The 115,343-nt window shown below is 65.9% G+C and carries 104 protein-coding genes, 3 tRNA genes, 1 other RNA gene and 1 pseudogene (2 of these 109 running past the window's edge); 37 read left to right on the top strand and 72 right to left on the bottom strand.

Annotated elements, in window-relative coordinates; translation table 11 throughout:
- Positions 1–917: the 5' portion of an amidohydrolase gene (locus D619_RS0101570; RefSeq protein WP_243442589.1), read on the bottom strand. Its footprint begins 496 nt before the window's first position; the window shows 917 of its 1,413 coding nt (coding positions 1–917); it begins with the start codon at positions 915–917; its stop codon lies beyond the left edge, outside the window.
- 78 nt (positions 918–995) lie between these two features.
- Positions 996–2,756, bottom strand: a complete 1,761-nt coding sequence (locus D619_RS0101565) for a peptide MFS transporter (protein WP_017666802.1) — start codon at positions 2,754–2,756, stop codon at positions 996–998.
- Between the two features lie 122 nt (positions 2,757–2,878).
- Here D619_RS0101565 and D619_RS0101560 point away from each other — a divergent pair, with 122 nt between their 5' ends.
- Positions 2,879–4,117 (top strand): amidohydrolase family protein, encoded by a 1,239-nt coding sequence (locus D619_RS0101560; protein WP_017666801.1) that lies wholly within the window; start codon positions 2,879–2,881, stop codon positions 4,115–4,117.
- Here the strand turns inward: D619_RS0101560 and D619_RS0101555 are convergent.
- Entirely contained in the window at positions 4,109–5,101 is a 993-nt protein-coding gene (locus D619_RS0101555; protein WP_017666800.1) for a nitronate monooxygenase, read from the bottom strand. The two genes, D619_RS0101560 and D619_RS0101555, sit on opposite strands and share 9 nt — an antisense overlap.
- Before the next feature lie 65 nt (positions 5,102–5,166).
- On the opposite strand from D619_RS0101555, the gene D619_RS0101550 reads away from it, so the two are divergent.
- Entirely contained in the window at positions 5,167–5,745 is a 579-nt protein-coding gene (locus D619_RS0101550) for a nitroreductase (protein WP_017666799.1), read from the top strand.
- Here D619_RS0101550 and D619_RS0101545 read toward each other — a convergent pair whose 3' ends face one another.
- From D619_RS0101545 to D619_RS0101520, 6 genes are all read right to left on the bottom strand, one after another.
- Positions 5,746–6,423, bottom strand: a complete 678-nt coding sequence (locus D619_RS0101545; protein WP_017666798.1) for a head GIN domain-containing protein — start codon at positions 6,421–6,423, stop codon at positions 5,746–5,748.
- A gap of 177 nt (positions 6,424–6,600) precedes the next feature.
- The gene (locus D619_RS0101540) at positions 6,601–7,104 is read right to left on the bottom strand and encodes a CarD family transcriptional regulator (RefSeq protein WP_017666797.1); all 504 of its coding nucleotides are present in this window, start codon (positions 7,102–7,104) and stop codon (positions 6,601–6,603) included.
- 35 nt (positions 7,105–7,139) lie between these two features.
- Positions 7,140–7,319 (bottom strand): hypothetical protein, encoded by a 180-nt coding sequence (locus D619_RS0101535; protein WP_017666796.1) that lies wholly within the window; start codon positions 7,317–7,319, stop codon positions 7,140–7,142.
- Between the two features lie 127 nt (positions 7,320–7,446).
- Positions 7,447–7,785, bottom strand: coding sequence for a ferredoxin FdxA (gene fdxA, locus D619_RS0101530; RefSeq protein WP_017666795.1), 339 nt, complete (start codon positions 7,783–7,785; stop codon positions 7,447–7,449).
- 64 nt (positions 7,786–7,849) lie between these two features.
- Positions 7,850–8,170 carry a S4 domain-containing protein gene (locus D619_RS0101525; protein WP_347574766.1) on the bottom strand — a complete coding sequence of 107 codons (321 nt, stop codon included), beginning with the start codon at positions 8,168–8,170 and terminating at the stop codon, positions 7,850–7,852.
- 27 nt (positions 8,171–8,197) lie between these two features.
- Complete coding sequence (locus tag D619_RS0101520; RefSeq protein WP_017666793.1) at positions 8,198–10,792, bottom strand: helicase-related protein; 2,595 nt, start codon at positions 10,790–10,792, stop codon at positions 8,198–8,200.
- A 439-nt stretch (positions 10,793–11,231) separates the two neighbouring features.
- Here D619_RS0101520 and D619_RS15240 point away from each other — a divergent pair, with 439 nt between their 5' ends.
- From D619_RS15240 to D619_RS0101505, 3 genes are read left to right on the top strand one after another with little or no spacing between them, the layout of a single operon-like run.
- Positions 11,232–12,707 carry a peptidoglycan DD-metalloendopeptidase family protein gene (locus D619_RS15240; RefSeq protein ID WP_193743236.1) on the top strand — a complete coding sequence of 492 codons (1,476 nt, stop codon included), beginning with the start codon at positions 11,232–11,234 and terminating at the stop codon, positions 12,705–12,707.
- Positions 12,708–12,743: 36 nt separating this feature from the next.
- Positions 12,744–13,415, top strand: a complete 672-nt coding sequence (locus D619_RS15235) for a methyltransferase domain-containing protein (protein ID WP_193743235.1) — start codon at positions 12,744–12,746, stop codon at positions 13,413–13,415.
- Between the two features lie 54 nt (positions 13,416–13,469).
- Complete coding sequence (locus D619_RS0101505; protein WP_017666790.1) at positions 13,470–13,898, top strand: DUF3429 domain-containing protein; 429 nt, start codon at positions 13,470–13,472, stop codon at positions 13,896–13,898.
- Positions 13,899–14,014: 116 nt separating this feature from the next.
- On the opposite strand, the gene D619_RS0101500 is transcribed toward D619_RS0101505, so the two are convergent.
- From D619_RS0101500 to D619_RS0101445, 12 genes are all read right to left on the bottom strand, one after another.
- On the bottom strand, positions 14,015–14,902 hold the full coding sequence (locus D619_RS0101500) for a class I SAM-dependent methyltransferase (protein ID WP_017666789.1): 888 nt from the start codon (positions 14,900–14,902) through the stop codon (positions 14,015–14,017).
- Positions 14,899–16,131 carry a pitrilysin family protein gene (locus tag D619_RS0101495; protein WP_017666788.1) on the bottom strand — a complete coding sequence of 411 codons (1,233 nt, stop codon included), beginning with the start codon at positions 16,129–16,131 and terminating at the stop codon, positions 14,899–14,901. Before D619_RS0101495 ends, D619_RS0101500 begins: the two co-directional genes overlap by 4 nt.
- On the bottom strand, positions 16,128–17,516 hold the full coding sequence (gene thrC / locus D619_RS0101490) for a threonine synthase (protein WP_017666787.1): 1,389 nt from the start codon (positions 17,514–17,516) through the stop codon (positions 16,128–16,130). The genes D619_RS0101495 and thrC overlap by 4 nt, the downstream gene beginning before the upstream one ends.
- Before the next feature lie 12 nt (positions 17,517–17,528).
- Positions 17,529–18,167 (bottom strand): SURF1 family protein, encoded by a 639-nt coding sequence (locus tag D619_RS0101485; RefSeq protein WP_017666786.1) that lies wholly within the window; start codon positions 18,165–18,167, stop codon positions 17,529–17,531.
- The gene (locus D619_RS0101480) at positions 18,164–18,439 is read right to left on the bottom strand and encodes a DUF983 domain-containing protein (RefSeq protein WP_017666785.1); all 276 of its coding nucleotides are present in this window, start codon (positions 18,437–18,439) and stop codon (positions 18,164–18,166) included. The genes D619_RS0101485 and D619_RS0101480 overlap by 4 nt, the downstream gene beginning before the upstream one ends.
- A gap of 73 nt (positions 18,440–18,512) precedes the next feature.
- Positions 18,513–19,346 (bottom strand): cytochrome c oxidase subunit 3, encoded by an 834-nt coding sequence (locus D619_RS0101475; protein ID WP_017666784.1) that lies wholly within the window; start codon positions 19,344–19,346, stop codon positions 18,513–18,515.
- A gap of 3 nt (positions 19,347–19,349) precedes the next feature.
- Positions 19,350–19,973, bottom strand: coding sequence for a cytochrome c oxidase assembly protein (locus D619_RS0101470; protein WP_017666783.1), 624 nt, complete (start codon positions 19,971–19,973; stop codon positions 19,350–19,352).
- Complete coding sequence (locus D619_RS15230; protein WP_017666782.1) at positions 19,970–20,155, bottom strand: hypothetical protein; 186 nt, start codon at positions 20,153–20,155, stop codon at positions 19,970–19,972. The genes D619_RS0101470 and D619_RS15230 overlap by 4 nt, the downstream gene beginning before the upstream one ends.
- Positions 20,152–21,078 carry a heme o synthase gene (locus tag D619_RS0101460; RefSeq protein ID WP_017666781.1) on the bottom strand — a complete coding sequence of 309 codons (927 nt, stop codon included), beginning with the start codon at positions 21,076–21,078 and terminating at the stop codon, positions 20,152–20,154. The genes D619_RS15230 and D619_RS0101460 overlap by 4 nt, the downstream gene beginning before the upstream one ends.
- Before the next feature lie 55 nt (positions 21,079–21,133).
- A complete protein-coding gene (gene ctaD, locus D619_RS0101455; protein ID WP_017666780.1) occupies positions 21,134–22,771 on the bottom strand; it encodes a cytochrome c oxidase subunit I in 1,638 nt (545 codons plus the stop codon).
- Between the two features lie 23 nt (positions 22,772–22,794).
- Positions 22,795–23,754, bottom strand: a complete 960-nt coding sequence (coxB, locus tag D619_RS0101450) for a cytochrome c oxidase subunit II (RefSeq protein ID WP_020480363.1) — start codon at positions 23,752–23,754, stop codon at positions 22,795–22,797.
- A 138-nt stretch (positions 23,755–23,892) separates the two neighbouring features.
- Complete coding sequence (locus D619_RS0101445) at positions 23,893–24,714, bottom strand: crotonase/enoyl-CoA hydratase family protein (RefSeq protein ID WP_017666778.1); 822 nt, start codon at positions 24,712–24,714, stop codon at positions 23,893–23,895.
- Between the two features lie 29 nt (positions 24,715–24,743).
- Here D619_RS0101445 and D619_RS0101440 point away from each other — a divergent pair, with 29 nt between their 5' ends.
- Complete coding sequence (locus D619_RS0101440) at positions 24,744–25,265, top strand: (2Fe-2S)-binding protein (RefSeq protein ID WP_017666777.1); 522 nt, start codon at positions 24,744–24,746, stop codon at positions 25,263–25,265.
- On the opposite strand, the gene D619_RS0101435 is transcribed toward D619_RS0101440, so the two are convergent.
- The 10 genes from D619_RS0101435 to D619_RS0101390 all read right to left on the bottom strand — a co-directional run bounded on the left by D619_RS0101435 (position 25,262) and on the right by D619_RS0101390 (position 32,988).
- A complete protein-coding gene (locus tag D619_RS0101435; RefSeq protein WP_017666776.1) occupies positions 25,262–25,801 on the bottom strand; it encodes a DsrE family protein in 540 nt (179 codons plus the stop codon). The two genes, D619_RS0101440 and D619_RS0101435, sit on opposite strands and share 4 nt — an antisense overlap.
- Before the next feature lie 11 nt (positions 25,802–25,812).
- A complete protein-coding gene (locus D619_RS0101430) occupies positions 25,813–26,346 on the bottom strand; it encodes a DsrE family protein (protein WP_017666775.1) in 534 nt (177 codons plus the stop codon).
- The gene (locus D619_RS0101425; RefSeq protein ID WP_017666774.1) at positions 26,346–27,299 is read right to left on the bottom strand and encodes a nitronate monooxygenase; all 954 of its coding nucleotides are present in this window, start codon (positions 27,297–27,299) and stop codon (positions 26,346–26,348) included. The genes D619_RS0101430 and D619_RS0101425 overlap by 1 nt, the downstream gene beginning before the upstream one ends.
- Before the next feature lie 4 nt (positions 27,300–27,303).
- Positions 27,304–27,591: a DUF1330 domain-containing protein gene (locus tag D619_RS0101420; RefSeq protein ID WP_017666773.1), complete on the bottom strand. Its 288-nt coding sequence runs from the start codon at positions 27,589–27,591 to the stop codon at positions 27,304–27,306.
- 52 nt (positions 27,592–27,643) lie between these two features.
- Complete coding sequence (locus D619_RS0101415) at positions 27,644–29,080, bottom strand: aldehyde dehydrogenase family protein (RefSeq protein ID WP_017666772.1); 1,437 nt, start codon at positions 29,078–29,080, stop codon at positions 27,644–27,646.
- Positions 29,081–29,164: 84 nt separating this feature from the next.
- The gene (locus D619_RS0101410; RefSeq protein ID WP_026090582.1) at positions 29,165–30,448 is read right to left on the bottom strand and encodes an amidohydrolase; all 1,284 of its coding nucleotides are present in this window, start codon (positions 30,446–30,448) and stop codon (positions 29,165–29,167) included.
- Entirely contained in the window at positions 30,418–31,254 is an 837-nt protein-coding gene (locus D619_RS0101405) for a sulfite exporter TauE/SafE family protein (protein WP_347574765.1), read from the bottom strand. Before D619_RS0101405 ends, D619_RS0101410 begins: the two co-directional genes overlap by 31 nt.
- On the bottom strand, positions 31,203–31,844 hold the full coding sequence (locus tag D619_RS17035) for a DUF4893 domain-containing protein (RefSeq protein ID WP_017666769.1): 642 nt from the start codon (positions 31,842–31,844) through the stop codon (positions 31,203–31,205). The genes D619_RS0101405 and D619_RS17035 overlap by 52 nt, the downstream gene beginning before the upstream one ends.
- Positions 31,841–32,446, bottom strand: a complete 606-nt coding sequence (gene gmk, locus D619_RS0101395) for a guanylate kinase (RefSeq protein ID WP_033372772.1) — start codon at positions 32,444–32,446, stop codon at positions 31,841–31,843. Before gmk ends, D619_RS17035 begins: the two co-directional genes overlap by 4 nt.
- A 53-nt stretch (positions 32,447–32,499) precedes the next feature.
- A complete protein-coding gene (locus D619_RS0101390; RefSeq protein ID WP_017666767.1) occupies positions 32,500–32,988 on the bottom strand; it encodes a ClpXP protease specificity-enhancing factor SspB in 489 nt (162 codons plus the stop codon).
- Positions 32,989–33,168: 180 nt separating this feature from the next.
- Between D619_RS0101390 and D619_RS15220 the strand changes: the two genes are divergently transcribed.
- Positions 33,169–33,699: a DUF3833 family protein gene (locus tag D619_RS15220; protein WP_017666766.1), complete on the top strand. Its 531-nt coding sequence runs from the start codon at positions 33,169–33,171 to the stop codon at positions 33,697–33,699.
- 106 nt (positions 33,700–33,805) lie between these two features.
- Here D619_RS15220 and ssrA read toward each other — a convergent pair.
- From ssrA to D619_RS0101320, 14 genes and pseudogenes are all read right to left on the bottom strand, one after another.
- Positions 33,806–34,154: a transfer-messenger RNA gene (gene ssrA / locus D619_RS17520) on the bottom strand.
- Positions 34,154–37,294 carry an efflux RND transporter permease subunit gene (locus tag D619_RS0101380; protein WP_017666765.1) on the bottom strand — a complete coding sequence of 1,047 codons (3,141 nt, stop codon included), beginning with the start codon at positions 37,292–37,294 and terminating at the stop codon, positions 34,154–34,156. The genes ssrA and D619_RS0101380 overlap by 1 nt, the downstream gene beginning before the upstream one ends.
- Entirely contained in the window at positions 37,291–38,541 is a 1,251-nt protein-coding gene (locus D619_RS0101375) for a TolC family protein (protein ID WP_017666764.1), read from the bottom strand. The genes D619_RS0101380 and D619_RS0101375 overlap by 4 nt, the downstream gene beginning before the upstream one ends.
- Before the next feature lie 44 nt (positions 38,542–38,585).
- The gene (locus D619_RS0101370; protein ID WP_017666763.1) at positions 38,586–39,794 is read right to left on the bottom strand and encodes a glycosyltransferase family 1 protein; all 1,209 of its coding nucleotides are present in this window, start codon (positions 39,792–39,794) and stop codon (positions 38,586–38,588) included.
- Between the two features lie 239 nt (positions 39,795–40,033).
- Positions 40,034–44,152, bottom strand: a pseudogene (gene rpoC, locus D619_RS15215) (DNA-directed RNA polymerase subunit beta'); the annotation flags it as partial.
- A 134-nt stretch (positions 44,153–44,286) separates the two neighbouring features.
- The gene (rpoB, locus tag D619_RS0101360) at positions 44,287–48,429 is read right to left on the bottom strand and encodes a DNA-directed RNA polymerase subunit beta (RefSeq protein WP_017666761.1); all 4,143 of its coding nucleotides are present in this window, start codon (positions 48,427–48,429) and stop codon (positions 44,287–44,289) included.
- Positions 48,430–48,727: 298 nt separating this feature from the next.
- Entirely contained in the window at positions 48,728–50,116 is a 1,389-nt protein-coding gene (locus D619_RS0101355; RefSeq protein ID WP_243442596.1) for an alpha/beta hydrolase, read from the bottom strand.
- 178 nt (positions 50,117–50,294) lie between these two features.
- Positions 50,295–50,672, bottom strand: a complete 378-nt coding sequence (gene rplL / locus D619_RS0101350) for a 50S ribosomal protein L7/L12 (RefSeq protein ID WP_017666759.1) — start codon at positions 50,670–50,672, stop codon at positions 50,295–50,297.
- Between the two features lie 51 nt (positions 50,673–50,723).
- Positions 50,724–51,239, bottom strand: a complete 516-nt coding sequence (gene rplJ / locus D619_RS0101345; RefSeq protein ID WP_017666758.1) for a 50S ribosomal protein L10 — start codon at positions 51,237–51,239, stop codon at positions 50,724–50,726.
- A gap of 532 nt (positions 51,240–51,771) precedes the next feature.
- Complete coding sequence (rplA, locus tag D619_RS0101340) at positions 51,772–52,470, bottom strand: 50S ribosomal protein L1 (protein ID WP_017666757.1); 699 nt, start codon at positions 52,468–52,470, stop codon at positions 51,772–51,774.
- 4 nt (positions 52,471–52,474) lie between these two features.
- Entirely contained in the window at positions 52,475–52,909 is a 435-nt protein-coding gene (gene rplK / locus D619_RS0101335) for a 50S ribosomal protein L11 (protein WP_017666756.1), read from the bottom strand.
- Between the two features lie 70 nt (positions 52,910–52,979).
- A complete protein-coding gene (nusG, locus tag D619_RS0101330) occupies positions 52,980–53,516 on the bottom strand; it encodes a transcription termination/antitermination protein NusG (RefSeq protein ID WP_017666755.1) in 537 nt (178 codons plus the stop codon).
- A gap of 8 nt (positions 53,517–53,524) precedes the next feature.
- A complete protein-coding gene (secE, locus tag D619_RS0101325; RefSeq protein ID WP_017666754.1) occupies positions 53,525–53,752 on the bottom strand; it encodes a preprotein translocase subunit SecE in 228 nt (75 codons plus the stop codon).
- 188 nt (positions 53,753–53,940) lie between these two features.
- A tRNA-Trp gene (locus D619_RS0101320) sits at positions 53,941–54,016 on the bottom strand.
- A 134-nt stretch (positions 54,017–54,150) separates the two neighbouring features.
- On the opposite strand from D619_RS0101320, the gene D619_RS0101315 reads away from it, so the two are divergent.
- From D619_RS0101315 to D619_RS0101295, 5 genes are all read left to right on the top strand, one after another.
- Positions 54,151–54,224 (top strand) — tRNA-Gly (locus D619_RS0101315).
- A 241-nt stretch (positions 54,225–54,465) separates the two neighbouring features.
- Positions 54,466–55,545 carry a GGDEF domain-containing protein gene (locus D619_RS0101310; RefSeq protein ID WP_081586991.1) on the top strand — a complete coding sequence of 360 codons (1,080 nt, stop codon included), beginning with the start codon at positions 54,466–54,468 and terminating at the stop codon, positions 55,543–55,545.
- A 97-nt stretch (positions 55,546–55,642) separates the two neighbouring features.
- Positions 55,643–55,729, top strand: a tRNA-Tyr gene (locus D619_RS0101305).
- A gap of 86 nt (positions 55,730–55,815) precedes the next feature.
- Positions 55,816–56,571 (top strand): 23S rRNA (guanosine(2251)-2'-O)-methyltransferase RlmB, encoded by a 756-nt coding sequence (rlmB, locus tag D619_RS0101300; RefSeq protein WP_017666752.1) that lies wholly within the window; start codon positions 55,816–55,818, stop codon positions 56,569–56,571.
- Positions 56,571–56,945, top strand: a complete 375-nt coding sequence (locus D619_RS0101295; RefSeq protein ID WP_017666751.1) for a nuclear transport factor 2 family protein — start codon at positions 56,571–56,573, stop codon at positions 56,943–56,945. The genes rlmB and D619_RS0101295 overlap by 1 nt, the downstream gene beginning before the upstream one ends.
- 63 nt (positions 56,946–57,008) lie before the next feature.
- Here D619_RS0101295 and D619_RS0101290 read toward each other — a convergent pair whose 3' ends face one another.
- On the bottom strand, positions 57,009–59,963 hold the full coding sequence (locus D619_RS0101290) for a TonB-dependent receptor (protein ID WP_193743233.1): 2,955 nt from the start codon (positions 59,961–59,963) through the stop codon (positions 57,009–57,011).
- 111 nt (positions 59,964–60,074) lie between these two features.
- Positions 60,075–60,743 carry a hypothetical protein gene (locus D619_RS0101285; RefSeq protein ID WP_017666749.1) on the bottom strand — a complete coding sequence of 223 codons (669 nt, stop codon included), beginning with the start codon at positions 60,741–60,743 and terminating at the stop codon, positions 60,075–60,077.
- 104 nt (positions 60,744–60,847) lie between these two features.
- On the opposite strand from D619_RS0101285, the gene D619_RS17030 reads away from it, so the two are divergent.
- Positions 60,848–61,357 (top strand): TetR/AcrR family transcriptional regulator, encoded by a 510-nt coding sequence (locus tag D619_RS17030; RefSeq protein WP_081587011.1) that lies wholly within the window; start codon positions 60,848–60,850, stop codon positions 61,355–61,357.
- Here the strand turns inward: D619_RS17030 and D619_RS0101275 are convergent.
- Positions 61,351–62,724 (bottom strand): glutamate--cysteine ligase, encoded by a 1,374-nt coding sequence (locus tag D619_RS0101275; RefSeq protein ID WP_017666747.1) that lies wholly within the window; start codon positions 62,722–62,724, stop codon positions 61,351–61,353. The genes D619_RS17030 and D619_RS0101275 overlap by 7 nt on opposite strands.
- A gap of 150 nt (positions 62,725–62,874) precedes the next feature.
- Here D619_RS0101275 and D619_RS17990 point away from each other — a divergent pair, with 150 nt between their 5' ends.
- The 3 genes from D619_RS17990 to D619_RS0101260 all read left to right on the top strand — a co-directional run bounded on the left by D619_RS17990 (position 62,875) and on the right by D619_RS0101260 (position 67,178).
- Positions 62,875–63,039 carry a hypothetical protein gene (locus tag D619_RS17990; RefSeq protein WP_017666746.1) on the top strand — a complete coding sequence of 55 codons (165 nt, stop codon included), beginning with the start codon at positions 62,875–62,877 and terminating at the stop codon, positions 63,037–63,039.
- Between the two features lie 81 nt (positions 63,040–63,120).
- Positions 63,121–64,866, top strand: coding sequence for a D-aminoacylase (locus D619_RS0101265; RefSeq protein WP_017666745.1), 1,746 nt, complete (start codon positions 63,121–63,123; stop codon positions 64,864–64,866).
- Entirely contained in the window at positions 64,863–67,178 is a 2,316-nt protein-coding gene (locus D619_RS0101260; RefSeq protein ID WP_020480360.1) for a penicillin acylase family protein, read from the top strand. Before D619_RS0101265 ends, D619_RS0101260 begins: the two co-directional genes overlap by 4 nt.
- On the opposite strand, the gene D619_RS0101255 is transcribed toward D619_RS0101260, so the two are convergent.
- The gene (locus tag D619_RS0101255; RefSeq protein WP_017666743.1) at positions 67,162–68,055 is read right to left on the bottom strand and encodes a hypothetical protein; all 894 of its coding nucleotides are present in this window, start codon (positions 68,053–68,055) and stop codon (positions 67,162–67,164) included. The genes D619_RS0101260 and D619_RS0101255 overlap by 17 nt on opposite strands.
- 54 nt (positions 68,056–68,109) lie before the next feature.
- On the bottom strand, positions 68,110–68,847 hold the full coding sequence (locus D619_RS0101250; protein WP_017666742.1) for a 16S rRNA (uracil(1498)-N(3))-methyltransferase: 738 nt from the start codon (positions 68,845–68,847) through the stop codon (positions 68,110–68,112).
- Between D619_RS0101250 and ubiA the strand changes: the two genes are divergently transcribed.
- The 6 genes from ubiA (at position 68,846) to D619_RS0101220 (ending at position 75,140) form a co-directional block, all read left to right on the top strand.
- Positions 68,846–69,772 (top strand): 4-hydroxybenzoate octaprenyltransferase, encoded by a 927-nt coding sequence (gene ubiA / locus D619_RS0101245; RefSeq protein WP_017666741.1) that lies wholly within the window; start codon positions 68,846–68,848, stop codon positions 69,770–69,772. The genes D619_RS0101250 and ubiA overlap by 2 nt on opposite strands.
- A gap of 213 nt (positions 69,773–69,985) precedes the next feature.
- Positions 69,986–71,332, top strand: a complete 1,347-nt coding sequence (locus D619_RS0101240; RefSeq protein ID WP_017666740.1) for a TldD/PmbA family protein — start codon at positions 69,986–69,988, stop codon at positions 71,330–71,332.
- Positions 71,329–72,165, top strand: a complete 837-nt coding sequence (locus D619_RS0101235; protein ID WP_017666739.1) for a 3'(2'),5'-bisphosphate nucleotidase CysQ — start codon at positions 71,329–71,331, stop codon at positions 72,163–72,165. Before D619_RS0101240 ends, D619_RS0101235 begins: the two co-directional genes overlap by 4 nt.
- Positions 72,166–72,227: 62 nt before the next feature.
- The gene (locus D619_RS15205; RefSeq protein ID WP_017666738.1) at positions 72,228–73,565 is read left to right on the top strand and encodes an MFS transporter; all 1,338 of its coding nucleotides are present in this window, start codon (positions 72,228–72,230) and stop codon (positions 73,563–73,565) included.
- Positions 73,562–74,542 carry a Gfo/Idh/MocA family oxidoreductase gene (locus D619_RS15200; RefSeq protein WP_017666737.1) on the top strand — a complete coding sequence of 327 codons (981 nt, stop codon included), beginning with the start codon at positions 73,562–73,564 and terminating at the stop codon, positions 74,540–74,542. Before D619_RS15205 ends, D619_RS15200 begins: the two co-directional genes overlap by 4 nt.
- On the top strand, positions 74,529–75,140 hold the full coding sequence (locus tag D619_RS0101220; RefSeq protein WP_017666736.1) for a glutathione S-transferase family protein: 612 nt from the start codon (positions 74,529–74,531) through the stop codon (positions 75,138–75,140). The genes D619_RS15200 and D619_RS0101220 overlap by 14 nt, the downstream gene beginning before the upstream one ends.
- A gap of 18 nt (positions 75,141–75,158) precedes the next feature.
- Here the strand turns inward: D619_RS0101220 and D619_RS0101215 are convergent, their stop codons facing one another.
- The 3 genes from D619_RS0101215 to D619_RS0101205 are packed head-to-tail and all read right to left on the bottom strand — an operon-like array spanning position 75,159 to position 77,259.
- Positions 75,159–75,827: a hypothetical protein gene (locus tag D619_RS0101215; RefSeq protein WP_017666735.1), complete on the bottom strand. Its 669-nt coding sequence runs from the start codon at positions 75,825–75,827 to the stop codon at positions 75,159–75,161.
- On the bottom strand, positions 75,827–76,633 hold the full coding sequence (locus tag D619_RS0101210; protein ID WP_017666734.1) for a TPM domain-containing protein: 807 nt from the start codon (positions 76,631–76,633) through the stop codon (positions 75,827–75,829). Before D619_RS0101210 ends, D619_RS0101215 begins: the two co-directional genes overlap by 1 nt.
- A gap of 26 nt (positions 76,634–76,659) precedes the next feature.
- Positions 76,660–77,259: a LemA family protein gene (locus D619_RS0101205; RefSeq protein ID WP_026090574.1), complete on the bottom strand. Its 600-nt coding sequence runs from the start codon at positions 77,257–77,259 to the stop codon at positions 76,660–76,662.
- Between the two features lie 127 nt (positions 77,260–77,386).
- On the opposite strand from D619_RS0101205, the gene mscL reads away from it, so the two are divergent.
- The 3 genes from mscL to D619_RS17025 are packed head-to-tail and all read left to right on the top strand — an operon-like array spanning position 77,387 to position 79,068.
- The gene (gene mscL, locus D619_RS0101200) at positions 77,387–77,827 is read left to right on the top strand and encodes a large conductance mechanosensitive channel protein MscL (RefSeq protein WP_017666732.1); all 441 of its coding nucleotides are present in this window, start codon (positions 77,387–77,389) and stop codon (positions 77,825–77,827) included.
- Positions 77,824–78,600, top strand: coding sequence for a DUF4239 domain-containing protein (locus D619_RS0101195; RefSeq protein ID WP_017666731.1), 777 nt, complete (start codon positions 77,824–77,826; stop codon positions 78,598–78,600). Before mscL ends, D619_RS0101195 begins: the two co-directional genes overlap by 4 nt.
- Positions 78,601–78,615: 15 nt before the next feature.
- The gene (locus D619_RS17025; RefSeq protein WP_017666730.1) at positions 78,616–79,068 is read left to right on the top strand and encodes an META domain-containing protein; all 453 of its coding nucleotides are present in this window, start codon (positions 78,616–78,618) and stop codon (positions 79,066–79,068) included.
- Here the strand turns inward: D619_RS17025 and D619_RS0101185 are convergent, their stop codons facing one another.
- Complete coding sequence (locus D619_RS0101185) at positions 79,069–79,494, bottom strand: Rrf2 family transcriptional regulator (RefSeq protein ID WP_017666729.1); 426 nt, start codon at positions 79,492–79,494, stop codon at positions 79,069–79,071.
- A 280-nt stretch (positions 79,495–79,774) separates the two neighbouring features.
- On the opposite strand from D619_RS0101185, the gene D619_RS17985 reads away from it, so the two are divergent.
- Both D619_RS17985 and D619_RS0101175 read left to right on the top strand, forming a co-directional pair.
- On the top strand, positions 79,775–80,134 hold the full coding sequence (locus D619_RS17985; protein WP_017666728.1) for a UrcA family protein: 360 nt from the start codon (positions 79,775–79,777) through the stop codon (positions 80,132–80,134).
- Positions 80,135–80,378: 244 nt separating this feature from the next.
- Positions 80,379–81,482 carry a P1 family peptidase gene (locus tag D619_RS0101175; RefSeq protein WP_017666727.1) on the top strand — a complete coding sequence of 368 codons (1,104 nt, stop codon included), beginning with the start codon at positions 80,379–80,381 and terminating at the stop codon, positions 81,480–81,482.
- Here D619_RS0101175 and gyrB read toward each other — a convergent pair.
- The 7 genes from gyrB to D619_RS0101140 all read right to left on the bottom strand — a co-directional run bounded on the left by gyrB (position 81,479) and on the right by D619_RS0101140 (position 91,834).
- The gene (gene gyrB, locus D619_RS0101170) at positions 81,479–83,878 is read right to left on the bottom strand and encodes a DNA topoisomerase (ATP-hydrolyzing) subunit B (protein WP_017666726.1); all 2,400 of its coding nucleotides are present in this window, start codon (positions 83,876–83,878) and stop codon (positions 81,479–81,481) included. The two genes, D619_RS0101175 and gyrB, sit on opposite strands and share 4 nt — an antisense overlap.
- Before the next feature lie 76 nt (positions 83,879–83,954).
- Entirely contained in the window at positions 83,955–86,165 is a 2,211-nt protein-coding gene (locus D619_RS17020; RefSeq protein WP_017666725.1) for a GGDEF domain-containing phosphodiesterase, read from the bottom strand.
- A gap of 56 nt (positions 86,166–86,221) precedes the next feature.
- Entirely contained in the window at positions 86,222–87,310 is a 1,089-nt protein-coding gene (gene recF, locus D619_RS0101160; RefSeq protein WP_017666724.1) for a DNA replication/repair protein RecF, read from the bottom strand.
- Complete coding sequence (locus D619_RS0101155) at positions 87,307–87,996, bottom strand: NUDIX domain-containing protein (RefSeq protein WP_017666723.1); 690 nt, start codon at positions 87,994–87,996, stop codon at positions 87,307–87,309. The genes recF and D619_RS0101155 overlap by 4 nt, the downstream gene beginning before the upstream one ends.
- A gap of 28 nt (positions 87,997–88,024) precedes the next feature.
- A complete protein-coding gene (locus D619_RS0101150; protein WP_017666722.1) occupies positions 88,025–89,128 on the bottom strand; it encodes an NADH:flavin oxidoreductase in 1,104 nt (367 codons plus the stop codon).
- A 40-nt stretch (positions 89,129–89,168) separates the two neighbouring features.
- Positions 89,169–90,083, bottom strand: coding sequence for a tyrosine recombinase (locus tag D619_RS0101145; RefSeq protein ID WP_017666721.1), 915 nt, complete (start codon positions 90,081–90,083; stop codon positions 89,169–89,171).
- Positions 90,080–91,834, bottom strand: a complete 1,755-nt coding sequence (locus tag D619_RS0101140; protein ID WP_152417231.1) for a hypothetical protein — start codon at positions 91,832–91,834, stop codon at positions 90,080–90,082. Before D619_RS0101140 ends, D619_RS0101145 begins: the two co-directional genes overlap by 4 nt.
- A 52-nt stretch (positions 91,835–91,886) precedes the next feature.
- Between D619_RS0101140 and D619_RS0101135 the strand changes: the two genes are divergently transcribed.
- On the top strand, positions 91,887–92,483 hold the full coding sequence (locus tag D619_RS0101135; protein ID WP_017666719.1) for a shikimate kinase: 597 nt from the start codon (positions 91,887–91,889) through the stop codon (positions 92,481–92,483).
- Positions 92,480–93,583 (top strand): 3-dehydroquinate synthase, encoded by a 1,104-nt coding sequence (gene aroB / locus D619_RS0101130; protein ID WP_017666718.1) that lies wholly within the window; start codon positions 92,480–92,482, stop codon positions 93,581–93,583. The genes D619_RS0101135 and aroB overlap by 4 nt, the downstream gene beginning before the upstream one ends.
- Here the strand turns inward: aroB and D619_RS0101125 are convergent.
- Complete coding sequence (locus D619_RS0101125; RefSeq protein ID WP_017666717.1) at positions 93,568–95,136, bottom strand: MBL fold metallo-hydrolase; 1,569 nt, start codon at positions 95,134–95,136, stop codon at positions 93,568–93,570. The genes aroB and D619_RS0101125 overlap by 16 nt on opposite strands.
- A 218-nt stretch (positions 95,137–95,354) precedes the next feature.
- On the opposite strand from D619_RS0101125, the gene D619_RS0101120 reads away from it, so the two are divergent.
- The gene (locus D619_RS0101120; protein ID WP_152417230.1) at positions 95,355–97,832 is read left to right on the top strand and encodes a cation-translocating P-type ATPase; all 2,478 of its coding nucleotides are present in this window, start codon (positions 95,355–95,357) and stop codon (positions 97,830–97,832) included.
- A gap of 7 nt (positions 97,833–97,839) precedes the next feature.
- On the opposite strand, the gene D619_RS15180 is transcribed toward D619_RS0101120, so the two are convergent.
- On the bottom strand, positions 97,840–98,778 hold the full coding sequence (locus tag D619_RS15180; RefSeq protein WP_152417229.1) for a hypothetical protein: 939 nt from the start codon (positions 98,776–98,778) through the stop codon (positions 97,840–97,842).
- 20 nt (positions 98,779–98,798) lie between these two features.
- Positions 98,799–100,409, bottom strand: a complete 1,611-nt coding sequence (locus D619_RS0101110; protein ID WP_017666714.1) for an alkaline phosphatase D family protein — start codon at positions 100,407–100,409, stop codon at positions 98,799–98,801.
- Positions 100,410–100,479: 70 nt separating this feature from the next.
- On the opposite strand from D619_RS0101110, the gene D619_RS17510 reads away from it, so the two are divergent.
- Positions 100,480–100,650: a DUF2256 domain-containing protein gene (locus D619_RS17510; RefSeq protein WP_017666713.1), complete on the top strand. Its 171-nt coding sequence runs from the start codon at positions 100,480–100,482 to the stop codon at positions 100,648–100,650.
- 23 nt (positions 100,651–100,673) lie between these two features.
- Positions 100,674–101,450, top strand: a complete 777-nt coding sequence (locus tag D619_RS0101100; protein ID WP_017666712.1) for a class II aldolase/adducin family protein — start codon at positions 100,674–100,676, stop codon at positions 101,448–101,450.
- 3 nt (positions 101,451–101,453) lie between these two features.
- On the opposite strand, the gene D619_RS0101095 is transcribed toward D619_RS0101100, so the two are convergent.
- Both D619_RS0101095 and D619_RS0101090 read right to left on the bottom strand, forming a co-directional pair.
- Complete coding sequence (locus D619_RS0101095) at positions 101,454–101,852, bottom strand: DUF423 domain-containing protein (protein ID WP_017666711.1); 399 nt, start codon at positions 101,850–101,852, stop codon at positions 101,454–101,456.
- A 40-nt stretch (positions 101,853–101,892) separates the two neighbouring features.
- Positions 101,893–103,041 carry an acyl-CoA dehydrogenase family protein gene (locus tag D619_RS0101090; protein ID WP_026090571.1) on the bottom strand — a complete coding sequence of 383 codons (1,149 nt, stop codon included), beginning with the start codon at positions 103,039–103,041 and terminating at the stop codon, positions 101,893–101,895.
- Positions 103,042–103,096: 55 nt separating this feature from the next.
- Here D619_RS0101090 and D619_RS0101085 point away from each other — a divergent pair, with 55 nt between their 5' ends.
- Positions 103,097–104,536, top strand: a complete 1,440-nt coding sequence (locus D619_RS0101085) for an AMP nucleosidase (protein WP_017666709.1) — start codon at positions 103,097–103,099, stop codon at positions 104,534–104,536.
- A gap of 36 nt (positions 104,537–104,572) precedes the next feature.
- Here D619_RS0101085 and D619_RS0101080 read toward each other — a convergent pair whose 3' ends face one another.
- The 4 genes from D619_RS0101080 to D619_RS0101065 are packed head-to-tail and all read right to left on the bottom strand — an operon-like array spanning position 104,573 to position 109,455.
- A complete protein-coding gene (locus D619_RS0101080) occupies positions 104,573–105,835 on the bottom strand; it encodes an N-succinylarginine dihydrolase (protein WP_017666708.1) in 1,263 nt (420 codons plus the stop codon).
- Positions 105,832–107,232: a succinylglutamate-semialdehyde dehydrogenase gene (astD, locus tag D619_RS0101075; RefSeq protein ID WP_017666707.1), complete on the bottom strand. Its 1,401-nt coding sequence runs from the start codon at positions 107,230–107,232 to the stop codon at positions 105,832–105,834. The genes D619_RS0101080 and astD overlap by 4 nt, the downstream gene beginning before the upstream one ends.
- Positions 107,219–108,241, bottom strand: coding sequence for an arginine N-succinyltransferase (locus tag D619_RS0101070; protein ID WP_020480359.1), 1,023 nt, complete (start codon positions 108,239–108,241; stop codon positions 107,219–107,221). Before D619_RS0101070 ends, astD begins: the two co-directional genes overlap by 14 nt.
- Positions 108,238–109,455 (bottom strand): hydrolase, encoded by a 1,218-nt coding sequence (locus D619_RS0101065; protein ID WP_017666705.1) that lies wholly within the window; start codon positions 109,453–109,455, stop codon positions 108,238–108,240. Before D619_RS0101065 ends, D619_RS0101070 begins: the two co-directional genes overlap by 4 nt.
- Positions 109,456–109,645: 190 nt before the next feature.
- On the opposite strand from D619_RS0101065, the gene D619_RS0101060 reads away from it, so the two are divergent.
- Positions 109,646–111,211: an amino acid permease gene (locus tag D619_RS0101060; RefSeq protein ID WP_017666704.1), complete on the top strand. Its 1,566-nt coding sequence runs from the start codon at positions 109,646–109,648 to the stop codon at positions 111,209–111,211.
- 302 nt (positions 111,212–111,513) lie between these two features.
- Here the strand turns inward: D619_RS0101060 and D619_RS0101055 are convergent, their stop codons facing one another.
- Positions 111,514–112,500 carry an adenosine kinase gene (locus tag D619_RS0101055; protein ID WP_017666703.1) on the bottom strand — a complete coding sequence of 329 codons (987 nt, stop codon included), beginning with the start codon at positions 112,498–112,500 and terminating at the stop codon, positions 111,514–111,516.
- A 73-nt stretch (positions 112,501–112,573) separates the two neighbouring features.
- Here D619_RS0101055 and D619_RS0101050 point away from each other — a divergent pair, with 73 nt between their 5' ends.
- Complete coding sequence (locus D619_RS0101050) at positions 112,574–113,275, top strand: EI24 domain-containing protein (RefSeq protein WP_017666702.1); 702 nt, start codon at positions 112,574–112,576, stop codon at positions 113,273–113,275.
- Between the two features lie 264 nt (positions 113,276–113,539).
- On the opposite strand, the gene D619_RS0101045 is transcribed toward D619_RS0101050, so the two are convergent.
- Positions 113,540–113,761: a hypothetical protein gene (locus D619_RS0101045; RefSeq protein WP_017666701.1), complete on the bottom strand. Its 222-nt coding sequence runs from the start codon at positions 113,759–113,761 to the stop codon at positions 113,540–113,542.
- 121 nt (positions 113,762–113,882) lie between these two features.
- Here D619_RS0101045 and D619_RS0101040 point away from each other — a divergent pair, with 121 nt between their 5' ends.
- On the top strand, positions 113,883–115,091 hold the full coding sequence (locus tag D619_RS0101040; protein ID WP_017666700.1) for an acyl-CoA dehydrogenase family protein: 1,209 nt from the start codon (positions 113,883–113,885) through the stop codon (positions 115,089–115,091).
- A gap of 58 nt (positions 115,092–115,149) precedes the next feature.
- Positions 115,150–115,343, top strand: the beginning of a protein-coding gene (locus tag D619_RS0101035) for an acyl-CoA dehydrogenase family protein (RefSeq protein WP_017666699.1). Its footprint extends 922 nt past the window's final position; only the first 194 of its 1,116 coding nucleotides appear in the window; its start codon is at positions 115,150–115,152; its stop codon lies beyond the right edge, outside the window.

Raw genomic sequence — 115,343 nt, 5'->3', positions numbered from 1 at the left:
TGGAATGCCGTCACCTTGTAGCCGAACTCGCGGCTCATGCTGATCACATTGGCCATTTCATCAGCGCGATAGCAGTGGTTCTGCACCAGGATCTCGCCATTGAGCACGCCCATCAGCGTGTCCAGCGCCAGTTCGCGGCGCGGTGCATCAGTGGGCTTGGCGCTGCCAGCTTCTGCCCGGCGGGTATAATCATCCCAGCGCCGCTTGTACGCGACTGCATCCGACCAGAGCTGGCGGGCATAGGCGATATTGCCCATGCGGGTGGAGGGCAACTGGTTGCGACCGCCATAAACGCGCTTGGGATTCTCGCCGCAGGCCATCTTCAAACTGTAGGGCGCACCCGGAAACTTCATCTCCTGCACGCTGCGGCCATAGACCGGCTTCAGCGTCACCCCGCGCCCGCCGAACAGATTGGCCGATCCCGGCAGTGCGTGCAGCGCCGTGATGCCGCCAGCCAGCGCACGGCTGAACCCCGGGTCCTGTGGCCACACGCTGTGTTCGGCCCACACCTCGGGCCGCGCCGGGCTGGTCGCTTCATTGCCGTCACTGTGCGCCTGCACGCCGGGGCTGGGATAGACGCCCAGGTGGCTGTGAATGTCGATGATGCCGGCAGTGACATATTTGCCCTGCGCTTCGATCAGCTTCGCCCCTTCCGGCACGGCGACGCTCTGGCCGATCTCGGCCACCTTGCCGCCTTCCAGCCGGATCATGCCATTATCGATGCGGCGACCGGCACCATCATAGATGGTGGCGCCGCGAATCACCGTCGCCTGCCCAGGGTAAGGCTTGTACTGGCTCGGCCACGGGTCCTTGCCGACCCGCACCACATCGGGTGGCGACGCGGGCACATCCTTTGGCTTGTCCTTCGCCGCGGCAGCGGTGGCCAACGCCATCCCGGCCAAACCCAACAGCAACATCGCCCGCATCGGCCTTCACTCCCCTTTTGGCACCATGCTGAGCCAAAGGGGAAGTGGGCGCAAATTACGCTCTGCCCACTATTTCACGCCGTGCATCAGCTTCTTGAGCAGCGGCGAGATCAGCAGCAGCACGCCGCCGATCGCCGCCGAGGCAAGACCGATGGTTTCGAACACGCCGGCATAGGTATCAAGGCTTACCTTCAGATTGGTCACCTGCCCGCCCACGGTTTCCACGCTGGCGACCTGCGCCACCAGCCCGCCAACATATTGCGCGCAGGCGATCGAAACAAACCACAGTCCCATCATCATGCCAACGATGCGGGCGATCGACAGCTTGGTCACCATCGACAGGCCAACGGGCGAGATCATCAGTTCGGCCATCGAGTGGATGAGGTAAAGTCCCGCCAGCCACCAGATGCCCACCTTGAAATCCGGGCCGGCAAACTGCGTGCCCCACACCAGGAACAGGAAACCGCCACCCACGCCGGCCAGCGCCAGGCCGAATTTCACCGGGATGCCCGGCTCCAGGCCGCGGCGGCCCAGCGCCTGCCACAACAGGCTGAACAGCGGCGCCAGCAGCACGATGAAGATGGCGTTGAAGAATTGCGTCTGCCCGGCCGAGATTTCAAACAGGCCAAAGATCGACTTGTCGGTGTTGCGATCGGCAAACAGCGTCAGGCTGGAACCGGCCTGTTCGAACAGCGTCCAGAACACGACGTTGAAGACGATGAGGACGATTGCCGCCAGCATCATCTGCCATTCCTGGCGGTTGCCATAGATGATCGACCAGATCGGGATCAGCACCACGCAGGCGAGGAAGGTGCCAAACAGCACCTTGCCCAGGATCGGCAGGCCCATCAGATAGCCGATGAAGCCCGCCCCTTCCACCGGCGGCGGCGCCGCCATCAGGTTGGTGAACAGGAACAACACCAGCGGCACGAAGGCGATGGCGCCGGCATAGATCAGCAGGTCACGCCGGGGCGCGCCTTCCGGTGGCTCGCCATAGCCTTCCAGCTTGGGCCCGGCGAACTGGATCAGGAACCAGCTCAGCGCCATGCCCATGGCGGCCAGCAGGAAGCCCGCCCACCAGCCATAGGCATCGGCCAGGAACGGACAGGCGAGTTGGCTGCCCAGCGATCCCAGATTGATGCCCATATAGAAAATGGTGAAGCCCGCGTCCCGCCGGCTGTCGCCCTTGGCATAAAGGCTGCCGACCATGGTGGAGATATTGGGCTTGAAGAAGCCATTGCCGATGGTGACGGCGGACAGGCCGAGCAGCATGATGGTGACGAACAGCGCATCACGCTCGCCGCCAGCCTCGAAACCGCCCTTGGGCACACGGCGGCCTTCGCGGCCATCACCGAACAGCATCGACACGCTGCCATCGTCATTGCCCCTGATCCGGTATTTCTCGCCTTCCACGGTGACATATTGCGCCTTGCTGTCGCCCGCGCCTTCCACCGTCACGGCATATTGGGTGCCCTCGATCTTGGCCCAGGGCTTGGCCGCTTCGCCGCCGAAGCACAGGGTGAAATAGCCCAGCGCCATCAGGATGGCGCCGAATTTCACCGCCTTCTTCGAACCCAGATAATTGTCGGCCAACAAACCGCCGACCAGCGGGGTGAGATAGACCAGCGCGGTGAAGCCGCCATACAGGCTGGCCGTCGTGCTGTCGGAAAACAGGAAATGGTTGGCGAGATAGAGCGTCAGCAGCGCTCGCATGCCATAATAGCCGAAGCGTTCCATGGCTTCGGTGGTGAACAGCCGCGCCAGCTGGGCTGGGTGGCCAAACCATTGCGGACGGGTATCGACCACGCCGCCGGTTGCCTCGTTGCTCAAATTGTCTCTCCCTCACGCGCCCTGACCCTGAGGCACGCTTTTTCCGGCCATGGTGATAGCGGGCGATGGCGCGTCCGCCAAGCCGACTTGACCGGAGCGCCGCCACGGGGTCTGCTCGGGCCATGAAACACCAACTTGCCGCCGCCCTGCTTGCCCTGTTGCCATGCCCTGCCGTGGCCGCGCCTGTCCTGCTCTCGCCCGACCGTGTGTGGGATGGCGAGGCGATGCACAGCGGCTGGCAGGTGCTGGTGGAGGGCGGGCGCATCGTGGCCGCCGGGGCCAATCTGGAGGCGCCGGCCGATGCCCGCCGCCTCGACCTGCCTGGCCACACCCTGCTGCCCGGCTTTATCGAAGGCCACAGTCACCTGTTGCTGCACCCCTATGACAAGACGCCGTGGGACGATCAGGTGCTGAAGGAGAGCGAAGCCTATCGCGTGGCCCGCGCCGTCGTGCATGCCAAGGCAACGCTGATGGCCGGCTTCACCACGGTGCGCGATCTGGGTAGCGAAGGCGCCGGAACCGCTGATGTGGGGCTGAAGCGCGCCATCAATGAAGGCCATGTTCCCGGGCCGCGCATGATCATCGCCACCCGCGCGCTGGTCGCGCCCGGCAGCTATGCTCCCAAGAATGATGCCTGGGCGGTGCCGCAAGGCGCCGAGGAAGCCGATGGGCCGGCGCTGGTGAGCGCCGTGCGCCGCCAGATTGGCGCGGGCGCCGACGTGGTGAAACTCTATGGCGATTATCGTTGGCGGCCCGGTGAAGGCAGCCGGCCAACCTACAGCCAGGCCGAGATCGCGGCTGCCGTTGCCGCTGCACACGACGCGGGCCGGCCGGTGGCGGTGCACGCCAACACGGCCGAAGCCATGCACCGCGCCAGCGCCGCCGGAGCCGACGTGATCGAACATGGCAGCGAAGGCGACGCCGCCACCTTCGCACTGATGGCGAAGAACAAGACCGTGCTGTGCCCCACGCTTGCCGCCGGCGATGCCATCGCGCGCTACCGCGGCTGGAACGGGCAGGAGCCAGCGCCCGCCGATGTGTTGCAGGACCGCGCGGCCTTCCAGCTGGCGATGAAGGCTGGCGTACCGATCTGCATGGGCGGCGATGTCGGCGTGTTCGCCCACGGGGAAAATGCCCGCGAAATGCTGTTGATGGCCAAGGCCGGGATGACGAACGCGGCAGTGTTGACCGCGGCCACGGCCGGCAATGCCCGCTATTTTGGCCTCAGCGATCGGGGCCGCATCGCGCCGGGCCTGCATGCCGATCTGGTGGCCGTGCCGGGCGATCCGCTGCAGGATCTGAACCGCATCTCCCACGTTGTCTTCGTGATGAAGGGCGGCGCCGTAGTGAAATCAGAGTGACAGTCGCGCCCGTGCTGCCTGCCATTCCCGGGCGATCCGGGCCAACAGGCTGGCGGTATCGGGCAGATCGCGCACCAGGCCAACCGCTTCGCCCACGGTGACATGCATGCGCGCCGGATCTGCTGCCGCCACACCCGAATCATAATCAGCGCGAGCCGCAGCCGGATCGGCCACCAGGTCCGCCAGGCGCGGCAACCAGTGCCGATGCATATCATTGTCGAGGGCGCGAAAATCATAGGCCGGCGGCCAGTTCTTGCGGCGCAAGATGTCGAACACGCCCGATCGCGCCGTGTCGTCGCCACTGGCGGCCAATGCCGCCGCATGGGCAGCGGGCGGCACCAGGGCCTCCCGGCTGGCCCACAGCCGGGTGCCGATCAACGCGCCATCGGCGCCCAGCGCCTGCACGGCGGCCAGCCCGCGCCCATCGGCCACCCCGCCGGCCGCCAGCAGCAGCACATCAGGCGCGCGCGCCGACAAAAGATCGGCGGCTTCCGGCACCAGCGCCAGCGTGCCGCGCCCGTGAGGGGCCGCCGCGCCGTGGCCGCCGGCTTCCTGGCCCTGCACCACGATCACGCGGGCGCCGGCGTCCACGGCTGGCATCACCTGGGCCAGCCGCTGCACCTGCACGATCAGCGGCACGCCCGCCGCCTGCAGCCGCATGGCATGGCGGCCGGGATCGCCGAAGCTCAACAGCACGACCGCAGGGCGCAACGGCTGATCGAGCAACCAGGCGAGCGCGCTGTCGTCCTGATCCAGACGCCAGCTGATGAAGCCGCAGCCCAGCCGGCCCCTGGCATCCGCCGCAGCGTCGCTGGCCAAGGACCACTGGGCCCGCAGCCATTCGAGATCGCCATAGCCGCCGCCGACCAGCCCCAGCGCCCCGGCCTTCGCACAGGCCGCCGCCAGAGTGCCGCCGCCGGCGACTGCCATCGGGGCCAGCGCCACCGGCAGTGACAGACCAAAGCGTGATTCAAACCGGGTCATGGCGGCGATGGTGCGCAGGTGCGCCGCACTGGCGCAAGCCGGCCAGCGCAGATAAAGCCGCGGCCATGGACAGCTTCAACGATTCCACTAGCACTGCCACTCTGCTCGCCACCCGTCGTTCCGGCAAAGCGCGCGACATGCTGGCGCCCGGCCCCAATGCCGGCCAGTTGCAGGCTATCATCGCGGCCGCAGCGCGCGTGCCCGATCATGGCAAGCTCAATCCCTGGCGGTTCGTGGTGATCGAGAATCGCGCCGCCTTTGGCGAGGCTCTGCTGGCTATCTACCGTACCGGCAAGCCAGAGGCCGGCCGACTGGAATTGGAGGCGGTGCAGCAGTTCGCCGCCAACGCGCCGTGCCTTGTGGTGGTGATCGCCAGCCCGAAGCAAAGCCATATCCCGCTATGGGAACAGGAATTGTCGGTGGGCGCGGCCTGCCAGAATCTGTGCCTTGCCGCCCATGCCCATGGCTTTGTCCCCAATTGGCTCACCGGCTGGGCGGCGTTTGATGAAAAGGTGCTCGCCCTGCTCGGCGGCGCAGCACCCGAACGCATCGCCGGCTTCTTCTTCATCGGCACCCAGGCCAAGCCGCTGGAAGAACGGCCCCGGCCTGATCTGTCAGCGGTGATCAGCCACTGGCAGGGTTGATCAGCTGCAGCGCACGTTGCCGCTGCCGGCGATCTTCTTCGTGCACTTGGCGCCGCCGGTGATGTCGACATTGCCCGCACCGGCAATGCGGATCGCAGCCTCACCGCTGACCCGCGCCCTGACATCGCCAGAACCGGCAATGCGGATCGACGAGTTGACACAGGCAAGCCGCGACAGATCAACGTCGCCGCTGCCGGCGATGCTGATATTCTGGGCGCCGCAGCGTCCCGCCATCATGACATTGCCCGAACCCGACACGCTGATATTGGCGGTCTTGGCATCCAGGCTGGCCACTGACAGGTCACCGGAGCCGCTCACCTTGGCGTCGAACACATCGGCTGCGCCCTTGTCGGCGGTCACGTCGGAAGAGCCGGACAAGGCGAGGCCGCGCAACGCCGGCATGGTCACCGCGATGGTGACGTCCTTGCCGCCCCAGCGCCAATTGCCGGACTTGCGGCCGATCTTCAGCTGACCGGCTTCCACCTTGACCTCAAGCCGGTCGAGATCATCCCGTGCGCCGGTGGCGACCACCGAGAAACTGTTGCCGGTGCGGATATTGACGTTGTCGGAGCCACTGATGGCCACCCGGTCAAAGCCGCTGGCGTCGAACCGGCGCTCAGCCGCATCGGCCGACACGGCGGCAAGGGTGGCGAGGATCAGCAGGGCAGGACGGATCATGGGGCAGATTCCTTTGTGTATTGCAGTAATAATACACAAAGGCACGAATGGCGCAAGCCCGGCGCAGCGGATGCCCGTGACACGACGGACCGCCGATCGCGGCTGCACATACGAAAATGCCGACACCAGCGGGATTCCCCGCCAGTGCCGGCGCATGTTCGGTCAGGCTGGCGTGATTCAGGCGGCTTTCAGCACCTGCTCGATCTTCTGCTGGGCGGCCGGCTCGTCGATGTTTTCCATCGCAGCAAGTTCGCGCGCCAGGCGGCCAATGGCGGCTTCATAGATCTGCCGTTCGGAATAGCTCTGTTCCGGCTGATCTTCGGCGCGGTGCAGATCGCGCACCACTTCGGCGATGCTCACCAGATCGCCCGAGTTGATCTTGGCTTCATATTCCTGGGCGCGGCGCGACCACATGGTGCGCTTGATGCGCGGCTTGCCCTTCAGCGTGGTCAGGGCTTCGTTCATGGTGGCCTGGCTCGACAGCTTGCGCATGCCCACGCCTTCGGCCTTGTTGGTCGGCACGCGCAGCGTCATCCGCTCTTTCTCGAAGCGCAGCACGAACAGATCGAGCGATGTGCCCGCGATATGCTGGCTCTGGATTTCCACGACGCGCCCCACGCCATGCTTGGGGTACACGACATAATCACCGACTTCGAAACCGAGCGGTTTGGCAATTGCCATTGATCCAACATCCTTTTCTGATCAGGCCGTCGAGATCAGTCGAGAGGCACCGGCATGCGCAGTGCGCGCTGCCGGTTTTGCTGCTGATGACCGCGTGACGTGCCTGCCTGCCTGTCTTGCATGACCCTGGCCCGTTGCCCGCCTGGCAGGTTGGCGATTGCGGCGACGGAACCGGCGAAACCGATCGGAGGCACATCACCGCCGATCACGTGCATCGTGTATCAGAAACTTGTCACAATTGCCATGCCATTAGCCGCCTGAGGCAACAAAAATGGCAGTTTCGGGTCAAAAGGTCTCACTTCTGGCCGTTTTCCGGCCTGAAATGAGCCATTCTGGCCGCTCTTACGAGCCTTTGCCCGGGGTCGGCGTGAAATATTTGTCGAACTTGCCGTCCTCGCCCTTGTGCGAATCGGCATCGTCCGGGGTCTCACCCTTCATGGTGATGTTGGGCCACTGGGCGGAATAGGTGGCGTTCAGCTCCATCCACTTTTCAAGGCCGCCTTCGGTATCGGGCAGGATGGCTTCAGCCGGGCATTCCGGTTCGCACACGCCGCAATCGATGCATTCGTTGGGGTTGATCACCACCATGGTCTCGCCTTCGTAGAAGCAGTCCACCGGACAGACTTCGACGCAATCCATATACTTGCACTTGATGCAGGCTTCGGTGACGACGTAGGCCATAAATCTCCCCTCCGGGCGGACGCAGCCGCCAAAGGCTGGTGACCGCAGATAACATGATCGCGCCTTAGGCGAGGGCGAAGGCCTCTGGCAAGAGGGCATCTTGCGACCCAAGCATCGCATCGGCACTGATCGACGCCCGCGCGGGGCTGAGATCGGTGTAAAATTCGCGGGCTTCGGCATAGGGCCCGCGCCGTTCCGGCAGGCCTTCGACCCGCACCACGATCACATCGTCACCGCGCGGCCAGCTCAGCACCGCGCCCGCCCTGACCAGGGCCGAGGCGCGATCGACCACCCGGCCATCAATGCGCAGTCTTCGGCTTTCACACAGGTCCTGAGCGTGGGATCGGGATGGCGCCAGGCGCGCAAACCACAGATATTTGTCCAATCTCAGCCCTGCTCCGTAGACCAAATGCTACCTCCTCATCATCGCGGCCAGACTGGCAAAAGGCGAAGCCTCGTTCCCTCTGGCCAAAGGAATGGCTTCGTCCGCCGGCGTTGACCGGCGAATGGCAGGCCGGGGTGGCCCGGCCCAGGCGAAATGCGGTGCGCCGTCAACCAGGCGCGGACGATAGCCCAGTGCCCGCAGCAACCGCGCCAGCCCGTCCTGCGACAGGCCGAGCGTGGACGCCCAATTGGGATCGGGCATGAACGGCGCGCGGCCATCACGGCGCTCGTGAATGTGGCGGGACAGGCGATCGACCATGTCGATGCGCACGGCAATCGCATCCTTGCCGCTGCCCAGCCGCCAGAAACCGGCCACCAGCAGCACATCGGCAGGCGCTTCGACAGCGGCACCCGAAAGCGAGACGCGGCCCGGTGACGGCAGTGGCGGCAGACTGGCCAACTCGCTGGCCACCGCCCACAATGCCAGCCGCCAGCGCGTCGGTTCCGGGCGCAGCAGAGCCGGCACGAACAAATGCAAAGGCCCCATGCGCACGCCGCAGCGGCTCAGCGCCTGCCGGTCAGCGCGGGTGACGCCCACCAATTGTTGGGCGACATGCTCGCGGGCCAGCACGCCCAGTCCTTCCACCAGCTGCACGATCAGGCCGCGCGCCGGGGCCGAAACCTCGGCCCGCAGCGCCTGCACCTTGGCGAGCGGCGCCGCGACATGGGCGATGGCTTCCCCCACGAAACGCTCCAGCCGTTCCGCAACGCGCCGGCGATCATCAGGCCCGAGTGCAGTGATGGCGCGATCAAGCTCGACACGCGGTGCCAGCGCATCGCGCCCCTTGCGCAGCACCGCCACCCGCGCGCCCTGCCACAACAGGCGCGGCGGCAGGCTGCCATCGAAATCCAGGGCAAATTCGGCGTCTTCAGCCAACGCCAGCCGCCTGGCGCGCGCGGCCAGTTCGCGCGACAAATGCCGCTCGGCCGCCGCCAGCAACAACCGCTGCTCGCCGGCCCGCGCGGCCGCGTCAGCGGTAAAGCGGAACCCATCGAGGCGGCCGATCATCTCGCCGTCAACCGCAACACCGCCATCCGGCTCGATCAGCACATGCGCCGAGACCCCGCGCGCCTTCAGATCCTTCAGCAGCACCGCCGTGCGGCGATCGACGAAGCGCTGGGTCAACGCCCCGTGCAATGCATCCGAAAGCCGGTCTTCCAGCGCCCGCGTCCGTTCTGCCCATTGGATCGGATTGTCGACCCAGTCGGGCCGGTGCGCCACATAAGTCCAGGTGCGCGCCGCAGCGATGCGGTCGGCAATCGCTTCCACGTCACCCGTGACGCGGTCGAGATGCGCGATTTCCGAGGCAATCCATGCATCCGGCAGGCGGCCACGGCCTTCGGTGAGATGGCGGAACACCCGGCCCACCAGCCGCGTGTGCGCTTCCACGCCGGTCTTGCGGTAATCGGGCAGGCTGCACGCCTGCCACAGGCGGAACAGGCCGCGTTCGCCCAGCATCCGGCTGCTGGCGCGCTCCATGACCCAGGGTTCACCGGCCAGCCGCTTGAGCACGCCCAGATCGATGGCATCATCCGACCGCACCAGTTCCGGGCGGAACGGCCGTTCATCCATGGTGGCGACCAGCCGCGGCAGGCTGGAGAAATCCAGATCGGTGTTGCGCCAGACGAGATGGGTGAGCGGGTCGAAGCGATGCTCCTCCAGCCCCTCGATTTCCTCCGGCGTGAAGCTGCAATTGGCCTCGCTGCCCAATTGCACCGTGCCGAACGTGCCATCGCGCTGGTGGCGGCCAGCGCGGCCAGCAATCTGGGCCATTTCCGACAAGCTGAGCCGGCGCTGGCGCTTGCCATCAAACTTGCCCAGGGCCGCAAAGGCGACATGGGCGATATCCATGTTCAGCCCCATGCCGATGGCATCGGTGGCGACCAGATAATCCACCTCGCCCGACTGGTACATGGCGACCTGGGCGTTGCGGGTGCGCGGGGAAAGCGAGCCCATCACCACCGCGGCGCCGCCCTTCTGCCGGCGCAGCATCTCGGCGATGGCGTAGACTTCGGCGGCGGTGAAGGCGACAATGGCGGTGCGGCGCGGCAGGCGCGAAAGTTTCTTCGGTCCGGCATAGGCCAGCGTGGAAAAGCGTGGCCGGGTGATGATCTCGGCCTCCGGAATGAGCTTGCGGATCAGCGGACGCAGCGTTTCTGACCCCAGGATCATGGTTTCGGCATAACCGCGCGCCCTGAGCAGGCGATCGGTGAAGACATGCCCGCGTTCGGGGTCGGCCCCCATCTGGCCTTCGTCGATGGCAATGAACGCCACCTCGCGATCGAGCGGCATGGATTCCACCGTGCACAGGAACCAGCGCGCGCCGGGCGGCACGATCTTTTCCTCCCCGGTAATCAGCGCAACCGAGGCCGCCCCCTTGGCGGCCACCACCTTTTCATAGACTTCGCGGGCCAGCAGCCGCAGCGGGAAGCCGATGATGCCGCTGGCATGGCCGCACAGGCGCTCCACCGCGAGATGGGTCTTGCCCGTGTTGGTGGGACCGAGAACGGCGGTTACGCGGCTGTTGCCGGTGTTGGTGGGCGAGGCTGCGGACCGGTTCACCCGACTGATCTGGAGCGCGGCAGGCGCGGCGGCAAGGGCCTGTGGCAATCGGACCGGGAACAAGCGGACTTGAGCCGTTTTGGGCCCCTCCGTTGCTGGTGACGTTGCAGCCACCTCATCATGTACAGCCGGCTCGGTTGTGCATGGCCAGAAGGTGACATGACTGAATCGGCGACGCAAGTGACCGTATAATGACGGCGGCTCATCCCGGTTGACTTGTCCCCAGATTGTTGCGCGATTGACACGGCGACTCGGGAGAGGCAAATCAACCATATATGCGTCGGAATTGAATTTATCCGGCAACTACCGATAGTTAACCGTTGGTAAAGACGGGTCGACTTTCGGAGATGGGGGAATGGGTTTGTATCAACCGGGACTTCAGCCGGCAGCCGGGGGCAGCATTGCGCTGCCGGGGCCGCTGTCTGCGCCCAATTCTGCCGTGGCAGCACAACTGCTTCGGGCCGGACAGGCCGTCACCCGCACTGCTGTTCGCGCCGCCGTAGCCGAACGCCTGCGCCTGACCGATGACTGGCAGCGGCTGCGCCGCGCGGCCGCCCAGGGCGACATTGATCTTGATCTTGGCACCGCCATCGGCAGCCGGCGCTGGTGGATGAAGATGGCGGCCTGCACGGCACTGGTGGGCGGCGCCATGCTGGCCGGCAGCATCGTGCCCCCCATTTACGAAGCCGTGCCCGCGCCATTGACGCCGGCCCAGCGCGACGAAGCCCAGGCCTATGCCGTCGCGCCGCTGGTGTTTGGCGGGGTTTCCGGCGCGGTTCCGCGGGTTGATCCGCGCCAGCTGCGGCCATTGGCCGAAGCGCCGGAACGGCCGCGGGTGGAACGCAGCGTGACCATCGGCCGGCGTGGCCTGTCTGGCGCGCTGCGCAATGCCGGCGTTGGCACCAGCGATGTAGCCGAGGTGACGCGGCTGCTGGCCGGCCTGAATCCCGGGGGCAATGCCAGGGCCGAGCTGGTGCTGGGCCGGCGGGAATCGAAGTCGGTGCCGCGCCCACTGGAAAGCCTGGCCCTGCGCGCCGCCTTTGACCTGCGGGTTGAGATCAGCCGCAGCGAGAGCGGCCTGAACCTCAAGCGCATTCCGATCGCGGTCGATTCAACCCCGCTTCGCGTCAGCGCGCCGGTGACGGGCAGCCTCAATCGCGCGCTGCGCAGCGCCGGCATCCCGGGCACCCAGGCTGCCGAATTCGTCAAGCAGATGCGCCACGTCGTCGATTTCCAGCGTGGGCTGGGCAAGGCCGACCGGTTCGACATCATCATCGAACAGGATCGCGCCGAGACCGGCGAAGTGCGCCACGGCAAATTGCTGTTTGGTGCGCTGGCACGGCAAGGCAAGAACCCGGTCGAGATCGGCCTGTGGAAAGGCGAATATTACCAGGCCAGCGGCGAAGGCGTGAAGAAGGGCCTGATGAAGACGCCGGTGGATGGCGCCCGCATGACAAGCCGTTTTGGCATGCGCCTGCATCCGGTGCTGGGCTTCAGTCGGATGCACAAGGGGGTCGATTTCAACGCCGGCCACGGCCAGACCATCATGGCGGCTGGCGGCGGCACGGTCAGCTTTGCCGGCTGGCATGGCGGCCACGGCAAATATGTGATGATCCGCCACAACAAGGATCTCGCCACCGCCTATGCCCATATGAGCCGCATCGACGTGAAGACGGGGCAGCGCGTGGGCCAGGGCCAGCGCATCGGCGCGGTGGGTTCGACCGGCCTGTCGACGGGGGCTCACCTGCATTATGAAGTGTGGCTGCGCGGGCAGGCGGTGAACCCGGTTTCCCTGCGCTTCATCGGCGGTGCCGAACTGGGCGGCCGCGATCTCAACGAGTTCCAGCGCCAGATGAACCGCTGGCGCGCGCTGGACAGCACCGGCGCGGCGCCGAAGCCTGTCACCGCCGACTGACATTTTTTGGCCATGCTGCGCTGGCATGGAGACCGGGTGACCGGCCTGCCCCGCTTTTTCCTGCTGCTTGCCGGCCTGCCGCTGCTGACGGCGGCCGTCACCCTGCCACGCCCGCAGCGGCCGGTGGCCAAGGTGGTTTCCAGTGCCTGGGGTGAGGAGGTTGCGCGTGACAAGGCAGGCGAGGCCGCCGACGTGATCCGCATTGCCGGCATCAGGGCCGGCATGGCGGTCGCCGATATCGGCACGGGCGGCGGCTATTATGTGATGCGCGTCGCGCCGGTCGTGGGGCCGCAGGGCCGGGTGTTTGCGCAGGATCTTTCGCTGGCCGTGCTCGATCGCGTGCGGCAACGGGTGAAGGCCGCCGGCCTGAGCAATGTGCGCTATGTGCAGGGCCGGCAGGCCAGTGCCCGGCTGCCTGCCGCCAGCGTGGATGTCGCGCTGATGGTCCACATGTATCATGAAATCGAACAGCCCTATCTGCTGCTCGATCGTCTGCGCACCAGCCTGAAGCCGGGCGGCCGGGTCGTGGTTGTCGATCTGGACCGGCCTTCGGAAGAACATGGCATGCCCAAGGCGCTGCTCGCCTGCGAGGTGAAGGCCGTGGGGTATGAACTGGTCAGCCTCGCCGATATTGCCCAGGGTTATGTGGCGGTGTTCCGCCCCGGCGTGCGACCCCGCCCCGAAACCGTGAAGGCCTGCCGCGGCTGAGCAGGGCGACTTGCCGCATTTGCGGCCGGCATCAGGCATGACAGGCAACCGGCCATGATGAAAACGCCGCCGATCGTGCTCTTCTATGGCCTTGCCGGGCTGATCCCGTTCCTGGCACCGCCGGTCGCCACCTTGTTCTTCCCCGATTTCCGCTGGCAGTTCACCGAGGCGCTGCTGTGGTGGGCGGCGATCATCCTGTCTTTCCTGGGCGGCGCGCGCTGGGGCGCGGCGGTGCAGAACGCGCAGCCTGCGCCCGGCCTGATTGGGCTGGCCATGCTGCCCAGCATCATCGGCTGGCTGGTGCTGCTGGCGCCGCCCAGATATCGCGTGGCGCAACTGCTGGCACTGGCCGCGGCATTGTGCGTGCATTTCCTGTGGGATTGGACCTCGCGCAGCCTGCCCGGCTGGTATGGCCGGCTGCGGCTGCTGCTCACCGCCGGCGCAGTGGCGGCGCTTGGCTGGCAGGCCGCCTTGCAGGGCTGAACCGGCCCGCATTTGACAGTTTTTCCGCATTTCGCGGGTTTGCAACCGCGACCATCCCGAATTTTCAAAGAGCATCGAGCGCGGAGCATAGCTGGCGACGGCGCTGTAGGACAGTCTCAGGCGCTCCAGCGGGCGAAGATGGCGGTGGGCAGCAATAGCCCGCGGGTTTCCTCGCGAATGGCCATGTCGCCCACTTCGATGTGGCCGCCGCGCGGGCCAAGTGCCTGCTCCACCAGCGGGTGCAGGGCGAGTGCGGACATGCGGATGGCATAGACGGTGAGCACGAAGAAGCGCGCATCATCGGCCAGCAACTGCCGGGCCAGATCGACCAGTTCGGGCAGATCGCGTTCCAGCTGCCACACCTCGCCATCCGGCCCGCGGCCATATTTGGGCGGATCGAAGATCAGGCCGTGATATTTCGCCCCGCGTCGCACCTCGCGGCGCAGGAATTTCAGCGCATCATCGATGATCCAGCGCACCGGCGCCTCGGCAAGGCCCGACAGCGCGGCATTCTCGCGGGCGGCGGCCACGCTTTTCTTGCTGGCATCAACGTGCGTCACCTGCGCGCCGGCCCGCGCCGCAATCAGGCTGCCGACACCGGTATAGCCGAACATGTTCATCACCCGGTCGCTTGGGCGGATGCGGCTGGCCAACCAATCGAACTGGCCGCCCATATCGGGGAAGAAGCCGAGGTGACGAAACGGCGTGTTGCTGGCCCAGAAACTGACCTCTCCGCCGGGTGATGGGCGCTTCATGGCCCAGCGTTCGGGCACATTGGTCGAAAGCTGCCAGCGGCCGCCGCCCTCTTCATCGCTGCCACCGATGAACTCGCCATCGGCCTTCCAGTCCGGGCTGGCCGGCGCCCACATCGCCTGCGGTTCCGGGCGGATGAAGCGGAAGCGACCATAACGTTCCAGCTTGCGGCCATGGCCGGAATCGACCAGCCCGAAATCGGCCCAGGGCTCGGTAACGAGGGTGGCCAGAGGCGTGGTTGGCGCCATCATGCAGCGGCTTTATGGCGGCCAATCTCGGCGCGAGCCGGGGCGGCGCTCAGCATGGAGGCGCCGGCAGCGCGGGCGGCATCCACGGTGACGGCGTCGATGCGGGCCACCAGTTCGGCCGGCGGCAGGAAGCGGCCGTGGACGATCAGGCTGCGGCCCAGATAATCGGACGCGCCTTGCGGACCTTCCAGCGCCATCAACAGGCCGGCCACCGCCTGGGCGCGGGCGCGATTGAGTTCGGCCTGCTCAAGGCTCGCCGCCGTTTCATGCAGCACGGCCATGATCAGGTCCCGCGCGGCGGCGGCCTGCTTGGGATCGGTGGCGGCGTGGACGCTCATCAGGCCGGCATCGACATAGGGCTGCAACGAGGCCGAGACCGTGTAGGCCAGCCCGCGTTCCTCGCGGACCTGCTGGAACAGGCGCGACGACATCCCGCCACCGGCCGCCAGCGTGAACAGCAACGCGGCATCCTGCGCCGGATCATGATGGCCGGGCGCGGCCCAGCCCGCCGTCAGCTGCGCCTGCTCGATGCGGCGAGCGTCGTGGTGGCGGCCGGGGTGGAAGCGCACGTCGTCGCCTGCCGGTGACGGATTGTGGCCGGCTGCTGCCGGGAACGCGGCCTGCGCAAACCGGCACAATTCAGCGTGATCAACCTTGCCGGCAGCCACGAGCGTGAGCCGCTGCGGCGCATAATGATCGGCCTGCCAGCCGAGCAGATCATCGCGGGTGATTCGCGCCAGGCTGGCTTCATCGCCCAGGATGGACCGGCCCAGCGCCTGTTCCGGAAAGGCGGCTTCCTGCAGATGATCGAACACGATGTCATCCGGCGTGTCGCGGGCTTCGCCCAATTCCTGCAGCACGACTTCCTTTTCCCGCACAATGTCATCGGGGTCGAAACGCGCGCCCGTCACCAGGTCGGCGATCAGATCGACGCCAAGCGGCAGATCGCGCGCCAGCAGGCGGGCGTGGAACATGGTGGTGTCGCGGCTGGTCCAGGCATTGAGCTGGCCGCCCACATCCTCCATCTCCTCGGCGATGGCGCGGGCGGAGCGGCGCTGCGTGCCCTTGAACACCATATGTTCAAACAGGTGGGCGAGGCCATTGTGCTCGGGATGTTCGAAGCGCGAACCGGTTTCGGCGGTGAGCGCGACGGCGGCGGTTTCGAGGCCGGGCAGCGCCCAGCTGGCGACGCGCAAGCCATTATCGAGGATGGTGATCTGCGGTTCGGTCATTTGGCGCGCGCACGTTCCGCAACATAGGCCTCGATCGCCTGCAGATTGGCCGGGGCGATATCGTAGCGCTCGGTGCGCGTCATCAGATCAGCCAGGCGCGCCGGCAGATCGGGGTGAACGCCGGTCGCGGACTGCACCGCAGCCGGGAACTTGGCCGGGTGGGCGGTGGCCAGCGTCACCATCGGCGCGTTGCCCGTGTCGCGGCGTGCCGCCGCAAGGCCGATGGCAGTGTGCGGATCGAGCAGCTCGCCGGTGTGCGCCAGCGCCCAGCGCATGGTGTCGGCCATTTCATCGGCATCAACGCGGGCGGAGCTGAACAGGCCAGCCTTGGCCAGCCAGGCTTGCGGCAGCGCCAGTTTCTTCGTCGCTTCAAATTCAGCCATGGCAGCGGCCAGCGCGGCGCCATCGCGGCCCGACAGGTCGAACAGCAGTCGTTCGAAGTTCGACGACACCTGGATATCCATCGACGGCGCATCGGTGGGGGCGACCGTGCCGGCGCTGTAATCACCGCTGGTCAGCGCGCGGTGCAGGATGTCGTTGCGGTTGGTGGCGACCACCAGCCGTTCGATGGGCAGGCCCATTTGTGCCGCGACATAGCCAGCAAACACGTCACCGAAATTGCCGGTGGGCACGGCGTAGGCCACGGCGCGGTGCGGCGCGCCCAGCGACAGGGCTGAGGTGAAATAATAGACGACCTGGAACAGCAGCCGCGCCCAGTTGATACTGTTCACCGCCGCCAGCGGGAAGCGGGCCGCAAAGGCCGCATCGTTGAACATCGCCTTCACGATGGCCTGTGCGTCGTCGAAATTGCCTTCGATGGCCACGTTGTGGATGTTGCCATCCAGCACCGTCGTCATCTGCCGGCGCTGTACCTCGCTCACCCGGCCGTGCGGATGGAGCATATAGACTTCGACGCCCGAGCGGCCGGCCAGCGCATCGATGGCGGCGGAACCAGTGTCGCCCGACGTCGCGCCGATGACAGTGATGTGCTGGCCGGATTGGGCGAGAAAACGTTCGAACACCAGGCCGAGCGCCTGCAGGGCGACATCCTTGAACGCCAGCGTTGGCCCGTGGAACAGTTCAAGCAGCCAATGGCGATGATCGAGCTGCTTCAGCGGCACCACGGCGGCATGGGCGAAGCGGCCATAGGCGGCGGTGAAGATGGTCCGCAGCGCGGCTTCATCCAGCGAACCGGCGGTGAAGCGCTGGCACACGCGCACCGCGACCTCGACATAGGGCAGGCCTGCCATCGCCGCGATCTCGGCTTCGCTGAAGCGCGGCCAGGTTTCGGGCACGTAGAGCCCGCCGTCGCTGGCCAGGCCGGCGAGCGTTGCGGCTTCGAAATCGAGGATCGGGGCAACACCCCGTGTGGAGACATAGCGCATGACCCGCCCCCGTTATTCGGGCTTGGCGCCAGGTGCAACCATCCGCCGCCGCAGATAAAGGCCGTAGATGGCGGCCAGCACGATGGCGAGGCCGAACCATTGGCCGGCATAGGCGAGGTGATTGTCGGGCAGATCGGCCGCGCGCGGCAGCTGCGGACGGGCCAGCGGCGGGATCGCTTCGTCAGGGATCAGCATGAAGCGCGGCCGGGCGGGCGCATCGCCATAGGGGTTCTCGATCACCACGCCCGACAGTTGATGATCGAGCAGGATCACCTGATCCTTGGCGTCGACGCGCCTGGTCCAGCCGGCGACCGCGACGATATCGGGCGGGCGGTCGTTGGGGCGGCACGACACGATGACGAAAAAGCCCGACGTGCCGCCCGCCGAACTGCCGGGGCGCAGATCATAGGGCTTCTTTGGCCCGGCGCGGCAATCGATGCTGGCGCGGCGGTACTGAATGGAGGCATCGCCCATCATGGCGGCGCGAAATTCTTCCGGCGTGACCTCCGGCAGGTTTGGCGCAGCCGCCAACCGTTCGATCAGATCATGTTTCCACGCGCGCCGATCCAGCTGCCATTTGCCCAGGCCGCACAGGATCAGGATACCAACGGCAGTGATGATGGTGGGGATGATGGGGATGCGGCGGGTCACGCCTTCCCCTCGCCGGCATCGTTGCGAAACTCAAGTGCGACCAACAGCCCCTTGGCCAGGCGCATCAGGCCCAGCGACAGGCCGATGGTGAGCGGACCCCACAGCAGCACATGCACCCACCACGGCGGCGCCAGCTTGGCTTCGGTCACCTGGCTGGCGATGATGACGATTGTGGCGACGATGAAGATCAGGAACGGCGCGGCGCCATCGCCGACGTTGAAGCGGCTGAAATCCAGCCCGCACGTGGAGCAGCGGGGCGCGATTTTCAGCATGCCAATGTACAAGGGGCCGCCGCCACAACGTGGACAGCAGCCCCTCAGTGCAACCTGAAGCGGAGTGGGGGCCTCAGCCAAACGCGTGAGGAGCCACAGCCGCGCCGAAGTTCGAACCCCACACATAGATGGCGATGAACAGGAACAGCCACACCACGTCGACGAAGTGCCAGTACCAGGCGGCCGCTTCGAAACCGAAGTGGTGACGCGCAGTGAAGTCGCCCTTGTAGGCGCGGGCAAGGCAGACCATCAGGAAGATGGTGCCCACGATGACGTGGAAGCCGTGGAAGCCGGTCGCCATGTAGAAGGCGGCGCCATAGATGCTGTCGGCCATGCCATATTCGGCGTGGTAATATTCATAAGCCTGCACGCAGGTGAAGATCAGGCCAAGCCCGATGGTCACCCACAGGCCCTGCTTCAGACCCTTGCGATCATCGTGGATCAGCGCGTGGTGCGCCCAGGTGACGCTGGTGCCCGACAGCAGCAGGATCAGCGTGTTGAGCAAGGGGAACACGAACGGATCGAGCAGTTCGATGCCCTTGGGCGGCCACACGCCTTCGATGCCTTCGTGCATCGACGGATAGAGCGCGGCGTTGAAATAGGCCCAGAACCAGGCAACGAAGAACATCACTTCCGAAGCGATGAACAGGATCATGCCATAGCGGTGGTGAAGCTGCACGACCGGCGTGTGATCACCGGTATTGGCTTCGTGCACGACATCCTTCCACCACAGGAAGAACATGGCGCAGACCGCGGCAAAGCCGGCGAAGAAGGTGGGCATGCCCCAACCGGTCTTGTGCATCCAGCCAATGGCGCCGGCGGCGAGGATCAGCACCGCCGTCGACATCATCAGCGGCCGCGATGACGGGTTGAGGATGTGATAGCTGTGGGTCTTGGCTCCGGCCATGGGTCAGCCCCTGTCTTTCAGATTGGTACGATTTGTCGCAGCGCTTAGCCTGTCACCAGTGGGTTTGTCCACCGGGTAGAAGGTGTAGCTGAGCGTGATTTCGCTGATCTTCTTTGCCACCGGATCATCCATGATGGCCGGATCGATATAATAGGAAACCGGCATGTCGACGGTTTCGCCGGCCTTCAGCGTCTGTTCGGTGAAGCAGAAGCAATCGATCTTGATGAAATAGCGGCCCGCCACGTCGGGTGACACGTTGTACACGGCGCGGCCGGTGATCGGCGCGGTGCCGGTGTTGGTGGCGGTGTAGAAGGCCAGGCGCTTCTCCCCGATCGGGATGGCGACATCATTGACCTTGGGCCGGAAGCGCCATTCGAGGCCGGGCGCAATGTTCGAATCAAACCGCACCTTGATGGTGCGGCCGGCCACCGCGGCGATCTGATCGGCCGTGGGCGCGGCCACCGCCGTCTGCGTGGTGCCGCCAAAACCGGTGACCTGGCAGAACAGCCGATAAAGTGGCACGGCGGCATAGGCGGCGCCGATCATGGTCACAGCCATCAACCCGGCCAGAAAACCGACGCGGCGGTTGGCCCGGTCTCCATTCCTGCTGGTGGCGCTGCTGCTCATTGCGGTTGGGCGGCGCTGGCCGGAATCGGTGGCGTCTGGCCGGTCATGCGCACGACGGTGATGCCGAAGAACAGCACGACCAGGCTGACAAGCAGGATGCCCAGCGCCCGGTTACGCGATTCGCGGCGGGCGTAGAAGGCGGCGCGCTCTTCAGCGGTCCAGTTGGCGGGTTCGATGCTCATGGCAGCAGCAGTCGATCGGCGACCAGGGCACCGAACAGGCAGGCCAGATAGAGCAGGCTGAACTTGAACAGCTTTTTCTCGGCCACCATGTCGGCGGCCAGCGTGGCGCTGCTGCGAAAGACGTTCCAGGCCATTGCCATGAAGATCACGCCCAGCGTGATGGCCGTGCCGCCATAGGCCCAATCGGCGAGGCCGAGCAGCGACGGCGCGATGGTGACGGGCACCAGCAGTGCCGAATAGCCGAGGATCTGGCGGCGGGTTTCCTTCAGGCCATGCGTGACCGGCAGCATCGGCACGCCGGCCTTGGCGTAATCCGCCTCCATGAACAGCGCCAGCGCCCAGAAGTGCGGCGGGGTCCAAAGGAAGATGATGCTGAACAATATCCACGCCATCAGCGGCGTTTCGCCGGCAACCGCCGCCCAGCCGCAGATCACCGGGAACGCGCCGGCGGCACCGCCGATGACGATATTCTGCGGCGTGCGACGCTTGAGCCAGACGGTGTAGACGACGACATAGAACAGGATCGATACGGCCAGCCAGGCTGCCGCCACCCAGTTCAGCGCCAGGCCCATGACGGCAACGGATCCGGTGCCGAGGATGACACCAAAGGCCAGCGCCTCGGGCTTCTGCAGCTTGCCGGCCGGCAGCGGCCGCCTGGCGGTGCGCTTCATCACCGCGTCGATATCGGCTTCATACCATTGGTTGAGTGCACCGGCGGCACCGGCGGCAACCGCGATGCACAAGATGCCGGTGAAGGCCAGGAACGGATGCATCTCGCCCGGCGCGGCCACCATCGCACAGGCCGCGGTGAAGATGACCAGCGTCATCACCCGCGGCTTGAGCAAGGCGAAATAATCGCGCCAATCCGCCAGCAGGGTGGAAGGCACCCCGGAAGCCGGCTCGGCTGTCACGCTGTTGTTCATCACATCTGGCCTGAAAGGGGGCAGAGCCGCAGGCCCTGCCCCTTGCAGCCGGTCCTTACTTGATGACCGGCAGGGTTTCGAACTGGTGGAACGGCGGCGGGCTGGACAGGGTCCATTCCAGCGTGGTGGCACCTTCGCCCCAATAATTGTCTTCCACCTTGCGGCGCGAGGCCAGGCTGACAATCAGGTTGAGGAAGAAGAACACCATGCCGATGGCCATGATGCCATAGCCGTAGCTGGCGATCTGGTTCCAATAGGCATAGGCATCCGGATAATCGGCGATACGACGCGGCATGCCATCCGAACCCAGGAAGTGCATCGGGAAGAACAGCACGTTCACGCCGATGAAGAAGATCCAGAAGTGCAGCTGGCCGAGCAGCTCGTTGTAGTGCTTCCCGAACATCTTGCCGAACCAGTAATACCAGGCGGCGAAGATGGCGAACACGGCACCCAGCGACAGCACATAGTGGAAGTGCGCCACCACATAATAGGTGTCGTGGAAATAGGTATCCACGCCGGCGTTGGACAGCAGCACGCCGGTGACGCCACCCACGGTGAACATGAAGATGAAGCCAATCGCCCACAGCATCGGGGTCTTGAAGCTGATGGAACCGCCCCACATTGTGGCGATCCAGCTGAAGATCTTGATACCGGTGGGCACCGCGATGATCATCGTGGCGGCGGTGAAATACATCTTGGTGTTCACATCGAGGCCAACGGTGAACATGTGGTGCGCCCACACGACGAAGCCGATGAAGCCGATGGCGACCATGGCATAGGCCATGCCGAGATAACCGAACACCGGCTTCTTCGAGAAGGTGGAGACGACCTGGCTGATGATGCCGAAGCCGGGAAGAATGAGGATGTAGACTTCCGGGTGGCCGAAGAACCAGAACAGGTGCTGATAGAGGATCGGATCACCGCCGCCATCGGCGGAGAAGAAGTGGGTGCCGAAGTTGCGATCGGTCAGCAGCATGGTGATGGCGCCGGCCAGCACGGGCAGCGACAGCAGCAGCAGGAAGGCGGTGACCAGCACCGACCACACGAACAGCGGCATCTTGTGCAGGGTCATCCCCGGCGCGCGCATGTTGAGAATGGTGGTGATGAAGTTGATCGCGCCCAGGATCGACGAGGCGCCGGCGATGTGCAGCGACAGGATCGCCATGTCCACGGCCGGGCCGGGGTGGCCGGAGGTGGAGAGCGGCGGATAGACCGTCCAGCCGGTGCCGGCGCCATTTGCACCTGCGGGGCCTTCGACGAACATCGAACCACACAGCAGCAGGAAGGACGGGACCAGCAGCCAGAACGACACGTTGTTCATGCGCGGGAAGGCCATATCCGGCGCGCCAATCATGATGGGGACGAACCAGTTGCCGAAGCCGCCAATCATGGCGGGCATGACGGTGAAGAACACCATGATCAGGCCGTGGGCGGTGATGAACACGTTCCACAGGTGATTGGCCTGATCGACATTGCCCTGGGTCATGAAGGTGAGCCACTGGATGCCCGGCTGCGCCAGTTCCAGACGCATCACACCCGAAATCGCGCCGCCGATGGTGCCGGCGATGATCGCGAAGATCAGGTAGAGCGTGCCGATATCCTTGTGGTTGGTCGAAAAGAGCCAGCGCTGGATGAAGCCGGGCTTGTGATCATGATCGTGGTCATGAGCACCGGCGGTTGCGGCGTGAGCCATGATACGGGTCCTCTTCTCGAATCTTACTGGGCAGCCGGAGCGGCCGCAGCCGCATCAGCGACAGGGGCAGCAGCATCGGCGGCGGGAGCGGTTGCGGGCGCAGCTTCGGCAGCCTTGGGCGCCTCGATGCCGTTTTCCTTCTGCTTGGCAGCGACCCACGCATCGAACTGCGCCTTCGGCAGCACTTCGATGGCGATCGGCATATAGGCATGCTTGGTGCCGCACAGCTCGCTGCACTGGCCGAAATACACGCCCGGACGATCGGTCTTGAACCAGGTTTCATTGATGCGGCCAGGCACGGCATCCATCTTCACATAGAAGGCCGGGATGGCGAAGCTGTGGATCACGTCGGCAGCCGTGGTCAGGATCTTCACGGTGGCGCCCACCGGCACCACGACGCGATTATCGGTATCCAGCAGCTTGGGCGTACCGCGCTTTTCGGCTTCCTCGTTGGTGAGCATCACCGCATCGAAAGTGAAACCGCCCTGATCGGGATATTCATATTCCCAATACCATTGGTGGCCGATGGCCTTGATGGTGAGATCGGCCTTGGGCGGATCATATTGATTGGCCAGCAGGCGGAAGCTGGGGAAGGCGATGACCACAAGGATCAGCGCCGGCACCACCGTCCAGATCACTTCGATCACGGTGTTGTGGCTGTTCTTCGACGGTACCGGGTTGGCAGCAGCGCGATAGCGGAAGAGCGTCCATGCCAGCAAAGCCAACACAAAAATGCTGACGCCGGCCATTACCGGATTGAGCACCCAGTTGATCATGTTGTGGGCTTCCACCGCGATATCGGTGGCGGGCAGCTGCAGATCCCAGCCACCACGCGGCACGCCATAATCCGCTGACGGCGCCGTGAGCGCCGGAACGGCGGCCGGCACCTCTGTGGTGGCAACGGGTGGCACGGGTGCAGCCGCAACGGCTTCCTGTGCGAAACTGCGAACCGAAGCGCCCATCGCCCCGGCGGAAAGGATCATCGAAGTTATGCGGCGCATACTGCCCCTGGCCTGAAAACGGGCGGACTCATCCGCCAAAAGACGTATCCCCTATGCCGCGCTGCACCGCAACACGCAAGCGCAAACCCGGGTCAAATGAACGCAGATCACCCGAAATTGCTAGGCTTTCAAATTTGCATAGGTGGCAGATTGCCGCGTCATTTGCGCCTTCACGGCTTCCTTCATGTCCTCGCCCTGCAGCATGCCGGCATTCCAGACCGCAACATATTCAAGGCCATCGGCCACGCTGTGATCACGGCCATAGTTGAGCACCTGCTTGATGCCGGTGATGGCCAGCGGGGATTTGGCGCAGATTTCGCGCGCCATCACCTCTGCCGCCGCCAGCGCATCGGCCTGCGTGTCTTCCACCCGGTTCACAAAGCCATGGCGCAGCGCCTCGGCGGCGGGGAACTTGCGACCGGTATAGGCCAGTTCGCGGATCAGCCCCTGCGGCAGCAGATGCGGGATGCGCTGCAGCGTGCCGACATCGGCAACGATGCCGACATTGATTTCCTGGATGGTGAAATAGGCATCAGAGGAACAGATGCGGATATCGCAGGCCGTCACCAGATCAACGCCGCCGCCAATGCAGCCACCCTGGGTGACGACAATCACCGGCACCCGGCAATCATCGATCACGTTGAAGCTTTCCTGCAGCTCCTTCACGTGGCGACGAAAGGCCTCGCGCTGGCGGCCCAGATCACCGCCCGTGCTCGCCGCCGCATTCTGCCCGGCCCAGTTCAGATCGAGCCCGGCGGTGAAATGCTTGCCAGTGGAGGCGAGGATGACGCAGCGCACATTCATGTCGTGCGCGATGGCCTTGAACACTTGCACCATTTCCGGCCAGAAATCGCCGTTCATGGTGTTGAGCTCGGCGGGGCGGCACAGGGTGATGCGGGCAATACCGTCACTCACGCTGTAATCGAGGGTCTTGAGTTCCATGGCGGCCTCCTAGCGGCTATGGGGAAGGAATGACCAAATTCACCGTCAACGGCAATCCTGTCGAATTTCTGATGCCGCCCGATACGCCCCTGCTGTGGGCGCTGCGCGATGCGGCGGGGCTGACCGGCACCAAATATGGTTGCGGCGCGGGATTGTGCGGCGCCTGCACCGTGCATGTGGATGGCAAGGTGACGCGCAGCTGCCAGGTGACAATCGCCGATCTGGAAGGCACGTTCGTCACCACCATCGAAGGCCTGTCCGACAATCGCGACCATCCGCTGCAACAGGCGTGGATCGCCGCCCAGGTGCCGCAATGCGGTTATTGCCAATCCGGCATGATCATGGCGGCGGCCGCGCTACTGAAGGAAAAGCCAAACCCTTCGGACGACGACATCAACGCCGCCATCACCAACCTGTGCCGCTGCGGCACCTATCCGCGCATCCGCCGCGCCATCCACATGGCGGCAAGCGGCCGGGCGGATGCCGGCATTCCGGGGCCAGAGGTGGACGCCGGCGAAGCCGCCGCGCGCGCGCCGAGTTTGAAGGGTTAGAACGGGTTCAGCGTGTAGCCGCGCTGCTGATAGAGCGCGTGCGCCGTGATGGCGGAAAGCGACATCTTCACGCCAGGGATGAGATCGGCCTTGGTGATCTTCTGGCCCATCGCCGTCTGGCCGCACAGATAGAATTCGACGCCGGCGCCGAGCAGTTTCTTCACGGCATCAAGGCTGCCATTGGCCTTGCCCTCATTGCGCGCGGCGTAGACCTCGGGCTTCAGCAGGTCCATCGCGCCGGGGCCGTGGACGATCACCACGATCTGCACGTCTTTCTGCGGCACGCCGGCCGCCACATGCATGTTGAGCGTGCGCGCCGCGGTTTCGATCTGGCGGCTGAGCCCACCCGGCGCGGCCTTGGCCGAAACGTCGAAGGCAATCTTGAACCTGGTGCCCTTGGGGATCGACAGTTCGTTGGCCACCGGTGCAATCGGGCCAACATCGGGCAGTACCGGGCCGGGGCCGAAGCCTTCACGCGACTGCGCCAGGGCCGGCGCCGAGAGCAGGAGAGCGGTCAACAGCGCGGCGCGGATCATGACAGAGCCTTTCAGAATGGATTCAGCGTATAGCCTTGCGCCTGCAAGATGGCGTGGGCGCTGCTGGCAGAGATGGCCAGTTCGACGCCGGGAAGCAAGTCGGCCTTTTTCACGCCCATGGCGTTGGCGGCCTGGCCGCAGACCAGGAAGCGAACGCCCTTGGCCAGCATTTCCTTCACCATGGCTTCGCTGGCATTGGTCGTGCCGGGATTGCGGGCGGCATAGACTTCGGGCTTCGTGAGCTCCGCAATCGCCGGGCCATGCACCACCACGGCCACCGCCACGTCGCGTTCGGCGACGCCGTTGGCGACATGGCTGTTGATGAAGCGCGCGGCCGTTTCAAAGCCGGGATTCAGCTTGCCGGGCGCCGCCTTGGTGACATCATAGACATGACGCAGCACCATGCCCTTGGGGATGGCAACATTGTGCTCGACCGGGGTGTGCTTGCCGAAACCGGCGAATACCGGCCCGCCTTGCGGTTCGGCGGCCAGCGCCGGGCCATGTGCCACGGCTGCCAGCAGGGCCGCGATCAACAATGCGCGCATCAACCCAGACTCCTCAGGCTCTTCAGCGTGTTTTCGGCCTCTGCCACGGTGCGGCGCACGATCTCGCCAGCGGGCAGGATCTCGTTGATGCCGCCGCCGCCCTGACCAGCGGCGAGGCACTGGGTTTCGGGGATCACGTCGAGCACGCCCGCAATCGGGCCCAGGCGATTGAGCTGCACCGATTCCGCCACTTGCGCGGCGAACGGCTTGGCATTGCGGTTGTCGAAATCGCGGTTTGAATCGTTCACGATGGCGCGCAGCGTCTTGCCGGTGAACACCTTGCTGATCACCGTGTCGCTTTCGCTCATGCCAACGATGGCGTCCTTGTATTTCTGGCCGGCATGCGCTTCGTGGCTGGCGATGAAGCGGGTGCCCATCCACACGCCCACACAGCCAAAGGCCAGCGCGGCGGCCAGCCCGCGGCCATCATACAGGCCACCGGCCGCCACCACCGGGATATCGACGGCATCCACGCACTGGGGCCACAGCGCCACGCTGGCGACGCTGCCGGTGTGGCCGCCGCCTTCCGTCCCTTGCGCGATGATCACGTCGCAGCCGGCTTCGGCGGCCTTCACCGCATGCTTCACGTTGCCGGCCATGCACATGACGACGATGCCGGCCTGCTTCAGCTCGGTGATGATCGCTACCGGCACGCCGAGGCCAGCGATGAAGGCCTTGGCGCCGCCCTTGATGATCACGTCCACACTGGCGGTGAGCGTTTCGGGCTGGGCGGTGAGCAGATCAACGCCGAACGGCTTGTCGGTCAGGTCCTTCACCCGCGCCATCTGATCGGCGATGAACTTGGGCGGCAGGCCGGCCATGCCCAAGGAGCCGAAGCCGCCCGCGTCGGAAACGGCGGCGCAGACTTCGGCATAGGACACGCCGCCCATGCCGGCGAGCAGGACGGGGTGATCGACACCCAGCAGATCACAGATGACAGTGCGCAGAGCCATGGCTTTAGAGACCTTCGGTGATGAAGACGCGATAATCGGCACCGGCGAAGCGATGCTTGACGGCATCCTGATAGGCCGGGCTGTTGTACCAGGCCTTGGCTGCCGCCGTGTCGGGGAATTCCACGATCACGGCGCCTTCGATCGGCGCGCCTTCCAGCGTTTCGTGGGCGCCATAGAAGGCCAGCGGCTTGGCGTTGTGCCCGGCGAGCGTCCCGCCGGCCTTGCCGCCATAGGTCGCGAATTCATCCGGATCGCGCAAACGTTCGCGCGTGAAAACGATATAGGCTGCCATGATATTCCCCCTGGCAATGCCGCCGCGCGCCACCGGCGCGCGGTGTCGACGATCATTCCGCCGCGGCCGCTTCGCCCCAGCCAATGATGGCCTTGGTTTCAAGGAAATCGGCAAAGCCATGGTCGCCCCATTCGCGGCCATTGCCCGACTGCTTGTAACCGCCGAACGGCGCCATCAGGTCGAACCCGGCCTGATTGACATTGACCTGGCCGGCGCGCAGCTCACGCGCCACCTTGCGGGCATGTTCCGGCTCACCCTGGACATAGGCGGCAAGGCCGTAAACAGTATCGTTGCCAATCGCGATCGCCTGTTCCTCGCTGTCATAGGGCAGCATGGCCAGCACCGGCCCGAAGATTTCCTCGCGGGCGATGGTCATGTCGTTGGTGACATCGGCAAAGATGGTGGGCTTCACATAATAGCCCTTGTCGAGGCCTTCCGGACGGCCGGGACCGCCGGCAACCAGCGTGGCGCCTTCCTTGATGCCCTGTTCGATCAGGCCCTGGATCTTGTTATACTGGGTTTCGCTCACCACCGGGCCCATGGCGGCATTGCCGTTGGGATCGCCCACGGTGGTGGCTTCGGCAACCTGCTTGGCGATGGCGGCAGCTTCCGCCATCTTGCCGCGCGGCACCAGCATGCGGGTCGGCGCGTTGCAGCTCTGGCCCGAATTCATCATCACGCTCTGCACGCCGCCGGTGACGGCTTTCACCAGATCGGCATCGGGCAGCACGATGTTCGGCGACTTGCCGCCCAGTTCCTGGGCCACGCGCTTGACCGTATCGGCCGCGTTCTTGGCCACCGCGATGCCGGCGCGGGTCGAGCCGGTGAAGCTGACCATGTCGACATCCTTGTGACCAGACAGGGCCGAGCCCACGCCCGGGCCATCGCCATTGACCAGGTTGAACACGCCCGCCGGCACACCGGCTGCGTGCATGATCTCCGTCCAGATATACGCCGAGAACGGCGCGATTTCCGACGGCTTCAGCACCATCGTGCAGCCCACTGCGAGAGCAGGCGCCACCTTGCAGGCGATCTGGTTCACCGGCCAGTTCCACGGCGTGATGAAGGCGCACACACCGATCGGCTCCTTGGTGATCAGCGTGGTGCCCTTCAGCTCATCGAACTTGTAATTCTTCAGCACTTCGATGGCGGTGGCGATGTGGCCGATGCCCAGCGCGGCCTGCGCCTGGTTCGAAAGCCACGCCGGCGCGCCCATCTCTTCGGTGATGGCGGCAGCCATGTCGTTGTAGCGCTTCTGATATTCAGCCGCGATGGCGCCCATCAGCTCGATGCGTTCGGCAACGCTGGTGCGGCTGAAGCTGGCAAAGGCCTTCTTGGCGGCGGCCACGGCCCGATCGACATCGGCGGCGCTGCCCAGGTTGATGCGGCCGGCAACTTCCTCGGTGGCCGGATTGATCACGTCGAGCGGGTTCGGCGTCGCCGGATCCACCCATTGGCCGTCGATGTAGAATTTGGTGTAGTCGCGCATGGCTCAGCCTCCCCAGCTGTGGTGTTGAGAGGGTTGTAGCACGCCTATGGGGCGATTCGGCGCTTGGGCTTTTTGAGGGGGGCGCTATTTCGCCGGCATCAGCATCGCGGCGGCCGCCGCCATGCTTTCCACACCGGTCGCGATGGTCGGCGCCGGATCGGGGGCCCAGCCGCTGTTGTGCAGGCTCGGGATCGCCGGCCCGCCCTTTTGCGCCGCATCCCACTGCGCCTGGCCAACGCCGCCCAGCCAGAAGATCACCGACGGCACCTTGGCCTCCAACCCGAAATACTGGAAATCCTCCGATGCCATCGACGGATCGAGATCCACCACCCGCGCCTTGCCCAGTTTCGTTTCAAACTGCGTCTTGATGCGGGCGGCCAGTGCCGGGTCATTCAGGGTCGGCACGCCATAGCCGGAGTGGCTGATCACCGGCATCAACGCTTCGGGCAGACCAGCCGCAATCGCCTCGCCTTTCGCCACCCGGGCAATGCCATCCAGCAGGCGCTGTTGCTGCTTGGGGTCGTAACTGCGGATGGTCAGCTGCAGCTTCACCTCGTCCGGAATGATATTGTGCTTGGTGCCGCCATGGATGCTGCCCACCGTGATCACCGCCGGCTGGAAGGGATCATTCTCGCGGGAAATCAGCGGTTGCAGCCCCGTGACGATGCGGGCGGCGAGCGCCACAGGGTCGCGTGTGCTGGCCGGATAGGCGCCATGGCCGCCAACGCCGCGCACCAGCATGTCCATCGAGGTGGAAATGGACAGCGCCCGGAACTGCGGCACGCTCACCGTGCCGGCGGGGATGCCGCTGCTGTCGTGCAGCGCCAGCGTGAAATCGGGCTTGGGGAATCGCGTCAGCAAGCCATCGGCCAGCATGGCGCGCGCGCCGCCGCCAGCCTCTTCGGCGGGCTGGCCGACCATCACCACGGTGCCGCGCCAGGCCTTGCGGTTCTCCGCCAACCAGCGCGCCGTACCCACCCAGACCGCCATGTGAATATCGTGGCCGCAGGCATGCATCACCGGCGTCATCGGGCCGTCGCCATAACTGCCCATGGCCTTGCTGGCATAGGGCAGCCCGGTGGCTTCCTTCACCGGCAGCCCGTCCATGTCGGCGCGGATCAGCAGCGTCGGGCCCTTGCCGTTCTTCAGCACCGCCACCACGCCGGTGCGGCCCACCTTCTCGGTCACCTCGAAACCCGCCGCGCGGGCTTCAGCCGCCAGGATGCCGGCCGAGCGGATTTCCTGAAAGCTGAGTTCAGGGTGGGTGTGCAGATCCTTGTAGAGCGTGACCAGATCCACCGGGGCGGCCAGCGTGGGCGCGGCCAACAGGGCAGCGCTCAGGCCAAAAGTGAAGCGAGTCCGTCCCATGTCAGCTTTCCCCCGACCATGATCATCAATGCGTGCATCATCGCATAAAAGCGCGGGCCATCAATACGCCGCACCAGCACGGTACCGGCCCAGGTGGCAAGCAGCGCCGCCGGCATCAGCGCCACGGCCAGCCACAGATTGGCCGGCGTGAAAGCGCCCAGCGCGTAATAAGCCGGCACCTTGATCCAGTTGATCACGGCGAAAAACACCGTGCTGGTGCCGATGAACATGTCGCGCGGCAGCTTCATCGGCAGCACATGCATCTGGAATGGCGGCCCGCCGGCATGGGCAATCTGGCTGGTGAAGCCGGCCGCGGCACCCATCGCCACGCCGGCCAGTGCGCCGCCGGGGCGCCCGGCCACACCGCGCCGTTCAGCCCGGATGCGCTGAATGCCAAAGCTGAACGCGATCAGTCCCACGGCCAGTTCGACAGCCGCCACCGGCACGAAACGGGCCAGCGCCCACCCGGCAGTGATGCCGATGCAGGCGCCAGGTATCATCAGCTTCAACACATCATCATTACGATGGCCGCCAAAGGCCTTCATTGAAAACACGTCCTGCACCAGCAGGATCGGAAGCAATATGGCTGCGCCCATCACCGGGTTCATGCCCAGCGTCATGATCGGCAGGCCCAGCACGCCCAGCCCGGCAAAGCCGCCCTTGGCCAGGCCCAGGATGGTGACGCCGGCCAGCGCTGCAACCCAGAAGGCCCAGCCCTGTGCGCTGAGCAGTTCGGCAATGCCCGCCGGCACGATCAGGCGGCGCGCAGTTCGATCAGCACCAGCCGTGCCGTCCAGCGTGGCCACGGCAGCGCGATGCGCCAATGGCCCGAATTGGGGTTGGGCCCGATCGCCTGCAGCACGCCGAGCTGGTCGCGCTGGGCATCCTCGCCATAGCGCAGCCGGCCCATGTCACCGGCCAGCCGCAGCGTGCCGAGGAAGATCAGTCGATCGACATCGGGATAGAGCGTGCCCAGATATTGCTGCGGCCCCGGCGCGGTTTCGAGGCGCAGCAAGATCCCGTCGGCCGCCAGCGTGCAGGGCACCCAGGCACTGGCCTGCACCGGCGGCGCCGTGCGCGGCGTGCCCTGGCGCCAGCCCAGCAGGATGGTGCGGCATTGGTAAGTGCCGGCCCCTGGAAAGGCCGGCGATGCAGTCGGGCGATCGACGGCCACCGGGCCCAACGCCGCCAGATCGGCATCGCGGCCGGCTTCGGTGATATCGGTGCGGGCCTGTTCCCAGGCGTCAGACAGGCGCGACAGCCGGCCGCGATCCGGATCGCTGATCACCGCCTGCCACACATCGGCGCGGCGCACGACGGCATAGGGGCGCAGTTCGTCTTCCTTGCTGCAGCCCGCCAGCAACAGCAGGGCCAGCAGAGCCACAACCCGGATCATTCGCCCAGCATGCCGCGCACGAACCCGGCCAGGCCCAGCTGGCGTTTGCGGCGCAGCCGTTCGGCCTTCAGAATGGCGCGGATCTCGTTCAGGCAGGTTTCGGCGTCGTCGTTGACAAGGATATAATCATATTCGCCCCAATGGCTGATCTCGTCGCGGGCGCGGGCCATGCGATCGGCGATCACTTCCGGGTGATCGGTGTTGCGGTTCTTCAGCCGGCGTTCCAGCTCGTCCAGATGCGGCGGCAGGATGAACACGCGCACCAGATCGGAGGCTGCATCCGTCTGCTGCAATTGCTGCGTGCCTTGCCAGTCGATATCGAACAGCACATCGCGGCCATCGGCCAGCGCCGATTCGACCGGCGCGCGCGGCGTGCCATAGCGGTTGCCGAACACGGTCGCCCATTCCAGCAGCGCGTTTTCTTCCACCATCGACTGGAACTGGTCCGTTGAAACGAAATAATAATCCACCCCGTCCACCTCACCGGGCCGCGGTGGGCGGGTCGTGGCCGAAACGCTCATGGTGATGCCGCTGTCTTCGGCCATCAGCGCGCGCGACATGGTGGTCTTGCCGGCGCCCGAGGGGGAGGACAGCACGAACATCAGGCCGCGCCGCAGGGGGCTGCGGGCCGGCGCGCCGGTGCGGGCAAATTGCGTCACTTGCGGCGGAACCGGTCGAGGGTGACGACATTGCTGCCATCATCCTGCGGTTCGGGCGCTGGCGGATCCGGCGACGGCTCTTCGGGCCCTGAATCATCCGGCGGGCCTTCGCCATCCTTGGGCGCAAACTGCAGCGCAAAATTCACCGCCGGATCAACGAAGCCCACGATGGCATCATAGGGGATCACCAGGCTGGATGGCATCTGGTTGAAACTGAGCCCGATGGAGAAATGGTCATCGGCCACCACCAGATCCCAGTAACGATGCTGGATGACAATGGTCATCTCGTCCGGATAACGCTCCATCAGATGTTTCGGGATGGAAACGCCGGGCGCGCGCGTGCGAAAGGCGATGTAGAAATGATGGCCGCCGGGCAGGCCGCCCTCGTCCGAAATGCGCTGCAGCACACGGCTGACCACACCGCGCAGCGCATCCTGGACGATATCGTCATAGGGGATCAGGCTGTCGGGCGTGGTGTCGTTCACGAGAACTGAGCCTTGGCTGAAAACGCGGGGGGATATCGCCACCGATTGGCGCGAGGCGCTGTCTAGGTCAAGGGGGGCCAAGGTCAAGCGATATGCCGGCCACAGCGGCGGATGACATCGCCGCAGCCGGCTGTTGCGTAGCTTCGCTGCCATGAGTGGATGTCTGGGGTGGGAAAGTCGATGCGGAAGGGAAACATCGGGCGAACGGCGGCAGCTCTGGCCCTGCTCACCATCCTGTCGGGCTGTGTTGCGGCCGGGCGCTTGCCGCCGGCCCGGGCCGACGCGCCGGCGCTCGATGCGCTGGCCTTCTTTACCGGGCAAAGCCGAGGCGAAGGCACGTTGAAGATTGCCCTGCGCCGGCCGCGCGTCGTGACGGTGGCCAGTGTGGGACGGAGGGGCAGCAATGGCGGCCTGATCCTCGATCAGACAGTGGCGCTGGCGGGCCAGCCGGCAACGCAGCGGCAATGGCAGTTGAACCGTGATGGGCCAGCCGGCGTCGCCGGCAGCCTGAGCGATGCCGCCGGGCCGGTGACCGGTCGCATCGAGGGCAATCGCCTCCACCTGCGCTTCACCATGAAGGGCGGTCTGCGCGCCGATCAGTGGCTGGCGCTGCAGCCCGGCGGGCTGGTGCTGCATAATGTGATGATCATGCGCAAATGGGGCCTGCCAGTGGCGCGGCTGGACGAGGTCATCACGCGCGGGGAGAAGTGAGGGGGTTCTGTTGCCCGGCCCCCTGAGTTGTTCTGGTTTTCCGGGAGGGCCGTGATGGTGCAAATCGGTGAGGGAGGTTCTGTTGCCCGGCCCTCCCTCAGGCCGCTGGAATCCACTTCTGTTGCCCGGTGTGGCCCGTACCGCGCTTTCGGCCAGTGAAACTCAGTCCGTGAGGACCTCAGTTACGCTGCGATTGCGAATGCCTCGTTGTCGTTGGCATTTATGGTGTTTTGAACGGTTTTACGGCTCATTCAGGCCGGGCAAAAACATCGTCTTTGAACACACGTCGATTCTGGTTCGGCCCCATACATCGCCCCGACAACGGGTTGAGAAAATGGTGGAGCCGCCGGGTACTGCCCCCGGGTCCGCTGCGTCTATTTCACGGCATCATTTATCGCCATATCCGGCAAGCCGGCTCAGCCTATGTAGGCGCAGCCGGGCGATTCCTCAAGGGTCAGCCCTTGACCAGCCGCCGATACAGCGCCGGCAGCAGCAGCAGCGTGAGCAGGGTGGAGGAGATGATGCCGCCGATCACCACGGTGGCAAGCGGGCGCTGCACCTCCGCGCCAGCGCCAGTCGCAATCGCCATCGGCAGGAAACCGATGCTGGCCACCAGTGCGGTGGAGATGACCGGCCGCAGCCTGTCCATCGCGCCCTCGCGCACCGCCTCGTCCCTGGCCAGCCCCTCCCCGCGCAGATGGTTGATGTGATCGACCATCACCAGGCCATTGAGCATGGCAATGCCCGACAGCGCGATGAAACCGATCGCCGCCGTAATGGAAAACGGCATGGCCCGAACCGCCAGCGCAAACACGCCGCCGGTCACCGCCAGCGGGATGCCGGCGAACACGATCAGCGCCTGGGTGATGGACCCCAGCGCGCCATAGACCAGCACGAGGATCAGCAGCAGGCAGGCCGGTACCAGCAATGCGAGGCGCGCCTTGGCTTCCTGCAACTGCTTGAACTGGCCACCATATTCGATGCGATAGCCTTCGGGCAGCGCCACCGCCTTGGCCATTTCCACCTTGGCCCGCGCCACATAGCCCTCGATATCGCTGCCCGACAGGTTGACCAGCAGCGCCGCCCGTTTCTGGCCATTGTCGCGGCGCACCGGCTCCACCGCCAGCACTTCCTCAAGCCTTGCCACCCGTCCCAGCGGCACCAGCCCGGCCTGCCCGACCCTGAGCGGCAGCGAACGGATGGTATCGAGATCGGCGCGGCTGGAATCAGGCAGGCGCACCACGATGCCGTGGCGGCGGATGCCTTCCAATATGGCCCCCACTTCCTGCCCCGCCAGCGCGGTACTGATGGCCCGGTTCACCTCGTCCGCCCCCAGGCCCAGCCGCACCAGCGCGTCATGATCAACCCGCACCACCAGGCTGGGGGTGCGGCCATCCACTTCATATTCGGCCTGCGCCGTGCCGGGCAGCCGCTTCAGCACGGCCAGCACCTTGGTGCCAAGTTGTTCCAGCCGATCATTGTCGTCGCCGAATAGCTTCACCGACAGATCGGCGCGGGTGCCTTCCAGCATTTCGTTGAAACGCATCTCGATCGGCTGGCCGCGCAGGAAGCTCTGATCGGCAAACTGGCGGTGGGCTTCGGCTTCGATGGCATCCTGCAGCGCGACCTTGCTCTGCGGGCCATCGGCCGGCCATTCGCTCAGCGGCTTGTAGCTGACATACAGATCATTCTCGTTCGGCGGCATCGGATCGGTGGCGACGGCCGACGTGCCGATGCGCGAGAAGACGGCGGTGATCTGCGGGAATTTCTTCAGCAGCGATTTTTCCAGCGCGATCTCGATCTCAAGGCTGCGCTCAAGGCTCATGTCCACCGGCTTGTAGATCATCGTGGTGATCGAGCCTTCGTCCAGTCGCGGCGTGAACTGCGTGCCAAGCCGGGTGAACAGCAGCCCGGCCGCGCCCACCGCCAGCAGCGCCGGCACCAGCGCCAGCAGCGGCCGCGCCAGCGTGGCGGTCAGCACCGGGCGATAGACGTCTTCCAGCGCCGCCACCAGCCGGGTAGGGCCGTGGCCAGCCGTGGGCTGCAACCAATAGGACGCCAACGCTGGCACCAGCGTGATACTCACCAGCAGCGCTGCCGACAGCGCCAGCATTACCGTGATCGCCATCGGTCGGAACAATTTGCCTTCCACCCCGCCCAGCGCCAGCACCGGCACATAAACCAGCGTGATGATCGCCACGCCAAAGGCCACCGGCCGCGCCACCTGCCCCATGGCTTCGGCGATCACCGCGCGGCGCGCCGTTTCGGTGAGCGGATGGCCCGGCCGGGCCTGTTCCGCCGCCAGCCGGCGCAGGGCGTTTTCCACCGCCACAATCGCCCCGTCGACGACCAGCCCGAAATCGAGCGCCCCCAGGCTCATGAGATTGCCGCTGACATCGAGCTGCACCATGCCGATGCTGGCGATCAGGAACGCCACCGGAATCACCGCCGCCACGATCAGCGCCGCACGCCACTGGCCCAACGCCAGGATCAGCACGAACGCCACCAGCAAGGCGCCTTCGGAAAGATTGCTGCGCACGGTGGCAACGGTGCGCTCCACGATGTCGGCACGGTCATAGCGCACCTTGATCACCATGCCCCTGGGCAAGGCCGCCTGCACGTCGGGCAGAAATTCGCCCACCCGCCGCGCCACCTCACGGCTGTTCTGGCCGGTGAGCATCATGATGGTGCCCAGCACGGTCTGCTGGCCGTTCACGGTGGCCGCGCCCGCGCGCAGCATGTGGCCAACACGCACGGTGGCAAGATCGGCCACGGTGAGCGGCCGAGCGCCGCCGGCGAACTTCACCGGCAGCGCGCCGATGGCTTCGGGCTGCATCACCTTGGCATCGGTGCGCACCACCAGCCGGCGGCCGTTCTGCGAGATGGCGCCGCCGCCGGCATTGTCGGCATGGGCGGCGACAGCGGCCGCGAGTTCGGCTGGCGTCACCCCGGCGGCCGCCAGCTTTGCCAGGTCCGGCTCGATCACATATTGGCGTTCCAGCCCGCCGATGCTGTTCACCTCGGCCACGCCGGCGACCTGTCGCAGCATGGGGATGACGACATATTCCTGGGTTTCGGCCAGGGCCATCAGATGCTCGTCGTGGGTGCTGGCCGGTTGCAGGCCGGCGTGATGCGGCTCGGCGTGCGGCGGGTGATCCCATTCCAGCGTGTAATAGAGAATCTCGCCCAGCCCGGTGGTGATCGGTGCCAGTTGCGGCGCCGAACCGGGCGGCAGCGTTGCCACCGCGTTGGCCAGCCGTTCCGTCACCACCTGGCGGGCGCGCATCACATCGGTGCCGTCCTCATACAGCAAGGTCACCTGGCTCAGGCCGGAGCGGGTGAGCGAGCGGAAGCCGGTGAGACCGGGCTGACCGCCCATCAGCCGCTCGATCGGTACCGTCACCCGTGTCTCGATCTCCTCACCGGCCAGGCCCGGCACGGCGGTGTTCACCTGGACCTGCACGCCCGTGACGTCGGGAATGGCGTCAATCGGCAGGGTGACGAGGTGATAAAGGCCGATGGCCGCCGCAATCAGCGCCGCGATCAGCACACCGCCGCGATGGCGGGCGCTGGCCGAAATCAAGGAGGCGATCACGGCTGCGCGCCGCCCCCGGTCGCGACGCGGATATTCTCCCGCGCTTCCCACAGGCCGGCGCGGGTTTCCAGTACGGCGGCCAGCGCATCCAGCCAGCCGGTCTGCATCTGCACATAGGTGGCCAGCGGCACCGCGCCCAGCCGCCAGGCCCGATCGGCCTCGGCCGCGGCATCGGCAAAGCGCTGCGGCGCATCCGCCGGCCATTTGGCCAGAGCTTCAGAACGGGCGCGATAGAGCGCGGCATCGGCATGCAGGCCCGACAGCAGGCGCCGCCGCGCCGCGATCAAAGCCGCCTCGCCCTGTGCCGCACGGGATTCTGCCGCGGCGACATCGCCTTCCTGCCGGTTCCACAGTGGCAGGGTGGTGGTGGCGCGCAGGCCGACCACCTGGTCCTTCACGTCGCCGCGATCGCGGTTGATGAACGGGCCAATGCTGAGCGCACCCACCCGGCCCTTTTCGGCCAGCCGCACACCCAGCCCCTGCTGTTCCAGCTGCGCCTTCAGCGCGAGCAGTTCGAAATTGCCGGCTTCCACCTGTTCGGCCAGCATGGTCACATCGGGCAGCGGCGGCGGCGCGGGCGGCGGGCGCAGGATGCGGACCTTGGCCGGGAAAGGCTGGCCGCGCAGGGCGTTCAGCTCATAAAGTGCGGCGTTGGCAGCGGCCTGGGCTTCTGCGGCGCTGCGTTCGGCGGTGATGGCCGCGGCTTCCAGCACGGCCGCTTCCACCGCCGGCGCCGGCCCGGCCGGATCGCGCGCCACCAGCACGGCGGCCAGCACCCGCATCCGCCCGGCCACCTGCGCGGCGGCATCGGCGCGGGCATCAGCGGCAAACAGGCGATAGCCAAGGGTGCGGGCGCGGGCGGCGAGCGTGGCGTCGAACTGGGCCAGGCCGATGCGCGCCAGCGTGACATTGCCCTGCGCGATGGCCTTCCGCAGCGGCAGGCGGCCATTGAACTCGATCGGCTGCAGGATGGAAACGACAAAGGCCGGGCCGTCGCCCAGGCGCTGGCCGGTGAGCGGATTGTCGGTGCGGCGCTCACCGAATTCGACGCTGATTTCCGGATCGGCAAAGCGGCCAGCGGCGGCAGCCCCCGTTTGCGCCAGGCTGATCTGGCGGGCGAGAAACTGGCGCTCGGGATTGCCCGCCACAATTTCGGCGGCGAGCGCATCAATGGAGATGGCCACCGTCTGGCCGGTGGCAGGCGCTGCCAGAACGGCAACCACGAAAAGGCAAAGCGCACGGATCATCCCGCCCCGCCTAGACCATCGCACGCAAAAACAAACCCGTTATTTTACGGGTGCTTAGTTGCAATCAGTTCGCGATAGCGGCTAAGCACGGCGCCATTGATGGCATCCCAGTCGAAGGCCTGCGCCGCCGCCAGCCCGGCCTGGCCATGATCAGTCCGCAAGACGGGATCGGTGCAATAGCGTTGCAGGGCATCGGCATAGCCGGTGATATCACCCGGCGTCACCAGCGCGCCGGTCGCGCTGTCGGTGACAAGGCATTCATTGCCGCTGGCCCGCGCCGCCACCACCGGGATGGCGCTGGCCATGGCTTCGAGGTTGATATTGCCAAAGGTTTCCGTGGTCGACGGATTGAACAGCATGTCCATGCTGGCATAGGCGCGGGCGAGGTTCAGCCCATCGAGGAAGCCGGTGAAAATGGCATCCGGGGCCAGCGCCTGGAAGCGATCCCGCGCCGGGCCATCGCCCACCACCACCAGCCGGTGAGGCACGCCGCGGCGCTGCAGTTCGGCCACGGCCGCGGCAACCGTTTCCAGCCCCTTTTCCAGCACCAGCCGGCCGACGAAGCCGATCACCGGCTCGCTGTCGCCAATGCCCAGCCCCCAGCGCCATTCCGGCGAGCGACGCTGCGGATTGAAACGGGCCTTGTCGACGCCGCGGCTCCACACCGCCGGTTGATTGGCGATGATCCTTGAGTCGCGCATCATGGCCCCGAAACCCGGCGTGGTGACGAACACTTCATCCAGCCCGGCATAGAAGCGCCGCAGCATGGCCTCCAGCAGCGGCCGGGCAAAGCCGAAGCCATAATATTCGAGATAGGTTTCAAAGCGGGTGTGGATGGAGGCCACCACCGGCAGCTTCAGATCGCGCCCGAGCCGCTTCAGCGCATGGGCGGCGGGATCGGGCGCCGAAAGATGGATGATATCGGGGGCGAAGGCGCGGATATCGCGCTTCAGTCGATCAGGCAGGCCCAGCGCCAAGCGATATTCATCGCGGCCGGGGATCGACAGGCTGGGCACCGAAACCAACGTGCCGGCCGGCTCGAACGCCGGGGTATCGCTGGTCGGCGAATAGACGCGCACGGTGCAGCCTTGCCGCTCCAGATAGGCGACCAGCCGGTTCAGCGCCTGATTGGCGCCATCGCGGACATAATTATAATTGCCCGAATAGAGCGCGATCTTCAGCCCACGCGCCGCCATCGGCGCGGCAACCGGCGCGGCATCAAATTGTTCGGGCATCTTGTAAGCGGTGGCCACACATCATTCCCTGATTCTCGCCCCCTATCGCATGCCATTGTGGCCAAGGCGCGGCAGAGTGATGGCAGCCAGCGATCAGCATTGCCCCAGAAGCAGGATCAGGCACACCAGCCCGCGACAAACCACCGATGGGCTCATCGGCATGAACATGAAAAGGGCGTGACGGTTGCCCGCCACGCCCCATTTCATTCTGCCGCCGGAATCGGCGATGCCGATCAGCCTTCGGTCTGCTCCAGCGCCTTGGCGTTGGCCTGCTGCACCGAACGCAGCACCGCGTCACGGCTGGCAGCCTGCACGCGCAGACGGCCCATGCCGGCACCGGTACCAGCCGGGATCAGGCGACCAACGATGACGTTTTCCTTGAGACCAGTGAGCGTATCGACCTTGCCCTGCACGGCCGCTTCGGTCAGCACCCGCGTGGTCTCCTGGAACGACGCCGCCGACACGAACGACTTGGTCTGCAGCGAGGCCTTGGTGATTCCGAGCAGCACCGGCTTGCCGGCGGCCGGACGGCCATCCTGACCAAGCTTGGCGTTTTCGGCGTCCATTTCCTCGCGATCGACCTGTTCGCCCACCAGCAGCGTGGTGTCGCCGCTGTCGGTGATTTCCACCTTCTGCAGCATCTGACGCACGATCACTTCGATGTGCTTGTCGTTGATGCGCACACCCTGGAGGCGATAGACTTCCTGGATCTCGGCGCAGAGATATTCGGCCAGCGGCTCGACACCCAGCACTTCCAATATGTCGTGCGGGTTGGGGTTGCCATCGATCAGATAGTCACCCCGGCGCACGAAGTCGCCTTCCTGCACGGCCACGTTCTTGCCCTTGGGCACCAGATACTCGGCGACGTCCCCACCATCTTCCGGACGGATGTTGATGCGGCGCTTCGTCTTGTAATCCTTGCCGAATTCCACACGCCCGTCGACACGCGCGATCACCGCATTGTCCTTGGGGATACGGGCTTCGAACAATTCGGCCACGCGCGGCAGACCCCCGGTGATGTCGCGGGTCTTGGCGGCTTCACGCGGAATACGCGCCAGCACGTCCCCGGCCGAAACATCCTGGCCGTCGGCCACCGAGAGAATGGCATCGGTGGCGAGCATGTAGCGTGCCGCTTCGCCGGACTGGTCATCAAGCAGGGTGATGCGCGGACGCAGATCATCCTTCTTGTTGCTCGACTTCCACTCCGTGACGACCTTGTTGGCGAGGCCGGTGGCTTCGTCCACCTCTTCCTTCAGGGTCGTGCCTTCGATCAGGTCCTGGTATTTCACCTTGCCCGACTTTTCGGTGATCACCGGCAGGGTGTACGGATCCCACTCGGCCAGACGATCGCCCTTCTTCACCGTCACACCTTCGAGGTGCGTGATGAGCGCCCCGTAAGGAATGCGGTGCAGCGAGCGTTCGCGACCTTCGCTGTCGCGCAGCACCAGTTCGCCATTGCGCGCCATCGAGACGTTGCGACCACGGCTGTCGGTGATGGTGACAATGCCGCGGAATTCGATGAGACCGTCAACCGGCGCATCGAGGGTCGACTGTTCACTCACCTGCGCCGCGCCACCGATGTGGAAGGTGCGCATGGTCAGCTGCGTGCCCGGCTCGCCGATCGACTGCGCCGCGATGACGCCAACGGCTTCGCCCATGTTCACCGGCGTGCCGCGCGCGAGGTCGCGGCCATAGCAGGTGGAGCAGACGCCGCCCTTGGTTTCGCACAGCAGCGGCGAGCGGATCTTCACTTCGGCAACGGCCGCCTTCTCGATGCGCGTCACGTCGGATTCGGTCAGCAGATGACCGGCCGGCGCCACGACTTCACCGGTCTTGGCGTCGACGATGTCAACCAGCACGGTGCGGCCGAGGATACGCTCACCCAGCGAAACGATGGTGTTGCCGCCTTCGACGATGGCCTTCATCACCATGCCGCGCGTGGTGCCGCAATCTTCCTCGACGACGACGCAATCCTGCGAAACGTCGACGAGACGGCGGGTCAGGTAACCCGAGTTGGCGGTCTTCAGCGCGGTATCGGCCAGACCCTTGCGGGCGCCGTGGGTGGAGTTGAAATACTCCAGCACGGTCAGGCCTTCCTTGAAGTTCGACAGGATCGGCGTTTCGATGATCTCGCCCGACGGCTTGGCCATCAGGCCGCGCATGCCGGCCAGCTGCTTCATCTGGGCCTGCGAACCACGGGCACCGGAGTGCGCCATCATGTAGATGGAGTTGATCTGCGCCTCACGGCCATCCGGCCGCTTCTTCTTGGCGCTGATTTCCTTCATCATTTCGCCGGCAACCAGGTCGCCGCACTTGGACCAGGCGTCAACCACCTTGTTGTACTTCTCGCCCTGCGTGATCAGGCCGTCCTGATACTGCTGCTCGAAGTCCTTCACCTCGGCCTTGGTCTTGTCGACCAGCACGGCCTTGGCGGCGGGGATCACCATGTCGTCCTTGCCGAAGCTGATGCCGGCCTGGAAGGCGTGGCGGAAGCCCAGCGCCATGATGGCATCGGCAAACAGCACCGTCTCCTTCTGGCCGGTGTGGCGATAGACGGTGTCGATGACGTCGCCGATCTCCTTCTTGGTCAGCAGGCGGTTGATGGTTTCGAACGGCACCTTGTGGCTCTTGGGCAGCGTTTCGCCCAGCAGCAGACGGCCCGGCGTGGTGTTCACGCGCTTCATGTAGAGCTGGCCGGCTTCGTCGGTCTGCGGCACCCGGGCGATGATCTTGGTGTGCAGCGTCACGTTTTTGTTGAACAGCGCCTGGTGCACTTCGCTCATCGTGCCGAACGCCATGCCCTGACCCGGTTCGCCTTCGGCTTCCATCGACAGATAATAGAGACCCAGCACCATGTCCTGCGACGGCACGATGATCGGCTTGCCGTTGGCGGGGCTGAGGATGTTGTTGGTCGACATCATCAGCACGCGCGCTTCCAGCTGGGCCTCGAGGCTCAGGGGCACGTGCACGGCCATCTGGTCACCGTCGAAGTCGGCATTGAAGGCCGAGCAGACCAGCGGATGCAGCTGGATGGCCTTGCCTTCGATCAGCACGGGTTCGAACGCCTGGATGCCAAGGCGGTGCAGCGTCGGCGCGCGGTTCAGCAGCACCGGATGTTCGCGGATCACCTCGTCAAGGATGTCCCAGACTTCCTTGCGTTCCTTTTCGACCCACTTCTTGGCCTGCTTCAGGGTCATGGAGAGACCCTTGGCGTCGAGGCGCGAGTAGATGAACGGCTTGAACAGTTCGAGCGCCATCTTCTTCGGCAGGCCGCACTGGTGCAGCTTGAGTTCCGGACCGGTGACGATCACCGAGCGGCCCGAATAATCGACGCGCTTGCCGAGCAGATTCTGGCGGAAGCGGCCCTGCTTGCCCTTGAGCATGTCGGACAGCGACTTCAGCGGACGCTTGTTGGCACCGGTGATGGTGCGGCCACGGCGGCCGTTGTCGAACAGGGCGTCCACGGCTTCCTGCAGCATGCGCTTTTCGTTGCGCACGATGATATCGGGGGCGCGCAGTTCGATCAGGCGCTTCAGGCGGTTGTTGCGGTTGATGACGCGGCGATAGAGATCGTTGAGATCCGACGTCGCGAAGCGGCCGCCATCCAGCGGCACCAGCGGGCGCAGTTCCGGCGGGATCACCGGCACCACCGTCATCACCATCCATTCGGGCTTGTTGCCCGAGTTGATGAAGCTCTCGACGATCTTCATCCGCTTGATGATCTTCTTCGGCTTCAGTTCCGACTTGGTGGTGCGCAGTTCCTCGCGCAGCGTCTCCATCTCGCCTTCAAGATCGAGTTCCTGCAGCAGGATGCGGATGGCTTCGGCGCCGATGCCGGCCTGGAAGGCGTCTTCGCCATATTCTTCCTGGGCGGTCATCAGTTCATCTTCGGTGAGAAGATCGAACTTCTTGAACGGCGTCATGCCCGGATCGAGCACGACATATTGTTCGAAATAGAGCACGCGCTCCAGCTGCTTCAATTGCATGTCGAGCAGCATGCCGATGCGGCTGGGCAGCGACTTCAGGAACCAGATGTGGGCCACCGGCGCGGCCAGTTCGATATGGCCCATGCGTTCGCGGCGGACCTTGGAAACGGTCACTTCCACGCCGCACTTTTCGCAGACGATGCCCTTGTACTTCATGCGCTTGTACTTGCCGCACAGGCACTCGTAATCCTTGATCGGGCCAAAGATGCGGGCGCAGAACAGGCCATCGCGTTCCGGCTTGAAGGTCCGGTAGTTGATGGTTTCCGGCTTCTTGATCTCGCCGAACGACCAGCTGCGGATCTGTTCCGGGCTGGCGATGGCAATCTGGATCTGGTCAAACGTCTCGGGCTTGGCGGCCGGCGAGAAGAAATTCATCACTTCGTTCGTCATGTTCTCGGCTCCTTCTCCCCTCCCTCCTGAGGGAGGGGGCGGGGGAGGGTTTTCGGTGGCGTGGCGGTCAGTTCAACGAGGAGGGCGAAACCCTCCCCCGGCCCCTCCCTGCAGGCAGGGAGGGGAGGCTGATGTCACTCCACCGCCTCGTTGCTCTGCAGCTGGACGTTGAGGCCCAGCGACCGCATTTCCTTGATCAGCACGTTGAAGCTTTCGGGGATGCCGGCTTCGAACGTGTCGTCACCCTTGACGATGGCTTCATACACCTTGGTGCGGCCCACCACGTCGTCCGACTTGACGGTGAGCATTTCCTGCAAGGTGTAGGCCGCGCCATAGGCTTGCAGCGCCCACACTTCCATTTCCCCGAAGCGCTGGCCGCCGAACTGGGCCTTGCCGCCCAGCGGCTGCTGGGTGACGAGGCTGTAGGGACCGATCGAGCGGGCGTGGATCTTGTCGTCCACCAGGTGGTGCAGCTTGAGCATGTAGATATAGCCCACGGTCACGCGGCGGTCGAAGGCGTCACCGGTGCGACCGTCGAACAGCTCGACCTGCCCGGACGTTTCCAGCCCGGCCAGTTCCAGCATGTGCGACACATCGGCTTCCTTGGCGCCATCGAACACCGGGGTGGCCATCGGTACACCGCCCACCAGGTTACGGGCCAGTTCGATCACCGCGGCATCGTCGTAATCGGCGATGTCGAGCAGATACTGCGGGCCATAGATGGCCTTGAACAGTTCGCGGATCTCATTGGCCGTGCCGCTCGCCATGGTCTGGTGGATATCCTCCAGCATGGCGGCGATCTTCTTGCCCAGGCCGCGCGCGGCCCAGCCCAGATGGGTTTCAAAGATCTGGCCGACGTTCATGCGGCTGGGCACGCCCAGCGGGTTGAGCACGATGTCGACCGGGGTGCCGTCGGCGAGGAAGGGCATGTCTTCCTGCGGCAGGATGCGGGAGATGACCCCCTTGTTGCCATGGCGCCCGGCCATCTTGTCACCCGGCTGCAGCTTGCGCTTCACCGCGACGAACACCTTCACCATCTTCAGCACGCCCGGCGGCAGTTCGTCGCCGGCCTGCACCTTGCCCTTCTTGTCTTCAAGACGGGCGGTGATGGTCGTGTGGGCTTCATCCCACTGTGCCTTCAACGCTTCCAGGCCGGCCTGCATGGCATCATCGGCCACGCCGAACTTCCACCATTCGCGGCGCGGCTGCTCTTCCAGCATGGCTTCGTCGATGGCGGCGCCCTTCTTCACGCCCTTGGGCGCCGCGACCACTTCCTGGCCCAGCAGCGCATCGCGCAGACGGGCATAGGTGGCGCGATCCAGAATGGCGCGTTCGTCGGTGGCATCCTTTTCGAGCCGCTCGATTTCCTCGCGCTCGATCTGCAGGGCACGTTCGTCCTTGTCGATGCCGTGGCGGTTGAAGATGCGGACATCAACAATCGTGCCCGACACGCCCGGCGGCAGCCGCAGCGAGGTGTCACGCACGTCGCTGGCCTTTTCGCCGAAGATGGCGCGCAGCAGCTTTTCTTCCGGCGTCATCGGCGATTCACCCTTGGGGGTGATCTTGCCGACCAGGATATCGCCCGGCTCCACTTCGGCGCCGATGTAGACGATGCCGGCTTCGTCGAGGCGGGCGAGCGCGTCTTCACCGACGTTGGGGATGTCGCGGGTGATGTCTTCCGGGCCCAGCTTGGTGTCGCGGGCCATGACTTCGAATTCCTCGATGTGGATCGAGGTGAAGATGTCTTCCTTGACGATCTTCTCGTTGATCAGGATCGAGTCTTCGTAGTTGTAGCCATTCCACGGCATGAAGGCGACGAGCACGTTGCGACCCAGCGCCAGTTCGCCGTCCTCCGTGGACGGGCCGTCGGCGATGATGTCGCCCTTCTGCACCAGGTCACCCACGGTCACCAGCGGGCGCTGGTTGATGCAGGTCGACTGGTTGGAGCGCTGGAACTTCATCAGTGTGTAGATGTCGACGCCCGATTTGCCTGGCTCCACGTCCTGCGTGGCGCGGATGACGATGCGGGTGGCGTCCACCTGGTCAACGATGCCGGTGCGCTTGGCGGCGATGGCGGCGCCCGAATCGCGCGCGACCGTGCCTTCCATGCCGGTGCCCACGAACGGGCTTTCGGCCTTCACCAGCGGCACGGCCTGACGCTGCATGTTGGAACCCATGAGCGCGCGGTTGGCGTCATCGTTTTCCAGGAACGGAATCAGCGACGCGGCGACCGACACCAGCTGCTTGGGCGACACGTCGGCCAGCGTGATGGTGCTGGCCGGGGCCATCAGGAATTCCCCGGCCTGGCGGGCCGAGATCAATTCCTCGACATAGGTACCGCCCTTGTCGATGCCGGCGTTGGCCTGCGCGATGGTGTGGCGGGCTTCTTCCATGGCCGAAAGATAGACGACATCATCGGTAAGCTTGCCGCCATCCACCTTGCGGTAGGGCGTTTCGATGAAGCCATATTTGTTGACGCGGCTGAAAGTGGCGAGGCTGTTGATCAGACCGATGTTCGGGCCTTCCGGCGTTTCGATCGGGCAGATGCGGCCATAGTGAGTCGGGTGAACGTCGCGCACTTCGAAGCCGGCACGTTCGCGGGTCAGACCGCCCGGACCGAGGGCCGAGACGCGGCGCTTGTGGGTGACTTCGCTCAGCGGGTTGGTCTGGTCCATGAACTGCGACAACTGCGAGCTGCCGAAGAATTCACGCACCGCGGCCACGGCCGGCTTGGCGTTGATCAGATCGTTGGGCATGACGGTGTCGATATCGACGCTGCTCATGCGCTCCTTCACCGCGCGTTCCATGCGCAACAGGCCAACGCGATACTGGTTTTCGAGCAGTTCGCCGACCGAACGCACACGGCGGTTACCGAGATTGTCGATGTCGTCGATTTCGCCCTTGCCGTCCTTCAGTTCGACCAGAGTCTTGACGACAGCAGCAATATCCTCGCGGCGCAGCACGGTCACATCATCCGGGCAGTCCAGCGCCAGACGCATGTTCATCTTGACGCGGCCGACGGCCGACAGGTCATACCGGTCCGGATCGAAGAACAGGCCGTAGAACATGGCTTCGGCGGTTTCACGCGTCGGCGGTTCGCCGGGGCGCATGACGCGATAGATTTCGGCAAGCGCGTGGTCGCGCTCTTCCACCTTGTCGGCCATCAGCGTGTTGCGGATCCACGGACCCACCGACACGTGATCGATGTCGAGCAGTTCGATGCTGGTCTGGCCGGCGCGATCGATCTTTTCCAGATTTTCGGCGGTCAGTTCATCACCGGCCTCGATGTAGATTTCACCGGTGGCTTCGTTGATCAGATCGAACGCCGAATAGCGGCCGAAGATTTCCTCGGTCGGGATCAGCAGGCTGGTCAGGCCATCGGTGGTCGCCTTGCGCACCATGCGCGGCGTGATCTTGGTGCCGGCCGGGAACACGACTTCGCCAGTGTCGGCGTTGACCACGTCGAACGTCGGCTTGGCATTGCGGTAGTTGGCTTCGACGAACGGCACCTTCCAGCCGGCTTCGCCATTGGCGCCATGGCCGCGCACCCAGGTGACGCGGTTGTAGAACAGGTTCAGAATCTCTTCCGAATGCCAGCCCAGCGCGTACAGGAGCGTGGTGACCGGCAGCTTGCGCTTGCGGTCGATGCGGACGTTGACGATGTCCTTGGCGTCGAATTCCAGATCCAGCCACGAACCGCGATAGGGGATCACGCGGGCGGCAAACAGATATTTGCCGCTGGCGTGGGTCTTGCCGCGATCATGATCGAAGAAGACGCCGGGCGACCGGTGCATCTGGCTGACGATCACGCGCTCGGTGCCGTTGATGATGAAGGTGCCGTTGCCGGTCATGAGCGGCATGTCGCCCATGTAGACATCCTGCTCCTTGATATCGAGCACGGAGCGGGTTTCGGTATCGGGATCCACTTCGAACACGATCAGCCGCAGCGTGACGCGCATCGGCGCTGCATAGGTCATGCCGCGCTGGCGGCACTCGTCGGTGTCGTATTTCGGCTCTTCCAGTTCATAATGCACGAAATCCAGCTCGGCGGTGCCGGCGAAATCGCGGATCGGGAAGACGCTGCGCAGGGTCTTTTCGAGGCCGGAGACATAGCCCACCGCCGGGTTGGACCGCAGGAACTGCTCATAGCTTTCGCGCTGCACCTCGATGAGGTTGGGCATCTGCACGACTTCGCCGATATGACCGAAGTTCTTGCGGATGCGGCGGCGGTTGTTGAACGGCTTCACGCCCTGGGGCGGCTTCATCTGGGTGGCCATGTGTTGCGATCGCCTTTTCGTCAAAATCGTGGCTCCAGTCAGTCGCCCGACCGGAAAAACAGCAAAAACCGCACGTCACTCCGCTGCTGCGGAATGTCGCACGGTCACTGGCGATGGAACCCTGTGTGCCCTTCCTCCGTCGCGGTCCGATCGCGCAAGCGAACCGTGTCTCGAAGAACAACAGGCTGAGCGGGACTCGAGGCCCGTTCAGTGCAGGGCGGCAAATAGGCGCTTTGTTGGATTTCGGCAAGAGGGGCGGCGAAATGACGGTGTCAGCCCATCGACCAGAAGGCGGATGCTAATGCTGGAATGCCGGCGGGCGGATTGCCGCAGTGCAGCCGGTGTCAAGGCCAGCCATGCTGCCCGCAACCACGAACGTGGTCATAATGCGATCCACACAGCCGTTCATGCCGGCAAAGCTATGGCTACTACCCGTCACCAGCACATGATGTGCCTGATCGATCAGCCTGGCGACCTGCTCAGCTCCCGCCGGCGGCGTCGCCGGATCAAGCTCACCCGAAATCAGCAGCGCCGGCCCTGGCAGCCGATAGGGTTCGCGCCAATCGGCTGGCACGCTGCCGCGCGGCCAACGGGCACAGCCACCGATCAACTGGTCGATCCAATAGCGCCCGAGCACGGTGCCACGCGCCGATCGCTGCGCCCTTGCTCGATCGATGAACGGCACATCCTCGCTGCAGGCCACCGACAGCATCAGGCCGGTAGCGATATCGTTTTGGGCAGCCCGCCGCAGCGCCGCCGCTTGCGCGATGAACCCCTGCCAGTTCCCGCCTGCTGCTTCATGCAACAGCAACGGCAATCCTGCACGCAGAGGCGTTGCTTGCAGCATCGTCCGGATCACGGCGCCAAACATGCCGCGCTGCAGGCGCAGCGGCTGCGTGTCGACCACGGCCGTCGCTGGTGCCTCATCGAGTCTGGCTCCAGCGCGCGCCAGATCGCCGGCCAGATCGGGAAAGGCGTCGTGACAGGCGTGGTCAGCTGTGCAGTCGCGCAGCATGAGTGCCACTGCCGCCTGGACGTCGGGGGCAAAATCGGCCGGCATGATTGACCAGGGCGGCACCACACCCTTCAGCGTGAGAGTGCGCACATGATCTGGGTAACGGCGGGCATATTCCATGGCGACCCTGGTGCCATAGGAAGTACCGTACAAATCGATGCGGCCATAACCAAAGGCTTGGCGCACGGCTTCGGCATCGGCAACGGCGGCACTTGTCGTGAAGGCAGCCAGCCGGTGTTTGGCAGAAAGCTGGGCGCGGCAGGTAGAAATGATCGCCGGATCGAACAGATCGGCAAGGGTTTGGTTGGCCGGAACGCGGCAATTCAGCGGCGCCGACCCGCCGGTGCCGCGCTGATCGATGAGCACTATGTCGTGGGTGGACCGCGCCCCGGCATAGACGCGGGCGTAAAAGCCGGTCAGCCGGGTGGCCGCCTGCCCAGGCCCGCCCTGGAAGATGAAGATGGCTTTGTGGCCCGTGCCTGCAACAGCGGGCAGCCGCACCAGCGACAAGGACAGCAATCGGTCCGGTCCGTGAGCTTCGCGGGACTCCGGCACCGCCAAGCGGAAACACGTGGCTTCGGCAGGCAGGCTGGGGTCGGCACACGTCACCGGTTCCGGTGCGAGCGCCGCGGCCGGGAGCGCCCATGCTGCTGCGGCAATGGCCGCAATCACCAAACGGCGCAGCCGATTCAACGGGTGCTCATGCGGCCAGCGCCGGCGCGAATGAGGTGGTTTTCTGGCCAATCGGGCATGATGACAAGGTTGCGCCTTTGGCATCCAAAAGAAAAGGGGCGGCTCCACGAGGAGACGCCCCTTTCCTGTTCGTGCCAGCAGAGCTGGTGCGAAGCGCTTACTTGAGCTCGACGGTGGCGCCGGCTTCTTCCAGCTGCTTCTTGAACTTCTCGGCATCAGCCTTCGACACGCCTTCCTTGACGGCCTTCGGCGCCGATTCCACCAGGGTCTTGGCTTCGGTCAGGCCCAGGCCGGTGATGGCGCGGACTTCCTTGATGACGTTGATCTTCTTGCCGCCGTCGCCGGTCAGCACCACGTCAAATTCGGTCTGCTCTTCAGCAGCCGGGCCAGCAGCAGCAGCGGCCGGGCCAGCGGCCACGGCCACGGCGGCAGCGGCGGACACGCCCCACTTTTCTTCCAGCATCTTGGCGAGTTCAGCGGCTTCCAGCACGGTCAGGGCGGAAAGCTGTTCAACGATCGAGTTCAGGTCAGCCATGGTAATTCTCCAGTGTTTTCAGTTTGGTCTGTGTGAAGTTTGGTCGAAGGCTCAGGCAGCTTCTTTTTCGGCATAGGCCGAAAAGACGCGGGCCAGCTTGGTCGCCGGCGCATTGGCCAGCTGGGCCAGCTTGGTGGCCGGTGCGTTGAGCAGGCCAATCAGCTTGGCACGCAGTTCGTCGAGCGACGGCAGTTCGGCCAGGGCCTTCACGCCATTCACATCGAGGACAGTGCCACCCATGCCGCCACCGACGATTTCGAACTTGTCGGTCGTCTTGGCGAATTCCACCGCGATCTTGGCAGCGGCCACCGGATCGGTGGACGTGGCAAGGCCGATCGGGCCGGTCAGCAGGTCGCCGATCGGCTGGTAGGGCGTGCCTTCGAGCGCGATGCGCGCAAGGCTGTTCTTCGTCACCTTGTAGCTGGCACCAGCCGCGCGCATCCTGTTCCTGAGATCGCTCGCTTGCGCGACGGTCAGGCCATGGTTGCGCGTGACCACGACGACCGAAGTCTCGGTCAGCGTCTTGGCCAGGCTGGAGACGGCTTCGGCTTTTTGGGCGCGATCCATGCTCACTCCTTGGTTTCATGCCCGCCAGGCCCAGGGGCTTGGCAGGCCGGTGATGACACAGCGTTTCCGCTGCGCCGGCTCATGAGCCTTGCGCCTGCCAATCACCACATTGTGGGGAGGAGCGGGCACCAGGCCCGTCCGAAGAGGATCGTCGCCACACCGGGATACCCAGTGCAGACCGGATCAGGCCACAGCCCAATCCGTGAAAACCAACCTCGTCTCATGCAGGCCCAACTGGCTTAAGGGCAAAACCCACCTGCAATCTCGGACGGTCGCCCAGCCATTGCTGGCTTGAGCGGATGCGGCGCACTACGGGGTGGCCGCCGCAGAGTCAAGCCCGACACGGCCCTGCCCGGGCCAGGCCGATCTTTTCCGGCGGCCCTGCATCGGCAGAAGGTGACCAGCGTATCTGCCTGCTGTCCAGTGAAGCGGATGGCCGGTGGCGGGCGCTGCCGGTTCCGGTTCGCAGCACGAAAAAAGGGCCGGGGAGATCGCTCTTCCCGGCCCCGTTTCATTGCGCTCAGCGCTTGGATCAGGCGTTCTGGCCCGTCGAGGCCGGATCGACCTTGATGCCGGCGCCCATCGACGAGCTGACGGCGACCTTGAGCAGATACTTGCCCTTGGCGCCCGACGGCTTGGCCTTCACCACGGCATCGAGCAGCGCGTTGAAGTTGCTGCGCAGATCGGCCTGGTCAAAGCTGGCCTTGCCCAGGATGCCATGGATGATACCGGCCTTTTCGACGCGATATTCGATCTGGCCGCCCTTGGCCGCCTTCACGGCTTCGGCGACGTTCATCGTCACGGTGCCCAGCTTCGGGTTCGGCATCAGGCCCTTGGGGCCCAGCACCTTGCCGAGACGGCCAACCAGACCCATCATGTCCGGCGTGGCGATGCAGCGATCGAAATCGATCGTGCCGCCGGTCACCAGTTCCAGCAGGTCTTCAGCGCCCACCACGTCGGCGCCGGCGGCCTTGGCTTCATCAGCCTTGGCGCCGCGGGCGAACACGCCCACGCGCACGGTCTTGCCGGTGCCCTTGGGCAGGGTGACGACGCCGCGCACCATCTGATCGGCGTGACGGGGATCAACGCCCAGGTTCAGCGACACTTCGATGGTTTCGTCAAACTTGGCGGTGGCCAGGCTCTTCACCAGGCCCAGCGCTTCGTCGATCGGATAGAGCTTGTCGCGGTTCACCGCAGCGGCCAGAGCCTTGGCCTTCTTGGTCGTTGCCATGGTCTTAGCCCTCCACCACTTGCAGGCCCATCGCGCGGGCCGAACCTTCGATGGTCTTCATCGCCATCTCGATGCTGTTCGCGTTCAGGTCGGGCATCTTCTGCTCGGCGATGGCGCGGATCTGCGACTGCTTGATCTTGGCAACCGGCGCGCCCTTGCCCGGCGTGGTGCCGCCCGACTTCAGGCCAGCAGCCTGCTTGATCAGGTAAGAGGCCGGCGGCAGCTTGGTGATGAAGCTGAACGAGCGATCGGCATAGACGGTGATGACCGTCGGGATCGGCGTGCCCTTTTCCAGGGATTCGGTCTTGGCGTTGAACGCCTTGCAGAATTCCATGATGTTGACGCCGCGCTGGCCCAGTGCGGGGCCGATCGGCGGCGAGGGGTTGGCGGAACCCGCCTTCACCTGCAGCTTGATATAACCGGTAATCTTCTTGGCCATCGGGCCACTCCTTGTTGTGTGGTGCTAGCGGCCGGGGCAACCGGCCTCCCACGCTGAAGATGGAAAAGCCTTACTTCTGCTTTTCCACCTGTTCGAAGCCGAGTTCGACGGGCGTTGCCCGGCCGAAGATCGACACCGAAACCTTGACGCGGCCATGGTCGTAGTCGATTTCCTCGACCAGGCCGTTGAAACTGGCAAACGGGCCATCGAGCACGCGCACACTGTCGCCGATCTCGAAATTGGCCTTCTTCTTGATCTTGGCCGCAGGGGTTTCCTCGGTCTTGGTGTTCAGCATGCGGGCGGCTTCCGCCTCGCTCACCGGCTGCGGCTTGTTCTGCTGGCCCAGGAATCCGGTCACCTTCGGGGTGTTCTTGACGAGGTGATAGACATCGTCGGTCATCGCCAGCTTGGCCAGCACATAGCCGGGCATCGACTTGCGCTCGACCTGGCGCTTCTTGCCCTTCACCACTTCGGTGACGGTTTCGGCCGGCACTTCAACCGCGTCGATGAAGCCTTCAAGGCCCATGCGGCGGGCTTCGGCGAGGATCGACTCCTTCACCTTGTTCTCGAAACCGGAATAGGCGTGAATGATGTACCAGCGCGACATAATGTTCCTCAGGCAGCGAGGCTGAGCAGGAATTTGACGGTGCGACCCAGGACCTGATCGATGCCGAGGAAGCAGACCGACAGCAGCGTCGTCATCACCAGCACCATGATCGTCATGCGCACTGTATCGGGCAGCGTCGGCCAGGTGATCTTGCGCTGCTCGGTCTGCACCTGGCGCACGAATTCCGCCGGGGAAACCCGGGGCTTCTTCGCCACTTCAGCCTTTGCCTCACTCACGCGCGTTCGCCTTTTGCCATTCGAAACCCGACACGAATCACTCGGGCAGCAGCTGGAACCCGCCGCCCGCAACGCCAATAACCGGCACGGGGAACCCCGCTACCGGCCGGATCAACGCTGCCCACGCCCCACAACTTGGGCCTGCGACCCTGCAACTTCAACCGCTTGCGGCAGAAATTCCGGGCTGCTGGCAGGAGTGGAGGGGCTCGAACCCCCGGCCCTCGGTTTTGGAGACCGATGCTCTACCAACTGAGCTACACTCCTGTGCGCAGAGGCGCGGCTATAAAGAGGCGGGCGCGGCGGCGCAAGTGGTCGGTGCCGGCGCTGCGGCCGATGCAGCGCAAACGGTGAAGCAATGATTGAATCGGCGGCACGGCTGGCCTATTGGCGGTGACAGCGCGGGTATAGCTTAGTGGTAAAGCTCCAGCCTTCCAAGCTGGCTATGCGGGTTCGATTCCCGCTACCCGCTCCATCGCAGCGGCGCGAGCGCGCGTGCCGCGTGCCGACAGGCGCAAGATCGGCCGGGCGGGCGGCTGACCCCCAGGCCAGCAGAACCGCTTCGACGTCAGCCGCGGCTTTGCCGCGGCCCCTTGCCTTGCCTTTTTGCCTGTCTGTTGACTTCACTGCCCTTCTTCGCACGCAAAAACCTCCTAAACCCGCCGCCGCTGCCGCCGTATCCGGATCAGGTCAATCAGTGCGGGAGGGTCAATCACATGAAGCATCAGCCGGGGCCAATGGTGGCAGAAAAGGCGGTGCCAGCCCCGCCCGATGTCGCCTTTCCCGCCGGCTCGGGTCCGCTGGCCAATTACGACCAGATCCGCACCCTGCTGATCCAGACCGGGCTGCCGCCGGAACCTTCCGTCTATGATGTGCTGTGGCGCTATGTACGGGATGAAGACCCCGAATTGTCGCTGGCCATCGACAAGGCCATTGCCGGCGAAGGGCTGACATTGGGCGTGGTGATGGGCCTGCGCGAGACATTGCTGGGTCAAATGAGCGAGGCGCAGGTCAACCAGTTGATCGCCGAAGCCCATGGCCAGGCCGAGGCCCTGACCAAGCGCATCGAAAGCGGCCAGACCGATCTGGCCGATTATGGCCGTGCCATCGCCAATGGCGGCGAGCAGCTGGCCGGCCCGATGGACGCCACCGCGCTGGCCGGCCTGCTGGAGCAATTGAGTTCAGCGACCTCCACGGTGCAGGCCGCCAATGGCCGCCTGCTGAAAGAACTGGAACAGGCCGCCGCCGAAAGCCGGGCGCTGGCCGACCGGCTGACCCAGGCCGAACGCGCCGCGGTGACCGATGCGCTGACCGGCGTGCTCAACCGGCGCGGGCTGATGGCAGCCGTCGAAAAGGCCCAGGCCGATGCCGCGGCAGCGGGCGCACCGCTGGCGGTGGCAGTGGTCGATATCGACCATTTCAAGCGCTTCAACGATCGTTTTGGCCACGCCATGGGCGATGATGTGCTGCGTTTCGTGGCCCGCCATCTGGCCGACAGGCTGGAACAGGATGGCGGCCTCGTCGGCCGGCTGGGCGGCGAGGAATTCGTGGGCGTGATGCCGGGCACCAGCGTGCAGGCGGCCGCCGGCCGCATCGACCGGGTTCGCGCCGATCTGGCGGGCCAGGTGCTGCGCAGCGCCGTTGATGGCAGCAGCATGGGCCGCATCAGCTTTTCGGCTGGCGTGGCCGAACATCGTGACGGGCAAGGGCCGGACCAGCTGATCGAGCGCGCCGATGGGGCGCTTTATACCGCCAAGCGGCTGGGCCGTGACCGGGTGGTACCGGATCGTGGCTGATGCGGCGCATTCGGAAAAGCGGCGTTGAAATTGGCGTTGACAGGCGCGCTGGCCTGACGCACTAGGCCGCCTCCCGACAGGTCCGCACAGCGGCTGTGGAGGGGTGGCCGAGCGGTCAATGGCAGCAGACTGTAAATCTGCCGGGTTTCACCCTACGTTGGTTCAAATCCAACCCCCTCCACCACCTGTCGGGCCTTTCCCTGCATTGACCGTGGCGCATGGCTGCTTTCATCGCTATGGCAGCGGCGTTTCAGTTATCGGAAGTTTGCCATGGGCCGCCGTCCCCACCCCAAGAACCAGCAGGGTCAGAAAAGCCCCTTCCCGCGCCTTTATGGCCGGCATGCGGTGTTTGCCGCGCTCGACAATCCAGAACGGTCGTTCCGCAAATTGTGGCTGACCCCGGCCACGTCGAAAACCATCGTGATCCCGCAGGGGCTGCAGGTACAGATTGGCGATGATCATGATCTGGGCCGGTTGTGCCCGCCCGATGCGCCGCACCAGGGCTTTGTGCTGGAAGTGGAGCCGCTGGAAAATGTCTGGCTGGGCGACATCCTGGCCCAGGCCGACGATGGCGAAAACCGGCCGATCATCGTGCTCGATCAGGTGACTGATCCGCACAATGTTGGCGCGCTGATGCGATCGGCGCTGGCCTTCAATGCGCGGGCAATCGTTACCCAGGATCGCCACAGCCCGGCCGAAACCGGCGTGCTGGCCCGGTCGGCAAGCGGCGCACTGGAACAGCTGCCATGGGTGCGCACCGTGAACCTGGCACGCGCCTTGGGCGAGATTGGCGATGCCGGCTTTTGGCGCATCGCGCTGGACGGGAGTGCGCCAGACACGCTGGAATCGGCGCTGGGCAAGGCGCAGCCGGCGCTGGTGCTGGGCAGCGAAGGCGAAGGCCTGCGCCATCTGACCATCGAGAATTGCGATCAGTTGGCCCGGCTGCCGATCAGCGGCGTCGAGAGCCTGAACGTGTCCAACGCCGGCGCCATTGCGCTGTATGCCTGCGCGCGGCGCGGCTTGTGATGGATATCGCCGCCATCGCAGCTGGCTATACCGCCGCCTGGAACAGCGGCCACCCGGAGGCCGTGGCGAACCATTATGCGAGTGATGGTGGCATCAGCATCAACGGCGGGCCGCTGTGGCAGGGCCATGCCGGCGTGACCGAGATGGCCGCCGGGTTCCTCGCCGATATCCCCGATATGGTGCTGCGCTGTGACGGCGTGCGCGCGGCTGGCTTGACCGCCATCTATTTGTGGACCTTCACCGGCACCCACGCGGCCAGCGGAAAGCCTGTATCGGTGGCCGGATGGGAAGCCTGGGAACTGAACGAGGCCGGAGAGATCGCCGCCTCGCGCGGCTGGTTCGACGCCGAAGACTACGCCCGCCAGACCGCGTGACCACAAAGCAGCGCGGCGTGGCCGGTTGGGCCACGCCGCGCGCCTTTGTCAAAGTCTGGAAGATCAGAACTGCACCCGCGCCCCGAAGCGGAACACGCGGCCCAGCGCGTTGCCGATGAACGGATCGTAGGACGGCTCCAGCCGCGAAGCGGGCGGATCGGCATCGGTGAAATTCTCGACCGAGAATTGCAGCTGCGTCTTCACGCCGCCGATGGTCGGCAGGTCATACTGCAGGTGGAAATCGTGCTGCGTGAAGCTGCTGACTTCGCGACCGAAGTTGACCGGGCCAAAGCTGGTGCTGGTGCAGTTGGTGAGGCCGACGCAGCGATCATCGGTGACGCCATCGACATAACGCACCTGGTAACGCGCGTTGATGCCGCTGTGATTATAGTTGATCCAGGCATTGCCGCGGAACGGCGACACCGTCTGCGGATCACGGAAATAGTTGGTGAAGCCCTTGGCCTGATAACCCGCCTGCACCAGCACACCGCGGAAGATGAAATCTTCAAACGTGTAGTCCAGCACAAAGCTGCCCTGGCCGCCGACGTTCAGCCGGCCGCCCAACACATCGACATTGTAATCGATCGACACATCGATGCCGCTGGTCTTGATGCCGGGGCCGTTCACCCAGTCGGTGCGGACGCGGGAGATGTCGAACCCGGTCGTCGTGCCCTGCACGCAGCCGCCCTGGAAGGTGATCAGGTTGGCAAAGATGCTGCTGCAATTGGCAAAACGCGTGCCGTTGGCAGCCACGGCGCCGCTGGCCACGCTGGTGGCGATGGCCTGGGCCGGCGTGGTGGTGATGCGGTCGTTGAAGTCAAAGCTCCAGTAATCCACCGAAACGGTCAGCCCGCCGGTGGAGACAACCGCGCCCAGATTGTAGGTGAAGGCGGTTTCCGGCCCCAGATCATTGGGATTGCCGAAGATATCGACCGATTTGAAGTTGTTGGCCGCCGCCTGGATGCCAGCGAGGCTGGTGATCTGGTTGGCCGCCACCTGGTTGGCCTGCGGACCACGGAAAGTAGTGCCCGCCGAGCCGCGCAACACCAGCCAATCAACCGGCTGCCAGCGCACCGTGCCCTTGGGGTTGAAGGTGGAACCAACCGAGCCGCCATAATCTTCAAAGCGGGCCGCACCCGTGACTTCCAGCGTGGAAGTGATCGGAATCTTCACTTCGGCAAAGATCGCCTTCACATTCTGGGTCTGGCGTTCGAAGCGACTGCCACCCAGGAAGATGAACGAGCCAACGCCTTCGATCGGCGTACCGACGCAACTGCGATCACCTTCACGGAAGCAGGGATTGATGTTGAGATCGGATTCCGGCCGCAGCGGCCGGGTGGACCAGCCATTGCCGCGATATTGCGCGCCAAAGGCGTAGGCGATCGGCCCACCTCCCAAGTCGAGATTGGTTTCGCCGGAGAAGATCAGATCAAACACGGTCTGTTCTTCCACCTGGCGGGTGCCGTTGGGCACTTGCAGCCAGCGGATGAGTTCCGGGCTGTTTTCGGCGCCGGGGACATAGTTGGGATTGGTCCGACCTTCGATCGAAATCGGTTGGCCGGCATTGAGGAAGGGATTGAACCACTGGCAGCCGTTCTGGCCGGGCGTGGTCCCGGTGCAGCCCGGGCCGCCAAGGCCATTCAGGGCATTCTGCAGCCGCGTGCCGATCACATCAGGCGCAAAGGCATCACGTTCCGAGCGCCACCAAGTACCATAGACCTGACCGCGGAAATTTTCGGTGAATTCATGCTCAATCCCGCCCGAAAAGCGATAGGATTTATTATTGGCCGCTCCGAGGCCGGCACCGCGCACCGGATCGGCCGGGTTGCCAAGCCAGCCAAGCGGCCGCCAGAATACCGCAGTCACGGCGGCCAGCGGGCGTTCCGCCGTTGAAGGTGCCAGCCCGCTTTGGGCCAGGAAGGCGGGCACGCCGGGGTTGTTCGGGCTGACGGTGAACGCGCTGGCCGAACCGGAACCGCGCGGGCCCTGGGTGGGCGGGAACGACGGCGAATAGCCCAGCGAGTTGAGATCGGTCTGGGCATAGCTGAATTCCAGATGCACCTTTGTGCGGTCGGTCAGGTCGATATCGGCCTGCACATAGCCCTGGTAACGATCTTCCTCTTCGATGATGTTGTTCCATGGGATGAAACTGAACCTGCACAAGGCGCCATCATTGATGCCGCCAACGGCCGTGCAGCCGGCGTTGCCGCCATCGCGGGCGGTCTGCGTGGTGAGCGCGCCATTCTGCAGATAGGTGGCCGCAAACAAGCCCGGCGTCGACAGCGCCGACCAGCCCGACGGGTTGACCGCATAGGTTGTGCGGCTGAATTCACGGGCATAGTTGGGCAACGTCGACCGGTGCTGCCAGCCGAAGCCGGCCATCAGATTAACCTTGCCAAACGTCTTTCCGATCAGGATCGAGCTGGTCCAGTTGTCGTCCGAACCCTTGATAGCATCCCAATCGCCCTGGATGATGACACCATTGAAGTTGCGGCGCGTGGTGAAGTTGGCGACGCCGGCAATGGCATCGGAACCATAGGTGGCGGCCGCGCCATCCTTCAGCACTTCGATGTTTTGCAGTGCAAAGATCGGGATCAGGTTGGTATCGATGAAGCCGTCACCCGGGGCCAGCACGGTGCGGCGACCGTTGAACAGCACCAGCGTGCGCGTCGGGCCCAGGCCGCGCAGGTTCAGCGAGCCATTGCCCTGGAAGCCCTGCGATGCCGTGGAATATTGGTTGGAATCGCCCAGCGTGGCGCCCACGGAGGGCAGCTGCTTGATGAATTCCAGCGGCGAGGAGACGCCCTGCTTGTTCAAATCGTCGGCGGTGAACACATCGACCGGCATGGCCGCATCTTCGCGGGTGCCGCGAATGAAGCTGCCGGTGACGATGATTTCGGCTTCAACTGATTCAGTATCGGCAGCAGCTTGCGGGGCAGCCTGTGCGAATACCGGGCTGCTGAACATGGCAACGGTAGAAAACAGGGCAACAGCCGCACAGCTGTTGCGAAGGTGCATCACCCCCATCGATCGTCTCCCCAATCAAGGTCATCGTCCGGCCTTATCTCCCACCATGGGGCGGTCCAGATCGTGACACAAAAGTGAGTGTTTAGCCTTTGCCGTTTGCCGTCAAGGGGCTGTGTGGGGTGCGCCAAGCTGTCCGCGCAGCAATTGTGTCCCTGCGGCCACAGCCCAGATGCCCTGCGCTGCGACCACCGCACCGAAACCGACCACGCCCAGCGGCAGCAGGCCCAGCCCGCCGGCCAGCGGCACCAGCGCCAGCGGCAAGGTCAGCAGCCCCAGCCAGCGCTGCTGCGGCCACACCGCCAGCCCCCACAGCAACAGCGCGATGGCCCAGGCACCGGTGCCCAATTGTTCCAGCGCACGGGCCTGGCCAAACAGCGCCCAGATGGTGGGTTGATATTGTTCCGGCAGGATATAGCCGGCCGCCAGCAGCCGCCTGGCCTGCGCGGCGAGGGCAAAGCCGTTGATGGCAGCAGCACCGGTGAGCGCCATCGCGCCAGCGGCCTGCGCCAGGAACGCCCCCTGCACCACCAGGCGTTGGCCGCCCAGCCGCGTCGCCAGCCCGGCATAACCGATCATCTGCATCAACATCACCGCCACCAGCGCGGCATGAACATCGGCCGCAAATGGGCCGATGGCCGCCAGATTCTGCACGCGTTGCAGCCCATCGCCCTGCGCCGTGGGGTGATGCAGCATGCCGAATACCGACAGGGCCGAGGCCGCAATGAGCAAGGCGCCGGCAGCGCGAGGTTGATCAGAAGTGTTGATGGTCATGGGGCGAGCTCCGCAAATGGTTGCTCGACCGACATAAAAGCGGCGGCTTGACCATTCACCAAACATCAGGGCAGATACGTCTGATAATGGACGGATTGCTTGATATGTCTGCTAAGTCACGCCTGCCGGATCGGCGGCAACTGCGCACCCGGGCCGCCTTGCTGACCGCCTTTCGTGATCTGATGTTTGCCCAGCGCTATGATCGTATCGATGTGGCGGCGGTGTGTGTGAAGGCCAATGTTGGCCGCTCCACTTTCTATGCCCATTTTGCCGGCAAGGATGCGCTGCTCGCCGCTTCGATGCAGCCGCTGCTCGACAAGCTCGCCGAAGTGGCCGCGACCGGGGATGATCCGTCGCTGCTGTGGCTGCTTGAACATTTCTGGGAGCAGCGCCGCCACGGCCGTATCATGTTCGCGCCGCCACTGCGCGCCGTGCTGGAACGCGCCCTGGCCGATGCCATTCAGGCGCGGCTGGGCTCCGAATTCCGGATCGCCGCGCTGCAGATTGCCGCCGCGCAGTTGACCGCAGTGGATGCGTGGCTGACCGGCAGCATTTCAGCGACACCGCCACAGATGGCGGCCCGCATCAGCGCCACGGCGCGGCTGGTTCAATAAGCCTCGGTCTCGTAGATGCGGCTGATGTCGCCGCCCCACGGACCATTATACAGCGCCAGCAGACGATCGGCGTTGGTCATGCCGCTGGCCACGATCTCGCGCAGTGGATTGAGGAAGCCCTGTTCGGTATCGCCGGCGCTGTTCAGCCGGGCCCGGTTGGCGAGGCCCAGATCGGCGATCTTCAGCACTTCGGCAGAAAGCTCCTTCAGCGTGCCGCCATTGGGGCTGGCCGCCCCCAGCGCCAGCGCCGGCACTTCGCGGCGCAGGCGGGCATGGTCTTCCGGCGTCCAGTGTTTCACCAGATCCCAGGCGGCATCCAGCGCCGTCTGATCATAGAGCAGGCCGACCCACAGCGCCGGGAGCGCGCAGATGCGATCCCAGCGCCCACCATCGGCGCCGCGCATTTCCAGATAACCCTTCATCCGCACTTCCGGGAAGGCGGTGGAAAGATGATCCTTCCAGTCGCCCAGCCGCGGCTTCTCGCCGGGCAGCACCTCAAGCTTGCCGGCAAGGAAATCGCGGAAGCTCAGGCCGGCCGCATCGATATATTTGCCGTCGCGATAAACGAAGTACATCGGCACATCGAGGGCGTAATCGGTGTAATGTTCGTAGCCGAAGCCCTCTTCGAACACGAAGGGCAGGATGCCGGTACGGGCCGGATCGGTGTCGGTCCAGATATGGCTGCGAAACGACTTGAAGCCGTTGGGCGCTTTTTCCGTGAACGGCGAATTGGCAAACAGCGCGGTGGCGATCGGCTGCAGCGCCAGGCTCACCCGGAATTTCTGCGCCATGTCGGCTTCGCTGCCATAATCCAGATTGGTCTGGATGGTGCAGGTGCGCAGCATCATGTCCAGCCCAAGGCTGCCGACGCGCGGCATGTGCCGCAGCATGATGTCATAGCGGCCCTTGGGCATGATCGGCAGTTCGGCACGCGTCTTGTCGGGCCAGAAGCCGAGGCCGAGGAAGCCCAGGCCCAGTTCCTGACCCAGTTCGCGGCACTGTTTCAGGTGGCGGTTCGATTCGGCGCAGGTCTGGTGCAGATTTTCCAGCGGCGCGCCCGACAGTTCGAACTGGCCGGCCGGCTCCAGGCTGATGTTGCCGTCCGCACCCTTCAGCGCGATGACGTTACCGCCTTCCAGGATCGGCTCCCAGCCATAGCGGGTCATCGCCATCAACAGATCGCGGATACCGCCAGGTTCGGCGTAGGAGGGAGCGCGGTGGTCTTCGGTGCGGAACACGAACTTCTCATGCTCGGTACCGATGCGCCAGGCGGCCTTCGGCTTGGCGCCGGCGGTAAACACGCCGATCAGCTGGTCACGCGATTCGATGATCGCGTCATCACCGGCGGAAGTCACCTTGTTGCTCATGGGAAGCGCCCTTAGCCCCGTTGCCCCGCTGGCGCAATGAAGCGGCCATGTTGCGGTTTTGTGGCATTCTTCGCACGAACCGCGCCCCCCGTTGCCGTCTGCGCCATCCTCCCCCTTGCAAATTCGTAATGTTTGCCGACATTGGCGGCCATGAAAGCCGCCCCCCTGCTGATTCTGTTGCTTCTTTCCCTGGCTGGCTGCGGCGTGGAGCAGGCGCAGCCGGCGCCGGTGACGGCCGATGACCGATGGGGCCATCTGCCACCTGACCCGGAGCGATTGCAGCAGGCCGAACGCGCGGCGGCCCTGCCAAGCTGAGCCACACGCCTGCTGCAAAGCGGCAGGGTTGCGCCATTGGCGACCTGTGGCATCCTCCCGCCATCCTGGGAGATCGAAATCATGCATGATCTGGTCATTCGCGGCGGCACCATCGTTGATGGCAGCGGCAATCCACGCTTTACCGGCGATATCGCCGTGGATGGCGGGCGCATCACGGCGGTGGGCAGCATCACGGCGAAAGGCCACGAGGAGATTGATGCGGCGGGCCTGATCGTCACGCCCGGCTTTGTCGACATCCACACCCATTATGACGGTCAGGCGACGTGGGATTCGGAAATGGCGCCCTCGTCATGGCACGGGGTGACCACCGTGGTGATGGGCAATTGCGGCGTCGGCTTTGCGCCGGCCAAGCCCGAAAAGCACCAGTGGCTGATCGGCCTGATGGAAGGGGTGGAGGATATCCCCGGCACCGCGCTGGCCGAAGGCATGACCTGGGATTGGGAGACGTTCCCCGAATATCTCGACGCGCTGGAAAGGCGGCCGCGCACCATCGATGTCGCCACCCATGTGCCGCATGGCGCCGTGCGCGCCTATGTGATGGGCGAGCGCGGGGCGCGCAACGAAAAGCCGACCGAGGACGATATCGCCCAGATGGCCGAAATCGTCGCGGAAGGCGTGAAGGCCGGCGCGCTCGGTTTCTCGACCAGCCGCACCATCCTGCACAAGTCGATCGACGGCGAACTCGTGCCTGGCACGACCGCCGAGAAGGACGAGTTGATCGCCATTGGCCGCGCCATGGGCAAGGTGGGCCACGGCGTGTTTGAAATGGCCAGCGATCTGCGCCGCGAGTGGGATGAATTTGGCTGGATGGCCGAGATGAGCCGCGAGACCGGCCTGCCGGTCACCTTCGCCATGCTGCAGTCGATCGCCAAGGAACTGCCGTGGGAAGAGCAGATGAGCGAGACAGCGCGCGCCAATGCCGAGGGCGCCAACATCGTCGCCCAGATCGCCATTCGCGGCAACGGCATATTGATGGCCTGGCGCGGCACCGTGCACCCGTTCAAGTTCAAGCCCAGCTGGCAGGCGATCGAGCCGCTGGCGTGGGAAGAGCAGTGGGCGCATCTCACTGATCCGGCCTTCAAGGCGAAGCTGCTGGCGGAGGAGAATATCTGGCCCGAAACCGATGTGCTGCCGCTCTTGATGGCGGTCGCCATGGGCTGGCAGCTGCAGTTCGAAATGACCGATGCCTTCAATTACGAGCCCACCCAGGACGAGACAATCTGGGCGATGGCCAAGGCCGCCGGCAAGGACCCGGCGGAATACGCCTATGACCTGCTGTGTCGCGGTGATGGCACCGGCTTCATCTATTTCCCGATCCTGAACTATGCCGATGGCAACCTGGATTTCGTGAAGGGCCTGCTGCACCGCGACGACGTGGTGATCTCGCTATCCGACGGTGGCGCCCATTGCGGCACCATCTGCGATGCCGCCAGCCCGACCTATCTGCTGCAACATTGGGTGCGCGACCGGGCGCGCGGCACCGTGACCCTGGAAAACGCCATCCGCCGCCAGTGCCACGACACGGCCAAACTCTATGGCCTCCACGATCGCGGCCTCATCGCGCCGGGTTACCTCGCCGATTTCAACATCATCGATCTGGATCGGCTGCAACTGGGCAAGCCATGGCTGGCCTTCGATCTGCCGGCCGGCGGCAAGCGCCTGCTGCAACGCGCCGATGGCTATGTGTGCACGATCAAGAATGGGCATGTCACCTTCCGCAACGGCCAGATGACCGGCGCCCTGCCCGGCGGCCTGATCCGCGGCCCGCAGGCCGCCCCGGCCACTGCCGCACTGGCCGCAGAATGATGCGCCCCGTCGCCGCCGCCCTGCTGCTCACCACGGCAGCCTCCGCCCAGGACGCGCCGCCCCCAAATATTCCCCTGGGCGTGTACAGCGAGGCACGTTCGCTGCCAGGCCTCACCGCGCCGGGCGAGATCATCATCGATCGTGCCGGCATTCCGCATATCTATGCCGCCAACGCCCGCGATGGTTTCTTCCTGCAGGGCTATGCGGTGGCGCGCGACCGGTTGTGGCAGATTGATCTGTGGCGCAAGCGCGGACTGGGCCGGCTGTCGGCCAGTTTCGGCCCGCAGTTCGTGGCGCAGGATCGCGCCGCCCGGCTGCTGCTCTATCGCGGTGACATGGCCGCCGAGTGGGCCGCCTATCCGGCCGCGGCCAAGGGCTGGACAGAGGCCTTTGCCGCCGGGATCAACGCTTATATCGCCGATGTCGAAGCCGGCCGGCAGAAACTGCCGATGGAGTTCACCGCCACCGCCAGCCGCCCCGAACGCTGGAGCGCCGACGATGTGGTGCGCATCCGTTCCAACGCGCTGACCCGCAACATCCCCGACGAAGTCGCCCGCGCCCGCGCCCTGTGCGGCGGCGACCTGAAATATGAACCGCTGCGCCGTGAACTGGCGCCGGCCCACAATGTCACCATCCCCAAAGGCCTGGACCCCTGCAGCATCCCGGCCAACGTGCTCGACGATTATGCGCTGGGCACCGGCGATGTGCGTTTCGATGGCCAGAAAATGGTTGTCGCCAGCCTCGATCCGGAAGCCCAGGAAGGCAGCAACAACTGGGTGATTGGCGCGGCGCGTTCGGCCACCGGTCGGCCGATCCTGGCCAATGATCCGCACCGCGCCCACGCCGTGCCCAATCTGCGCTACCTCTCCCACATCGACACGCCGGAGCTGAAGATCGCCGGCTCCGGCGAACCGGCGCTGCCCGGCGTCAGCTTTGGCCACAATGAGGATGTGGCCTGGGCGCTGACCATCTTTGCCATCGATCAACAGGATCTGGTGGTGAACCCCAAGGGAACGAAGTTTTCGCAAGTGCGTGAGACGATCGACGTGAAGGGCGAAGCGCCGCGCGAAGTGGTGCTGCACTTCACCGATGACGGGCCGATCATCCATGAAGACCTCGCCAGCGGCCGCAGCTTTGCCCTGCGCGCCACCTGGAGCAAACCCGGCGCATCGGCTTATTTCAATGCCACCTGGGCCTTCACTGCGCGCAATTGGGACGAATTCCTGACCACCCGCAATCATTGGGGGGCGCCGCCGCTCAACCTGCTGTTTGCCGCGCGCGATGGCGATATCGGTTGGGCACCCAGCGGCTTCGTGCCGATGCGGGCCGCTGGCGACGGGCTGTTGCCGGTTCCGGCTGGTAAGACTCATCGCTGGACCGGGCTGCTGGATGCGAAGCTGATGCCGGTGTCACACAATCCGCCCCAAGGCTGGTTTGCCACGGCGAACGAGATGAACGTGCCGGCCGGCTATCCACATCTGCTCGGCCTGGAATGGGCCGACCGCAGCCGCATCACCCGCATTTCCGAAGTGATCGCTGCCAAGCCCAAGTTCAGCCTGACTGATGCGATGGCGCTGCAGAATGACGCCACGTCCGCCATGGCCCGCCGTGCCGTGGCGTTGCTGAAGGGCCTGTCCGGCCGCAACGACGATGAACGCGGCGCACTGGCACTGCTCAGCGGCTGGGATGGCCATGAAGGGCCGGATTCAGCGGCAGCGGCGCTGTATGAGGTCTGGGCGGCGCGCCACCTGCCGATGGCGGCGGTGAAGGCCATCGTGCCGGACGACAAGCGCGAGAATTTCGGCCGCACCAGTATCGGCAATGTGCTGCCTGTGCTGGAGAATGGCGCCTTGCTTGGCCCCGATCCGAAAGCGCTGCGCGAAACGATCCTGCTGGGCTCGCTGGGTACTGCCTATGTCGAAGCCAAAAAAATGTTCGGCCCCGATCCCGCGCTCTGGCGCTGGGGCGCGCTGCATGTGGCCGATTTCAAGCCGGCGCTTGGCATCGCGGGGCGCAGCGCCGAACGCCGGGCAGGCCCGCTGCCCATCGGCGGCAGCGGCTCCACGCCGATGGCGATGGGCAGTGGCAGCGACTTCCAGCTCGTGTCCGGCGCGTCAGTGCGCGTCGTGCTCGACGTGGGCGCATGGGACAACAGCATGGCGATCAACACACCCGGTCAATCCGGCGACCCCGCCAGCCCGCATTACCGCGACCTGTTCCCGCGCTGGGCCACCGGCAATTACGTGCCCTTCGTCTGGAGCCGCCCGCGCGTGCTGCAGGAAGCCGAACGCATCATCAGCGTGACGCCTTAGTCCCCGCCCCCATCCACGCCGCCACTGCCACCATGTCGTCCAGGCTGAGCTGGTCGGCGATGGGCTGCATCGTCTCCGCGCCCGGATCAGTGCGGGCACGATTGCGGAAGGCCAGCAGCTGGCGGACGATATAGCTGGGTGATCGGCCCGGCCCCCAACCGCCCAGCATCTGCGCGTGGCACGCCATGCAGCCCAGTTCGGCGGCGATGCGACGGCCACGCGCAATGCTGCCCGGCGGCACATAGGCGGTGCTGCGGCCGCGCGGATTGTGGCGAAGGGAGTCCTCGGGCCGGTCCATCAGCTCGACGATGCGCCCCGAAATGGGTTCGGGCGGGCCGGGCACGCGCTCCCATACCAGCCCGGCGGCGCGCACCCTGGGCACCATCGCCGCCTCCCGCACCCGAATCAGGCTGCGATAACGCAGCTTGCTGTAATAGTTTGCCAGTTCAGCCACCTCGGCCTCGCTCACCTGCCCGGCAACGCGTGTCATGCTGTTGTTGGGGATATAGCCCGGCTGCGCCGCCTTGCGCTGGCCGCTGCGAAAAGCGGCGAACTGGGCGATGACATAATCGGCGTTCAGCCCGGCGATGCTGATATTCTGCGGATGCCCGACCCCATTGACCATGTGGCAATAACCGCAGGCAAATTCGCCGGCTTTTGCTTTCAGCACTCGTGCCGGTGGCGCAGGCTGATCTGCCGGAAACCAGTTCACCGTCTGGGCGCGGTCATGCAGGATCGCGGCGTCCACTGTCACCCGGCTACCCGGCACGCTTATGGGCGCATGCGACGCGGGCGACTCAGCCGCCATGTTCTGCGGATAGAGCCAGGCCGGCGGTGCGATGGCGACGGCGGCGGCCGCAAGCATGATGATGGGCATCGGCTTTCCCCCCGACTTGCCTGGCGGAGAAAATGCCGGCTTTTCGGGCGCAATTCAATGGCCGTTGATCGCCTGCCAGACGGCAACAGCTGCCAGCGCGGCCGTATCGGCACGCAGGATGCGTGGGCCAAGGCTGACGGGAACCGCGCCGGGGTGCGCACGGATGGCGTCGCGTTCCGGCGAAGTGAAGCCGCCTTCCGGGCCGATCAGGATGGCGGCCGGGGCAGGACAACGGGCAAAGGCGGCGGCCATGGCGTCGCCGCCGGTTTCATCGGCAAAGATCAGCGCGCGGTCCGCCGGCCAATGCTTCAGCAGCTGCGCCAGCGACAATGGCGCCGGCAGCTCCGGCACGGCGGTGCGGCCGGATTGTTCGGCAGCCTCGACCAGATGCGCGCTCAGCCGTTCCAGATTGGGCTTGTCCACCACCGTGCGCTGGGTCGTCACAAGTTGCAGCCGCGCCACGCCCAGTTCGCAGGCCTTTTCCACCAGCCAGTCGATGCGGCCCTTCTTCAGTGGCGCCGCGCACAGCCACAGATCGGGCACCTGTTCCTGCGGCGCGCTTTGTCGTTCGGCGATCAAGGTGACGGCCTTTTTGGCCACAGCCGAAACCCGCGCCGCCCATTCGCCGTCGTGGCCATTGAACAGCCGCACCATGTCGCCGGGCTGGCGGCGCATGACGCTGCCCAGATAATGGGATTGCGGCGCATCCAGCGTGATCGCCGCGCCCGCCGACAGCACAGCCTGTACAAACAGGCGCGGTGTGGTTGACAAGCTGCGGTCGAATTCGCTCATGGGCTTCGTGGTTACGCCGCCTGCCCCCACCAACGCAACGCCAGACGCGGTCAAGAGCTGGATCGATCTGCTGCCGGCGGGTGCGCAGGCCTATGCCCGCCTCGCCCGGCTCGACCGGCCGGCCGGCACCTGGCTGTTGTTGTGGCCGTGCATCGCCGGGCTGGCGCTGGCCGGCGGCCTGCAACGCGCGCCGTGGCTGATCGCGTGGTTCGCCCTTGGCAGCCTCGCCATGCGCGGCGCTGGCTGCGTGTGGAACGATATCGTTGATCGCGATCTTGATGCCCAGGTGGAGCGCACGCGTGATCGCCCGGTCGCTTCGGGCCGCATCTCGGTAAAGGCCGCGCTGGCCTTTGCGGTGGCGCTGTCGCTGATCGGCCTTGTCGTGCTGCTGCAGTTGCGCGGGCTGGCCCAGGTCGTGGCGCTGGCCAGCCTGCTTCCGGTCGCTGCCTATCCCTTCATGAAACGCATCACCTGGTGGCCGCAGGCCTGGCTGGGCCTGACCTTCAACTGGGGCGCACTGGTGGGCTGGACGGCGGTGGCACCCGTCGAAGCCCCGGCGATGTGGCTGTTGTGGGCCGGCGGCATCGCCTGGACGCTGGGATACGACACGATCTACGCGTTGCAGGATATCGAGGATGATGCACTGGCCGGCATCAAATCCTCCGCCCGCGCGCTGGGGCCGAAGGCGCGGGCCGGCGTCGCGGGCTTCTATGCGCTGGCGCTGATCCTGTGGGCAGCGGCGCTGTGGCTGGTCGCCGGGCAGGCGCTGGCGGTGCTGGCGCTGCTGCCGCTGGCGGCACAGCTGGGCTGGCAGGTGGTGAAGCTGGCCGACACGGCGCCGGCCAACGCGCTGATCCTGTTCCGCTCCAACCGGCTGGCCGGGGTGCTGTGGGCAGCGGCCTGTGCGTCGGTGGGATTGGCCTGAATGCAGCTGCGGACCTGTTCCGGATTGGATACAGGCCCGCGCGCTTCTTTGGGACCCGGCGACGGGCTGGCCCACCCATCACCCGCGCCGGACGAACGCTGTAATCGCACGGCACCGGGCCGGCGCATTGCATGGATTCGACAAATCGCCGCGATGATGGGCCCCTGTTGATTGGGCCGTGACAGGGGCAGATCATCTCCCTACATCTGGGCCATGCTTTCCCCTGATGACGCTCTCACCCGCCTTGATGCCGCCCTTGCCGCCGCCCGCGCAGCCGGGGCCGATGCTGCCGATGCGCTTTATGTTGGCGATGGTTCCACCTCGATTTCGGTGCGCCTTGGCCAGTTGGAAGACATCGGCCGTGCCGAAGGCGAGGAAATCGGCATCCGGGTGTTCGTCGGCCAGCGTTCGGCCAGCGTTTCTTCTTCCGACCTGACGGCCGCCGCCCTGCAGGAAGCGGCGATGCGCGCCGTGGCCATGGCCCGCCTGGCGCCGGAAGACCCCTATGCCGGCCTCGCTCCCGAAGACCGGCTGGCGCACGGCCCCCTGCCCGAACTGGACGTGGATGATCCCACCGAGATCAGCGCCGCTGCCCTGAAAGACCGGGCGCTGGAATGCGAGGACGCCGCGCGCGCCATTGCTGGCGTCACCAACAGCGAAGGCGCCGGTGCTGCCGCTGGCACGGTGGTGATGGCGCTGGCGACATCGACGGGCTTTCGCGGCGGCAAGCGTTCCACCAGCCACAGCCTTTCGGCCAGCGTGGTGGCCGGCACCGGCAGCGACATGCAGCGCGATTATGCCTGGCACAGCGCCCGCCATCTCGCCGATCTGGAATCCGCCGCCGAAATCGGCACTCGCGCTGGCCAGCGTGCCGTGCAGCGCCTGGGCCCGATCAAGCTGCCCAGCGGGGCGATGACCGTGCTGTTTGATCCGCGCGTGTCGTCCACCTTGCTTGGCCACCTGGTCGGCGCCGTCACCGGCAGCGCCATTGCCCGCGGCACCAGCTTTCTGAAAGACAAATTGGGCCAGGCCATCCTGCCTGCCGGCCTGTCGCTGATCGATGACCCGCTGCGCCGCCGCGGCCTCAGGAGCCGGGCCTTTGATGGCGAGGGCCTGCCCGCTGCCCGCACCGCCATCATCGAAAATGGCGTGCTCACCACCTGGCTGATGGATGCCGCCAGCGCCCGGCAATTGGGCCTGGCCCCCACCGGCCACGCCAGCCGCGGCACTTCGGGGCCACCCGGAGCCGGCACCACCAATCTGCACCTGGAAGGCGGCACCGCCACGCCGGCTGAACTGATGGCCGACATCAAGCAGGGCATATTGGTCACCGAATTGATCGGCATGGGCGTCAACGGCCTCACCGGTGATTACAGCCGGGGGGCCAGCGGCTACCGGATCGAAAATGGCGAGATCACCGGGCCCGTGGCCGAAATCACCATTGCAGGCAATCTGCTCGACATGTTTGCCCGGCTGGTGGCCGCCAATGATCTTGCCTTCCGTCATGCCAGCAACGCGCCGACGCTGCGCATCGATGGCATGATGGTGGCAGGCAGTTGACGCCGCACACACCTTCGCTGCGCGATGCCGATCTGGCCCTGGCGGCCGAGATCGTGGGCAACGCCGGCCGCATCGCCATGGCGCATTTCGGCACCGCCACGGCGCGCTGGAACAAGGCCGACGGTAGCCCGGTGAGCGCGGCCGACATGGCGGTGAACGAATATCTGAAGGGCGTGATCGCGGCTGCCCGCCCCGATGATGGCTGGCTGTCGGAAGAATGCCCGGACAGCGAGGATCGCTTGTCCCGCGGCCGGGTCTGGGTGGTTGATCCCATCGACGGCACCCGCGATTTCCTGCGTGGCCGCACCGGCTGGGCGGTATCGGTGGCACTGGTCGAAAATGGCGCGGTTGTCGCTGCCGTGCTGGGCGCGCCGGCACAGGATCGCATCTATGCCGCAGGCGCTGGGCGCGGCGCGACGCTGAATGGCAAACCGCTGCGCGTGTCGGCGCTGAACACGCTGGATGGCGTGCGCCTGCCCATCGATCAGGCCAATATGGCCGCCGCCTATTGGCCCTCCCCCTGGCCCGGCGCGGCGGTGACCAAGCCCAACAGCCTGGCGCTGCGCATGGCCATGCTGGCGGCAGACGAAGCCGATGCCTGGGTGGAAGGTCGCAGCGTTGGCGAATGGGATGTGGCGGCCGCAAGCCTGATCCTCAGCGAAGCCGGCGGCACGCTCACCGATCGCCGCGGCGAGGCGCTGCGCTTCAACCAGCCCACGCCACTGGTCCACGGCCTTGCCGCCGCCACCCCGGCCCTGCACGGCGAAGTGCTGGCCCGGCTTGATCATGCGCTCAAATTGTTCGCGGCGCGCCGGCGCGGTCTGGCTGCCTGATTTCACGGGCTTGCGCCGCTGCAGCCATCACCGCACTGTGCGGCGCGCCCTGAGGACGGACAATGGCTGAACCACTGAAACGCCGCACGCTTGCCGCCTTTGCCGCGCCATGCCTGCCGCTCACCGGCGTCGGCTTGCCGCTGGTTGTCTATCTGCCGCCTTATTATGCCAGCACGCTTGGGCTGGACCTGGCGCTCACCGGCATCCTGTTCTCTGCCGTGCGCTGGATCGATCTGCCACTGGATGTGGTGTTCGGCCACTGGATTGACCGCACCAAGACCCGGTTCGGGCGGTTCCGGCCCTGGATGGTGATCGGTGGCCTGGTGATGATGATAGGCCTGGCGCTGGTCTTCTTTGCCGAACCCGGGCTCAGCCCGCTGCGCGCCTTTGCCGGCCTGCTGCTGATGTACAGTGGCTATTCGGCGGCCCAGGTGGCGCATACCAGCTGGGGCCAGGCGCTCTCCACCGATTATCATGAACGCAGCCGCATCTTTGGCTGGTGGCAGGGTTTCAACATGGTGGCGCTGCTCAGCCTGCTGGCAGTGCCGCCCCTGATCAACGCGCTGGGGCCACGCTGGGGGCTGGAGCCCTCGTCGGCGCTGGGCGTGCACGCCATGGGCTGGGTGCTGCTGGCGCTGATGCTGCCTGCCCTGTTTGCCGTCTCGGCCGGGGTACCCGATGGTGCGCCGATCCATGCCAGTCCGCACGGTTGGGGCGATGTGAAGAACGCGCTGAAACGGCCCTTGTTGCAGCGGCTGATGCTGATCGATCTGCTTGCCAGCCTGCCCCCCGGCTTTGGCGGCGCACTGCTGGTGTTCTTTTTCGAAGCGGCGCGCGGCTTTTCGGTCAACGAGGCGCGGCTGCTGTTGCTGTTCTATTTTGCTGCCGGGTTGATCGGTGCACCCTTGTGGGGCTGGGTCGCCCGCCGCACGTCCAAGCATATGGCCGTGGCCTGGGCGATCGGCAGCTATGCCGTGCTGCACGTCGCGCTGGTGCTGGCGCCCAACGCCGGTTTCTGGGTGGCCGCTGGCGGCATGTTGCTGGCTGGCATTCCGGCCGTGGCCCCGCCCTTCCTGGTGCGCGCCATGTTGGCCGATGTGACCGATGCCGAAACACTGGCCACCGGCCGCAGCAACGCCGGGCTCTATTATGCCGTCCTCGTGGGTGTGCAGAAGATCGGCTACGCAATTCCCGTCGGCCTTGCCTATATCGTGCTCGATCTGGTCGGTTTTGATGCCAAGCTGGGCGCTGGCAACACGCCATCCGCCATCGATGGGTTGGTGCTGCTGTTCCTGCTGCCGCCCACGATCTGCGCGCTGGGGGCGGCCTGGCTGGCCCGGGGCTGGACCATCGACCGCGATGCCCAACAGCAGATCATTGCCGAGCTGCACGGCAGATGAGCTTGGCGGTCGGCATCATCGGCGCCGCGCGGGTCGCGACCTATGCGATGATCGCCCCGGCCCGGGCGCGCGATGATGTGGTGGTGGCCGCTGTCGCCGCCCGTGATGCCGATCGTGCCGCCGCCTACGCCGCCACCCATGGTATCCCCCGCAGCTTTGGCGACTATGCCGCCATGGTGAATGATCCCGGCATCGACGCCATCTACGTTGCCACCCCACCGGCCTTTCATCTGGAACAGGCCCGCCTCGCGATCCGGGCCGGCAAGCCGGTGCTGGTCGAAAAACCCTTCACGCTGAACAGTGAAGAGGCTGAAATACTGCTGGCCGAAGCGGCCGCGGCCGGTGTGCCGATGGTCGAAGCCCAGCACAGCCGCTGCCACGCCCTGTGGCGCGTGGTGCAGCAGGCGCTGCCGGCCATCGGGCCAATTCAGCAGCTCGAAGCCTGGTTCGACGCGGCGGTGAAGACCGATGACGATGAATTCCGCTGGCAGGCCAGCCTGGGCGGCGGCGCCCTGATGGATCTGGGCGTCTATCCGCTGACCTGGGTGCGCGCCATCGCTGGCGAACCACTGGCAGTGATCGCGGCGCAATTCCGCCAGCAGCGCGCGGCCGATGCGGCCTTTTGCGCGCACCTCGCCATGCCCGGCGGGGTGATTGCCGTGGTGCGCGCCGACATGGCGGCCCCCTTCGGAGCGGAGTTGGTCATCACCGGCCGCGACGGCCGCATCATCGTCGACAATCCGCTGGCCCCGCAGCGCGGCGGCCATGCCATCAGGCTGGAGCAGGCCGCCGGCACCAGCGTGCTGACCAGCCCCGCCGATCCCGGCAGCTATGATGTGCAGCTGGCGGCGTTTGTCGCCCATGTCACCGGCGGCGCGCCATGGCCGCTGCCCACCGACGACCCGCTGCGTTCCATGCAGGCCATCGATCTTGTCCGTAACCACTTCAACCAGGAGAAACCAGATGAAGCTCTATGACAGTATCGGCCCCAACCCGCGCGTGGTGCGTATGGCGATGGCGGAAAAGGGCATCTCGCTGCCCAGCGAGACCATCGACATCATGGCCGGCGTCAATCGCAGCGGCGACTATATCAAGAAGGTGCCGGCCGGCAGCACCCCGGCGCTGGAGCTGGATGATGGAAGCATCGTCAGCGAAATCACCGTGATCGCCGAATATCTGGAAGAGATTCACCCCGCTCCCGCCATCATCGGCAGCACGCCGGAAGAGCGCGCCGAAACACGGCGGTGGGTGCGTATCATCGATCTGGGCTATTGCGAAACCATGGCCAACGGTTTTCGCGCGACGCAGGGCCGGCCGATGTTCGAACCGCGTTTCCCGATCATGTCGGAAAGCGGCGGCGAGGAGCTGAAGGCACTGGCGGCCAAGAAGCTGGCCTGGCTCGATGGGCTGATGAAGGGCGAATTCGTCTGTGGTGACCGCTTCACCCTGGCCGACATCCTGCTGTTCTGTTTTGTCGAGTTTGGCGCACAGGTGGGCCAGCCGCTGCCGGCCGGCCTCACCTGGCTGCCGGCGTGGCGCGACCGCGTGGCTGCCCGGCCTTCTGCCGCCGCCTGAGGAACGCTGCCCGGCGCGTCAGATTTCGATCAGCGCGTCGGGCAGTTCGTTCACATCGCCAGCCTGCACCGGCAGATGCGCGGCCAGCACCGCGCCAGCGCGTTCGATCGCCGTCACCAGCCCGTCGGCGGCGCGGCCTGCCTTGATTCCGGCGATCAGCGCCGCGATGGTGTCGGCCCATTCGTCGGCTGCCACCCGGGTGAACACCGCTTCATCGGCGATCACCTCGGCCACATGTTCGGCCTCATCAAGATAGAGCAGCACGCCAGTGCGCCCTTGCGTGGCGGTCAACCCGCGCGCCCGGAACTGCATCATCGCGGCATGATGCACCCGATCCCGGCGCAGGCCGCGCGGGGTGAGCGCGCGGTCCAGCTGCAGCCCGGCTACCAGCGCCAGCGTGGCGACAAACACCAGCGCCTGCACGGCGGCAAAGCCCTCGATGCCGTGCACCTCGCGGGTGGCGCCATCCAGTGCGTCCCAATCCGGGAACAGCAAGGAAGGCGTCCATCCGGCCAGCACCGCCAAGAACGGCAAGGTGAAGGCCGCCAGCACCGCCGTTGCCAGCATCGTCGCAGCATAACGGTGCGCACGTGTGTTGATGATCACCACGATTTCGCCGGCCGTACTGGCTTCGGCAGCGGCGATGGCCGCCGCGATGCGGGCGCGATCGGTATCGTTGAACAGCATCACCAGTCTCCCGAAGCGCCGCCGCCGCCGAAGCTGCCGCCGCCGCCCGAAAAGCCGCCAAAACCGCCGCCGCCACCGCCGCCCCAGCCCGAGCTGCCGCCACCGCTCCAGTTGCCGCCGATGCCGGGGCCCCACACGATCACCGGGCCACGACGTCGGCCGCGCGAGCCGCGGCGCGAGGCGATGATGATCCAGACGATGATGATGATCAGCCAGACCAGCGCGCCCCAGCCGGGACTGTCGCCTTCATCGGCGCTGGCGGCCTTGGCCTGGGCGGCAAAGGCCGCCTGTTGATCGGGCGGCAATTGCAGCAGCGCAATCAGTTCATCCGCGCCGGCAACGATCCCGCCCGCCATGTCGCCCGCCTTGAAGCGCGGCACGATCGCCTGCCGGATGATGCGGATGGAAACCGCGTCTGTCAGCACGCCTTCCAGGCCATAGCCAACCTCGATGCGCAACTTGCGCTGCGCCGGCGCGATCAGCAGGATGGCGCCATTGTTGGTGCCCTTCTGGCCGATGCCCCAGGCCCGGCCGAGCTGATAGCCATATTCATCAATCTCATAGCCCTGCAGATCGGGCACGGTCGCCACCACCAGCTGGGTGCCGGTCGTGTCTTCCAGCGCCTTCAGCTTCGCCTCCAGCGCTGCCGCCGTATCGGCTGGCAACACCCCGGCCGCATCGCTGACGCGGCCGGTGAGTTTCGGGAAGATCGGTTCAGCCGCTGCCGGTAGCGCCGTGAACAGCGCCCACAGCGCCGCCAGCAGCAGCGTGATGGCCGGCAGGGTCGTCCGGCGAAGTGCCGTCATTGCTTGTCCTCCCCGAACGGGGGGTTTCAGAATTTCACCTCGGGCGCCTTGTCGGCGTTGACCGTCGTGGCCTTGAACGGCGCGATCGGCTGCGCACCATAAACCACCTTGGCCGTGATCAGCGACGGGAAGGTGCGGATCTCGGTGTTATAATCCTGAACGGCCATGTTGTAATCGCGACGGGCAACCGCGATGCGGTTTTCGGTGCCTTCCAGCTGGCTCTGCAGCTGCAGGAACTGCTCGTTGGATTTCAGCTCCGGATATTTTTCCACTGTCACCAGCAGTCGGCCGAGCGACTGGCTGAGCGCGCCTTGCGCCTGTTCGAACTGCGCCAGCTGCGCCGGGTCGGTAAGCTTGGTGGGATCAACCGTCACCTGGGTGGCGCTGGCGCGCGCCTTGGTCACGCTTTCCAGCACGTCCTTTTCCTGCGCGGCATAGCCCTTGACCGTCGCGACCAGATTGGGGATCAGGTCAGCCCGGCGCTGATACTGGTTTTCCACATCGGCCCATTTGGCCTTCACTGCCTCTTCCTTGGCGGGGATGGTGTTGACGCCGCAGCCCGACAGCAGCAGCGCAGTACCGGCCAGCGCAGCCAGTGCAGCGGGACGACGAAGGGCCTTGGTCATGGAAAAAGTCTCCAGTGGCAGCGGCTTGCGCAGGCCGCGGTTTGTGGCAGAGTGCAGTGGATCGTTGCGCATTGCTGACCACAAGATAATGCGCCTGCGGGCTTTTCAACAGGGGAGTAAGGAAATCATGCTGCAGGAATTCAAGGCCTTCATCGCGCGCGGCAATGTGCTTGATCTGGCCGTGGCCGTGATCATCGGCGCTGCCTTTGGTGCGGTGGTCACCAGCTTCACCGAAGACATGGTGATGCCCATCATTGGCCTCGTTTCGGGCGGCGCCGATTTTACCAGCCTGTTCGTGGTGCTGGGCGACATTCCGGCTGACTACAAGGGCAGCCCTACCGATTATGAAGCACTGAAGAAGGCCGGCGTGCCCCTGTTCGGCTATGGCAAGTTCGTCACCGCCTTCATCAACTTCATCATCATCGCCTTTGTCATCTTCCTGATGGTGAAAGCCGCCAACAAGGCGATGGCCAAGCCGGCCGAAGCCCCTGCCGAACCGCCGGGCCCGACGCCCAGCGAAGTGCTGCTGGCCGAAATCCGCGATGAACTGAAGAAGGGTCACGGTTGATCAACCAGCTCGCGGACCTGCTGGATTGGGTGCCGCTGCCCGCCATCCCGGCGGTGCTGCTCGGCATCTTCTTCCTCGCCGCCGAAGCCGGCTTCTTCTGCCACCGTTGTTTTGGCGGCAGTGGCGGCGGCGAGGATGAAAGCCAGGTCCTCTCCACCGCGCTGCTGGTGCTGGCGCTGCTGTTGGGTTTCACCTTCTCGATGGCGCTTGATCGCTATGATGAGCGCCGTCAGCTGGTGGTGCAGGAAGCCAACGACATCGGCACGGCCTGGCTGCGTGCCGGGCTGCTGCCGGCACCGCAGGGCCCTCAGCTGCAATCCGCACTGGCCGATTATGCCCGCATCCGGGTGAACAGCCCGCTGCCGCACGAAACCGCCCGGCTGGCTCATGCCTCGGCTTTGCGGAGCCGGGTGTGGAGCCTGACTTCAGCCGCCCAGGCCAGCCTCGATGGACCGCGCGCGGTCAACCTGGTCAGCGCCGTCAATGCGGTGCTGGATACCGGCACCCAGCGCGAGAAGGCGGTGGCGGCCCGCGTGCCCGGTGAAGTCATGCTGCTGTTGGTCGGTTTCTCCGCCGTCGCCTGCTTCCTGCTCGGCTATGTGCTCGATGCCCATGGCCACCGCCACCGCTTTGCCTCGGGCATATTGTTTCTGCTGATGGGCCTTACCATCATGCTGATCCTCGATCTCGATCGGCCGGCCGATGGCGCCATCCTGATCGATCAATCGGCGATGGAGACGCTGGTTGCCAGTCTTGCACCGGCTGCTGGCTAACGGCAGGATGAAGGCATGCGTGCCGCCCTGCTCCTGCCCTTCGTTCTCCTCGCCATCGCCGGCTGCCGTGAGCAGCGCCAGCAACTGGGCCAGGCCATGAGCGGCAGGCCGCCCGTGATCGCCGGCAGCCTGGAAGGCGAATGGCAGATTGCGGATCTCAACGGCGGCGGGCCGGTTGCGGGTGGCCGCCTGATGTTCGATCCCGGCGATCACGGCACCAGCCGGCTTTCGGGCACGGCCGGCTGCAACCGCTTCAACGGCAACTGGAAACAGGATGGCGCCGTGCTGCAACTGGGGCCGATGGCTGCCACGAGGATGGCCTGCCCGCCGCCTGCCATGGCGATCGAACAGCGGGTGCTGGCGCTGCTGGAAGCGGCAAACAGCGTGATCTACCTGGCCGATGGCGCCGCCATCCTCGCCACGCAGGATGGCCGCAAACTCACCTTGCGCAAGCCAGCGCAGCCCTGATCAGGCGGCGACGCGATCCACTGACAGATCGGCCAGCGTGGTGTTGTCGAGAATATCCGCCGTCTGTTCGCGCACCACCAGCATCACCTTGCGGATCACGCAGGTGGTTTCCTCGAAACAATCATCGCAGCGCTGATAGGCCGAAAGCGACACGCAGGGGACCAACGCCAACGGACCTTCGATCAGGCGGATGATCTCGCCGAAACTGATCTGGCTGGCCGGGCGCGCCAGGCGATAGCCGCCCATCTTGCCGCGATAGCTGTTCACCAGGCCGCCATTCTTCAGGTCGAGCAGGATCGCCTCCAGAAATTTGCGCGGCAGTTTCTGATCGGCGGCGATCACCGAAATCGGCACGGGGGCAACCCCACCCGACTGGGCGATGAAGATAAGCGCGCGAAGCGCGTAACGGGAACGCTGGGTGAGCATGACGAACGCTATCTCCTATGCATCAGCAGGGATTAGCTGCCAAGCCAAATGGCCGTGCCAGATGCAGGATCTCGCGACAAAATGAATGCCGATTATTGGCAATATTCACCATCTATTCGCGCTATCCGCATCCGCTGTCATGCATATGCAATACGGAATCTCCCCTAAGCCATTGATATTTCAAAATGCGATTTTTTCCGTTCACTTGGCACGGGCTTTGCAAAGCTGTTGGCATCGGCAGCCGGATGGTCCGGCCGCTGAAACAGACAAGAGGTCCCCCATGTTCGCTTCTGCCCAGAATTTCACCCGCAACCTTGTCGGCGCTGCCGGCACCCTGTTCTTTGCCGGCCTGTGCGTCGTCGGCGCCACCGCCACCCCGGCCAACGCCCAGGTCGCCTACAGCGTGAACGAAGCCGGCCAGCGCGTGGCCTATGTGTCCTACGCTGACCTCAACCTGGGTTCGACCGACGGCCGTGCCCGCCTGGAAAGCCGCCTGCGCCATGCCGCCAAGAGGGTTTGCCAGGGCTCCGGCGAAAATCCGCTGGCCGTGGCGCAGGAATATCGCTGCTACAGCGAGGCGCTGAAGGCCACCCGCAATGCGACGATGGCCGCCATCGAAGCGGAAAAGCTGGCCGCCTGATCGGCTGACGAAACGGCGGGTTTGGGCAGGGGCCGTCCTTGCCCGCCGATCCGGCCGGTGGCGCACCCGATAGCCCCCAACAGGGTGCGCCCCGCCCAAAGAGCCCCCAATCTTCAGCTCCCACGAGCTCCGATGCGCCTCTCTTGCCCCTCTCGGGGCGCATCGCGACGGTGCCGCCCGGCGAGATCCATCCCTCGACGCCGGGCGGCACTTTATTTTCAGGCGCAGCACGTCATGATGCGCCATGCGCCTGCTCCTGCTCAGCCTCGCCCTCCTGACCGCCCAGCCCGCCGCGGCCATCCGCGCCCGCGACACCGGGATCGCGCCGGGCCCAATGCCCACCGGGCTCCTCAACGCCATCACCGATGTGCCCGGCGTGCTGGTGGGCCAGATCACCCTTGATCGCGGTGAGACGATCCGCACCGGCGTCACCGCCATCCTCCCCCACGGCGGCAATCTCTTTGCCGACAAGGTGCCCGCCGGCATGGTTGTCGCCAACGGCTTTGGCAAGTTGATGGGCCTCAGCCAGGTGCGCGAACTGGGCGAGATCGAAACGCCGATCCTGCTCACCAACACGCTGAACGTGCCGGAAGCCGCCGCTGCCATCATCGAACATACGCTGGGCCAGCCAGGCAACGAGGGCGTGCGTTCGGTCAACGCCGTGGTTGGCGAGACCAACGATGGTGGCCTGAACGACATCCGCGCCCGCGCCGTCACCGTCGCCGACGCCCGCCGCGCCATTGCCGAGGCAAGGCCAGGCCCCGTGGTGGAAGGCGCTGTCGGCGCCGGGCGCGGCACGATTGCCTTTCGCTACAAGGGCGGCATCGGCACCGCGTCGCGGCGCACACCGGAAGGCTTCACCGTCGGCGTCATAGTGCAGAGCAATTATGGCGGCCGGCTGATCCTCGGCGGCGTGCCCATCCCGCCGCCGCCAGCGAAAACAGCGGCCCGTGTATCCGCGGATGGTTCGATCATGATCGTGGTGGCCACGGATGCGCCGCTCTCCGACCGCAATCTCACCCGGCTCGCGGCCCGCGCCATGGCCGGCCTCGCCCGCACGGGTTCTGCGTTCAGCAACGGCTCCGGCGACTATGCCATCGCCTTCTCCACCGCCGAAGCCGTCCGCCGCACCGCCGCCCGCCGCGCCACCACGACGGCCTATCCGGAAATCGGCAACGAGGCGACCACGCCGCTGTTCATCGCCGCTGCCGACGCGACGGAGGAAGCGATCGCCAACAGCCTGCTCGCCGCCGAAACCGTCAGCAGCCGCGACCCGGCCACCGGCGAGACACGACAGGCGGTGGCGGTCGATCCAGCACTGGTGAAGCGACTGCTCAGCCGGCGTTAAACGTCCAGATTGGCGACGTTCAGCGCGTTTTCCTGGATGAAGCTGCGGCGCTCTTCCACCACGTCGCCCATCAGTTTCGCAAAGATGTCGTCGGCGTCCGCCGCTTCGTCCACGTCCACGCGCAGCAGGGTGCGGGCAGCGGGATCGAGCGTGGTTTCCCACAATTGTTCGGCGTTCATTTCGCCAAGGCCCTTGTAGCGCGCGATGGCGAGGCCCTTGCGGCCCACATCGAGCACGGCGGCGAGCAGATCGGCGGGGCTGGTGATGCGGGTGCTGCCCAGCATCGCGGGCGACGCATAGGTGGCGGCTTCCTGCCCGGCCAGCGCAGCAAGGCGCGGCGCTTCCGGCGACGACAGGAAGGCGCCATCGATGACGTGATAATCCGTCACCCCGCGCCATTCCCGTTCTGCCTGGTAACCACCATCGGCGCTGAGGATCACCTTCCACAGGCCGCCATCGGTTTCCGACGCATTGAGCCACGCCGCCGCCTTGGCCGCGGCGCCGGCATCTGCCGTTTCCAGCGCGCCATTCAGGGCCAGCGCCTCGATGACAAGCGCCGGATAGCGCCGCGGTACATAGGCCATCAGGGCGCGCATGCGGCGGGCATGATCAACCAGCGCCGCCAGATCCGCGCCGGAACGCGGGCCGCTGCTGGTGGTCAGCACCAGGCTGCCGGTGCCGGTTTCGACCAGATAATCCTCCAGCGCGGCATGATCCTTGAGATAGACTTCCGACCGCCCACGCGTGACCTTGTAGAGCGGCGGCTGCGCGATGAAGAGATGCCCGGCCTCGATCAGCGACGGCATGTGGCGGAAGAAGAAGGTGAGCAGCAGCGTGCGGATATGGGCGCCGTCCACGTCGGCGTCGGTCATGATGATGACCTTGTGATAACGCAGTTTTTCCAGGCTGAATTCCGGCCCGATGCTGGTGCCCAGCGCCTGGATCAGCGTGCCGATCTCGCGGCTGGCCAGCATGCGATCGAGCCGGGCGCGTTCGACGTTCAGGATCTTGCCGCGCAGGGGCAGGATGGCCTGGTTCTGGCGGTTGCGGCCATTCTTGGCGCTGCCGCCGGCGGAATCGCCTTCGACGAGGAAGAGTTCGGATTTCGCCGGATCGCGCTCCTGGCAATCCGCCAGCTTGCCGGGCAGCGACGAGATGTCGAGCGCGCCCTTGCGCCGCGTCAGATCGCGCGCCTTGCGCGCGGCTTCGCGGGCGGCGGCGGCATCGATGATCTTGGCCACGATGGTCTTGGCGTGGGCCGGGTTTTCCTGCAGCCACACGTCCAGCCGGTCGGCCATCAGGCTTTCGAGCGGCTGGCGCACTTCGGAGGAGACGAGCTTGTCCTTGGTCTGGCTGCTGAACTTGGGATCCGGCAGCTTCACCGACACGATGGCAGTCAGCCCTTCGCGCATGTCGTCGCCGGTCAGGCTGACCTTTTCCTTCTTCAACAGGCCCGAGCCTTCCGCATATTGGTTGAGCGTGCGGGTGAGCGCGGCACGGAAGGCGGCGAGGTGGGTGCCGCCATCGCGCTGCGGGATGTTGTTGGTGAAGCAGAGAACCTGCTCGTAATAGCTGTCGTTCCATTCCAGCGCGACATCGATGCCGATATCATTGGCCTGGCCGGTGATGGCGATGGGATTGGGGATCAGCGGCGCCTTCGACTTGTCGAGGAACTTCACGAAGGCCGCGATGCCGCCTTCATAGAAAAGATCGACCGACTTGCCCTCGGCATGGCGGGCATCGGTGAGCACGAGGCGCACGCCGCTGTTAAGGAAGGCCAGTTCGCGAAACCGGTGTTCCAGCTTGGCAAAATCGAAATCGATGAACTTGAACGTGCCCAGCGACGGGAAGAAGGTGACGCGGGTGCCGCGCTGGCCATTCGACGGCCCGCGCACGGCCAGCGGCGCCTGCGCGTCGCCATGGTGGAAGCGCATCCAATGTTCTTCGCCGTCGCGCCAGATGGTCAGCTCCAGCCATTCCGACAGGGCGTTGACCACCGAGACGCCCACACCGTGCAGGCCGCCCGACACCTTGTAGGCATTGTCATCGCTATTGTTGAATTTCCCGCCTGCGTGCAGCTGGGTCATGATCACTTCGGCCGCCGACACGCCTTCTTCGGCATGGATGCCGGTGGGGATGCCGCGGCCATTGTCGGTGACGCTCACGCTGCCATCGGCGTTCAGCACGATGTCGATGCGGTCGCAATAGCCGGCCAGCGCCTCGTCGATGGCGTTGTCCGACACTTCGAACACCATGTGGTGCAGGCCCGAGCCATCGTCGGTATCGCCGATATACATGCCCGGGCGCTTGCGCACCGCGTCGAGGCCGCGCAGCACCTTGATGCTGTCGGCGCCATAATCGTTGATCTGGGCAGGATTCGGATTGTTGTCGGTCAACGCAGCAGCCTTGGGATGGGATTTGTGCCCAAGGCTATAGTGACTCCCGCGCGCGCGTGCGAGGGGAAATGCGCGCTCAACCGCCCAGCACGCCGCGCAGCCGGCGGTGTCCGGCCGGGGCCCGTTTCTGGCGCTGCTGCTGCGCCAGCCAGGGCAGCGCCTCCTCGGCCAGCATCGGCCTGGCAAAGAGATAGCCCTGCACAGCGGTGCAGCCATGCACGATCAGAAAGCGGCGCTGGCTTTCGCTTTCCACCCCTTCGGCGATCACCTCCAGCCCGAGGCCGCGACCCAGCCCGATCAGGGTGCGGGCGATCAGGCCATGTTCGCCGTCGCTGTCGATGGCACGGGTGAAGCTGCGATCGATCTTGATCCGGTCCACCGTGAAGGTGGTGAGGTGCGAAAGCGAGGCATAACCGGTGCCGAAATCATCCATGGCCAGCGTGCAACCCATCGCCCGCAGCGATTCCAGCGTGTGGCCGATACGCGCGATCGAGCGATCGAGCAGCACGGTTTCCGTCACCTCGATTTCCAGCCGGCTGGCCGGCACGCCGTGGCGGGCCAGGCTGCGCTTCACCGTGTCGAGGAAATCATCGGCCAGCAGTTGCGCGGTGGAAACATTGACCGCCAGATGCCCCGGCTCCAGTCCGGCGGCCAGCATGGCGGCAAAGCCGGCCAGCGCCGCTTCCATCACCTGCGCGCCCAGCGGCTGGGCCAGGCCCACATCCTCGGCCAGCGGCACGAATTCGGCCGGCGGCACCCATTCCCCTTCGTGGTGCCAGCGCGCCAGGGCCTCGAAACCCATCACGCTGCCATCGGCGAGGCGCTGCTGCGGTTGCAGGGCGGCCACCAGTTGTCGCCCGGATATGGCCTGGCGCAGCGCATCGGCCAGCCGTGTGCGACGCATCACCCGGTTGGCCAGTTCCGCCCCGAACAGGACATGGCGAGCGCGGCCCTGGCGCTTGGCATCCAGCAGCGCGGCATCGGCATTGCCCAGCAATTCGCGCGGCCCGCAACCCTTGGCTGGGAAAGGTGCAATGCCCACCGAAAAGGACGGCGCATAACGGTTGGCGCCCAGCCGCATCGGCCGGCGCAGGCGGGCGAGCAGCCGATTGGCAAAGGCCTGCACCTCTGCCGGCGTGGAAACCCCGTGCACGATCAGCGCAAACTCGTCGCCCGACAGGCGCGCCGCCACATCACCGGGACGCAAGCTGCGCTTCAACCGCCGGCCCACGAGGCGCAGCAGCATGTCGCCGGCGGCATGGCCCAGGCTGTCGTTCACCGCCTTGAAGAAATCGACATCGAACAGCACCAACAGGCCCGAAGGGCCGATATCGGGCAGGCCTCCCAGCTGCTGCATCAACACCTCGCGGTTGGCCAGCCGGGTCAGTGCATCTTCCTCGGCCCGGCGGCGCAGTTCGCGTTCGGCGCGCATCAGCGGTGTCACGTCAGTGCGGATCGAAACGATGTTGCCGCTTTCCGAAATCGCCGTGCTGGCCTGCATGAACTTGTCATCGCGCAGGTGAAAGACGCGGTTATACCCCTTGGCGCGATGCCGGCGCAGATAATCCGATACCCAGGCCCGCCGCACCTCGGGCGGATCGTCGGCGCGCACTTCCGGCACATAATGATTGGCCAGCACCTTTCTGGTGATGATATCGGCCAGTCGCTCGCCCATCACCATATACTGGCGGTTGCCGGGCAGGATGTCGCGATAGCTTTCGTTGACCAGGATCAGCCGTTCATCACGGTCATAAACCGAGAGCGCCGCCGGAATGCCGGTGATCACATCGCGCAGAAGGGTTTCCGTGCGCGAGCGCAAGTCCAGTTCCCGCGCGGCCCGGGCGGCGGCCTCGTGCCGGGCCGTGATGTCCTCGAATGTGCCGATCAGGCTGGTGGTGCGCGCCTTGCCGGAATCGGCCAGCCGCCCGCGCGCGCGAACATAACGCGGCTCGCCATCTGCACGGCGGATGCACAATTCCAGATCCCAGGCGGTCCCATCCTGCAGGGCGGCGGCAACGGCCGCACGGATGATCGGGCGGTGTTCCGGGATGTAGAAATCGACCGCCGTGTCGAGCGCAGGCACGAAATCGGGCGGAACATCGTGGATGGCACGGGTTTCAGCGCTCCACCAGAGTTGCCCGCTGGCATTGTAGTGCCAGGCGCCGATGCCGGCGACTTGCAATATGGGTTCGGCAGCGGCCAGCAGGCGCGGGCTGAGCGGACGTTCCCCGGCCGCTGGCGCAGGAAACGGCAGGCGCGTCCCAAGCGGCCAGCTGCTTTCCGACATGCAACAAATCTCCCGCTTGGCACCGACTCGCTCTAACGGCCAGGCAAGCGCCGGCTTTATCCGGGGGAGATTTGCCCGCCGATCAGCTGAAAACGGTGTGCCGGCGGGCGGTTGCCGGCCAGTTCGGCAAACAGTGCCGCATCAGTGCCGGTCATCCATGCCTGCACGCCCATGCCGCTCAGTCGTTCAAACAGGGCGGCGCGCCGGCTGGCATCGAGGTGGGCGGCAATTTCATCGAGCAACAGGATCGGCGGCTGGCCACTGCGCTGCGCCACCAGCGCGGCATGGGCCAGCACGATCGCGATCAGCAGCGCCTTCTGCTCACCGGTGGAGCAGGTCGCGGCCGGCATCGCCTTGCCGGCATGGGTGACGATCAGATCGGCACGGTGCGGCCCGTCGATGGCCCGCGCCGCTGCCGCGTCGCGGGCGCGGCCCCGGGCCAGCCGCGCCGCCAGATGATCGGCATCATTGCCAGCCAATGCGATCAGCGGCCGGGCAAAGGGCCCCTCGTCGCCGCCTGCCAGCGCTGCGGCGAGGGCTGCCACCATTTCGGCGCGGGCGGCCGCGATGACCGCGCCATGGTCGGCCATGTCGGCCTCCAGCCCGGCCAGCCACACCGGATCGGCGGGCGTATCGGCGGTGAGCAGCCGCGTGCGTTCGCGCATCGCTGCCTCATAGCGGTTGACGCGCTGGCCGTGGCCGGGATGCAGCGCCAGCACCAGCCGATCGAGAAACCGCCGCCGGCTGCCGGGGCTTTCGCTGAACAGCCGGTCCATCGCCGGGGTGAGCCACACCAGCGCCAGCCAATCGGCCAGTGCCGCCGCCGTGGCCGCTGCGCCATTCACCCGCACCAGCCGGCGTTCGGGCGCGGCAGCCGCCGTGCCGGTGCCGATCTGCACTTCCCCCTGCGGCGAGATCAGCGTTGCCGCCACGCTCCAGCCGCCCGGGCCATCCTGCCGCGCCGCATCCGACAGCGCTGCGCTGCGCAGGCCCCGCCCCGGCGCCAGCAGCGAGATTGCATCCAATATGTTGGTCTTGCCCGCGCCATTATCACCGGTGATCACGACCAGGCCCGGCCCGGTAGCGATGGTGGCGTGGGCATGGTTTCGAAAATCGGTCAGCGTCAGGCGGGTGATCGCCGTCACAGCATCAGCAGCCGATGCCGGCCATTGTCGAAACGATGATAGGGGATGGGCCGCGCCGGATCATCGAGCCGCGCCGCCACATCGGCCAGAATGGCCCTGGTGATGCTGGGCAGATCAAGCTGCGCCGCCTCTTCCCAGTCGAACCAGGCGATTTCGTCCAGTTCGCCGCAGCCGCTGCCGGGATCGAGGCTGACGAGATGATCCGCCTCCACCGTGAAGAAGCGGGCATCGAAACGGCGCGGCCGCACCGGCGGCGTGATGGCGCGGCCGACAAAGCGCAGGGGTTCCAGATGCGGCAGATGGCCGGTGGCGAGGAAATCGCGCCATTCCGGCGATTTCGTGCGGCCCGCGCCGGGCGCGCCCAGGACCAGGCCGGTTTCCTCGAACAATTCGCGCACGGCCGCCGCCGCCAGCGCCCGGGCCCGCCCCAGCGGCGCGGTGCGGCAGAGTGATGTCGCCGTTTCGTCGTGCAATTCGCTGGCGGCGGCCACGCGGAAATCAGCCGGGTGCAGCCGTCCGCCGGGGAAGACCCATTTGCTGGCCATGAACACATGGCCCTTCGCCCGCCGGCCCATCAGAACGCGCGGGGCCGGCCCGTCGCGGCGGATCACCAGTACGGTCGCCGCATCCTTGGGCCGCAACGAGCGGCCCTTGAGGATCGGTACATTGTCTTCATCAACCTGCATGTGGCCTCTCCTGCCACAAGCCGTGGCCTCACACCAAGGTCATCAGCGATTCAGTCGTATAATCGGTCAATTCGCCGTGGCGGCCATCGCGCACCTTCAGCGCCCAATCCGGATCGACGATCAGCGCACGGCCCACGCCAACCAGATCGAACTCGTCGCGCTCCAGCCGGGCGAGCAGGCCATCAAGGCTGGCCGGCTTCGATGATTCGCCGCCCATGCCGGCGACGAATTCGCCGGTGAGGCCAACGCTGCCCACGGTGATGGTCGGCTTGCCGGTCAGCTTCTTTGCCCAGCCGGCAAAATTCAGGCCTTCGGGGCCATCGAGTTCCGGATACTCCGGCTCCCAGAAGCGGCGCTGCGAACAGTGGAACACGTCGGCGCCGGCATCGGCGAGCGGGCCCAGCCAGGCTGCCATCTCGTCGGGTGTCGGCGCCAGGCGGAAGGCGAAATCCTGCTGCTTCCACTGCGACAGGCGGATGATCACCGGGAAATCGGGGCCAACGGCGGCGCGCACCGCCTTCAGCAATTCCACCGCGAACCGCGCGCGCAGCGGCAGCGTGTCACCGCCCCAACGGTCGCTGCGAGTGTTGGTGGCGCCCCAGAAGAATTGATCGATCAGATAGCCATGCGCGCCGTGCAGTTCGACCGCGTCGAAACCCAGGCGCATGGCGTCGCCAGCGGCGCGGGCGAAGGCGGCGATGGCATCGGCCACGTCTGCATCGGTCATGGCGCGGCCATTGGTCTTGCCGGGCATGTAATGGCCGGTCGGGCTTTCGGCTTCCTCGCCCTTGGGGCTGCGGCGGTTGGGCAGCGCGCCGACATGCCACAATTGCGGCGCGATCAGCCCGCTCTCGCCGTGTACCGCCTTCACCACCTGGCCCCAGCCATCGAGCGCCGAGCCAAAGAAATGCGGCACGTTGGGATCATTGGCCGCACCCACCCGCTCCACCGCCGTGCCTTCGGTGATGATCAGGCCCACCCCGCCGGCAGCGCGCTTGCGATAATATTCCGCGACATTCGCGCCCGGCTGGCCCGCCGGCGAGAAGCTGCGCGTCATCGGTGCCATCACGATGCGATTGGGGAGGGTGAGGCCCTTGAGAGGGAACGGGCGGAAGAGGGGATTGTTGCTCATGCCCGCCTGCCTAGCCGGGCGAACCATGCAAAGTCACCTGTCAATCTGACCCATCGGCAAGCGGATGGCGGGTGTTGACCAGTTCCACCAGCGCCGCCGAGGCGACATGGGTGTAAATCTGCGTTGTCGCGATATCGGCATGGCCCAGCAGCGTCTGCACGATGCGCAGATCGGCGCCGCCTTCCAGCAGATGGGTGGCAAAGGCGTGGCGCAGCACGTGCGGCGAAATACGGGCGGGTGGGATGCCGGCATCAGCAGCCAGCGCCTTGATGATCTGCCACAGTCGCAAGCGGGAGAGATAACCCGCCTTGCCCAAATCCTTCCGATTCTGGCCGGCCGGAAACAGGAACTTGGCGTCCTTGGGCACATGCGCTTCCCACGCCAGCACGGCGGCTTCGGCGCGGCGGCTGATCGGCACCAGCCGTTCCTTGGCGCCCTTGCCCAGCACCACCATATGGCCGCGCCCGGCCTTGCAGGCATGGCGGGGCAGCGCCACCAGTTCGCTGGCGCGCAGGCCCGATCCATAGAGAAGTTCCAGCAGCGCCGCCGAACGCAGGACCAACGGATCGTCAGGCCGGGCGCTGCGCTTTTCGGCCAGCGTGGCAAACAATCGTTCCACATCGCCGGCCGCCAGCGTTTTCGGCAACGGCCGCGCCGATTGCGGCAACGCCAGATCGCGGCCGGGATCATCGGGGCGCAGATGTTCGGCCATCAGAAAGCTGAGAAACTGCCGCACCGCACTGGCCTTGCGGGCGGCACTGGCGCGGGCCAGCGGTGCCCAATGCCGCGCCAGCCGGGCCAGTGCGGCCGCATCTGCTGCTGCCAGGCCGCCGCCCAGCCATTCGCTGGCCTGGGCAAGATCGCGGCCATAGGCGAGCAGCGTGTTCCTTGCCGCTCCGCGTTCGCTGGCCAGGCTGTCGAGGAACAGCGCAATGGCCTGGCGGTCCGTGATCATGCGGTGCGAGTCACCGCTTCGGCTGCGATCAGCCGCGCCGGCGCCATCTGCCCACAGGCAACAAGCGCGGCAATGATGGCCTGGACATGGGCCGGCGGCACATCGGCCCAGCCGCCTTGCAGGCCAGTTGCCGCCAGCAGGGCCACTTCGCCCACCGCCCGCCGCTTCGCCGCACTGGCCAGCGCCGCCGTCCAGCGGTTGCTGACCGGCTTGATGCCGTCGCGGTTCCAACTGCCGCCCCGCGCCTGCCCCAGTCCGGACAAGGCCGCGACCAGCATGGCCTCGCGGCGTGGGCTGGCCTTGGCGGCGCTGCGCCAATCGCCAACATCGCCCGAAGCCATCGGCACCCCCGCACCCGTGGCAAGCAGCGCCAGCGCGCGGGCACGAACATCGGCATCGGCTTGCTGCGCCACCGGCCACCAGGCCCGTGCCCGCGCCGCATTGCCGGCGGCCAGCAGCGCCGCGATGATCACATCGGACTGATCGGCCAGGGCCGCCGCCGGTTTCAGCGCCGCTGCCGCCGTGGCGGCTTCCAGCAGCGCGCCATAGTGATCGGCACCATCGTCGCGAACAATGGCCGCAATCACGTCGGCCCGGTCTGCCGCGCTGCCGGTGAAAGCATCACGCAGGCGGCCCGCCCGGCTGTCGGCGGCGAACCCGCCGCTGGCATCGGCGGGGCTGAGCGCCGCAACACCGCTGGCCAGTTCCTCGGCCGACAGCGTGCCCAGCACCGCAGCTTGCCGCAGCAACGCAAGGCGCGTTGCCGCCGGCATCCCGGCGTTGCGCACCACCCAGCCCGGATGCGCCGGGCCCAGCGCGGCCAGCCGATCGGCGGGCACTGTCACGCCGGCGGCACTGGCCACGCCATAGCGATAGGGGCTCAGCCCTTCTTCTTCCGCCCAGTTGATGCCGTCGGCCCGCCCGGCGCCGCCGGCCAGCACCACCACGCGCTGCGCCAGCCGCAGATCAAAGGCCGGCACCGCACCGCGCTTGTTGCGCACCGAATCGATGACGCCGGCCGCCGTGATGTCGTCACCGTCCATGGCGGCGCACATGCCCCAGGCCAGATCCCACATCACATCATCGGAAAGCGCCCGGCCAGTGGCGGCAATCGGGCACAGGCCGGCCAGATCAGCGGCGGCCAGCGATACCTCTCCCGCCACCTGGTAAGTCGCCGGGGTATAACGTTCACTGGGCAGCACATCGATCAGTCGCCGCGCCGGATCAATCGCCCCCATCCGCATCAGCAGGCCAGCCCGGGCCGCCACCCAATCGCCGTCACCCAGGCCCGCCGGCCCCGGCACCCGCGAGGCCAGCGCCCGGCCCACGGTGATGGCCGCCCAGCGCGAGGCGATGGGGCCCTTGATGCGATTGGCCAGCCCGGCCAGAAAACGCCCGTTGCTGCCGCTGAAGGCATCGGCCGGCAGACCGCCATTGGCAGCATCGAGAATGCCGATCGGCGCGCCTGGTGGCAGCGCCGGCGCCGCAGGTGCGGCAACATAGGGTGGCGGCACATCGCCCACCTGATCCGGCACCAGCGATGGTGCGGCGGGCGCAGCTGCGGTTTCGGCTGGCGGCGCATTCGCACCGGGCAGCAGGGGCGCCGGCGCGGCGGCAGGGGCCGGGGCCGGCGTGTCAAAGCCGGGGGGCAACAGCGATTTGGGCGCGTCGCGGTTGGGGCCGGCATCCTGGCCCACCACGGGTGCGGCGAGGATCAGCCCCGCGGCCACTGCCATGGCAGCGCCGGTCATCAATGCGCGTTTGCTTGCCGATCCCATGCGCCGGTGTATAGCGGGCAGCGCAATGGACGGCGACCCGAAAATCCCCCATCCGAAAACCTCGGGCGAAGCCGATCGCCTGGCCCTGGCGGCGCAGCGGCCGGTCACGCTGGTCGGGCTGATGGGCTCCGGCAAATCGAGCATCGGCAAGCGGCTGGCCGCGCGGCTGAACCTGCCCTTTGTCGATGCCGATACCGAAATCGAGGAAGCGGCGGGCATGACCATTTCGGAAATGTTCGAACGCTTTGGCGAGGCGCATTTTCGCGATGGCGAACGGCGGGTGATCGCCCGACTCATCGACGGCACCCCCAAGGTGATCGCCACCGGCGGCGGCGCCTTCATGAACGACGAGACCCGCGCGCTGATCCTGGAACGCACGCTGAGTGTGTGGCTGGACGCCGATATCGCCACGCTGGTCGATCGCGTGCGCCGACGCGGCACCCGCCCGCTGCTGAAGGGCAAGGATCCGGGCGAAGTGCTCACCGCGCTCGCCGCCATCCGCAATCCGATTTACGCGCAGGCCCGCATCCGCGTTGGCAGCAAGCCCGGCCCACACCATGAAACCGTGGAGGCGATTGTTTCCGCGCTCGCCGCCGCCAATGCCGAAGAGGCCGCCCGATGATCGTCGATGTCGCTCTGGGCGCGCGTGCCTATCCCATTCATATCGCGCCCGGCCTGTTGGGCGCGGCGGCAGCAGTGCTGTCACCGTTCGCGCGCAGCGGCCGCCTGGTTGTGGTGACCGACGAGACGGTCGCGGGGCTGCACCTGGAAACGCTGGCCACCGGCCTGCCCGGCATCCGGCTGGAACCCATCGTGCTGCCGCCGGGCGAAGCCACCAAGGACTGGGCGCACCTGCAACTGGTCGTCGAACGGCTGCTGGAACTGGGGGTCGAGCGCAGCGATGCCGTGGTGGCGCTGGGCGGCGGCGTGATCGGCGACCTCGTCGGCTTTGCCTGTTCGATGCTGAAACGCGGCTGCCGTTTCGTGCAGATGCCGACCACCCTTCTGTCCCAGGTCGATTCGTCGGTGGGCGGCAAGACGGCGATCAACGCCCGCGCCGGCAAGAATCTGGTTGGCGCCTTCCACCAGCCGGTGGCCGTGCTGATCGATCCGCACGTGCTCGCCACCTTGCCGCGCCGCGAAGTGATGGCGGGCTATGCCGAGGTGGTGAAATACGGTCTGATCAATGATGCCGATTTCTTTGCCTGGTGCGAGGCGAACGGCGCCGCCGTGCTGGACGGCGATGCATCCGCGCAGATCCACGCCATCGCCCACAGTTGTCGCGCCAAGGCCGCCGTCGTCGCCGCCGATGAGCGCGAGACGGACGACATCCGCGCGCTGCTCAACCTCGGCCACACCTTCGGCCATGCCTTCGAGGCCGAAACCGGCTTCTCCAGCCGGCTGCTGCACGGCGAGGCGGTGGCGATTGGCATGGTGCAGGCCTTCCGCCTTTCCGCCCGGTTGGGCCTTTGCCCCGAAGATGACGCCAAACGTGTGGCCCGCCATCTCGCCGGCCTGGGTTTCACCATCGAACCGGCTGCGCTGAACCTCGATTGCAGTGCGGCGCGGCTGGTCGATCACATGACCCACGACAAGAAGATGAGCGCCGGTCGCCTCGCCTTCATCCTGGCGCGCGGCATTGGCCAGAGCTTCGTTTCACGCGACGTCGAAATGGCCGAGGTGGAAACCTTCCTCGCCGAACAGCTTCAGTTCTTGCCGTAGCTGTCGAGCACGCGCTGCATGGCAGCGATGGCTTCGCGGCGGGCTTGCGGGTCGCTGATGCGCCCCAGCTTCTGTTTCAGGCTGCTGGCCAGTTCGGCATAATCATTCTGCCAGTCGCGGGCCATCACCCGGGCCAGATCATGCCGCCCGGTCTGCAGCCGCTTGGCCGGCGCGGCGGGTTGCAGTTCATAACGCTCACCGATTTCGGGCAGGATGACGCTGGGTGCCAGCCGCTCGGCCGTCGCCAGCTTGCCCAGCGTCAGCACCGCTTCCTCCTCGCCGTGATCAAGGAACAGGCTGCCCGATATCGGCCCACGCGCGCGCATCCAGTCGACCAGTTCGCCCTGATCGGCATGGGCGGAATAGCTGTCGATGCTGCGGATCTGGGCGCGCACCGCCACTTCCTGCCCGGAAATCCGCACCCGCCGCGCACCGTCCTGAATCACTCGGCCCAGCGACCCACCGGCCTGAAATCCGACAAACAGGATGGTCGATTCCCGGCGCGACAGATTGTGCAGCAGATGGTGGCGGATGCGCCCGGCCTCGCACATGCCCGAAGCCGCGATGATGATCGCGCCCGACATGCTGTTCAGCCGCATCGATTCGCTGGCATCATGGACATAGTGGATCGACGGGTGGGCAAACACGTCGCGCCCGGCGGTATCCTGCAGGCTGCGCACATATTTGCGGAACACGCCGGTGGCGCGATTGGCCAACGGACTGTCCACAAACACCGTCGCCGGCCCGATGCGCTCGTTGCGCGACAGCGTGGCGATGTCGAGCAGCAGTTCCTGCGTGCGTTCCAGAGCAAAGGCCGGGATGATCAGATTGCCACCGCGCTGCATGGTCTCCGCGATCACGGCCGCCAGCAGTTCGCGGCGTTCCTCCATGGTGACGCGGGCACGGGCCCGATCGCCGTAGGTCGCTTCGCAGATGACATGGTCGAAGCCAGCGCCGCCCTGGGGTTGCGGCAGGAAGGCCTTGTTCTCCGGCCCGATGTCGCTCGAATACATCAGACGGACCCCGCCGGCTTCCACCTCGATGGAGGCCGCGCCCAGGATATGCCCGGCGTTCCACAGCCGGGCGCGAAAACCGTCGGCCGGCGCGAACCATTCATCCAGCATCACCGGCTGCGCCAGCCGCCACGCTAGCAATGCATCGGCTTCGGTATAAAGCGGCTCGAACGGCTCATCGCCGGCGCGGTCCCGCCGGCGGTTGCGGCGTTCGGCTTCATATTCGTGGATGCGGCCGGCATCGGCGAGCATATATTCCAGCAGATCAGTCGTTTCCGGCGTGCACCAGATCGGCCCGGCATAGCCCTGCGCCGCCAGTTTCGGCAGCAGGCCGCAATGATCGATATGGGCGTGGCTGAGCACGACAGCATCGATCCGGGCCGGATCAAAGGCCAGCGGTTCATGGTTCAGCGCCTCCACACTGCGGGTGCCCTGGAACAGGCCGCAATCCAGCAGGATGCGCTTGTCGCCCACTTCCACTTCCAGGCAGGAGCCGGTGACGGTGCGCGCCGCGCCGTGGAAGCAGATTGTCATCGCCATGGGCTTGTCCCTCCATCCGTCAACAGCAGCGGGCGCACCCTTGCGTGCTGCAAGTGTCGGGCCTCCCCTCGGCCGCCGCAAGCCGGGGGAATTGCGGATGCCCCTTGTCCGTAGAAGCCCGGCATTGGCCCGCTGGCGCGGCTGATGCATGCTGCCCACAAGATGCAAGGGATGAGCGGCGCGCACATGGTCAGGATTTGCTCCTGCGGCCTGATCTGATGGCTATGGCCGGCCTCACCTCGGCCCAGGCAGCAGCGCGGCTGGCCGCCGATGGCCCCAATGATCTGCCGCGCCCTGGCACGCGTAGCCTGCCGCGCATCATCAATGACGTATTGAAGGAGCCCATGTTGGCGCTGCTGCTGGGTGGCGGCCTCGTCTATCTGCTGCTCGGCGAGCGCACCGATGCACTGGTGCTCGTCGGCTTTGCCGGGCTGTCGATCCTGATCACGGTGGTGCAGGAACAGCGCACCGAACGCGCGCTGGCTGCCCTGCGCGATCTGGCCTCGCCGCGCGCGCTGGTGATCCGCGACGGCCAGCGCCAGCGCGTCGCCGGGCGAGACGTGGTGGTGGGCGACGTGCTGGTGCTGGGCGAGGGCGATCGGGTGCCCGCTGATGGCTGGCTGCTGCAGGGCGATGGCCTGCTTGTCGATGAATCGCTGCTCACCGGCGAATCGCTGCCGGTCGGCAAGCTGGCTGTTGATGTCGCGCCGCCGCCCGCAGCGCCGGGCGGTGATGGCCTGCCGCACCTGCACGCCGGCACGTTGGTGGTGCGCGGCGCCGGGTTGGCGCAGGTCACGGCCACCGGCGCTGCCACCCACATGGGCCAGATCGGCATCATGCTGGCCACGGTTGATGCTGAAGTCCCGCGCCTGACGCTGCAAACACGCCGGCTGGTGCTGTGGTTTGCCGCGTTTGGGCTGGTGGCCAGCTTGGCGGCGGTGCTGCTCCATGGCTTGCTGCGCGGTGGCTGGCTGCAGGCGGTGCTGGCCGGCATCGCGCTGGGCATGGCGATGCTGCCCGAGGAATTTCCGGTGGTGCTCACCGTGTTCATGGCGATGGGGGCGATGCGGCTGTCTCGCCAGCGCGTCCTGGTGCGCCGCGCTGCCGCCATCGAATCGCTGGGCGCTGCCACCGTGCTGTGCAGCGACAAGACCGGCACGCTCACCCAGAACCGCATGGCGGTGGTGGCGCTGTGGCGGCCCGATGACCCACAGGCCGCCGCGCCTGATCGTGCCGTACACCGCGATCTCGCCGCGCTGGGCCGGCTGGCCAGCCCGCCCCATGCCACTGATCCGATGGACATCGCCTTCCACACGCTCGCTGCCGATCTGGGTGCGGCAGCGGCCACCAGCGAGGTGCTGCACCTCTACCCGCTCGCCCCCGGCCAGCCGGTGATGGCGCAGGCCTGGGGCAGCGGTACGGTTGCGGCCAAGGGCGCGCCCGAAGCCGTGGCGCGGCTGTGCCGGCTCGATGCCGCCGCGCTCGCCGGGATGGAGGTTGCCGCCGGCGCGATGGCCGCGCAGGGCCTGCGCGTGCTGGCCTTGGCCGAATGTGCATCGCCCGATGGCCCGCTGCCCGATGCACTGGCCGACCTGCCGCTGGAATTCCGCGCTCTGGTGGGCATCGCCGATCCCTTGCGCACCGATGTGCCGGATGCCGTGCGCGCCTGCCGGGCGGCCGGCGTGCGGGTGATGATGATCACCGGCGATTATCCCGAGACCGCCCGCGCCATCGCCGCCCAGGCCGGCATCGTGCCGCTGGCAACCCTCACCGGCGCCGAACTCGATACGCTCGACGACGCCGCACTCAGCCACCGGCTGGCCGGCATCGGCGTCTGCGCCCGCATCCAGCCGCGCCAGAAACTGCGCATCGTCGAAGCGCTGAAAGCTGGCGGCGCGGTGGTGGCGATGACCGGCGACGGGGTGAACGACGCGCCGGCGCTGAAGGCCGCGCACATCGGCGTCGCCATGGGCGGCCGCGGCACCGATGTGGCGCGCGAAGCATCGGCCATCGTGCTGCTCGACGATGATTTCGGCGCCATCGTCACCGCCATGCGGCTGGGCCGACGCATCCACGACAATCTGAAAAAGGCGATGGGCTTCATCGTCGCCGTCCACATCCCCATCGCCGGGCTGGCGCTGCTGCCTCTGCTGTTTGGCCTGCCGCTGCTGCTGGGTCCGGTCCATATCGCCTTGCTGGAAATGATCATCGATCCGGTCAGCGCGCTGGCGTTCGAAGCAGAGGAAGCCGAATCCGACGCGATGACCCGCCCGCCGCGCGCACCCGATGCGCCGCTGCTCGCCCCGGCCCAGCTGGCCGCCGCGCTGCTGGAAGGCGCCGTCGTGCTGGCCCTCGTCGCCGGCTTCTCACTGGCCTTGTGGTACGCCGGACTGCCTGAAGCCGCTGTCCGCTCCGCCGCCTTCCTCGCCCTTGTCACGGGCCTGCTGGTGCTGATGCTGGTCAACCGCCGGCTGGGCAACGGCCTCGCCACGCTGATTGGCGGTGCGGGGCGCGTGCTGGCGCTGGTGCTCACCGCCGTCCTCGGCCTGCTCGCTGCCACCCAGTTCGTGCCGCCGCTCACCGCCCTGCTGCGCTTCGCGCCGGCAACGCCGGCGCTGGCGCTGGCCATCGGCGGCGGCGGCGTTCTGGCCATCGTCCTGCTGCAAATGCTGAAAGGGGTGATGGCTGCCCGCTAACGGGGCGCTATTTGCGCTGCCACTGGTCCGCCTTGCCCAGCGGCGGATTGGACAGCGCCTTTCCCGCCCGTGTTTCGCCCCGCAGCCAGTGCCGCCACCACAGGGTGGTCAGCCGCGCCACCCGCGCCTGCATATCAGCTGGGGCGGGCGTTTTGATGGTGTCGCCGGCAAACAGCATATGCCCGGCACCTTCGATGAAGGCGAGCGCCTTGCGGCCGTCGGCCGGCGCACCGGTGAACAGACTGGCCCGCCTGGCCCGTTCGCTGGCCGCCACGTCAGGCGCGGCCTTGGCAGACACACCGTCCATGCTGCCGGTGATCACCAGCAGCGGCCGACCGATGCCGCCGAACTGGGCCTTGGCAGCGGCGGGATCAGCCGGGCCGGTCGTGCTCATGGCGATGAAGGCACGGAAACGGCGGTCGATCAGCGGCGCCTGTTCACCATCCGGGCGCTGTCCGGCCATCGCCTGCACCACCCAGGCCCCCATGCTGTGCCCGGCCAGCGCCAGATGATCGCTGTCAATGCGGGCAAGGTCACACGCCCCTTCGCGTGGCCGCCGCGCCAGTTCGTCGGCAACGAAACCCACATCGGCGATACGCGCAATCAGCTGTTCGGGCGCGATGCCGGCGCGCACCTTGGCCTGCCGTTCTTCCGGTGTGGCGGGGCCGCGATAGACGCTGGCATCGCTGCCGGGATGTTCCAGCCGGATCACGGCAAGCCCCGCCGCCGTCCACGCCGCCACCCAGCGCGAAGCATTGCCGCGCGTGCCGCCCAGGCCGGGCGACCAGATCACCGCCGGCACCTTGGTCTTGCCAACAGGCAGATCGATCCGCACCGGCACATCACGGCCGCGCGGCCCGTCGCGCCACACCGCATCGCATTGCACGGGCGCAGCCAATGACGGCGCTGCGACAGTCAGGGCAAGGCAGGTGAGCGCGGCTTTCACGCGCCCACCCTAACCACTTGTCAGGCCAGCGTCATCTTCCGCTTGCCATGCTTCACCACGGCCGCCTGCGGCGCGCTGGTGGCCATCGAAACGGCCTTGATCGTGTCCATGAACACCCAGTCACAGCGGGTTTCGCCGGCATTGAACGACAGGGTGAGATAGCCGCGCCGGCTGGTGTCGCACCACTGCATTCCGGCTGAGCTTTGCACCAGCGCCGCCCGGATCACCGCCGGATCCGCCGCCAACGCCGATTCGTAACCGGGCGAAGTGACAGAGTGGACGCCGAATTCGGCCGCCACCGCCTTGCCGTCCAGGCTGTGGTTGAAGGCCCAGGCATTGTGGCTGTCGCCGGCGATCACGATGGGATCGGCACCGGCATCGGCCATTGCCTTCAGCAGTCGGCGGCGCGCCTGCGGGTAGCCTGACCACATGTCCTGCGCGCCCGGGATGCCGGCCTGTGCCGCCGCAATGCCGCCCTTCACATAGCCTTGGGCGCGGGCATCGGCATTGGGGGCCAGGAACTCCAGCGCGTTCTTCGGCGTCATGATGTCACCCATCACCACCTGCTGCGCGATCAGCTGCCAGCGCTGGCCGGCCTTCACGCTGGCGGCGATTTCGCGGGCGAACCAGGCTTCCTGCTCGGCGCCCAGCAGCGTCCGCGCCGGCGACTGCCATTCGCCGCTGGCAAAGGCCTTGATGCCCTCCGGCCCGGCCCGCAGCGCGGCATTGAGATCCAGCTGCTTGTCGCGGCCCGACATGCGGGTATCCAGAGTCATCACCGACACCAGATTGCCGAAATCATAGCGATGCCACGGCACTTCCGGGCTCATCAGCCATTCGCGATGCGCCTTCAGCGCGGCATCGCGGCGCATATTCCACACGCCTTCATCGGCCTGGTGGTTCTGCGCGCCACCTTTCCACGTATCGTTGGCAAATTCATGATCATCCCAGATGGCGATCATCGGGAAGCGCGCGTGGATCGCCTGCAGGCCGGGATCGGTGCGATAGCTGGCATAACGCTGGCGATAATCGTCGATCATCAGGATTTCATCGACGGGCAGGATCTCGCGGCCGGGCATCACCTGTTCAGGATACGAACCCATCTGATATTCATAGATATAATCGCCAAGGTGGATCACCGCATCCAGATCATCACGCATGGCACCATGGGCATAGGCGTTGAAATGCCCGAACGGCCGGTTGGAGCAGGAGAAGACGCCCAGCTTCAGTGCATCCAGCTTGCCGGTCGGCAACGTCTTGGTGCGTCCCACCATGGACATCGTGCCATCGGGTGCGGTGAAGCGGTACCACAGCCACTTGCCTTCCGGCAGGCCCGACACGCGCGCCTGGGCGGTGCCCCAGCTTTCCGCGCCGGCCACGGCTTCGGCGCGGGCGATCACCCGGCTCATGGCTTCGTCTTCCGCCACTTCCAGCTTCAGCACGGTCGCAGCACCCGTCACGCTGGCATAGCGCGTCCACAGCGTGACAGCGCCGGGGCCGGGATGGCCCGATGCGACGCCATGGGTGAAGCCGCTGATCGGCCACAGCCGGGCCAGCGCCGGGCGCACCGGCAGGATCAGGCCGGCGGCAGTGGCGGTCAGGAAGGCGCGACGATCAATGGCAGGACGCATGGCTGATTCCCCTTTAGACATTGGCGCCATTAAACCGGATATTGTGACAATTTCGAGGGAGCCTGCCGCCATGGCGAAAATGCGCCAGAAGGCCGATCTGCCCACCAAGGAATGCGCCGCCTGCGGCCGCCCGTTCAGCTGGCGGAAGAAATGGGCGCGCGATTGGGAGAATGTGCGATACTGTTCCGACGCCTGCCGCAGCGGTGCCTATGGACGGGCGCGCGCCGGCACGACAGAATGACGCAATTTTCGGGGAGGAATCACATGGCCACGCAGTTGAAAACGCCGAGTGTGAAGGATCAGGTTTCGGCCGAGGAGTGGGCGCTGCGCGTCGATCTCGCCGCCGCCTACCGCCTTGTGGCGCATTATGGCTGGGACGATCTGATCTTCACCCACCTCAGCGTGCGCGTGCCGGGGCCGGAGCATCATTTCCTGATCAACCCCTATAATCTGATGTTCGAGGAAATCACCGCATCCAGCCTCGTCAAGATCGACGTCGAAGGCCACCCGGTGATGGAGACGCCCTACATCACCAACGCCGCCGGCTTCACCATCCATTCGGCCATCCACATGTCGCGCGAGGACGCCCACGCCGTCATCCACCTGCACACGCCGCACGGCCAGGCTGTTTCGGCGCAGGCCGAAGGGCTGATGCCGCTCACCCAGACGGCCATGCTGATCCGCGACGAGCTGACCTATCACCACTATGAAGGGGTCGCGACGGACCTCGATGAGCGCGAACGGCTGGTGGAAGATCTGGGCAGCACCAAGACGGCGATGATCCTGCGCAATCACGGCACGCTCACCGTGGGTGAAACCGTGGCCGAAGCCTTCATCAAGATGTATTTCCTTGAACGCGCCTGCGAAGCGCAAATCCATGCGCTCGCTGGCGGCCAGGATCTGATCAACCACCCGCCGCAGGGCACGCCCGAAAAGGCCGCCGATCAGGGCCGCGCCGGGCTGAAAATGGTGGGCAACATGCTGGCCTGGCCGGCATTGCTGCGCAAGCTGGACCGGATCGACCCATCGTTCCGGGACTGAGCGTCAGCTTTCGAAGCGGTTCAGCGCATCGCCGGCAAAGGCGATGATGGCGAGCCACAGCCAGCCGAACATCATGGCGGTGCCGCCCGCGGGGGCGAGCGCCGCCACCCATTTGGGTGCGCCCATCGCCAGCAGGTTCAAATCCATCGCGAACACGAACGCGCCGCCCAGCACCGCCCACGCGCCCGAGTGCACGAACGGCGAATTGCGCCACGCCAGCAGGCCAAACACGGCGGCCACATGCGGCAGCTGAAAGGTCACCCCGGTCATGATCCAGTCTTTCGCCTGGGGATCATCGATGCCGTGCGCCGCGAACGTGCCGAACGCCAGCGCGATCAGCGCATTCAGGCAGGCAAAGGCCGGCAGGTAACGCGGGCGGGCGGGTGGAGTGGGCTCGCTCATGCCGGGCAGACTGAAGCTGTGAACGTCACTTGAAAAGCCCTCAATTGCTGTGCCGCATCATCTCGCGCGCGGTGATCATGCGCATGATCTGATTGGTGCCTTCCAGGATCTGGTGCACGCGCAGGTCGCGGAAAATGCGCTCCACCGGATAATCCATCAGATAGCCATAGCCGCCGTGCAGCTGCAGCGCGCGATCGGCGACCGCCATGCCGGTATCGGTGGCAAAACGCTTGGCCATGGCGGCAAATTGCGTCTTGTCAGGCGCGCCCTCGCTCACCTTCACCGCCGCCTGATAGAGCAGCGCGCGCGCTGCCGAGAGTTCGGTCGCCATATCGGCCAGGGTGAATTGCGTCGCCTGGAAATCGGCGATGGCCTTGCCGAACTGCTGGCGCTGGCGCGTATAAGCCATGGCTTCATCCAGCGCGCGCTGGCCGCCGCCCAGACTGCACGCGCCGATGTTGAGCCGCCCGCCATCCAGACCGGCCATGGCGATGCTGAAGCCCTGGCCTTCGGCGCCGACCAGATTTTCCACCGGCACCCGCACCTCGTCGAAATTCACCTGCGCGGTGGGTTGCGACCGCCAGCCCATCTTGCGCTCCGGCGCGCCAAAGCTCACGCCCGGCATGTCGCGTTCGATCACCAGGCAGGAAATGCCCTTTGGCCCATCCACCCCGGTGCGCACCATCGTCACATACACATCGTTGACCCCGGCGCCGGAAATGAACGCCTTGGAACCGCTCACCACATAATGATCGCCATCCCGCACGGCGCGCGTCTTCAGCGCCGCTGCATCCGATCCCGAACCCGGCTCGGTGAGGCAATAGCTGGCGATCCGGTCCATCGTCACCAATGAAGGCAGATACTTCGCCTTCACCGCCTCACTGCCGAAACAGTCGATCATCCACGCCGCCATGTTGTGGATCGAGATGAAGGCGCTGGTCGACGGGCAGCCATAGGCCATCGCCTCCATGATCAACGCCGCTTCCAGCCGGCCCAGCCCGATGCCGCCGCCGGCCTCGCTGACATAGATGGAGCCAAACCCCAGCGCCGCGGCGGCTTGCACCACGTCCTTGGGATAATGATGCGTCTCGTCCCAGCGCGCGGCGTGCGGGGTGATCGCCTCGGCCGTGAAACGGCGGGCGACCTCCTGGATGGCCTTCTGGTCGTCGGTCAGATCAAATTGGCTCATGCCGCCTTCCATACGGGGCTGGTAACGGCGGCGCAATTCGTGGCATTGGCGCAGGATGAATCTTGCGCCTTCAACCATCGTCGATCAGCTGATCGACATCCACACCCAGTCCGTCGCCGCCCTGCGCGATGCGCTCAAGGATTATATCGACAACGGCGTCGCCCCCGATGGCAGCCAGCGTGTGCGCGGCGATTGGGCCTATCCGGAGTTGCGCCTGGAATTTTCCGGTGAGCGCCGCGCCCTGCGCCCGATCCGCGCCTTTGCCCGGCTCAATCGCCCCGGCAGTTACACCACGACCGTCACCCGCCCGGCGATGTTCCGCGCCTATCTCGAAGAGCAGCTGGGCCTGCTGATGGCCGATTATGACGTGGTGGTCTCGGTCGGCCGCTCCGAAGTCGAGATTCCGTACCCCTATGTGCTCGATGGCGCCGCCGATCTCAATCTGGAAGGCGTGGCGGCCGCCGAACTGGCCCGGCACTTCCCCACCACCGAATTGCAGCAGATCGGCGACGAACTGGCCGACGGCCTGTGGGATGAAAGCCTGGCCGATGAACGCCCATTGGCCCTGTTCGACGGCCCGCGCACCGATTTCAGCCTCGCCCGGCTGAAACATTACACCGGCACCGCGCCGGAGGATTTCCAGCATTATATCCTGCTCACCAACTATCATCGTTATGTCGATGAATTCGTGCGCTGGGCCTGCCGGCAGCTGGGGAACGGTTACGACCGCCTCGCCTGCCCCGGCGGGCTGGACATCACCGCCGATGATCCCGATGCGGACCGCGCCGCCGCCGATTTCGCCTGGCGCAAGAACCAGATGCCGGCCTGGCATCTGATCGGCCCCAATGGCAGCGGCATCACGCTGGTCAACATCGGTGTCGGCCCCGCCAACGCCAAGACGATCTGCGATCACCTCGCCGTGCTGCGCCCGGAAGCCTGGCTGATGATCGGCCACTGCGGCGGCCTGCGCCCCAGCCAGGCCATCGGCGATTATGTGCTGGCCCACGCCTATCTGCGCGACGATCACGTGCTCGACGACGTGCTGCCCGCCGAGATCCCGATCCCGGCGCTTTCGGAAGTTCAGAAGGCGCTGCAGCTCGCCACCGAAAAAGTCACCGGCATGACCGGCGACGCGCTGAAGCCCCGCCTGCGCACCGGCACGGTGGTGACGACGGACGATCGCAACTGGGAACTGCGTTATTCGCAGTCATCCCTGCGCTTCAACCAGAGCCGCGCGGTCGCCATCGACATGGAATCCGCCACCATCGCCGCCCAAGGCTACCGCTTCCGCGTCCCCTACGGCACGTTCCTGTGTGTTTCGGACAAGCCGCTGCACGGCGAGATCAAGCTGCCCGGCCAGGCCAACCGTTTCTATGAGGGCGCGATTTCGGAGCATCTGCAGGTGGGCATCGAAGCGATGATGATCCTGCGCGATGAAGGCCCGGCACTGCATTCGCGCAAACTGCGCGCGTTTGACGAGCCGCCCTTTAGATGACCGTCAACCCCGGGGGCGCCGGGGTGACGACTGGGGTTAGAGGTTGAGCCCCAGCTCCGCCAGCAGCGCCGCCCGAGCGGCCTTCACGTCACGCCACAAATCCGGGTTGGTCATGTCCGCTGGGCCGATCGCCTCGGGCCACCAGCGTTCCACCAGCCGTTCCAGCCGGTCGGCCTTGGCCGCATCCAGCAGGAAGCGCGCATCGACGCGGGCCGGATCGGCCACCACGCGCAGGCGCAGGCAAGCCGGGCCGCCACCATTCTGCATGGATTCGCGCACATCGACGAAATGCGCGGCGCGGATGGGGCCGTTGCCGGCGACCAGCGCCGCCAGATACGCCTTCACGCTCGGCGTTTCCTCGGCCTCTTTCGGCAACACCAGGGCCATGCTGCCATCGGGCAGGGTAAGCAGCTGGCTGTTGAACAGATAGGACTTGATGGCATCCTCAAGACTGACCGCGCTGGCCGGCACCTCGACATAGATCGCCTCGGGCATCCGCCGGGCGATGTCCGCCTTCAGGCCGGCCGCATCGGCAAAGGCGTGTTCATGGGCAAACAGCACATTACCGTTGGCCACGGCCACCACATCATTGTGGAACGCGCCGGCATCAATGGCGGCCTGGCTCTGCGCCACAAACAGCGCGTTTGAAACGCCGTGGCGGCGGGCGATGGCTTCGCTGGCGCGGCGGTTCTGCCGGGCCGGGAAGCGGCCGCCTTCCTCGCCGAACACGAAGATTTCGAGGCCGGGCGCATCGTGGGCGCCGCACAGGCGCATGAAATTGGCGGCACCTTCATCGCCAAACGCGGCTGGCAACGCTTCGTGCACCGCGAACGCCGGATCAGCAAAAGCGATGGCCAGTTGCGCGTGCGTCTCCGGATGTTCGATGCTGCGATGGGCCATGCGCGACAAATTGGCGGAGCTGATGTGGCAGCGGCCGTCTTCGGTGTCGGGCGCAGGCGAGACAGTGGCGGCGTTGGCCGTCCACATCGAACTGGCGGAGGCCGCGGTGGCGAACAGGCGCGGGTCCTCCGCGGCGGCGCGGGCAATCACCTGCTCGTCCGTCCCGACAAAGCCCATCTGGCGCAGGAAGCCCACATTGGGCCGATCGAGCGGCAGCAGGAAGCCCTGGGTCAGTCCCAGCCCCATCACGAAGCGCATCTTGGCAAAGCCCTGCAACGCCGCCGCGCGCGGGCGGCTAGTGGCGCCGCCGTGGCGGGCACTGGCCAGGTTGCCGAGCGAGAGCGCCGCATAATTGTGACTCGGCCCGATCAGGCCGTCGAAATTGATTTCGCGGATCATGGACGAAGGCCCGTGGTGATGCTGGCCGCCAGCGTTTCGGCGGCAAGGGTCGCCACCGGGAAAGCGCAATAATCGGCGGCGTAATAGGCTGAGGGGCGGTGATTGCCGCTCGCCCCGATGCCACCAAACGGCGCCGCCGACGAGGCACCATTGGTCGGCCGGTTCCAGTTGACGATCCCGGCCCGGCTGCGGCCCCAGAAATCATCGAAGCGCGCCGCATCGCCGCCGATCAGGCCCGCCGCCAGACCAAAGCGCGTGGCGTTGGCCGCCGCAATGGCCGCATCCCAATTGGGCACGCGAATGATCTGGAGGACGGGGCCGAACAATTCGTCGTCAGAGGGCGCATGGCCAGTCATGTCGATGACGGCGGGGGACAGGAACGGCCGGTCAGCCCGGGCGCGAACGAGCGGGCGCAGCACGCGCCCACCCGCGGCCTGCAAGCCGGCCCAGCCGCGCTCCAGCCCATCGGCAGCAGCATTGGAAATCACCGGGCCCATGAACGGCTGCGGCTCATCGAACGGCGCGCCGACAATCAACCGCTCGGCCAAGGCCAGCACCGCATCCACCAACCGGTCGTCGCCATCTTTCAGGATCAGCCGCCGCGCGTTGGTGCAGCGCTGCCCGGCCGACAGGAACGCCGATTGCACCACGGTTGCGGCCGCCGCGTCGATATCGGTCACATCCCACGCCACCAGCGGATTGTTGCCGCCCATTTCCAGCGCCAATATGCGGTGCGGCGTCTCGGCGAATTGCCGCGCCAGCGCCGCGCCAACATGCGCCGAACCGGTGAACAACAGGCCATCAATCTCCGCGCCGGCCAGTTCCCGGCCAACATCGCCGCCGCCGTGCACGAGGTTCAGCACACCGTCGGGCAACCCGGCCTGCGCCCACAGGCTGGCCATCAGTTCGGCCACGGCCGGGGTCTGTTCGGATGGCTTGAACACGATCGAGTTGCCGGCCAGCAGCGCCGGCACGATATGGCCATTGGGCAGGTGCGCCGGGAAATTATACGGCCCCAGCACGGCCAGCACGCCGTGCGGCTTGTGGCGCAGCATCTGCTTCACGCCGCCGGCCTCACTGCCCTTTTCTCCGGCGCGTTCGGCCTGCGCGGTGATGGAAATCTCCACCTTGGCCGCCACGCTGGCGACTTCGGTGCGGGTTTCCCACAGCGGCTTGCCCGTTTCAGCCGCGATCAGCCGGGCAAAGCCGTCAGCCTCCGCCTCCACCGCCGCCTTGAAAGCGCGCGCGATGGCGATGCGCTGGCCCAGCGGCGTATGCGCCCAGCCAGAGGCGGCAGCCCGCGCCCTTGCCACCGCCGCCGCCACGCCGCCCACCGGGCCGGCCCAGATGGCTTCGGCGGTGCAAGGGTCGGTTGAGACGAGTTCAGCAGTCGACATGGCAGATCCTGGTGCCCGGGGTGATGCCCAGCGGCTGGGCGATTGCGGCCGGCAGGGTGCGGCCCGCATCGGCCAGCGGCGACAGGAAGGCCTGGAATTCTTGGCAAGTGCCCGTTGCCACCAATTGCGGGGCGGCCTCCACGGCATCGGCCAGCGCCGCAATCTCGGCCTCGCGGGCGCCGCGCACGGTCTTCAGATCGTCGATGCGGGCGCTCACGGTCGGTCCGCCGTCGAAGATGTCGACATAATTGTCGAAGGCGAACCCCTCCGCCAGCAGCATCGCCAGCGCAGCGCGGCCAGTGGCGTGCGGCTGGCCGATGGCGGCACGAGCCTCGTCCGACAACAGATCGGTATAGATCGGGTGTCGCGGCATCAGATCGGCGATGAACTGGTTGCCATGCACGGCGTTGAACCTGTCCGCCTCGGGGAAACTGATGCCGAAGAATTTGGCGCCCAGCGCATCCCAGAACGGCGAGTTGCCCTGAGCATCCATCACGCCGCGCAGTTCGGCAATCACGCGGTCACCAAAGCGCGCCCGGTGCCGGGCGATGAACAGATAGCGGGCGCGAGCCAGCAAGCGCCCTAGCCCGCCGGTGCGCAGATCGGGATGCAGGAACAGCCCGCCCACTTCCGATGCGCCGTCGAAATCACTGGTGAGCGACAGGAACTGGATGCGCAGCGTGCGATCGAGTTCCTTGCTGGTCTGGGTCAACGTGGAAATCTTGTAGCTGTAGAACGGCCATTCGGCGCCGACGCGGCTGAACACCATGCCAGTGCCGCCGATGCGCCCAGTGGCGACTTCCTCCAGCAGCAGCAGGTAAAGCTCGTTTTCCGGCGCGGCATCGCTGCGCGCAAAGCTGGCGTCGGACCAGGCCAGCCGGCGGGCGAGTGCACCTTCGTCCTGCGGCAGGTTGGTGAAACCGCCGCCCGTAAGCTTCGCCAGTTCCAGCACGGCCGGCAGATCGGCGGCTCGCGCCGGGCGCACGCGCCATTCACCGGGGGCGATCATCGCTGCCACCCGTGTTGCGCCACACGCATCAGCACGAGCGCCGCCAGCCGGGCCCGTTCCTCCAGCGAATCGGTGCACAGAAACTCATCCGCGCTGTGGATGGCACCGCCGCGCGGCCCCATGGTGTCGACGACGGCCAGGCCGGTGGCGGCCAGATTATTGCCGTCACACACGCCGCCAGTGTCGCGCCAACTGATCGGCAAACCCAGCGAGGCGCCGCAGCTTTTCACCAGGTCAAACAGCCGCTGCTGGTTGGCATCCAGGGGCTTGGGCGGGCGGGCAAAGCTGCCGTGCACGTGGATGTGGACGTCATGGTCGCTCGCCACTGCCGCCACGATTTCGTTGATGCCGGCTTCGGCGCGCAGCTGGGCGGCGGCACTGTGCGGCCGCATGTTCCAGCGCAGCACGGCCCCATCCGGCACGACATTGTTCGGCCCGCCGCCGTCGATCTTCGCCGGGTTCACCGACAGATCATCGCCGGCCAGTGCGGCCAGCCGCAGCGCCAGATCCGCAGCTGCCAGCAGCGCGTTGCGGCCATCGCGCGGGTTGCGCCCGGCGTGGGCAGCGCGGCCATGCACGGCGGCGGAAAAATTGCCCGATCCGGCGCGTGCCCCGGCCAGCGTGCCATCGGGCAGCGCCGGTTCGAACGTGAGGCCCAGATGGCAGCGTCGGGCGGCCTCCGCCAGCAAAGGGGCAGAACCGGGGGAGGAGACTTCCTCATCGCTGTTCAGGATCACTTCCCAGCCGATGCTGTCGGCAAACGGGCTGGCTTCCAGCACCGTCAGCGCCGTCTTGATGACGGCGATGCCGCCCTTCATGTCGGCCACGCCAGGGCCGTTCAGCGTGTCCGCATCCAGCCAGCGGCAGGCCTGAAAACCATGATCAGCGGGGAACACCGTATCCATATGGCCGGTCAGCAGCACGCGCACCGGCGCGTCAGGGCGCTTCACGACATGAAGATTGTCGCCGTGCAGCAGCGCCCGTTCAGCGCCAGCGGCGTCGATCTGGCTGGCCGGGGCCGCCGCCACCCGTGTCGCCGTGCCGCCCAGCGGGGCAAAGGCCGTGTCCAGCACGTCGATCATCTGCGCCAGCCCGGCCAGATTGCGGCTGCCGGTGTTGATCGCGGCCCACGCCTCGATCTCGGCCAGCATCGCCGGCCGCAGCCCGTCGATACGGGCCAGCGCGTGGGCTTCGGCGGGCGACAGGCTGGTCATCCCGCCACCATAATCTGTGATTTCTACAACCGCTAGCCATTTTTGTGATTCATGTCACAAACTTCGCTGCGCTCTTCGCTTCTCTGCCACCTTGACCGCGCCCACCATTGCTGGGCATGACGGTGGCATGACACGGCGTTGGCTCCATGGGGTGGAGTGCGGCGCCAAACGTTTCGCAAGGGGAAATTGCTTGAACAAATGGCGCGTCAAGTCGCTGGATTCGATCCTGGCGACTGCTGAGAAGAAATCGCTCACCCGCTCGCTGGGGGCGTTCCAGCTCACCATGCTGGGTATTGGCGGCATCATCGGCACCGGTATCTTCGTGCTCACCGCCGAAGCCGCGCAGCTGGCCGGGCCGGGCATGCTGATCAGCTTTGTGCTGTCCGCCCTCGTCTGCGGACTTGCCGCGCTGTGCTATGCCGAACTGGCCGCGATGGTGCCGGTGTCGGGCAGCGCCTACACCTACAGCTATGCCACATTCGGCGAAGTGCTGGCCTGGATCGTCGGCTGGGCGCTGGTGCTGGAATATGCGGTGGCGGCTTCGGCCGTTGCTGTCGGCTGGTCCGGCTACATGGTTGGTGTGCTTGACAATTTTGCCGGCATCAAGCTGCCGGCCGAACTGGTGACAGGGCCATACGCCGGCGGCATCATCAACCTGCCGGCCGTGGTCATCGCGCTGGCGGTCACCTGGCTGCTGGTGATCGGCACCAAGGAAAGCGCCACGGTCAACTCCGTGCTGGTCACGGTGAAGGTGGCGGCGCTGGCGGCATTCATCTTCCTGGCGGTTCCGGCCGCCACGGCGGACAAGTTCACGCCCTTCCTGCCGCTGGGTGCCACCGGTGCCATTGGCGCTGCCTCGATCATCTTCTTTGCCTTCGTCGGCTTCGATGCGGTTTCCACCGCAGCCGAAGAAACCAAGGATCCGCAGCGCAACATCCCGATCGGGCTGATCGCCAGCCTCGCCATCTGCACCGTATTCTACATGCTGGTGGGTGCCGGCGTGATTGGCAGCTATGGCGCACAGCCGGTGTTCGGCGCGGGCGGTGAAGCGCTGCAGCCCGGTTCGCCAGAGCTCGTGGCCCAGTGCAAATCGATCATCGATGATGGCCTGAAGATGCCGGTCGTCTGCTCCAACGAAGCGCTGGCCCATGTGCTGCGCTCGATTGGCTACCCCGGCATCGGCAACGTGCTCGGCCTGGCGGCCGGTTTCGCGCTGCCGTCGGTCGTGCTGATGATGATGTTCGCGCAAACCCGCGTGTTCTTCGTGATGAGCCGCGATGGCCTGCTGCCCGGCATGCTTTCAAAGGTGCACCCGAAATATGGCACCCCGCACGTGGTGACGATCATCACGGGCCTGGGTGTGGCCATCTCGGCGGCCTTCTTCCCGGTGGGCCAGCTGGCATCGGTGTCAAACGGCGGCACGCTGTGCGCCTTCTTCTTCGTGTCGCTTGCCATCATGACGCTGCGCCGCACCGATCCCGATCGCCGCCGCGTGTTCCGCACCCCGGCGGTGTGGATCGTGGCACCGCTGGCCGCCGCCGGCTGCCTGCTGCTGTTTGGTTTCCTCAGCTTCGTGGCGCAGATGGTGTTCTTCGGCTGGGCCGCGATCGGCCTGGTGTTCTACTTCATCTATGGCCGCAGCCGTTCCAACGTGGCGCGCGGCATCACGGTGGTGGGTGAGCTTGATCCGGGCGTACCGCCGCAAGGCGTGCCGCCGCTGCCGGGCATCCACACGCCGGGCGGGAAAGACGCGTAACGCGCCGCACAGCGCAAACGAAAAGGGCGGCCTGCGAGGGCCGCCCTTCTTGTTTTGGAATCAGTGAACAATCCCCAGCCCCGCCTTGGCAGGAAGGGTTCAAGTAGTTGGCCTCCGGCGGCCAGGGGCTGAGCCCCTGGACCCACTTTCGTTGGCGTGCGCCAGGCGCGGAAATTGGGCATGAAGGGCGGACAAACAAATGGGTGCAGGCCTCAGGCCTGCCCGCCGGAGGCCAATTTTCTTGGGACTTCCAACCGCGCCAATCGAAATCTCCTGAAGGTGAACGCCGCTGGGACCTGGAATCAGCCCAGCTTGCTCGCCACCAGCGCCCGCAAATCCGCCTCCGGCCGCGCGCCGAAGTGGCTGATCACTTCCGCCGCCGAAATGCAGCCAATCCGCGCGCAATCGGGCAGGCTGCGCCCCTGCACCAGCGCCGCCATGAAACCGCCGGCAAACAGATCGCCCGCACCCGTGGTATCCACCACCTTGGCCACGCGCTCACCGCCCACCTCGTACCGATGCCCACCGCCCAGCACGACCGCGCCCTTCTCGCTGCGGGTCACCACGGTGATGCAGCTATGCTTCGCCAGCTCCGCCATCGCCGCATCGATATCGTCCGTCTGATAGAGCGCCTTCACCTCATTCTCGTTGCCGAACATGATATCGACATGGCTTTCAAGCAGGCTGCGAAAATCGGCGCGATGGCCCTCCACGCAGAACACGTCGCTCAAGGTGAAGGCCACCTTGTTCCCCGCCTCGCGCGCCACCTTGATCGCCGCCTGCATCGCCGCCCGCGGCGCCGCCGGGTCCCACAGATAGCCCTCCAGATAGAGAATGCCCGATTTCGCCACCAATTCGGCATCCAGATCGCTGGCATCCAGTTCCTGGCAGGCACCCAGATAGGTGTTCATCGTGCGCTCGCCATCCGGCGTCACCACGATCAGGCAGCGACCGGTCGGGCGGCCACCAGTGACAGCAGCGGTATCGAACGCCACACCGGCGGCGCGGATATCATGGGTGAACACCTCGCCCAGTTGATCACCCGCCACCCGGCCCACAAACGCCGTGCGCGCACCCAAGGCTGCCGCACCCACCACCGAATTGGCCGCCGAACCGCCGCTGATCTCCCGCCCCGGCCCCATCGCGGCATAAAGCGCCTCGGCCTCACCGGCATCGATCAGCCGCATGCAGCCGTGCTCAATCCCGCGGCTCGAAAGGAAATCCGGGGTCTCGCTGCTGATCACGTCAACGATGGCGTTGCCCATGGCGAGAATGTCATACTGCGGCATGCGAGGCTCCTAGAATAGAGGCCGTGCCATAGCCGCTTGCCCCGCCCCTGCACAGACCCTAGCGTGAACCGCCATGCCCGCCGCCTTCATCCTCAGCTTCGCACAATTGTGGGACCCGGCCATCCGCCGCATCCTGCTGCGCGCGCTGCTCCTCACGCTGATCCTGTTCGCCGGGCTCAGCTGGGCGGTGTTCAAGGGCATCACAATGATCGAAACCAATGGCTGGCCGCAATGGCTGCAAACATTCTGGACCAACGGCGCCGGCGACGCCGCGGCCTTCCTGCTCTCCATGCTGCTCACCTGGCTCGGCTTCACCAGCATCGCCACCGCCGTGATGTCCATGTGGCAGGACGAGATCATCGTCGCCGTCGAAACCCGCTATTACCCGCAGGCCAAAGGCCACGCGCTCGGCCTCGGCGTCGAACTCGCCATGGGCGGCCGTGCGGCCATCCGCGTCGCCCTGATCAACGCCCTGCTGCTGCCGGCCTACCTGCTCCTCCTCGTCACCGGCATCGGACCGCTGATCCTGTTCATCATCGCCAACGGCTGGGCGCTGGGCCGCGAATATCTCGAAGCCGTCGCCGCCCGCCACGTGGCGTTGGGTGAATCCCGCGCCTGGCCGGGGCAGCACAAATGGGATTCATGGGGCATCGGGTTTTTGACCGCCGGCCTGTTCGCCCTGCCCGTCCTCAACCTCGTCGCCCCGATGATGGGCGCGATGATGGCAACGCACATCTTCCACCGGGAACGGGAAGAGGAAGCAAAAGCGAAGTAGGCAGAAGTGCCTCCGGCGGGCAGGGTCGCAGACCCTGCACCCGGTTGTTTTCGGGCGCTCCAGCACCACAAGCGCATGTCATGCTGGCGCAGGCCAGCATCCACTGCATCGCTGACCGGGCTGTGGGATGATGGGTGCCTGTCCTACAATGGATGCTGGCTTACGCCAGCATGACTGATTTCCCGGATTGAAAGCTACATCCAACAAAATCGGGTGCAGGGACTGCGTCCCTGCCCGCCGGAGGCCTCTTCTTCGACAGCAACCTCACAACACCCCGCCGCCCATGAACAGGCGGAAGGCGCCGACCACGATCACGATCAGGTTGAGGTTTCGCCCCGCGTCCTTGCCCGACAGGAAGCCCAGCCCCAGCCCGACCATGGCGAGCGGGATGATCGCCCAGTTGGCCCAGCCGAGGAAGGGCAGGAAGGCGAAGATGGCGAGGCCCAGCGCGACCAAGCCGATCAGGAGCGAGACGATGTTCAGCATGGTTCGAATGTGGGGACCATCCGCCCCGGCGCAATACGCCGCAGCGACATTATTCACAGGGTTGCCGCGCTTCCGATTCGGGTTTACGTAAACGTCAACCTGCAAGCTGGGGAGTGAAGCCATGGACCTGAATTTCAGCGCCGAAGATGTTGCCTTTCGCGAGGAAGTGCGCGCCTTCATCCGCGATCATTATCCTGCCTATCTGAACGAGAAGATCGACGAGGGTGAGGAGATGGCGAAGGAAGATTTCCTCGCCTGGCACAAGGTGCTGCATGAAAAGGGCTGGATTTCGCCGGCCTGGCCCGTGGAATATGGCGGCACCGGCTGGACCGCGACGCAGCGTTATATCTGGTCGGAAGAGACCGCCCGCGCCGATTGCGTTCGGCTGATGCCGTTTGGCCTGTCGATGGTTGGCCCGGTGATCTACACCTTTGGCACGCCGGAGCAGAAGGCCAAGTTCCTGCCGCGCATCCGGTCTGGTGAGGATTGGTGGTGCCAGGGTTATTCGGAGCCGGGTTCGGGTTCCGATCTCGCCTCGCTGCGCACCCGCGCCGAGCGTTTCACGGGCGACGATGGCAAGGAATATTACCGCGTCAACGGCCAAAAGACCTGGACGACGATGGCGCAGCATGCCGATTGGGGCTTCTTCCTCGTCCGCACCGATCCGGCTGCCAAGATGCAGGAAGGCATTTCGTTCCTGCTGATCGACATGAAGACGCCCGGCATCACCGTGCGCCCGATCATCACCCTGGGCGGTGAGCACGAGGTCAACGAAGTCTGGCTGGAAGACGTGATCGTGCCGGTGGAAAACCGCGTGTTCCACGAAAACAAGGGCTGGACCTGCGCCAAGTTCCTGCTGGCCCACGAACGCACCGGCATTGCCGGCGTCGCCGCCTCGAAGCGCAACGTCGAGCGCATCAAGCAGGTGGCGCGCAATACCGCCGATGGTGGGGACGCCCTGCTGGCCAACCCCTTCTTCAAGCGCAAGGTTGCCGAGCTGGAAGTCGATCTGGCGGCGCTGGAATATACCGAACTGCGCACGCTGGCTGGCGAAAGCAGCGGCAAGGGCCCGGGCCCGGAATCGAGCCTGCTCAAGATCAAGGGCACCGAAATCCAGCAGCGGCTGACCGAGCTGGCGCTGGAAGCCGCCGGCACCTATGGCGCGCCGTACTTCCGCTCGATGGGCGAAGGCGACAACAGCTTCGCCGTCGGCCCGGACAGCGCCCGCCGCACCGCGCCGGTGTATTTCAACATGCGCAAGACCAGCATCTATGGCGGGTCCAACGAGATCCAGCGCAACATCATCGCCAAGATGGTGCTGGGCCTTTGAACGATTGAACGCCGCCCCGGCCTGAGCCGGGGCGGCGTCACTGCCTTGGGGAACGACGATGGATTTCAATTTCACTGAAGAACAGACCATGCTGCGCGACATGCTCTCGCGCTACCTGGCCGATACCTATAATTTCGATGCCCGCCAGAAGGTGGTGCACGGCGGCAAGGGCTGGAACCCGGCCGTATGGCAAGCCTTTGCCGAAGAACTCGGCATCCTGGGCGCCTCGTTCAGCGAAGCCCACGGCGGCCT

Origin of the sequence: Sandarakinorhabdus sp. AAP62 (assembly GCF_000331225.1) — a bacterium.
Taxonomy (GTDB): Bacteria; Pseudomonadota; Alphaproteobacteria; order Sphingomonadales; family Sphingomonadaceae; genus Sandarakinorhabdus.
The sequence above is the reverse complement of the archived record's forward strand: the minus strand, read 5'-3'. Positions and strand labels throughout refer to the sequence as shown.

Coding starts and splice junctions, on each gene's coding strand:
- D619_RS0101560 (WP_017666801.1), top strand. CDS start 2,879: ATGAAACACCAACTTGCCGCCGCCCTGCTTGCCCTGTTGCCATGCCCT.
- D619_RS0101555 (WP_017666800.1), bottom strand. CDS start 5,101: ATGACCCGGTTTGAATCACGCTTTGGTCTGTCACTGCCGGTGGCGCTG.
- D619_RS0101550 (WP_017666799.1), top strand. CDS start 5,167: ATGGACAGCTTCAACGATTCCACTAGCACTGCCACTCTGCTCGCCACC.
- D619_RS0101545 (WP_017666798.1), bottom strand. CDS start 6,423: ATGATCCGTCCTGCCCTGCTGATCCTCGCCACCCTTGCCGCCGTGTCG.
- D619_RS0101540 (WP_017666797.1), bottom strand. CDS start 7,104: ATGGCAATTGCCAAACCGCTCGGTTTCGAAGTCGGTGATTATGTCGTG.
- D619_RS0101535 (WP_017666796.1), bottom strand. CDS start 7,319: ATGCACGTGATCGGCGGTGATGTGCCTCCGATCGGTTTCGCCGGTTCC.
- fdxA (WP_017666795.1), bottom strand. CDS start 7,785: ATGGCCTACGTCGTCACCGAAGCCTGCATCAAGTGCAAGTATATGGAT.
- D619_RS0101505 (WP_017666790.1), top strand. CDS start 13,470: ATGATGAAAACGCCGCCGATCGTGCTCTTCTATGGCCTTGCCGGGCTG.
- D619_RS0101500 (WP_017666789.1), bottom strand. CDS start 14,902: ATGATGGCGCCAACCACGCCTCTGGCCACCCTCGTTACCGAGCCCTGG.
- D619_RS0101495 (WP_017666788.1), bottom strand. CDS start 16,131: ATGACCGAACCGCAGATCACCATCCTCGATAATGGCTTGCGCGTCGCC.
- thrC (WP_017666787.1), bottom strand. CDS start 17,516: ATGCGCTATGTCTCCACACGGGGTGTTGCCCCGATCCTCGATTTCGAA.
- D619_RS0101480 (WP_017666785.1), bottom strand. CDS start 18,439: ATGCTGAAAATCGCGCCCCGCTGCTCCACGTGCGGGCTGGATTTCAGC.
- D619_RS0101475 (WP_017666784.1), bottom strand. CDS start 19,346: ATGGCCGGAGCCAAGACCCACAGCTATCACATCCTCAACCCGTCATCG.
- D619_RS0101470 (WP_017666783.1), bottom strand. CDS start 19,973: ATGAGCAGCAGCGCCACCAGCAGGAATGGAGACCGGGCCAACCGCCGC.
- D619_RS15230 (WP_017666782.1), bottom strand. CDS start 20,155: ATGAGCATCGAACCCGCCAACTGGACCGCTGAAGAGCGCGCCGCCTTC.
- D619_RS0101460 (WP_017666781.1), bottom strand. CDS start 21,078: ATGAACAACAGCGTGACAGCCGAGCCGGCTTCCGGGGTGCCTTCCACC.
- ctaD (WP_017666780.1), bottom strand. CDS start 22,771: ATGGCTCACGCCGCAACCGCCGGTGCTCATGACCACGATCATGATCAC.
- coxB (WP_020480363.1), bottom strand. CDS start 23,754: ATGATCCTTTCCGCCGGGGCGATGGGCGCTTCGGTTCGCAGTTTCGCA.
- D619_RS0101445 (WP_017666778.1), bottom strand. CDS start 24,714: ATGGAACTCAAGACCCTCGATTACAGCGTGAGTGACGGTATTGCCCGC.
- D619_RS0101440 (WP_017666777.1), top strand. CDS start 24,744: ATGACCAAATTCACCGTCAACGGCAATCCTGTCGAATTTCTGATGCCG.
- D619_RS0101435 (WP_017666776.1), bottom strand. CDS start 25,801: ATGATCCGCGCCGCGCTGTTGACCGCTCTCCTGCTCTCGGCGCCGGCC.
- D619_RS0101430 (WP_017666775.1), bottom strand. CDS start 26,346: ATGCGCGCATTGTTGATCGCGGCCCTGCTGGCAGCCGTGGCACATGGC.
- D619_RS0101425 (WP_017666774.1), bottom strand. CDS start 27,299: ATGGCTCTGCGCACTGTCATCTGTGATCTGCTGGGTGTCGATCACCCC.
- D619_RS0101420 (WP_017666773.1), bottom strand. CDS start 27,591: ATGGCAGCCTATATCGTTTTCACGCGCGAACGTTTGCGCGATCCGGAT.
- D619_RS0101415 (WP_017666772.1), bottom strand. CDS start 29,080: ATGCGCGACTACACCAAATTCTACATCGACGGCCAATGGGTGGATCCG.
- D619_RS0101410 (WP_026090582.1), bottom strand. CDS start 30,448: ATGGGACGGACTCGCTTCACTTTTGGCCTGAGCGCTGCCCTGTTGGCC.
- D619_RS17035 (WP_017666769.1), bottom strand. CDS start 31,844: ATGATCCGGGTTGTGGCTCTGCTGGCCCTGCTGTTGCTGGCGGGCTGC.
- gmk (WP_033372772.1), bottom strand. CDS start 32,446: ATGTTCGTGCTGTCCTCCCCCTCGGGCGCCGGCAAGACCACCATGTCG.
- D619_RS15220 (WP_017666766.1), top strand. CDS start 33,169: ATGCGGAAGGGAAACATCGGGCGAACGGCGGCAGCTCTGGCCCTGCTC.
- D619_RS0101375 (WP_017666764.1), bottom strand. CDS start 38,541: ATGATCCGTGCGCTTTGCCTTTTCGTGGTTGCCGTTCTGGCAGCGCCT.
- rpoB (WP_017666761.1), bottom strand. CDS start 48,429: ATGGCCACCCAGATGAAGCCGCCCCAGGGCGTGAAGCCGTTCAACAAC.
- rplL (WP_017666759.1), bottom strand. CDS start 50,672: ATGGCTGACCTGAACTCGATCGTTGAACAGCTTTCCGCCCTGACCGTG.
- rplJ (WP_017666758.1), bottom strand. CDS start 51,239: ATGGATCGCGCCCAAAAAGCCGAAGCCGTCTCCAGCCTGGCCAAGACG.
- rplA (WP_017666757.1), bottom strand. CDS start 52,470: ATGGCAACGACCAAGAAGGCCAAGGCTCTGGCCGCTGCGGTGAACCGC.
- rplK (WP_017666756.1), bottom strand. CDS start 52,909: ATGGCCAAGAAGATTACCGGTTATATCAAGCTGCAGGTGAAGGCGGGT.
- nusG (WP_017666755.1), bottom strand. CDS start 53,516: ATGTCGCGCTGGTACATCATTCACGCCTATTCCGGTTTCGAGAACAAG.
- D619_RS0101310 (WP_081586991.1), top strand. CDS start 54,466: ATGAAGCATCAGCCGGGGCCAATGGTGGCAGAAAAGGCGGTGCCAGCC.
- rlmB (WP_017666752.1), top strand. CDS start 55,816: ATGGGCCGCCGTCCCCACCCCAAGAACCAGCAGGGTCAGAAAAGCCCC.
- D619_RS0101295 (WP_017666751.1), top strand. CDS start 56,571: ATGGATATCGCCGCCATCGCAGCTGGCTATACCGCCGCCTGGAACAGC.
- D619_RS0101290 (WP_193743233.1), bottom strand. CDS start 59,963: ATGCACCTTCGCAACAGCTGTGCGGCTGTTGCCCTGTTTTCTACCGTT.
- D619_RS0101285 (WP_017666749.1), bottom strand. CDS start 60,743: ATGACCATCAACACTTCTGATCAACCTCGCGCTGCCGGCGCCTTGCTC.
- D619_RS17030 (WP_081587011.1), top strand. CDS start 60,848: ATGTCTGCTAAGTCACGCCTGCCGGATCGGCGGCAACTGCGCACCCGG.
- D619_RS0101275 (WP_017666747.1), bottom strand. CDS start 62,724: ATGAGCAACAAGGTGACTTCCGCCGGTGATGACGCGATCATCGAATCG.
- D619_RS17990 (WP_017666746.1), top strand. CDS start 62,875: ATGAAAGCCGCCCCCCTGCTGATTCTGTTGCTTCTTTCCCTGGCTGGC.
- D619_RS0101265 (WP_017666745.1), top strand. CDS start 63,121: ATGCATGATCTGGTCATTCGCGGCGGCACCATCGTTGATGGCAGCGGC.
- D619_RS0101260 (WP_020480360.1), top strand. CDS start 64,863: ATGATGCGCCCCGTCGCCGCCGCCCTGCTGCTCACCACGGCAGCCTCC.
- D619_RS0101255 (WP_017666743.1), bottom strand. CDS start 68,055: ATGCCCATCATCATGCTTGCGGCCGCCGCCGTCGCCATCGCACCGCCG.
- ubiA (WP_017666741.1), top strand. CDS start 68,846: ATGGGCTTCGTGGTTACGCCGCCTGCCCCCACCAACGCAACGCCAGAC.
- D619_RS0101250 (WP_017666742.1), bottom strand. CDS start 68,847: ATGAGCGAATTCGACCGCAGCTTGTCAACCACACCGCGCCTGTTTGTA.
- D619_RS0101240 (WP_017666740.1), top strand. CDS start 69,986: ATGCTTTCCCCTGATGACGCTCTCACCCGCCTTGATGCCGCCCTTGCC.
- D619_RS15205 (WP_017666738.1), top strand. CDS start 72,228: ATGGCTGAACCACTGAAACGCCGCACGCTTGCCGCCTTTGCCGCGCCA.
- D619_RS15200 (WP_017666737.1), top strand. CDS start 73,562: ATGAGCTTGGCGGTCGGCATCATCGGCGCCGCGCGGGTCGCGACCTAT.
- D619_RS0101220 (WP_017666736.1), top strand. CDS start 74,529: ATGAAGCTCTATGACAGTATCGGCCCCAACCCGCGCGTGGTGCGTATG.
- D619_RS0101215 (WP_017666735.1), bottom strand. CDS start 75,827: ATGCTGTTCAACGATACCGATCGCGCCCGCATCGCGGCGGCCATCGCC.
- D619_RS0101210 (WP_017666734.1), bottom strand. CDS start 76,633: ATGACGGCACTTCGCCGGACGACCCTGCCGGCCATCACGCTGCTGCTG.
- D619_RS0101205 (WP_026090574.1), bottom strand. CDS start 77,259: ATGACCAAGGCCCTTCGTCGTCCCGCTGCACTGGCTGCGCTGGCCGGT.
- mscL (WP_017666732.1), top strand. CDS start 77,387: ATGCTGCAGGAATTCAAGGCCTTCATCGCGCGCGGCAATGTGCTTGAT.
- D619_RS17025 (WP_017666730.1), top strand. CDS start 78,616: ATGCGTGCCGCCCTGCTCCTGCCCTTCGTTCTCCTCGCCATCGCCGGC.
- D619_RS0101185 (WP_017666729.1), bottom strand. CDS start 79,494: ATGCTCACCCAGCGTTCCCGTTACGCGCTTCGCGCGCTTATCTTCATC.
- D619_RS17985 (WP_017666728.1), top strand. CDS start 79,775: ATGTTCGCTTCTGCCCAGAATTTCACCCGCAACCTTGTCGGCGCTGCC.
- D619_RS0101175 (WP_017666727.1), top strand. CDS start 80,379: ATGCGCCTGCTCCTGCTCAGCCTCGCCCTCCTGACCGCCCAGCCCGCC.
- D619_RS17020 (WP_017666725.1), bottom strand. CDS start 86,165: ATGTCGGAAAGCAGCTGGCCGCTTGGGACGCGCCTGCCGTTTCCTGCG.
- D619_RS0101155 (WP_017666723.1), bottom strand. CDS start 87,996: ATGCAGGTTGATGAAGACAATGTACCGATCCTCAAGGGCCGCTCGTTG.
- D619_RS0101150 (WP_017666722.1), bottom strand. CDS start 89,128: ATGAGCAACAATCCCCTCTTCCGCCCGTTCCCTCTCAAGGGCCTCACC.
- D619_RS0101145 (WP_017666721.1), bottom strand. CDS start 90,083: ATGATCACGGACCGCCAGGCCATTGCGCTGTTCCTCGACAGCCTGGCC.
- D619_RS0101140 (WP_152417231.1), bottom strand. CDS start 91,834: ATGACCGGCGCTGCCATGGCAGTGGCCGCGGGGCTGATCCTCGCCGCA.
- D619_RS0101135 (WP_017666719.1), top strand. CDS start 91,887: ATGGACGGCGACCCGAAAATCCCCCATCCGAAAACCTCGGGCGAAGCC.
- aroB (WP_017666718.1), top strand. CDS start 92,480: ATGATCGTCGATGTCGCTCTGGGCGCGCGTGCCTATCCCATTCATATC.
- D619_RS0101125 (WP_017666717.1), bottom strand. CDS start 95,136: ATGGCGATGACAATCTGCTTCCACGGCGCGGCGCGCACCGTCACCGGC.
- D619_RS0101120 (WP_152417230.1), top strand. CDS start 95,355: ATGGCTATGGCCGGCCTCACCTCGGCCCAGGCAGCAGCGCGGCTGGCC.
- D619_RS0101110 (WP_017666714.1), bottom strand. CDS start 100,409: ATGCGTCCTGCCATTGATCGTCGCGCCTTCCTGACCGCCACTGCCGCC.
- D619_RS17510 (WP_017666713.1), top strand. CDS start 100,480: ATGGCGAAAATGCGCCAGAAGGCCGATCTGCCCACCAAGGAATGCGCC.
- D619_RS0101100 (WP_017666712.1), top strand. CDS start 100,674: ATGGCCACGCAGTTGAAAACGCCGAGTGTGAAGGATCAGGTTTCGGCC.
- D619_RS0101095 (WP_017666711.1), bottom strand. CDS start 101,852: ATGAGCGAGCCCACTCCACCCGCCCGCCCGCGTTACCTGCCGGCCTTT.
- D619_RS0101090 (WP_026090571.1), bottom strand. CDS start 103,041: ATGAGCCAATTTGATCTGACCGACGACCAGAAGGCCATCCAGGAGGTC.
- D619_RS0101085 (WP_017666709.1), top strand. CDS start 103,097: ATGAATCTTGCGCCTTCAACCATCGTCGATCAGCTGATCGACATCCAC.
- D619_RS0101080 (WP_017666708.1), bottom strand. CDS start 105,835: ATGATCCGCGAAATCAATTTCGACGGCCTGATCGGGCCGAGTCACAAT.
- astD (WP_017666707.1), bottom strand. CDS start 107,232: ATGTCGACTGCTGAACTCGTCTCAACCGACCCTTGCACCGCCGAAGCC.
- D619_RS0101070 (WP_020480359.1), bottom strand. CDS start 108,241: ATGATCGCCCCCGGTGAATGGCGCGTGCGCCCGGCGCGAGCCGCCGAT.
- D619_RS0101065 (WP_017666705.1), bottom strand. CDS start 109,455: ATGACCAGCCTGTCGCCCGCCGAAGCCCACGCGCTGGCCCGTATCGAC.
- D619_RS0101055 (WP_017666703.1), bottom strand. CDS start 112,500: ATGCCGCAGTATGACATTCTCGCCATGGGCAACGCCATCGTTGACGTG.
- D619_RS0101050 (WP_017666702.1), top strand. CDS start 112,574: ATGCCCGCCGCCTTCATCCTCAGCTTCGCACAATTGTGGGACCCGGCC.
- D619_RS0101045 (WP_017666701.1), bottom strand. CDS start 113,761: ATGCTGAACATCGTCTCGCTCCTGATCGGCTTGGTCGCGCTGGGCCTC.
- D619_RS0101040 (WP_017666700.1), top strand. CDS start 113,883: ATGGACCTGAATTTCAGCGCCGAAGATGTTGCCTTTCGCGAGGAAGTG.